105 protein-coding genes, 2 tRNA genes and 1 pseudogene (1 of these 108 cut by a window edge) are annotated in these 115343 nt (G+C 64.5%); 47 read left to right on the top strand and 61 right to left on the bottom strand.

The genetic code is table 11. From position 1 onward, the window contains the following. Nucleotides 1-11: 11 nt before the first annotated feature. The 3 genes from WC704_RS01100 to argS form a co-directional block, all read right to left on the bottom strand. Nucleotides 12-1019, bottom strand: coding sequence for a glycoside hydrolase family 3 N-terminal domain-containing protein (locus WC704_RS01100; protein WP_372888147.1), 1008 nt, complete (start codon nt 1017-1019; stop codon nt 12-14). A gap of 78 nt (nt 1020-1097) precedes the next feature. Beyond that, nucleotides 1098-1775 carry an SPOR domain-containing protein gene (locus WC704_RS01095; protein ID WP_372888146.1) on the bottom strand — a complete coding sequence of 226 codons (678 nt, stop codon included), beginning with the start codon at nt 1773-1775 and terminating at the stop codon, nt 1098-1100. Further along, nucleotides 1775-3499, bottom strand: coding sequence for an arginine--tRNA ligase (argS, locus tag WC704_RS01090; RefSeq protein ID WP_372888703.1), 1725 nt, complete (start codon nt 3497-3499; stop codon nt 1775-1777). The genes WC704_RS01095 and argS overlap by 1 nt, the downstream gene beginning before the upstream one ends. 225 nt (nt 3500-3724) lie before the next feature. Between argS and WC704_RS01085 the strand changes: the two genes are divergently transcribed. Beyond that, nucleotides 3725-5485 (top strand): aspartyl protease family protein, encoded by a 1761-nt coding sequence (locus WC704_RS01085; protein ID WP_372888145.1) that lies wholly within the window; start codon nt 3725-3727, stop codon nt 5483-5485. A gap of 13 nt (nt 5486-5498) precedes the next feature. Here WC704_RS01085 and WC704_RS01080 read toward each other — a convergent pair whose 3' ends face one another. The 4 genes from WC704_RS01080 to WC704_RS01065 all read right to left on the bottom strand — a co-directional run bounded on the left by WC704_RS01080 (nt 5499) and on the right by WC704_RS01065 (nt 9773). Continuing rightward, the gene (locus WC704_RS01080) at nt 5499-5897 is read right to left on the bottom strand and encodes a group II truncated hemoglobin (protein WP_372888144.1); all 399 of its coding nucleotides are present in this window, start codon (nt 5895-5897) and stop codon (nt 5499-5501) included. 28 nt (nt 5898-5925) lie between these two features. After that, nucleotides 5926-7107, bottom strand: a complete 1182-nt coding sequence (ubiM, locus tag WC704_RS01075; protein ID WP_372888143.1) for a 5-demethoxyubiquinol-8 5-hydroxylase UbiM — start codon at nt 7105-7107, stop codon at nt 5926-5928. Nucleotides 7108-7168: 61 nt separating this feature from the next. Next, complete coding sequence (locus WC704_RS01070) at nt 7169-8317, bottom strand: DUF1501 domain-containing protein (protein WP_372888142.1); 1149 nt, start codon at nt 8315-8317, stop codon at nt 7169-7171. A 4-nt stretch (nt 8318-8321) separates the two neighbouring features. Beyond that, on the bottom strand, nt 8322-9773 hold the full coding sequence (locus tag WC704_RS01065) for a DUF1800 family protein (RefSeq protein WP_372888141.1): 1452 nt from the start codon (nt 9771-9773) through the stop codon (nt 8322-8324). A gap of 216 nt (nt 9774-9989) precedes the next feature. Between WC704_RS01065 and WC704_RS01060 the strand changes: the two genes are divergently transcribed. After that, nucleotides 9990-10277 (top strand): hypothetical protein, encoded by a 288-nt coding sequence (locus WC704_RS01060; RefSeq protein ID WP_372888140.1) that lies wholly within the window; start codon nt 9990-9992, stop codon nt 10275-10277. A 72-nt stretch (nt 10278-10349) separates the two neighbouring features. Here WC704_RS01060 and WC704_RS01055 read toward each other — a convergent pair whose 3' ends face one another. The 20 genes from WC704_RS01055 to WC704_RS00960 form a co-directional block, all read right to left on the bottom strand. Beyond that, entirely contained in the window at nt 10350-11519 is a 1170-nt protein-coding gene (locus WC704_RS01055) for a deoxyguanosinetriphosphate triphosphohydrolase (protein WP_372888139.1), read from the bottom strand. A 16-nt stretch (nt 11520-11535) separates the two neighbouring features. Next, on the bottom strand, nt 11536-13506 hold the full coding sequence (locus WC704_RS01050) for an SPOR domain-containing protein (RefSeq protein WP_372888138.1): 1971 nt from the start codon (nt 13504-13506) through the stop codon (nt 11536-11538). A 118-nt stretch (nt 13507-13624) separates the two neighbouring features. Beyond that, a complete protein-coding gene (gene ftsZ, locus WC704_RS01045; protein WP_372888137.1) occupies nt 13625-15091 on the bottom strand; it encodes a cell division protein FtsZ in 1467 nt (488 codons plus the stop codon). A gap of 113 nt (nt 15092-15204) precedes the next feature. Continuing rightward, nucleotides 15205-16467 carry a cell division protein FtsA gene (ftsA, locus tag WC704_RS01040; protein WP_372888136.1) on the bottom strand — a complete coding sequence of 421 codons (1263 nt, stop codon included), beginning with the start codon at nt 16465-16467 and terminating at the stop codon, nt 15205-15207. Between the two features lie 33 nt (nt 16468-16500). After that, nucleotides 16501-17463, bottom strand: coding sequence for a cell division protein FtsQ/DivIB (locus tag WC704_RS01035; protein ID WP_372888135.1), 963 nt, complete (start codon nt 17461-17463; stop codon nt 16501-16503). Beyond that, complete coding sequence (locus WC704_RS01030) at nt 17460-18389, bottom strand: D-alanine--D-alanine ligase (protein WP_372888134.1); 930 nt, start codon at nt 18387-18389, stop codon at nt 17460-17462. The genes WC704_RS01035 and WC704_RS01030 overlap by 4 nt, the downstream gene beginning before the upstream one ends. Nucleotides 18390-18555: 166 nt before the next feature. Continuing rightward, complete coding sequence (gene murB, locus WC704_RS01025) at nt 18556-19428, bottom strand: UDP-N-acetylmuramate dehydrogenase (RefSeq protein WP_372888702.1); 873 nt, start codon at nt 19426-19428, stop codon at nt 18556-18558. A 155-nt stretch (nt 19429-19583) separates the two neighbouring features. Continuing rightward, nucleotides 19584-20987: a UDP-N-acetylmuramate--L-alanine ligase gene (murC, locus tag WC704_RS01020; protein WP_372888133.1), complete on the bottom strand. Its 1404-nt coding sequence runs from the start codon at nt 20985-20987 to the stop codon at nt 19584-19586. After that, nucleotides 20984-22144, bottom strand: a complete 1161-nt coding sequence (gene murG / locus WC704_RS01015; protein WP_372888132.1) for an undecaprenyldiphospho-muramoylpentapeptide beta-N-acetylglucosaminyltransferase — start codon at nt 22142-22144, stop codon at nt 20984-20986. The genes murC and murG overlap by 4 nt, the downstream gene beginning before the upstream one ends. Then, nucleotides 22141-23379 (bottom strand): putative peptidoglycan glycosyltransferase FtsW, encoded by a 1239-nt coding sequence (locus tag WC704_RS01010; RefSeq protein ID WP_372888131.1) that lies wholly within the window; start codon nt 23377-23379, stop codon nt 22141-22143. Before WC704_RS01010 ends, murG begins: the two co-directional genes overlap by 4 nt. Next, entirely contained in the window at nt 23376-24797 is a 1422-nt protein-coding gene (murD, locus tag WC704_RS01005) for a UDP-N-acetylmuramoyl-L-alanine--D-glutamate ligase (RefSeq protein WP_372888130.1), read from the bottom strand. The genes WC704_RS01010 and murD overlap by 4 nt, the downstream gene beginning before the upstream one ends. Further along, nucleotides 24794-25864, bottom strand: a complete 1071-nt coding sequence (gene mraY, locus WC704_RS01000) for a phospho-N-acetylmuramoyl-pentapeptide-transferase (RefSeq protein ID WP_372888129.1) — start codon at nt 25862-25864, stop codon at nt 24794-24796. Before mraY ends, murD begins: the two co-directional genes overlap by 4 nt. Then, complete coding sequence (murF, locus tag WC704_RS00995) at nt 25864-27237, bottom strand: UDP-N-acetylmuramoyl-tripeptide--D-alanyl-D-alanine ligase (protein ID WP_372888128.1); 1374 nt, start codon at nt 27235-27237, stop codon at nt 25864-25866. The genes mraY and murF overlap by 1 nt, the downstream gene beginning before the upstream one ends. Then, complete coding sequence (locus WC704_RS00990; protein WP_372888127.1) at nt 27234-28649, bottom strand: UDP-N-acetylmuramoyl-L-alanyl-D-glutamate--2,6-diaminopimelate ligase; 1416 nt, start codon at nt 28647-28649, stop codon at nt 27234-27236. The genes murF and WC704_RS00990 overlap by 4 nt, the downstream gene beginning before the upstream one ends. A gap of 7 nt (nt 28650-28656) precedes the next feature. After that, nucleotides 28657-30387: a peptidoglycan D,D-transpeptidase FtsI family protein gene (locus tag WC704_RS00985; protein WP_372888126.1), complete on the bottom strand. Its 1731-nt coding sequence runs from the start codon at nt 30385-30387 to the stop codon at nt 28657-28659. Beyond that, nucleotides 30384-30977 (bottom strand): hypothetical protein, encoded by a 594-nt coding sequence (locus WC704_RS00980; RefSeq protein WP_372888125.1) that lies wholly within the window; start codon nt 30975-30977, stop codon nt 30384-30386. Before WC704_RS00980 ends, WC704_RS00985 begins: the two co-directional genes overlap by 4 nt. Next, the gene (gene rsmH, locus WC704_RS00975; RefSeq protein WP_372888124.1) at nt 30977-31936 is read right to left on the bottom strand and encodes a 16S rRNA (cytosine(1402)-N(4))-methyltransferase RsmH; all 960 of its coding nucleotides are present in this window, start codon (nt 31934-31936) and stop codon (nt 30977-30979) included. The genes WC704_RS00980 and rsmH overlap by 1 nt, the downstream gene beginning before the upstream one ends. Continuing rightward, a complete protein-coding gene (locus tag WC704_RS00970) occupies nt 31933-32433 on the bottom strand; it encodes a division/cell wall cluster transcriptional repressor MraZ (RefSeq protein ID WP_372888123.1) in 501 nt (166 codons plus the stop codon). The genes rsmH and WC704_RS00970 overlap by 4 nt, the downstream gene beginning before the upstream one ends. Before the next feature lie 333 nt (nt 32434-32766). Then, nucleotides 32767-33075: a hypothetical protein gene (locus WC704_RS00965; RefSeq protein WP_372888122.1), complete on the bottom strand. Its 309-nt coding sequence runs from the start codon at nt 33073-33075 to the stop codon at nt 32767-32769. Between the two features lie 54 nt (nt 33076-33129). Next, complete coding sequence (locus WC704_RS00960; protein WP_372888701.1) at nt 33130-34119, bottom strand: cysteine synthase A; 990 nt, start codon at nt 34117-34119, stop codon at nt 33130-33132. A gap of 240 nt (nt 34120-34359) precedes the next feature. On the opposite strand from WC704_RS00960, the gene WC704_RS00955 reads away from it, so the two are divergent. The 3 genes from WC704_RS00955 (at nt 34360) to aat (ending at nt 36281) form a co-directional block, all read left to right on the top strand. After that, nucleotides 34360-34734 carry a hypothetical protein gene (locus tag WC704_RS00955; RefSeq protein ID WP_372888121.1) on the top strand — a complete coding sequence of 125 codons (375 nt, stop codon included), beginning with the start codon at nt 34360-34362 and terminating at the stop codon, nt 34732-34734. 72 nt (nt 34735-34806) lie between these two features. Then, entirely contained in the window at nt 34807-35532 is a 726-nt protein-coding gene (locus WC704_RS00950) for a ParA family protein (RefSeq protein WP_372888120.1), read from the top strand. Between the two features lie 86 nt (nt 35533-35618). Then, the gene (gene aat / locus WC704_RS00945; protein WP_372888700.1) at nt 35619-36281 is read left to right on the top strand and encodes a leucyl/phenylalanyl-tRNA--protein transferase; all 663 of its coding nucleotides are present in this window, start codon (nt 35619-35621) and stop codon (nt 36279-36281) included. Nucleotides 36282-36316: 35 nt separating this feature from the next. On the opposite strand, the pseudogene WC704_RS00940 reads toward aat, so the two are convergent. From WC704_RS00940 to WC704_RS00920, 5 genes and pseudogenes are all read right to left on the bottom strand, one after another. Then, nucleotides 36317-36550, bottom strand: a pseudogene (locus WC704_RS00940) (DUF2155 domain-containing protein); the annotation flags it as partial. 188 nt (nt 36551-36738) lie between these two features. After that, nucleotides 36739-37131, bottom strand: coding sequence for an NADH:ubiquinone oxidoreductase subunit NDUFA12 (locus WC704_RS00935; protein WP_372888119.1), 393 nt, complete (start codon nt 37129-37131; stop codon nt 36739-36741). A 42-nt stretch (nt 37132-37173) separates the two neighbouring features. Then, nucleotides 37174-37659, bottom strand: coding sequence for a DUF192 domain-containing protein (locus WC704_RS00930; protein WP_372888118.1), 486 nt, complete (start codon nt 37657-37659; stop codon nt 37174-37176). Between the two features lie 21 nt (nt 37660-37680). After that, entirely contained in the window at nt 37681-38271 is a 591-nt protein-coding gene (locus WC704_RS00925) for a cold-shock protein (protein WP_372888117.1), read from the bottom strand. Nucleotides 38272-38368: 97 nt separating this feature from the next. Beyond that, on the bottom strand, nt 38369-38929 hold the full coding sequence (locus WC704_RS00920; RefSeq protein WP_372888116.1) for a regulatory protein RecX: 561 nt from the start codon (nt 38927-38929) through the stop codon (nt 38369-38371). 165 nt (nt 38930-39094) lie between these two features. Between WC704_RS00920 and WC704_RS00915 the strand changes: the two genes are divergently transcribed. From WC704_RS00915 to WC704_RS00880, 8 genes are all read left to right on the top strand, one after another. Next, nucleotides 39095-40843 carry a fatty acyl-AMP ligase gene (locus WC704_RS00915; protein WP_372888699.1) on the top strand — a complete coding sequence of 583 codons (1749 nt, stop codon included), beginning with the start codon at nt 39095-39097 and terminating at the stop codon, nt 40841-40843. A gap of 65 nt (nt 40844-40908) precedes the next feature. Then, on the top strand, nt 40909-43266 hold the full coding sequence (locus tag WC704_RS00910) for a putative bifunctional diguanylate cyclase/phosphodiesterase (RefSeq protein ID WP_372888115.1): 2358 nt from the start codon (nt 40909-40911) through the stop codon (nt 43264-43266). Nucleotides 43267-43312: 46 nt separating this feature from the next. Continuing rightward, nucleotides 43313-43389, top strand: a tRNA-Trp gene (locus WC704_RS00905). A gap of 132 nt (nt 43390-43521) precedes the next feature. Further along, nucleotides 43522-44196, top strand: a complete 675-nt coding sequence (locus tag WC704_RS00900) for a glycoside hydrolase family 25 protein (protein WP_372888114.1) — start codon at nt 43522-43524, stop codon at nt 44194-44196. Nucleotides 44197-44390: 194 nt separating this feature from the next. Further along, nucleotides 44391-44588 carry a preprotein translocase subunit SecE gene (gene secE / locus WC704_RS00895; protein WP_372888113.1) on the top strand — a complete coding sequence of 66 codons (198 nt, stop codon included), beginning with the start codon at nt 44391-44393 and terminating at the stop codon, nt 44586-44588. Nucleotides 44589-44605: 17 nt separating this feature from the next. After that, on the top strand, nt 44606-45142 hold the full coding sequence (gene nusG, locus WC704_RS00890; RefSeq protein WP_033966826.1) for a transcription termination/antitermination protein NusG: 537 nt from the start codon (nt 44606-44608) through the stop codon (nt 45140-45142). A 125-nt stretch (nt 45143-45267) separates the two neighbouring features. Next, entirely contained in the window at nt 45268-46560 is a 1293-nt protein-coding gene (locus WC704_RS00885) for a dicarboxylate/amino acid:cation symporter (RefSeq protein WP_372888112.1), read from the top strand. Nucleotides 46561-46640: 80 nt separating this feature from the next. Then, nucleotides 46641-48041, top strand: a complete 1401-nt coding sequence (locus WC704_RS00880; protein WP_372888111.1) for a M20/M25/M40 family metallo-hydrolase — start codon at nt 46641-46643, stop codon at nt 48039-48041. On the opposite strand, the gene WC704_RS00875 is transcribed toward WC704_RS00880, so the two are convergent. Next, the gene (locus WC704_RS00875) at nt 48008-48619 is read right to left on the bottom strand and encodes a TetR family transcriptional regulator C-terminal domain-containing protein (protein WP_372888110.1); all 612 of its coding nucleotides are present in this window, start codon (nt 48617-48619) and stop codon (nt 48008-48010) included. The genes WC704_RS00880 and WC704_RS00875 overlap by 34 nt on opposite strands. 68 nt (nt 48620-48687) lie before the next feature. Here WC704_RS00875 and WC704_RS00870 point away from each other — a divergent pair, with 68 nt between their 5' ends. Beyond that, nucleotides 48688-49845, top strand: coding sequence for an aromatic ring-hydroxylating dioxygenase subunit alpha (locus tag WC704_RS00870; protein WP_372888109.1), 1158 nt, complete (start codon nt 48688-48690; stop codon nt 49843-49845). A gap of 157 nt (nt 49846-50002) precedes the next feature. Then, a complete protein-coding gene (locus WC704_RS00865; RefSeq protein ID WP_372888108.1) occupies nt 50003-51598 on the top strand; it encodes a phytoene desaturase family protein in 1596 nt (531 codons plus the stop codon). 136 nt (nt 51599-51734) lie between these two features. On the opposite strand, the gene WC704_RS00860 is transcribed toward WC704_RS00865, so the two are convergent. After that, nucleotides 51735-53018 carry an APC family permease gene (locus tag WC704_RS00860; RefSeq protein ID WP_372888107.1) on the bottom strand — a complete coding sequence of 428 codons (1284 nt, stop codon included), beginning with the start codon at nt 53016-53018 and terminating at the stop codon, nt 51735-51737. A 128-nt stretch (nt 53019-53146) separates the two neighbouring features. On the opposite strand from WC704_RS00860, the gene WC704_RS00855 reads away from it, so the two are divergent. The 5 genes from WC704_RS00855 to WC704_RS00835 all read left to right on the top strand — a co-directional run bounded on the left by WC704_RS00855 (nt 53147) and on the right by WC704_RS00835 (nt 59165). Then, the gene (locus WC704_RS00855; RefSeq protein ID WP_372888698.1) at nt 53147-54742 is read left to right on the top strand and encodes a sulfotransferase; all 1596 of its coding nucleotides are present in this window, start codon (nt 53147-53149) and stop codon (nt 54740-54742) included. Nucleotides 54743-54842: 100 nt separating this feature from the next. After that, nucleotides 54843-57407 carry a TonB-dependent receptor gene (locus WC704_RS00850; RefSeq protein ID WP_372888106.1) on the top strand — a complete coding sequence of 855 codons (2565 nt, stop codon included), beginning with the start codon at nt 54843-54845 and terminating at the stop codon, nt 57405-57407. Between the two features lie 175 nt (nt 57408-57582). Next, the gene (gene rplK / locus WC704_RS00845; protein WP_033966441.1) at nt 57583-58014 is read left to right on the top strand and encodes a 50S ribosomal protein L11; all 432 of its coding nucleotides are present in this window, start codon (nt 57583-57585) and stop codon (nt 58012-58014) included. A gap of 4 nt (nt 58015-58018) precedes the next feature. Next, the gene (gene rplA, locus WC704_RS00840) at nt 58019-58711 is read left to right on the top strand and encodes a 50S ribosomal protein L1 (protein ID WP_372888105.1); all 693 of its coding nucleotides are present in this window, start codon (nt 58019-58021) and stop codon (nt 58709-58711) included. A gap of 247 nt (nt 58712-58958) precedes the next feature. Further along, nucleotides 58959-59165 carry a cold-shock protein gene (locus WC704_RS00835; protein WP_010404074.1) on the top strand — a complete coding sequence of 69 codons (207 nt, stop codon included), beginning with the start codon at nt 58959-58961 and terminating at the stop codon, nt 59163-59165. A gap of 63 nt (nt 59166-59228) precedes the next feature. Here WC704_RS00835 and WC704_RS00830 read toward each other — a convergent pair whose 3' ends face one another. Further along, nucleotides 59229-61163 (bottom strand): AsmA family protein, encoded by a 1935-nt coding sequence (locus WC704_RS00830; RefSeq protein ID WP_372888104.1) that lies wholly within the window; start codon nt 61161-61163, stop codon nt 59229-59231. A 66-nt stretch (nt 61164-61229) separates the two neighbouring features. Beyond that, a complete protein-coding gene (locus WC704_RS00825) occupies nt 61230-62438 on the bottom strand; it encodes a penicillin-binding protein activator (protein WP_372888103.1) in 1209 nt (402 codons plus the stop codon). 11 nt (nt 62439-62449) lie between these two features. Between WC704_RS00825 and rsmI the strand changes: the two genes are divergently transcribed. The 4 genes from rsmI to WC704_RS00805 all read left to right on the top strand — a co-directional run bounded on the left by rsmI (nt 62450) and on the right by WC704_RS00805 (nt 65372). Continuing rightward, nucleotides 62450-63283 (top strand): 16S rRNA (cytidine(1402)-2'-O)-methyltransferase, encoded by an 834-nt coding sequence (gene rsmI / locus WC704_RS00820; RefSeq protein WP_372888102.1) that lies wholly within the window; start codon nt 62450-62452, stop codon nt 63281-63283. A 50-nt stretch (nt 63284-63333) separates the two neighbouring features. Continuing rightward, nucleotides 63334-63738: a YraN family protein gene (locus tag WC704_RS00815; RefSeq protein ID WP_372888101.1), complete on the top strand. Its 405-nt coding sequence runs from the start codon at nt 63334-63336 to the stop codon at nt 63736-63738. 78 nt (nt 63739-63816) lie between these two features. Next, entirely contained in the window at nt 63817-64776 is a 960-nt protein-coding gene (gene gshB, locus WC704_RS00810; protein WP_372888100.1) for a glutathione synthase, read from the top strand. Then, nucleotides 64773-65372 carry a DedA family protein gene (locus tag WC704_RS00805; RefSeq protein WP_372888099.1) on the top strand — a complete coding sequence of 200 codons (600 nt, stop codon included), beginning with the start codon at nt 64773-64775 and terminating at the stop codon, nt 65370-65372. Before gshB ends, WC704_RS00805 begins: the two co-directional genes overlap by 4 nt. On the opposite strand, the gene WC704_RS00800 is transcribed toward WC704_RS00805, so the two are convergent. Continuing rightward, the gene (locus WC704_RS00800; protein WP_372888697.1) at nt 65369-66274 is read right to left on the bottom strand and encodes a tyrosine recombinase XerC; all 906 of its coding nucleotides are present in this window, start codon (nt 66272-66274) and stop codon (nt 65369-65371) included. The genes WC704_RS00805 and WC704_RS00800 overlap by 4 nt on opposite strands. Before the next feature lie 221 nt (nt 66275-66495). Here WC704_RS00800 and WC704_RS00795 point away from each other — a divergent pair, with 221 nt between their 5' ends. The 4 genes from WC704_RS00795 (at nt 66496) to WC704_RS00780 (ending at nt 72424) form a co-directional block, all read left to right on the top strand. Next, complete coding sequence (locus WC704_RS00795; protein WP_372888098.1) at nt 66496-68664, top strand: primosomal protein N'; 2169 nt, start codon at nt 66496-66498, stop codon at nt 68662-68664. Nucleotides 68665-68926: 262 nt separating this feature from the next. Next, nucleotides 68927-69337 carry a DUF2147 domain-containing protein gene (locus WC704_RS00790; protein ID WP_372888097.1) on the top strand — a complete coding sequence of 137 codons (411 nt, stop codon included), beginning with the start codon at nt 68927-68929 and terminating at the stop codon, nt 69335-69337. Nucleotides 69338-69379: 42 nt separating this feature from the next. Next, entirely contained in the window at nt 69380-70684 is a 1305-nt protein-coding gene (locus WC704_RS00785) for an OmpP1/FadL family transporter (protein ID WP_372888096.1), read from the top strand. Nucleotides 70685-70825: 141 nt separating this feature from the next. After that, nucleotides 70826-72424 (top strand): S1C family serine protease, encoded by a 1599-nt coding sequence (locus WC704_RS00780; RefSeq protein ID WP_372888095.1) that lies wholly within the window; start codon nt 70826-70828, stop codon nt 72422-72424. 20 nt (nt 72425-72444) lie between these two features. Here WC704_RS00780 and ada read toward each other — a convergent pair whose 3' ends face one another. From ada to WC704_RS00765, 3 genes are all read right to left on the bottom strand, one after another. Further along, the gene (gene ada / locus WC704_RS00775) at nt 72445-73482 is read right to left on the bottom strand and encodes a bifunctional DNA-binding transcriptional regulator/O6-methylguanine-DNA methyltransferase Ada (protein WP_372888094.1); all 1038 of its coding nucleotides are present in this window, start codon (nt 73480-73482) and stop codon (nt 72445-72447) included. A 63-nt stretch (nt 73483-73545) separates the two neighbouring features. Further along, on the bottom strand, nt 73546-74223 hold the full coding sequence (locus WC704_RS00770; RefSeq protein WP_372888093.1) for a dienelactone hydrolase family protein: 678 nt from the start codon (nt 74221-74223) through the stop codon (nt 73546-73548). A 71-nt stretch (nt 74224-74294) separates the two neighbouring features. Further along, entirely contained in the window at nt 74295-76076 is a 1782-nt protein-coding gene (locus tag WC704_RS00765) for a methyl-accepting chemotaxis protein (RefSeq protein WP_372888092.1), read from the bottom strand. A gap of 231 nt (nt 76077-76307) precedes the next feature. On the opposite strand from WC704_RS00765, the gene WC704_RS00760 reads away from it, so the two are divergent. The 7 genes from WC704_RS00760 to WC704_RS00730 all read left to right on the top strand — a co-directional run bounded on the left by WC704_RS00760 (nt 76308) and on the right by WC704_RS00730 (nt 84160). After that, complete coding sequence (locus WC704_RS00760; protein WP_372888091.1) at nt 76308-76862, top strand: F0F1 ATP synthase subunit delta; 555 nt, start codon at nt 76308-76310, stop codon at nt 76860-76862. Nucleotides 76863-76865: 3 nt separating this feature from the next. Beyond that, entirely contained in the window at nt 76866-78395 is a 1530-nt protein-coding gene (atpA, locus tag WC704_RS00755) for a F0F1 ATP synthase subunit alpha (RefSeq protein WP_372888090.1), read from the top strand. 106 nt (nt 78396-78501) lie between these two features. Further along, nucleotides 78502-79383 carry a F0F1 ATP synthase subunit gamma gene (locus WC704_RS00750; RefSeq protein WP_372888089.1) on the top strand — a complete coding sequence of 294 codons (882 nt, stop codon included), beginning with the start codon at nt 78502-78504 and terminating at the stop codon, nt 79381-79383. 19 nt (nt 79384-79402) lie between these two features. Continuing rightward, nucleotides 79403-80932, top strand: coding sequence for a F0F1 ATP synthase subunit beta (gene atpD, locus WC704_RS00745; protein ID WP_372888088.1), 1530 nt, complete (start codon nt 79403-79405; stop codon nt 80930-80932). A gap of 156 nt (nt 80933-81088) precedes the next feature. Next, complete coding sequence (locus WC704_RS00740) at nt 81089-81340, top strand: ATP synthase F1 subunit epsilon (protein WP_372888087.1); 252 nt, start codon at nt 81089-81091, stop codon at nt 81338-81340. Nucleotides 81341-81456: 116 nt separating this feature from the next. Then, the gene (locus WC704_RS00735; protein WP_372888086.1) at nt 81457-82980 is read left to right on the top strand and encodes a CpaF family protein; all 1524 of its coding nucleotides are present in this window, start codon (nt 81457-81459) and stop codon (nt 82978-82980) included. Nucleotides 82981-83020: 40 nt separating this feature from the next. Then, complete coding sequence (locus tag WC704_RS00730; protein ID WP_372888085.1) at nt 83021-84160, top strand: aspartyl protease family protein; 1140 nt, start codon at nt 83021-83023, stop codon at nt 84158-84160. A 7-nt stretch (nt 84161-84167) separates the two neighbouring features. Here the strand turns inward: WC704_RS00730 and WC704_RS00725 are convergent, their stop codons facing one another. Both WC704_RS00725 and phaR read right to left on the bottom strand, forming a co-directional pair. Beyond that, a complete protein-coding gene (locus tag WC704_RS00725) occupies nt 84168-84347 on the bottom strand; it encodes a hypothetical protein (RefSeq protein WP_372888084.1) in 180 nt (59 codons plus the stop codon). A gap of 8 nt (nt 84348-84355) precedes the next feature. Continuing rightward, nucleotides 84356-84913 (bottom strand): polyhydroxyalkanoate synthesis repressor PhaR, encoded by a 558-nt coding sequence (gene phaR, locus WC704_RS00720; RefSeq protein WP_372888083.1) that lies wholly within the window; start codon nt 84911-84913, stop codon nt 84356-84358. A gap of 82 nt (nt 84914-84995) precedes the next feature. On the opposite strand from phaR, the gene WC704_RS00715 reads away from it, so the two are divergent. The 3 genes from WC704_RS00715 (at nt 84996) to WC704_RS00705 (ending at nt 90573) form a co-directional block, all read left to right on the top strand. Further along, entirely contained in the window at nt 84996-86012 is a 1017-nt protein-coding gene (locus tag WC704_RS00715; protein ID WP_372888696.1) for an alpha/beta fold hydrolase, read from the top strand. A 28-nt stretch (nt 86013-86040) separates the two neighbouring features. Next, nucleotides 86041-87213 (top strand): acetyl-CoA C-acetyltransferase, encoded by a 1173-nt coding sequence (locus WC704_RS00710; protein ID WP_372888082.1) that lies wholly within the window; start codon nt 86041-86043, stop codon nt 87211-87213. Nucleotides 87214-87399: 186 nt separating this feature from the next. Next, a complete protein-coding gene (locus tag WC704_RS00705; protein ID WP_372888081.1) occupies nt 87400-90573 on the top strand; it encodes a TonB-dependent receptor domain-containing protein in 3174 nt (1057 codons plus the stop codon). Nucleotides 90574-90819: 246 nt separating this feature from the next. Here the strand turns inward: WC704_RS00705 and WC704_RS00700 are convergent, their stop codons facing one another. The 3 genes from WC704_RS00700 to ftsZ (WC704_RS00690) all read right to left on the bottom strand — a co-directional run bounded on the left by WC704_RS00700 (nt 90820) and on the right by ftsZ (WC704_RS00690) (nt 95354). After that, entirely contained in the window at nt 90820-91848 is a 1029-nt protein-coding gene (locus tag WC704_RS00700) for an alanine racemase (RefSeq protein ID WP_372888080.1), read from the bottom strand. Nucleotides 91849-91880: 32 nt separating this feature from the next. Next, a complete protein-coding gene (locus WC704_RS00695) occupies nt 91881-93512 on the bottom strand; it encodes an MFS transporter (protein WP_372888695.1) in 1632 nt (543 codons plus the stop codon). 465 nt (nt 93513-93977) lie between these two features. Beyond that, a complete protein-coding gene (gene ftsZ / locus WC704_RS00690) occupies nt 93978-95354 on the bottom strand; it encodes a cell division protein FtsZ (RefSeq protein WP_372888079.1) in 1377 nt (458 codons plus the stop codon). Nucleotides 95355-95639: 285 nt separating this feature from the next. Between ftsZ (WC704_RS00690) and WC704_RS00685 the strand changes: the two genes are divergently transcribed. Beyond that, a complete protein-coding gene (locus tag WC704_RS00685) occupies nt 95640-96245 on the top strand; it encodes a division/cell wall cluster transcriptional repressor MraZ (RefSeq protein ID WP_372888078.1) in 606 nt (201 codons plus the stop codon). Continuing rightward, the gene (locus tag WC704_RS00680; RefSeq protein WP_372888694.1) at nt 96130-96468 is read left to right on the top strand and encodes a hypothetical protein; all 339 of its coding nucleotides are present in this window, start codon (nt 96130-96132) and stop codon (nt 96466-96468) included. Before WC704_RS00685 ends, WC704_RS00680 begins: the two co-directional genes overlap by 116 nt. Here WC704_RS00680 and WC704_RS00675 read toward each other — a convergent pair. Then, nucleotides 96465-97751 (bottom strand): glycosyltransferase, encoded by a 1287-nt coding sequence (locus WC704_RS00675; RefSeq protein WP_372888077.1) that lies wholly within the window; start codon nt 97749-97751, stop codon nt 96465-96467. The genes WC704_RS00680 and WC704_RS00675 overlap by 4 nt on opposite strands. A 257-nt stretch (nt 97752-98008) precedes the next feature. Between WC704_RS00675 and WC704_RS00670 the strand changes: the two genes are divergently transcribed. Beyond that, nucleotides 98009-99589: an aldehyde dehydrogenase (NADP(+)) gene (locus WC704_RS00670; protein WP_372888076.1), complete on the top strand. Its 1581-nt coding sequence runs from the start codon at nt 98009-98011 to the stop codon at nt 99587-99589. Beyond that, on the top strand, nt 99589-100356 hold the full coding sequence (locus WC704_RS00665; protein ID WP_372888693.1) for a FadR/GntR family transcriptional regulator: 768 nt from the start codon (nt 99589-99591) through the stop codon (nt 100354-100356). Before WC704_RS00670 ends, WC704_RS00665 begins: the two co-directional genes overlap by 1 nt. Here WC704_RS00665 and WC704_RS00660 read toward each other — a convergent pair. Continuing rightward, nucleotides 100335-100409: transfer RNA gene (locus WC704_RS00660), tRNA-Val, on the bottom strand. The two genes, WC704_RS00665 and WC704_RS00660, sit on opposite strands and share 22 nt — an antisense overlap. A 77-nt stretch (nt 100410-100486) precedes the next feature. Further along, nucleotides 100487-100864 (bottom strand): cell cycle two-component system response regulator CpdR, encoded by a 378-nt coding sequence (cpdR, locus tag WC704_RS00655; RefSeq protein ID WP_372888075.1) that lies wholly within the window; start codon nt 100862-100864, stop codon nt 100487-100489. 111 nt (nt 100865-100975) lie between these two features. On the opposite strand from cpdR, the gene WC704_RS00650 reads away from it, so the two are divergent. Next, nucleotides 100976-101824, top strand: a complete 849-nt coding sequence (locus WC704_RS00650) for an N-formylglutamate amidohydrolase (protein ID WP_372888074.1) — start codon at nt 100976-100978, stop codon at nt 101822-101824. 170 nt (nt 101825-101994) lie between these two features. Here WC704_RS00650 and WC704_RS00645 read toward each other — a convergent pair whose 3' ends face one another. From WC704_RS00645 to WC704_RS00635, 3 genes are read right to left on the bottom strand one after another with little or no spacing between them, the layout of a single operon-like run. Then, entirely contained in the window at nt 101995-102555 is a 561-nt protein-coding gene (locus WC704_RS00645) for a cytochrome b (RefSeq protein WP_372888073.1), read from the bottom strand. 1 nt (nt 102556) lies between these two features. Beyond that, nucleotides 102557-103327 (bottom strand): SapC family protein, encoded by a 771-nt coding sequence (locus WC704_RS00640; protein WP_372888072.1) that lies wholly within the window; start codon nt 103325-103327, stop codon nt 102557-102559. A 60-nt stretch (nt 103328-103387) separates the two neighbouring features. Further along, nucleotides 103388-104878: an FAD-binding oxidoreductase gene (locus WC704_RS00635; RefSeq protein WP_372888071.1), complete on the bottom strand. Its 1491-nt coding sequence runs from the start codon at nt 104876-104878 to the stop codon at nt 103388-103390. 80 nt (nt 104879-104958) lie between these two features. Here WC704_RS00635 and WC704_RS00630 point away from each other — a divergent pair, with 80 nt between their 5' ends. The 3 genes from WC704_RS00630 to WC704_RS00620 all read left to right on the top strand — a co-directional run bounded on the left by WC704_RS00630 (nt 104959) and on the right by WC704_RS00620 (nt 107187). Continuing rightward, entirely contained in the window at nt 104959-105417 is a 459-nt protein-coding gene (locus WC704_RS00630; protein WP_372888070.1) for a hypothetical protein, read from the top strand. A gap of 97 nt (nt 105418-105514) precedes the next feature. Further along, nucleotides 105515-106975 carry a DEAD/DEAH box helicase gene (locus WC704_RS00625; RefSeq protein WP_372888069.1) on the top strand — a complete coding sequence of 487 codons (1461 nt, stop codon included), beginning with the start codon at nt 105515-105517 and terminating at the stop codon, nt 106973-106975. A gap of 2 nt (nt 106976-106977) precedes the next feature. Further along, nucleotides 106978-107187, top strand: a complete 210-nt coding sequence (locus WC704_RS00620) for a DUF1289 domain-containing protein (protein WP_372888068.1) — start codon at nt 106978-106980, stop codon at nt 107185-107187. 45 nt (nt 107188-107232) lie between these two features. Here WC704_RS00620 and WC704_RS00615 read toward each other — a convergent pair whose 3' ends face one another. The 10 genes from WC704_RS00615 to WC704_RS00570 all read right to left on the bottom strand — a co-directional run bounded on the left by WC704_RS00615 (nt 107233) and on the right by WC704_RS00570 (nt 114700). Further along, nucleotides 107233-107865 carry a glutathione S-transferase family protein gene (locus WC704_RS00615; RefSeq protein WP_372888067.1) on the bottom strand — a complete coding sequence of 211 codons (633 nt, stop codon included), beginning with the start codon at nt 107863-107865 and terminating at the stop codon, nt 107233-107235. A gap of 55 nt (nt 107866-107920) precedes the next feature. Beyond that, nucleotides 107921-108796, bottom strand: a complete 876-nt coding sequence (locus WC704_RS00610; RefSeq protein WP_372888066.1) for a dienelactone hydrolase family protein — start codon at nt 108794-108796, stop codon at nt 107921-107923. 50 nt (nt 108797-108846) lie between these two features. Beyond that, nucleotides 108847-109926, bottom strand: coding sequence for an MBL fold metallo-hydrolase (locus tag WC704_RS00605; RefSeq protein WP_372888065.1), 1080 nt, complete (start codon nt 109924-109926; stop codon nt 108847-108849). Between the two features lie 43 nt (nt 109927-109969). After that, entirely contained in the window at nt 109970-110629 is a 660-nt protein-coding gene (locus WC704_RS00600) for an HAD hydrolase-like protein (protein WP_372888064.1), read from the bottom strand. Between the two features lie 7 nt (nt 110630-110636). Beyond that, on the bottom strand, nt 110637-111137 hold the full coding sequence (locus WC704_RS00595; RefSeq protein WP_372888692.1) for an EF-hand domain-containing protein: 501 nt from the start codon (nt 111135-111137) through the stop codon (nt 110637-110639). After that, nucleotides 111137-112174 carry a tRNA preQ1(34) S-adenosylmethionine ribosyltransferase-isomerase QueA gene (queA, locus tag WC704_RS00590; RefSeq protein ID WP_372888063.1) on the bottom strand — a complete coding sequence of 346 codons (1038 nt, stop codon included), beginning with the start codon at nt 112172-112174 and terminating at the stop codon, nt 111137-111139. The genes WC704_RS00595 and queA overlap by 1 nt, the downstream gene beginning before the upstream one ends. 36 nt (nt 112175-112210) lie before the next feature. Next, nucleotides 112211-112957, bottom strand: coding sequence for a peptidylprolyl isomerase (locus WC704_RS00585; protein WP_372888062.1), 747 nt, complete (start codon nt 112955-112957; stop codon nt 112211-112213). A gap of 90 nt (nt 112958-113047) precedes the next feature. Beyond that, nucleotides 113048-113560, bottom strand: coding sequence for a pantetheine-phosphate adenylyltransferase (gene coaD, locus WC704_RS00580; protein WP_372888061.1), 513 nt, complete (start codon nt 113558-113560; stop codon nt 113048-113050). Continuing rightward, the gene (locus tag WC704_RS00575) at nt 113557-114456 is read right to left on the bottom strand and encodes a polyprenyl synthetase family protein (RefSeq protein WP_372888060.1); all 900 of its coding nucleotides are present in this window, start codon (nt 114454-114456) and stop codon (nt 113557-113559) included. Before WC704_RS00575 ends, coaD begins: the two co-directional genes overlap by 4 nt. A gap of 4 nt (nt 114457-114460) precedes the next feature. Continuing rightward, on the bottom strand, nt 114461-114700 hold the full coding sequence (locus WC704_RS00570) for an exodeoxyribonuclease VII small subunit (protein WP_372888059.1): 240 nt from the start codon (nt 114698-114700) through the stop codon (nt 114461-114463). 93 nt (nt 114701-114793) lie between these two features. Here WC704_RS00570 and WC704_RS00565 point away from each other — a divergent pair, with 93 nt between their 5' ends. Then, nucleotides 114794-115343: the 5' end (the start) of an NAD-dependent succinate-semialdehyde dehydrogenase gene (locus WC704_RS00565; RefSeq protein ID WP_372888058.1), read on the top strand. It continues 797 nt past the right edge of the window; 550 of the gene's 1347 nt are visible here — the first part of the coding sequence; it begins with the start codon at nt 114794-114796; the stop codon falls past the right edge of the window.

The raw sequence follows: 115343 nt of genomic DNA, 5'->3' as shown, positions 1-115343 counted from the left end.
TCCGGGGAGGATCAGGTCAGCGCCAGCAAAGCATCGCGTTTGGCGATCAGCGCTGCCACATCGCCCTCGGCACGCACACCTGCCACGGTCGCCATCGCGCGATCGAGCCGCGCGCGCGACACGGCCGACATTTCGTCCAGCCGGTCGACGATCGCCTCCATCTCGTCCATCCGCCCCCAACAATCGAGCACCAGATCACACCCCGCGGCGATTGCTCCCGCCGCTTTGTCGGACGCCGTGCCCGACAGCGCCTTCATGTCGATGTCATCGGTCATCAACAATCCGTCAAAACCGATCCGCTGCCGGATGATCTGCTCGACCACCACGGACGAGAGCGTCGCCGGGCGCGCGGCGTCCCACGCTTCGAACACGATATGCGAGGTCATCCCCATCGGCGCGTCGTTCAGCCGGGCGAACGGCTCCAGATCGACCACCAATTCGGCATCGGAAGCGGTAACGGTCGGCAAATGGTAATGCGTATCGAGTTTCGCGCGGCCATGCCCCGGCATATGCTTGACCACGCCGACCACCCCGCCACGCTGCAACCCCTGCAGAATCGCCCGGCCCAAAGCAGCAACGCGCATCGGTTCCGATCCCAGTGCGCGGATCGTGATCGCCTCGGTCGTGTCGGGCTGCATCACGTCGAGCAGCGGCATACAATCCACGTTGATGCCAACTTCGGCCAGCATCAAAGCGATCGCCTCGGCATTGGCGCTCGCCGCCTCGATCGCAGAGATGGGCGCAATGTCGTACAGCGCGTCGAACGCCGGGCCAGCGGGGAAACTCGGCCATTCGGGCGGCCCCATCCGCGCGACGCGCCCGCCTTCCTGATCGATCAGGATTGGCACGTCCTCGCGCCCCGACAGCTCGCGCAAACTATCGGTTAGCGCGCGCACCTGCGCGCGGGTCTCGACGTTGCGCTTGAACAGGATATACCCGGCGGGGTCAGCGCGCGCGAAGAAAGCGCGCTCGGCGGGGGTGAGGGCAAGGCCGGAAAGGCCGAAGATGACGGGCTTCATACCCGCTGCCTACAAGCCTGACACCGACCTGAGTAGCCCATACCGCCTGTCACTGGGCGGAAATTGGAACAACGCGCCTCACTCGTGCGGAACGAAGCACGCCTGTCCCGCCGCCGCCAGCTTGCCGCACAGGCTGCTCGCCTGCCCCGCGCTGCCCGCATTGACTCGCAAGCGGTACACCGTCTTGCCGTTCACCTGTGCTGCCTGCACCGATTTTCCAAGCGGTGCGAGATAGGCGTAGGTCTTCGAAATTTTGCTCCAGGCGGCGTTCGCTTCGGCTTCGGCTGGGAAGGAGCCAAGCTGGACCAGCGCCCCGCCGGACCGCGCGCCCGCAGCCCCCGGAATCGGCGTGATGGCCTTGTCCGATCCGGTGGCAACCGGGGTCGGCGCGACCTTCTTGCCCTCGACCGGCTTCTCCGGCAGCGCCTTCATGTCGATCGACGCATTCGCGGCCCCGGCACCATTACTGGTGGCAATCGCGGTATCGCCCTCGCCTTCGACCTTGAGGCCACCGGGATCATCGGGCTTGACCTTATAGTCACCCGCCTGGGCGGTAATCAGCGCGCCATTGCCGTCCACGCTCTGATGCTTCTTGTAATATTGGTAGCCCAGGATCACCGCCGCGACGATCGCCAGCGCAAGCACAACCAGCAGGATGATCCGCACGATCGACGGAGCATCGTCATAATCGTCTTCGACCGTCTCCAGCCAGGGGAGCCGATCTTCATCGCGGACATCGAAATCGCCGGTCGCCATCAGTTCATCTCCTGGACCGCCTGGACCCCCATGATCCCCAACCCGTTGCGGATAATCTGCCCGATCGCGTCGGCCAAGAAAAGCCGTGCGCATGTCATGGCAGGATTGTCCGGCAACAGGAAGCGGCGGTCGGGCCGGTCATTCCCGACGTTCCACAAAGCGTGGAGCGATGCCGCCAAGTCATAGAGATAAAAGGCGATCCGGTGCGGTTCGCGCGCCGCTGCCGCCGTGTCGACGATACGCGGAAACTGCGCCGCGAACTTCACCAGCGCGAGATCTTCCGTATCAAGTTGGGACAGGTCAACCGAATCGCACACGATCCCCGCCTCCGCCGCACGCCGGTGCAGCGACGCGACGCGCGCGTGCGCATAGTTGACGTAGAACACCGGATTGTCCTTCGACGCCTCGACCACCTTGGCGAAATCGAAATCCATTTGCGCATCGGCCTTGCGCGTCAGCATGGTGAAACGGACGACATCCTTGCCGACTTCGCGCACGACATCGGCCAGCGTGACGAAATTGCCCGCGCGTTTGGACATCTTGATCGGCTCGCCACCCCGCATCAGCCGCACCATCTGGACGAGCTTGACGTCGAAACGGGTCTTGCCCCCGGTCAGCGCCTGCACGGCGGCGACGATGCGCTTGACCGTACCGGCATGGTCGGCACCCCAAATGTCGATCAACGCGTCGGCGGTCTGCGCCTTTTGATAATGGTAAGCGAGATCTGCACCGAAATAGGTCCATTGCCCGTTCGATTTCTTGATGGGCCGGTCCTGATCGTCGCCAAATTGCGTCGAGCGGAACAGCGGCAACACGACGGGTTCCCAATCCTCCAGTTCCTGGCCCTTGGGCGCTTCAAGCAGGCCGTCATAGATGAGGCCGCGCGCGCGCAAATCGTGCTCGGCCGCCTCGGGCTTGCCCGCCGCCTGCAATTCCGCCTCGGACGAGAACAGGTCGTGATGGATGCCGAGCAAGGCGAGATCGGCCTTGATGAGTTCCAGCATCGCCGCGACGGCGCGCGTGCGGAACAGCACCAGCCATTCGCCCTCGGGTTTGCCGACATAGGCATCGCCAAATTCGGCAGCCAGCGCCTGCCCCACCGGAATCAAATAATCGCCCGGATACAGGCCCTCGGGGATTTCGATCGTCTCGCCCAGCGCCTCCAGATAGCGCATATGGACCGAGCGCGCGAGCACGTCGACCTGCCCGCCAGCATCGTTGACATAATATTCGCGGATCACCTTATGCCCGGAAAATTCGAGCAAGCTGGCCAGCGCATCACCCACCACCGCGCCACGGCAATGCCCCATGTGCATCGGTCCGGTCGGATTGGCCGAGACATATTCCACGTTCACCGTAATGCCCGCGCCACGCGACGAACGCCCATAGTCGTCACCCGCATCGCGGATCGCCGACAATTCGGCGCGCCACGTATCGTCGGTCAACGTCATGTTGATGAAGCCCGGCCCCGCCACGACGACGCTTGCCACTTCGTCCAGCTCGCCCAGCTTCGCCGCAATCTTCTCGGCCAGCGCGCGCGGATTGGTGGCGGCGGGCTTGGCCAGCACCATCGCGGCATTGGTTGCCAGATCGCCATGCGTGGTATCGCGCGGCGGCTCGACCGTGACGTTGGCGCGGCTCAGCCCACTCGGCAAATCACCGCTGGCTTCAAGGGCATCGAGCACCGCATCGATATGCGCGGCGAAACGGGTGTAGAGGGTCATGGCAGGTCCGGTCATGTAAGCGAGCGCGGCCCTTAGCCGAGTTCGCACCGCTGGGCAAAACATGGCTGGTGGGCATCGCGCATTGGTGCCGCGGAAGACCGCCAAGCGGATTTCGATTTTCCGTGATCGAGCATGACGTTATGCTGCTGTCCGTCTTGGAATGGTGTTGCGTTTTTTCCAACCCCCGCGATGACAAGCATTCCCGCGTTCCGCACGAGGTATGCCATGCGACTGCTCCGTCTGCTTCCGCCGGTCGTGGCTTTGTTGACTCCGGTTCCGGCAATCGCGGCGTGTCAGGTCAGCAAAATCGCCGAATTTCCCGTCACCATGTCGGGTCGCGAGCCATTGGTCGCGGCGCGATTCGGCACAAAGGAAACCCACTTCATTCTGGACAGCGGTGCGTTTTACAGCACCATTTCCGCCGCCAGCGCCGCGGAATTTGGCCTGCACGTCGAACCCGCGCCAGTCTGGTTCCGCGTGAAGGGCGTTGGTGGAGACGTGTCCGCCGGAGTCGCGGTGGCCAAGGATTTTTCGTTGGCGGGCATCAATATCCCCAAAGCCAATTTCATCGTCAGCGGCAGCGACACCGGCACGGCGGGCTTGATCGGCCAGAACATTCTCGGCCTGGCCGATGTCGAATATGATTTGCCCCACGGCATCGTGCGCCTGCTGAAACCGCAAGGCTGCTCGCGCAGCAATCTCGCTTATTGGGCGGGCACCAAGCCTGTCACGGTGGTCGAGCTTGATCCTGGGCCGGGCGGTCCGTTCAAACCCCATACGATTGGCACGGTCCTCATCAACGGCGTGAAGATCCGCGCGATGTTCGACAGTGGCGCGAATGGTTCGGTCCTGTCGCTGAACGCGGCGAAGCGGCTTGGGGTCACGCCCGGTGCCCCCGACGTGGTCGAAGTCGGCACCAGTCATGGCCTCGGGAAAAAACGGGTTCAAACCTGGCAGACAACCTTCGACACGATCGACATTGGCGGTGAATTGATCCGTCGGCCCCAGATGCGCATCTCCCAGCTAGACCTGGCCAACAAGGCCGACATGTTGATCGGCGCCGATTTCTTTCTCACCCACCGTATGTTCGTCTCCAACGCGGAACATTTGCTCTTCATCACCTATGAAGGCGGCCCCGTTTTCGGTTTGTCGCCCAAAGGCGCGGTTTCCTCCGACGGGACCGCACTCGACCTGACCAACAAGGCCCCTGAACCGACCACGGCGGAAGAATATAGTCGGCGCGGCGCGGTGTTCGCCTCCAATCATCACCTGGCCGAAGCGCTGGCCGATTTCGACAAGGCCTGCGCCTTGGCCCCGACCGAGGGCCGTTATTTCTACCAGCGCGCAATCGCCCATCTCGACAACCGCCAGTTCGAGGCGGGCGTGGCTGATCTTGACAAGGCCATCGCGCTCGCCCCCACCCTCGCCGATGCACGCCTGACCCGCGCGGCGCTGCGGATGCGGCGCGGCGGCAACTTGGCGGGGGCCAATGACGACGTACAGGCGGCGGATGCGGCTTTACCGCCATCCTCGGAAAAACGGCTGGGCGTAGCGGGCCTGTTCGACCAACTCGACCGCCCCGAGGATGCGCTGCGCAATTATGACCTGTGGCTTGCCAGCCACAAGGAAGATAGCAGCCGCCCCACTGCGCTCAACGGCCGCTGCTGGGCGCGCGGATTGCTCAACCGCGAACTCGACAAGGCACTGTCGGACTGCAACGCCGCAGTAAAGGCGGAACCACGCCGCGCCAGCTTTTTGGACAGCCGCGCGCTGATCCGGCTGCGACGCGGCGAAACGCAGCAGGCCTTATTGGATTACAATGCCGCGCTCGCCCTCACACCGCGCAATGCCTGGTCGCTGTATATGCGCGGCCTCACCAACGCACGGCTTGGCAATACGGCTCAGGCGAGCGCGGACCGTGCGGCGGCACTCGCCATCAACCCCAACGTTGCCGCGCGCGCGCGCAAGCTTGGCTTCGACGGATAGAATCGCGCGGGCGCTAAGCCCGCATCATCGCGCCCGCCATGCGCAGGAAAGCCTGCTGCATCTGGCTGCCCAGCGCCTTTTCGACGCGGCAATTGGCCATTGCCCGGCTCATCGCCTCCACCCATTGCGCCGCCGTATCGGGCGTGATCCCCATCGCGCGGTGCATCGACATGATGCAGGTGCCCGGTCGCGCCTCGAACCAGTCGCGCGGGCCACCGAGCCAGGCGGAGAGAAACTGAGTCAGCGATACGCGCACCGGGAACAAATCCTCGACATGCATCGCGCGCAAGGCGGCGTAGCGCGAATCGTGCTCCATCAGATCGTAAAAACGGTCCACCACCGCGCGCACGCCCTCGGTCCCGCCAATCCGCTCGAACATCGAGGGTGCGGGGGCTTCGGCAGTGGCAGTCATCACAGGGTCTCCGGTCGGCATTGGGACATTATTGCTGCATGAGCCGCCGCGCGATCGCCGTTCGCACCATCGGCAAACGTGCGGCGGCGCGCAGCGCGAGCGGACGCACGATCCGCGCGACCGGCCTGTCATCCGTATAAAGGCGCACCAGCAGGTTGGTAGAGGCATAAAGCGGCGCGCTCGCCAACCGATGCGCCGCCTCATAACGGCGCAGCAGAATGTCCCCGGCAATATCGCGCTTATGCTGCGCTGCCTCGGCGATCAGATCGGCGAGTTTTACCGCCCCCTGCAGCCCAAGGTTGAAACCGTGCGCGGTCACCGGGTGCATACCAACCGCCGCATCCCCAACCAACGCCGCGCGGCGCGCGACGAAACGATGGGCATAGGTCGTCGTCAGCGGATAGACATGCGGCCCCTCGAGCACCGCCATCGCCCCCAGCCGCGCGCGAAACCGGCGCGTCAGTTCCGCCCCCAACGCCACGCCATCCAGCGCCGCGAGCCGGTCGATTGCCGCCGATGGCAGGGTCAGCACGGCGGATGACACGCGCGGCGCGTTCAGCGGCAGCATCGCGATCGTTTGGCCATGCCCGAACCATTCGGTCGCGATGCCGCGATGCGCCGCAGCGTGCGCGACGCGCGCAACCAACATCGACCGACCGAGCGGATTGACCTGCGCCCCAATCTCCAATTGCCGTCGCACGAACGAAAAGCGCGAATCCGCCCCAACCACCAGCCGCGCCGACAGCGATCGCCCGTCGTCGAGCAACACCGTTGCCGCATCGGCGTCGGTCCGTACGCCACGAATATTCGTGCCTGCCAGCAGCGTCAGCCCGGTTTGATCGACGGTCGATTGAAACAGCGCACGCCGGATATGATGATTGGAAACCAGCGAGCCCAATCGATCGCCTTCATGCGGACCGGCAAAGGACAATGCAAAGGACCGCTCACCATTCAGCACCCGCGCCTCGCGCAGCGGCGCGATGTGCGCCGGGTCAAGCCGCTGCCACGCGCCCAGACGCTGCAAGGTCGCGATCGACCGGTGCGTCAGCGCAATTTCGCGCCCGTCACACGGCGGCGCAGCCAGTGTTGCGGCGGGGCTTTGGTCAATAATCGCGATCCGCAACCGCGTACCCGCCAGCGCGCGCGCAAAGGCGAGGCCGGCCGGGCCAGCGCCCACGATGATAACGTCATAGGAATGCGGCATGGTCATCGCGCCGCTTTCGACCGGACCGAAGCGACACGCTTTGCGCTGGATCAATTCGCAGCGAAAATCACACCAGACCGCGCACCGCCGCCACGCTCTTCGTTTCCGGGAACAACGCCGCCATTGCCCGCGCCGGTTCGACGCCGAAATGCCCGGCGACCGCACCGCCGATAAAGGCGTCGAGCTGCGTCGTCGGTTTCAGGTCGCGCGCTTCGAACAGCGCCGCCGGGTTCAGCCCCGGCCAATCCGCCAGCACCCGCCCGCCGCGCACGGCTCCGCCAATCAGCATCGCCGCCGTGCCCGTGCCGTGATCGGTCCCGCCCGTGCCGTTGATCGCCACCGTCCGCCCGAATTCGGTTGCGACCAGCACCATCGTATCGTTCCACAATGGCCCGAGACCGTTCTGCAAGGCGGCGATCATGGCGTCCAGACCCTTGAGCTGCGCGCCAAGCCGCTGGCGCTGCTGGGTATGCGTATCCCATCCGCCGGTTTCGATCATCGCGATGCGCGCGCCATCGGCGGGGACAAGCAACCGCGCGGCGAGCGCGCCCGTCGCCGCCGCATTGGCCCCGCCGCCGCCGGCCAGATCGCTGGTCAATTGCCGCGTGTTCATCGCCTCGCTCCACAGCGCGTGAAGCTGGCTGTCGCCCTGATACAACATCGTCACGCGTTGCAGCAGATCATCGGACGCCTGCGGCAGGCCGGACGGCGCATAAGAAGACACATCATACCGACCGCGCAGTGCCAGCGGCACCGTGGCCGAAACCGCAATCGCCTTCGCCTCGGTCGGTGGCAGTACGCCGAGCAGCCGGTTGAGCCAGCCATCCTTCCTTTGATAGGCGCTCGTTCCGCCGCCCTCGAGCACGTTCTGCCCGTCAAAATGCGACCGGTCGCGATAGGGCGAGGCCACCGCATGAGCGAACAGCGCCTGCTTCTGGCTGTATAACCCGCCCAGCACCGGCAACGCCGGATGCAACGCAAACATCGAATCGAGCTTGGTCGCCGTCGCAAAATCGGCCGCAAGATCGCCCCGCGCGCCGACGAACGCCGGATCGCCAACCGGGGCGACGATCCCCAAACCATCGGCGGCACCACGCTGGATGATGAAAATAAAGCGCTTGTCGGTCTCGGCCTTGGCGAAGGCCATGCGCGGGGACAGCGCCAAAGCCAGCGCGCCGGCGGCACCCGCACCGATGAACGAACGACGATCATACATGATCTTATCTCCGCATGAATTCAGGAGCGACGAGCAACAAGGCAAGCGCCTGTGCCGGGCTTTCGCAATTGGCGAGTGCCGTTTGCGTGGCGGGGCTTACCGACCCCGGCAATACTTTGGGGGCGAGCGCGCGCGCATCGACACTGCCTGCGCGCGCGGCAAAGCGTTCGGCGGCTTCGACCCGGCGCAACACCGCATCAGGCCCGGCCCAACTGGCGGCAATATCATCATAACCAACCGGTTGCCCCGGCTTCCACGTCGGCTGGCCAAGCTGATTGAGCAGCCCGACCATAACCTGGGGATCGACCGTTTTGACGTTCAAGGCGCGCATGGACGAGATCGTCCATTCCCACGGCGTCTTGAACTTGACCGGTTGCTCCACCCACGCCTCAGGCGAAGCGATCAACGCGCGATAGACCGTCGGCAGATCGCCCCCTGAGTTCAGGAACGCCGCCTGCAAGCGCGCGACCATCGCCGGGGGCGGCGTGTCGCCCGCAAAATGCCGCGCGAGCTTGGTGGCGATATGCGTTGCGGTCGCCGGGGAAATCGCAACATCGGACAGCACCGCCCGCGCCTGTTCGACCCCGCCCGCCGGATAGCGCTTGCCCATGATCGTCCGGTCGCCGGGTTCGTGCAACGGGACCGCAAACACGAAGTCCCCGGGCAAACCATCGGTGCCAGCCGCCGCCGCCCCTGGCCCGCGCCCGATCCCGGCGATGGTCCAGCCCGTCATCGCACGGGCGAATTCCGTCACGTCGGCCTGGGTATAACCGGTCCGCACGCCAAGCGTGTGCAATTCCAAAATCTCGCGCGCGAGGTTTTCGTTGAGGCCAACCTTGCGATTGCCCCGTGCGGCAATCCGCAGCCCGAGCGGCGAGTTTGGCCCTACCGACACCGCTTGATCGAGATACAGCAACATGGCCGGATGCTGTTCAACCGCAATCAACATATCGCGAAAGGTGCCGAGTACGTGAGGCCGGATCGCCTCGAATTCGAGCGTCCCCGACAGACCGATGACGGTCAGCTTGTCGGCGGACACCGCGAAATGGTTGGCCCAGAAATGCACCAGCCGTTCGATAAACGGCGTATCCGTCGTCAAAGCGTTGACGGCACGCGCACCAACCGCACCGGCATAATCACCGCGCCCGGTACGCTGCGCGAACTGCCGCGCCTGTCGCACCGCTTCGTCCTTGACCGGGGGCTCCGTGCCGGGTGCCATTATCGGAGGATTGGCCGGTGAAGCGCCAATTTGCGCCCGCAATGCGCGCTGTTGCCGAAAGTAATCCGCCAACTCCGCCGAAACCCCCGCGCTGGTCGGCGCACTCGCAATCCCGTCGGGCCGGGGATCGTATTTGGCGAATTGTCCGGTCAGCCAGCCGATCGGGTCGGTCGGCACCGGCTGATCGCCACGCGCGCCCAGGCCGAAACGGTTGAGGGCAACGCTTGCCTTTGTCATCGACTCTCGTCCCTTGCGATTCGCTGGAAACGCTTTGCACCGCACCTGTCGCAGGAATGTGCCCGATGCGGCCTTTGGCGTACGTTTATTGCAACTGGTCGCACGGTCTTTGCGCTTGGGCGCTTTGCTGCACTGCAATATAAAGTGCCCCAAGCAGGACATCCACCAGGAGGGGATGCGCGATCGGCCTTTGGCTCCCCGGTAAAAGGAACGATCATGTTCAAGACTCTCTTCGCCGCCACCGCCATGCTGGCCGTTGCCACGCCAGCCTTTGCCAACGACACCGCAGCGCGCACCTTCTCGCGCGATGGCGAAACCTACACCTACACAACCGTCAACAAGGGCAATTATGTCCTCATCAGCGGTCGCGCGGTTTCGGGTGGAACCTTCCAGCTCCGCGTGCGCGGTGACCATGTCAGCGGCGTTTCGCGCGGTGTCCCGGTTTCGTTTACGGTGCCCAATGCCCAGGCCAAGCTGACCAAGACCGAAGTCGCCTTCCGCTAAGGCACGGGCATTTCCTTCGTTTCGCCTCCCCGATACTGTCCGGGGAAGCGAAACGACGAAGCCGCGCGGACGTTAAAAGCCCTCGGGCAGGTCAATCGGTCCAACCGATGCGCGATAGCGGGCGATGGCATAGCGATCGGTCATTCCCGCAATGAAGTCGGCGATATGGCGGCTGCGCGCGGGTTCATCCTCGGGCATACGCTCCCGCCAATCCCCCGGCATTTGCGTCGGGTCGGCGTGATACAGCGCGAACAACCCCGCCACGATCCCTTCCGCCGCGCGCGCCGCCTGCAATTGGCGCGGGTGGTGGTAGAGGTTGGCATACATGAAGCGTTTCAGAAGGCGCTCGTCTTCGCGCATTTCCGGTGAAAATCCGACCAGGCACCGCCCCGCAGCGCGTACGTCCGCGATGCTGCCGATCCCCTGCAAGCGCGAACGGGTTTCGCCGATCAGATCGTTGACCATCGCGCCGATTTGCGACCGGATCAATTCGCCAATCAGGCGATGGTGCGCAACGCCGGGAAAGCGCGCCTGCACCTGCGCCCAGCCACGCGCCACCACCGGCACCTCCAGCAACTGCTCGAGCGTCAACAGACCCGCGCGCAATCCATCATCGATATCATGATTGTCATAAGCAATGTCGTCGGCAATCGCGGCGACTTGCGCCTCTAGGCTGGGCCAGCGCGCCAAATCGAGCGGGAAAGCGGCATCGCACTCGGCCAGTGCCCAGCCGGGCGCGGTGATCGGGCCATTGTGCTTGGCCAGCCCTTCCAGCGTTTCCCAGGTTAAATTCAGCCCGTCCCAGCGCGGATACGGGCTGTCGATCTTCATCAACGCGCGCAGCGTGTTGCCATTGTGATCGAACCCGCCCTGCCCGGCGAGCGCCGCTTCCAGCGCATCCTCCCCCGCATGGCCAAAGGGCGGATGTCCAATATCGTGCGCCAGGGCCAGCGCCTCGGTCAGATCTTCATTGAGCCCCAGCGCGCGCGCCACGGTTCGGGCGATTTGTGCAACCTCAAGGCTGTGGGTCAGCCGCACGCGGAAATGGTCGCCATCGGGGGCCATGAACACCTGCGTCTTGTGCCGCAGCCGTCGAAAACTGATCGAATGGATGATACGATCGCGGTCCCGCTGGAACGCATCGCGCGGGCCACGAAGGCCCGCATCGTCGGGCGTCCGTTCCTGATGGAGCCGACCGAAACTGCGCTCCGGGTGCGACGCCCACGGCGCGAGCGTCGTCATTGCGCCCCAACCCTCATCACTTCGCCGCCAATTTGGTGACCTTCTGGCCCGCTTCGCTGACGAACACGAACCCGGAAACACCGTCCTTGGCCAGGCCGTTGACAAAGCTCTGCGCCTCATCCTCCGATTTGAACGGCCCGGTCAGCAAACGGTTGGTCGCGCGCAGCGGCGTCGTCCAGCCTGATTTCCCGCCAAACGCCTTGGCCGATTTCGCGCGAATCTTGGCCCATTGCTTGGGCAAATCCCCCACATTCGCCCCACCGGCCACCTGCACCCACACGCGGGCGGGCTCCAGGAATTTGGGGTCTTTCTTCTTTTTCTCTTCGGCTGCCTTTTTGTCCGCCGCCAGCTTCTTCACCTCGGCCGCCTTTTTGTCCGCAGCGGCCTTTTTGTCGGCGAGCGCTTTCTTTTCGGCCGCGGCTTTCTTGTCGGCTAATTTCTTGTCCTCGGCTGCCCGGTCCGGCGCAGCCTCGACGGCTGGCTGCGGGGCCACGGACGCGCGTCGTGCGGCAGCGACTTCGGCGACCGGGGCGCTCGCCTGAGCTTCAAGTTCAGCGCCCGGCACCTTGATGTCGGAAATGATCGCCGCGAGAATCGATTCCTCGCTCCGCACCGGCGTTGGCGGCAAAGGCTGCACCGCTGCTGGTGGCGGTGCTTGTACGATAACAGGCGGTGCCGCCGGAACAGCGGTGGACACAGGCACCTTGCGATCCGCTTCGGTAGTGGGGGGAGCCGCGAAGCGCGCGACCTCCGGCGTCGGCACCACCGCCGCAGGGGGCGCTGGCCGCTGAGCGACCGACGGAGCCGGTGCTCGCACCGCATTGGCCGCTCCTGACGACGATGTTTGCGAAACCGGCGCGCGAGCGGACGCGACGTTGGCAGAAGCGGACGCTGTAGGAAGGATACCGGCGACACGCGACGTGGTCGCGGACGGCGGTAAAACAGCGATGTTGGATGCCAGCACGACCGGCGCGGCGACGGGCGCAGGGCTGTAAACCGGCGGGACAAGCGGCGGGGGCGGAGCCGGGGTCGTGACCGCCGCAATATCCACCCGTTCCTGATCCTTGCGCGATTTGCGGGCCTTGCGCCGTTCTTCGCGTGCATCCGCGACAACCAGCGGCTTGGCTACCCCCGCAACCGCCACCGGGCTCGGTGCTGTCGGATCAGGACCAAGTGCTGCCAACGGGGGAATCAGGCGGGCATCCGCCAACCGCTCTGCGCTGGGCCGCACCTCCCCGAAATGCACCGCAAACGCCCGATCGACCGGGCGCAGCGTGGGCAAAATTTCGAAGAATGGCTGCAACCCCTGCGCCATGCCTGCGGGCATCATGCTTGTGGCGATTGTCTCCGCGCCGGTCTTGTCCCCCGCCATCGCCAGGATGAAGGCGCGCGCGCGCCACGCCCCGCGATCGCTCTTGCGCAGCAACGAGTCGATTTGCGCCAGCGCCAGATCGCGCTTGCCGGAAATGCCGAGCGACAGCGCGTAGCGACGCTGCGTTTCATCATTGGCCCCCGCCTTCAACGCCAGGCGATAATCGCGTTGCGCGCGCTCCTGCTCTCCCACCAAATCGTAAGCAAGACCGCGATCGGCGGCAAAGCTGCGCGGATCGCCGCCCAATGCCTCGGCTTCGGCGAAATGACGAAGCGCATCGCCCGGACGTTCGGCAGCAACGAGCAACGCGCCCTCGCCTGCCTTTACGCGCGCGTTGCGCGGGTCGATGCGTTCGGCGCGCGCGAAGAAGGCCGCCGCTGCGGTATCGTCATCGAGCTTGAGCGCGAGTTCACCGGCCCGCACCAGGGCTTGCAGATCTTTGGGATCACTCGCCAGCGCGCGGATTTCGCTTGCGAGCAAATCCGCGTCCGAAAGGGGCTGTACGGTGTAGGGATAGGGCGCGGTCGGATACGGAGATGGTGCCCCGGTCTGCGCATGTGCCGCCGCCCCGCAAGCGGTCAGCGCGAGAATCGAACCGGCAAAACGAACGCGCATCTCATTTCCTAGAGCCGCTCACGCCGCAACCGGCAATGTCGCGAAGCGACCGAGTGCGGCAAAGCGACGCGCATCGGCGGCAGGCTGCGCGCTGCCCGCCGCCGATGCGTGCTTTCTCTTACTGGTTGTTCTGGCGGTGCAGAAAGCGCGGAATGTCGAGCGCATCCTTGTCTGCCGAAGGTTCCTCGTCACGCGCGGCACCGCGCGAGACGCTCGACATGCGTTCGAACAACGTACCGCCAAGCTTGACGCGCGGCGCCGGAGCGACCGGCTCCGGCGCTGCCGGTGTTTCTTCCGCAGCGGCGGCGCCAGGCGAGAGCCAGCGCCGACGCGTCGGCGCTTCGGTCGGCGTGTCGTCGGCTGCGGCGGCTGCGGCGGCTGGAACGTCGAAATCATCCCCGAAAGTCCGGATCGGTGCCGCAGGTTCCGGGACTACGGCGGCCTCGCTGCCCAACACCAACTCGTCGTTTGGCGAGGCAACCGGTTCGGGCTCGGCGACCACGGGTGCCGGTTCGGGCTCGACCGCAGGGGCTGCTACGGCTGCTATATCCTCGGTCTTTTTCGGGGCGGCGAAGCTGAACGCGCGCGACGCAGGCGCGGGAGCCGCAACAGGACGCGCCTCCGCCTCGATCCCGGTCGCGACGACCGAGACGCGAATCTTGCCTTCAAGCTCGGGATTGAACGCCGAACCCCAAATGATGTTCGCGTCTTCATCGACCAGCTCGCGAATGTGGTTCGCGGCTTCGTCGACTTCGAGCAGGCGCATATCGTCGCCGCCGGTGATCGAAACGATCACGCCCTTGGCCCCCTTCATCGACACCCCGTCGAGCAGCGGGTTGGCGATCGCCTTCGACGCCGCCTCGATCGCGCGATTGTCGCCCGAGGCTTCGCCCGTGCCCATCATCGCCTTGCCCATTTCCTGCATCACCGAACGCACGTCGGCGAAATCGAGGTTGATGAGGCCGGGCATGACCATCAGATCGGTGATACCGCGCACGCCCTGCTGGAGGACCTCGTCCGCCATCTGGAACGCTTCCTTGAAGGTGGTGTTCGCATTCGCCACCAGGAACAGGTTCTGGTTGGGGATGACGATCAGCGTATCGACATATTTCTGCAGTTCCTCGATGCCCGCTTCGGCGCTCTTCGCGCGACGCGTGCCTTCAAAGGCGAACGGCTTGGTCACCACGCCAACGGTCAGAATGCCCATGTCGCGCGCCGCCTTGGCGATGACCGGGGCAGCGCCCGTACCGGTGCCGCCACCCATGCCCGCCGCGATGAAGCACATATGCGCGCCTTCGAGCATCTTGGTGACTTGCTCGATTGTCTCTTCCGCCGCTGCACGACCGATTTCGGGGCGGCTGCCAGCACCCAGCCCTTGCGTGATCTTCGCGCCAAGCTGAATCTTGTGGCTGGCGGTCGATTGCTTCAGCGCCTGCGAGTCTGTGTTGGCGACAAGAAAATCGACGCCTTGCACATCGGCGCGCATCATGTTGGCAATGGCGTTGCCCCCCGCACCACCAACCCCGATCACCGCAATGCGCGGGCTGAGTTCGTCAACTTCGGGTGGCAAAAATTCGATGCTCATATCTGGTCTCCACCGTGCGCCCACACCCCGGCGCGAAAAATATAGGTTGACGCTGTTCTGCACCATCGGTTGCGGTCGTTCCAGCGCGAACAGCTAAATCCTGTCGTAATTCTTTAATAATTTGCCCGCGCCGCCGCCAGCAGGCGTCGAAACAGCGCGAATCCCTTTGGACGGTGCACCAACTGCTGCTTGCCGGACAACGCCCGCAGGTCGACCGGGTCCGCCGCCGCGTAGAAGGCCAGCCCCGCCAGCGTCGTGAATGCCGGGGTCGCATGTGCCTCCGGCAGGCCGGTCAGCCCGCGTGGACGCCCGATCCTGACCGAACGACCCAATGCCTGTTGCGCGTAATCGGCAATCCCTTTCAGCTCGGCGCCGCCGCCGGTCAGCACGACTTGCCGCCCGACCGGGCCTTCGAACTTCAGCTCGGCCAGCGCCTTGCCGACTTCGCCGATCAGATGATCGAGCCGTTGCCGGATGACCGCGATCAATTGCGCCTTGGTGATGCGCGCGCCGTCGCTGGCATCTTCCTCCGCCGAAATCGGCGCGACGTCGATCATTTCGTGATTGTCGCGCGGGGAGGCGTTGGCCGAGCCGTGGACGCACTTCATCCGCTCGGCCTGCGCGCGGCGCGTGCCGAAGGCGGAGGCGATGTCGTCGGTAATGTCCTGCGCGCCAATCGGGATCGACATCAGCCCGACCAGCATTCCGCCCGCGAACAGCGAAACGTTGGTGATCCCTGCCCCCAGTTCGACCAGGGCGACGCCTAGCTCGCGCTCTTCGTCGCTCAGGCACGCCATGCCCGTCGCCACTGGCGAGGCAATGATCGACTTCACTTCGAGATGCGCGTTGGCGACGCACAAACCAAGGTTGCGCACCGGCGATCCATCGGCGGCGACGACATGGATATGCACACCCAGCCGGTCGGCGTGGAGGCCAAGCGGGCGCTTTACACCGGTCAGCCCATCGAGCGTATAGAGCGCGGGCTGCGCGTGCAGCACCATCCGGCCCTGCGGATCGATCGAATCCCGCCCAGCCTGCAACAGCGCATCGATATCGGATTGCTCGACGCGGTGGCCGCCCAGTTCGAACTCGATCGAGGCGACATCGGACACCAGCCCGCCCGCCGAAAAGCTGACCCAGACATTCTCGATATTCGTGCCGGCAATGCGTTCGGCCTGCTCAACCGCCTCGCGCACCGCGACCTCGGTTGCGGCTGCGTCGGCGATATAGCCGCGTTTGACGCCCTTGCTCTCGCGCTGCCCGGTGCCGAGCACGATCAGCTCCCCGCCATCACCCTTCTGCGCGATCATCGCCGACACCTTGGAGGAGCCGATGTCGAGTGCGGTGATCAATCCTTCCGGTGCTGCCTTCGCCATTACGCCATACCCCTGTTGTCCGGCTTCGATACCCTATCCTTCACCGGCTGGCCCAGATTGTTTCGCTTCGATTCGCACCGGCTGCGTCACCGCCCCGGTTGCCCCCGCCACCGGAGCAGCAGGATCGGTAATCGCGCGGTTTGAAACCGTTCCCGGTTTACGCGCGACCAGCCGTGTCGGATCGCGCATGTCGAAGCCGAGCCAGCCCTTGCCGAGCAGCGGCTTGACGCCGTCAAGCTCGGCGAATTTGACCAAAGCCTTGCCCGCCGCGACATCGCCCTCGGGCAGCGCCAGCGTCTCGCCGGTCTCAAAGGTCAGCGTCCAGCGCCGGTTACCGACCCAGGTCGCCGCCTTTACTTGCCCACGTAAAGCCGGTGCCACGTCGAGCAACTGACGATAAGCGGGTTCCTGTTCATTGGCGTGCGCGCCGATGACGAGCGGCAAATCGGGCATCGCCTGCGGATCGACCGGTTCCAGCCACGTCCCGTTGGCTGCGATCAACGCGAGTTGCCCATCCTTCTGCCAGATTGCGCTCGGCTGGCGTTCGACGACATGTACGATCAACGTATCGGGCAAGCGCCGTGAAACATGCGCATCCTCGATCCAGCCGCTATGCGCGACCAGATCCTGCCGGATCTTTTCGAGGCTGACCAGCGGCATCGCCATTGACGGCTGGTTGGCCGCGATCTTGTAAATGACATTATGATCCATCCGGTTGAGCCCAGTGATCTGGATATTGGTGACGCGGAAGCCCGCTTCACCGATCGCCTCGCCCAGCGCCGAGCCGACTGCGCCCGGAACCCCGAAATAGGAGGCCGTCACCAGCCCGACCGCACCGATCATGCCCATGATCGTCCAGGTTGCGATGCGGCGCAGCGTCGCCTCGCTGAACGGCAACATCGCGATCACGCGGTCAATCGTCGAGACCTTGGGCGGGGGACGCCGCTTGGGTTGCACCGGGCGGCGCGCGGTGCCGCGCTTGATCGTGGCGCTCATGCCACCGCCCCCTTCAACGCCTCGTCGAGGAGCGTCTGGACGAGCGCCGGATAGGAAATGCCGCAATGCCGCGCCTGTTCGGGGAGCAAGCTGAGCGGGGTCATGCCCGGCTGGGTATTGACCTCGAGCAGGAACAGTCCATCGACACCCTGTTCGTCATCCCAGCGGAAATCCGAGCGCGACGCGCCCTTGCAGCCGAGCAGCCGGTGCGCATCAAGCGCGATGCGCTTGCACGCCGCCGCAATTTCGTCGGGCACGTCGGCGGGGAAGACATGTTCGGTCAGCCCGTCGGTATATTTGGCGTCGTAATCGTACCAGCCATTCTTTGGCTTGAGCTCGGTAACGCCCAGCGCTTGCGTGCCCAGCACCGCCGTGGTGAGTTCACGCCCGCGAATATAGGGTTCGGCGAGCAGTTCCTCGAATTCAGCCCACGGCCCCGGCGTGCTCCGTGCAATCGGGCTGCCGTAATTGCCTTCGTTGGTGACGATCGCGACGCCGACCGAGGAGCCTTCGTTGACCGGCTTCAGCACATAGGGGCGCGGCAGCGGGTCTGTGGTGTAGAGCGTTTCGCTCTTGACGATGCGCCCGCCCGGCATCGGAATCCCGGCGGGAACGAGCAGCAGCTTGGTCAATTGCTTGTCGATCGCGATGACCGAGGTGGCGAGGCCCGAATGGGTATATTTCAACCCCATCAGATCGAGCATTCCCTGCACCGAACCGTCCTCGCCCGGCGTGCCGTGCAGCGCGTTGAACACGATGTCGGGCTTCGCTTCGGCGAGCTTGACCGCGACGTCGCGCCCCATGTCGATCGCGGTGACACGGTGGCCGAGCGACTCCAGCGCCTTGACGACGTCAGCGCCCGTCATCAGCGATACTTCGCGCTCGGCCGACCAGCCACCCATCAGGACTGCGACGTGGAGGCTCATTGGAATCCTCCCCGTACCGGGGAGGGGGACCGTTTTGCCCCTTCCGGCAAAATGGTGGAGGGGGCGTGCAACGGGCGGAGCGCTCGTGGCGATCCCCCTCCACCATTCGCGTGAAGAACGCGAATGGTCCCCCTCCCCGTACCGGGGAGGATTGCAGAAACGCCCTTCACTTCACTTCCCCCACCCGCTGAATTTCCCACTCGAGGGTCACGCCTGAATGCGCCTTGACCCGCGCGCGCACCTCTTCGCCCAGCGCTTCGATCTCGGCGCTGGTCGCCGAACCGAGGTTCAGCAGGAAATTGCAATGCTTCTCGCTGACCTGCGCGTCGCCGATGCGCAAACCACGGCACCCGGCGGCATCGATCAGCGCCCACGCCTTTTCGCCCGGCGGGTTCTTGAAGGTCGAACCGCCCGTGCGGCTGCGCAGCGGCTGCGATTCCTCGCGCGCGGCGGCGATGCGGTCCATCTCGGCCTGGATGACAGCAGGGTCTTCGGCATGGCCACGGAAGGTGGCGCTGACCACGACACAACCTTCAGGCAAGGTCGAATGGCGATAGGTGTAGCCAAGCTGCTCGACCGTCAGCACCTGCCGCGCGCCTGATCGCAGCACGACCTCGCACTCGACCAGAATGTCCTTGGTCTCGCGGCCATAGGCCCCGCCATTCATGCGCACGAAGCCGCCGACGGTGCCGGGGATCGAGCGCAGGAATTCCACCCCGCCAATCCCGGCATCGCGCGCGGTGGACGACACGAGAATCCCGCTCGCCCCGCCGCCACAGCGCAGCGTGGTGGCATCGAGCCGTTCGACCGTGGCGAAGGGCTTGCCAAGGCGGATGACAACGCCGGGCACGCCACCGTCGCGCACGATCATGTTGGAGCCAAGGCCGAGTGCCATCACCGGGGTTGCCGGGTCGAGCGCGGCGAGGAAGGCGCTGAGGTCGGCGACATCCTTCGGTTCGAACAGCCATTGCGCCGCGCCGCCCGATTTGAACCAGACGAGCGGGGCGAGGGGGGCTGCGGAGGTGATGCGGCCTTCAATGACAAGATCCTCCCCGGCACGGGGAGGGGGACCCTGAGCATTTAGCGAAGGGTGGAGGGGGCTCGCCGCAGGAGAAGCGGTCGCGTGTGACACGCCCCCTCCACCAGCTTCGCTGGTCCCCCTCCCCGTTCCGGGGAGGATTGCGGGTGCAGCACTCACTTCGCCGCCTCGATGCCAGCCGCCAAGCCAACCGCCCACTTCGTAATATCCCCCGCGCCCAGGCACACCACCATGTCGCCGGGCTGCGCGACCTTGGCCAGCGCCTGCGCCAGCGCCGCCGCATCGGCAATCGTCGCCGCCGAGCGATGCCCGCGTCGCTTCAGCCCCTCGACCAGCGCTTCGGCATCGACGCCCGCGACCGGGGCCTCGCCCGCAGCATAAACCGGCGCGACGAACACCATATCGGCATCGTTGAACGCGCCCTGAAACTCTTCCATCAAATCACCGAGCCGCGAATAGCGATGCGGCTGCACCACCGCGATCACGCGGTTCTGCACGCCCTCGCGCGCCGCCGACAGCACGGCGCGGATTTCGACCGGGTGATGACCGTAATCGTCGATGATCGTGACGCCATTGGTCTCACCGACCTTGGTAAAGCGCCGCTTCACGCCGCCGAACTTCGCGAAACCCTGCTGGATCGTCGCATCATCGATGCCGAGTTCGAGCGCCACGCCAATCGCCGCCAGCGCGTTCTGCACATTGTGCCGCCCCGGCATCGGCAAATCGATGCCTTCGATCGAGCGCGTCGTGCCGTCGCGGTGGCGGATAATCACCTCGAAGCGGTTGCCGCCGGGCGTCGGCGTCACGTTGACGCCGCGCACGTCCGATTGCGCCGAGAAACCATAGGTCACCACGCGCCGGTCGCGCACGCGCGGGATGATGTTCTGCACTTCGGGATGATCGAGGCACAGCAACGCCGCGCCATAGAAAGGCACGTTCTCGACGAACTCGACGAACGCATCCTTCACCGCATCGAACGAGCCATAATGGTCAAGATGTTCGGGATCGATATTGGTGACGACCGCGATCGTACCGTCGAGCCGGAGGAAGCTGCCATCGCTCTCATCGGCCTCAACCACCATCCAGTCGCTCGCGCCGAGCCGTGCGTTCGAGCCATAGCTGTTGATTATCCCGCCGTTGATGACGGTGGGATCGACGCCCCCGGCATCGAGCAGCGCCGCGACCATGCTGGTCGTCGTGGTCTTGCCATGCGTACCCGCGACCGCGACGGTCGATTTCAGGCGCATCAGTTCGGCGAGCATTTCCGCGCGACGCACCACCGGAATGCGCCGCTCCAGCGCCGCTTCGACTTCGGGATTGCCGCGCTTGATCGCGGTCGAGGTGACGATCACCGCCGCATCGCCCAGATTTTCGGCACGGTGGCCGATCGCAACAGGGATACCCTTGGCGCGCAGCCCTTCCACGACATAGCCCTCGGCTACGTCAGACCCCTGCACGGCATAACCGAGATTCTTCATCACCTCGGCAATGCCCGACATGCCGATGCCGCCGATGCCGACGAAGTGGATCGTCCCGATGTCGGTTGCGACACCCTTCACGCAAAAGCCTCCCGTTCACCCATATTGACCACGCGTGGTGCGCCAATCGGCATGTCACCCGGCGTATCGCCCAAACTCTCAACCAGATCGGCAAGATCGCGCACCGCATCGGGCCGACCGCACGACCGCGCCCGCCCCGCCGCATTTTGCAACGCCGCCGGATCAAGCCCGAGCCGCTGCATCTGCTTGGCCAACTCAACCGGCGTGAAATTGCGCTGGTCGATCGTGCGCGCGCCGCCCGCCTGTGTCATTTCGCGCGCATTGGCGGTCTGATGGTCATCGGTCGCGGACGGCAACGGCACCAGGATCGCGGGCCGCCCTGCGCAAGTCAGTTCCGCCAACGTGGAAGCACCCGCGCGCGCGATCACCAGATGCGCCCAGGCGAGTTGCTCGGGCAAATCGGGCAGATAGGTCGCAAGATCGGCCGCAATCGACAATTCGGCATATTTGGCGCGGCACGCGTCGATATCCTCGATCCGCGCCTGATGCGTGACTTGCAGGCGACGGCGGAAGGCGACGGGCAGCAGCGACAGGCCATCGGGGACGACCTGGCTCAGCACGCTCGCACCCTGGCTGCCGCCGGTAACGAGCACGCGAAAGATGCTGTCCTCCTCCAGCAACGGATAGGGTTTGGAGCGCAGCGCCAGCACCGCATCGCGCACCGGGTTGCCGACCAGATGCGTCTTCGCGCGCAACTTGGGTGCCAGCCGCGCGATGTCTTCATAAGAGGTTGCGATCGCATCGACCTTGTTCGCGACCAGCCGGTTGACGCGACCGAGCACGGCATTCTGTTCATGCACCGCCGTCGGGATGCCCTGATTGAATGCCGCCAGCAGGGCGGGCAGCGCGGGGTAGCCGCCGAAACCGATCACCGCATCGGGCCGGAAGCTCTTGTAAAGCTCGATCGCCATCGCGCGGCCCTTCAGCATCGCCGACGCCGCCTTGATATAGCCGATCGGCCCGCCGCTCAGCCGTCCGGCGGGCAGGATGTGCGTCTGGATGCCCTCGAACAGGCCAGGAAAGCGCACCCCGCGCTCATCACTGATGAGTGCGACATAATGGCCGCGTTTGATAAGTTCGGCGGCGAGTGCTGCCGCCGGAACCATGTGCCCGCCGGTGCCGCCCGCTGCCAAAACGAAATGTCGTGCCGTACTCATACCCCGCTCCGATGCCCGCTGCCCCGCTGGGCGATGTATTTTGATCGCGTGACAAAAGGATTGCGCCGGGTGAACGCCAGCAGCAAGCCCATCCCGATCGACAAGGCGATCAGCGAGGATCCGCCATAACTGATAAAGGGCAAGGTCATGCCCTTGGATGGCGCAAGCCCGGTATTGACCGCCATCGAAATCAACGACTGTACGCCAAATTGCGTAGCGAGCCCTGCCGCCGCGAACAGGCGAAATTCGTCCTCCTCATCCAGCAGCTTGACGAACACCCGCACCACGATCGCCAAAAACAGCAACGCGATCACCATGCACGCGAGCAGCCCGAACTCCTCACCAATCACCGAGAAGATGTAATCGGTATGCCCCTCGGGCAGACGGAACTTCATCGATCCACCACCCGGCCCGGTGCCGCGCCAGCCCCCGGCGGTGATCGTGTCATGCGCGGCATTGGTCTGGAAATGGTCGGCGGCCCCCACCCCTTCCGTCCCCGGAAACAGGAAGGCGTTGATGCGCGCGCGCGCCGTGCCATAAAACAGATAGGCTGCGGCCAGCCCGGCGGGCACTGCGGCGATAAACCCGATCATGACCTTTGGCGGCGTGCCGGAGATTAACAGCAACGCCATCCACACCGCGCAAAACACCACCGTCTGCCCGAAATCGGGCTGCAGCATCAGCAGCAACGCAACCAGGGCGGTCATCGCGCCAGTGATGAACACGACGGGCAAGGCCTCATCCTGCGCGCGCATCGACAAGAGCCACGCGACCGTCACGATGAAGAACGGCTTCAGAAACTCCGATGGCTGAAGCAAGGACACGCCAAAATTGAGCCAGCGCGTCGCGCCGTTCTTCTCCACGCCGATCACCGGCACCAGCATCAGCAACACCAGACAGGCAATCGTCCCGATCAACGCCATCCGCCGCGCAATCGCCACCGGCAGCATCGATACGACCAGCAACACCGGCAACGACACGCAAACCCAGGCAAGCTGCCACCACAGATAGAAAAGCGGCGGTACGTGGTGCTTGTCGTCCGAATAGCGCGTCGCCGCCGCGGGCGAGGCTGCGCCAACCGCGACCAGCCCGACCGCGATCAGCAGCAGCGTCAACAATAGCAGCACCCGGTCAATATCCCAGAACCACATGCCGAGCGCCGAGCGGTCGCCGCGACCACCGCGCCCCTTCATGCCCCGCCACAATTTGGGCGCGGGTTGGCGCGCCTCGTTCATGCCAGTTGCGCCACGGCGCGGCGAAACTGCTCGCCACGATCCTCGAAATCGCGAAACTGATCGAACGATGCGCACGCCGGCGACAACAACACCGAGTCACCAGGCTGCGCGCCTCGCGCGGCAGCGGCGACGGCGGTGGCGAGATCGCCGCTTTGCTCGACCGGCACCCGACCTTGCAGTATCTCGGCGAAACGCGGGCCTGCTTGCCCGATGGTATAAGCGCGCACCACATGCCCGAAGTGCGGCGCGCACGCGTCGAGATCGTCGGCCTTGGCCTTGCCGCCGAGAATCCAGTGAATCCGCCCGAACGCGGCCAGCGCGGGGGCGGTCGATTCGGGGTTGGTCGCCTTGCTGTCGTTGACATAGCTAACCCCGCGCAGGACGCGGACGCGTTCCATGCGGTGCGCCAATCCGACAAAGCTTTGCAGGGCGGCATCGATCGCGGCTTCGGGCACGCCAAGCGCCTGCGCCACCGCAATCGCGGCCAGCGCATTCTGTGCATTGTGCGGGCCCTGCAGCGACGGCCAACGCGACTGATCCATGCACACGCCGGGGGCGATCTTGGTCAAATGCTCACCGCGCGCCGACAGGCCGCGCGCGATTTGCGCCGAGGGCGTATCGCCAATCCCGATGATCGCCGCGTGCGCCGCGGACTGCATCGCGAACAGACGCGCCTTGGAGGCGGCATAAGCGTCGAAGCCGTCATAGCGATCAAGATGATCGGGGGTGATGTTGAGCAACACCGCAACATCGCAGTCGAGGTTCTGCGTCAGGTCGATCTGATAGCTGGACAGTTCCAGCACATAGACACCCCCTTCGGGCAGCGGCGCCTGCTCCAGAATCGGCAAGCCGATATTGCCACCCAGCCGCGACGGGACCCCTGCCGTTTGCAGGATGTGATCGATCAGCGAAACCGTCGTCGATTTGCCGTTGGTGCCGGTGACGCCCACCACCTTGTGCGGCGGCAGTGCAGGCCGGGCCTGCGCAAACAGCTCGATATCGCCGATGATCGACACCCCCGCCGCGCGCGCCGTGGCCGCCACCGGGTGACGGTTGAGCGGCACGCCGGGCGACACGACGAGCGCGTCGAAACCGGCGAGATCGATCGTTTCGGGATCGGCGAAGGTCAAATCCTCCCCGGCACGGGGAGGGGGACCCTTCACCTCTTCCGGTGAAGGGTGGAGGGGGGCCTCAGCGAGCGGCGCGCTGTGCGGCGCGCCCCCTCCACCACCAGCCTGAAGGAGGCTGGCGGTCCCCCTCCCCGTGCCGGGGAGGATCTGATTTCGCCGCGTCGCGTCCGAATCCCATGCCGTCACCGCCGCACCGCCAGCCAGCAGCGCGCGCACGGTCGCGGCACCAGAGCGCGCAAGCCCCAGCACAGCGTAACTCTTGCCGCGCCAGAGGGGCGATACGATCACCGGAGCTTCAACGTTGCCAACCCCGCCAGCGCGAGCACGAGCGCGATGATCCAGAAGCGGATCACCACGGTTGGCTCGCTCCAGCCGAGTTGCTCGAAATGGTGGTGGATCGGCGCCATCTTGAATACACGGCGACCGGTGCGCTTGTAGAAAAACACCTGGATGATGACGCTCATCGCTTCGATCACGAACAGCCCGCCGATGATACCCAGCACGATTTCATGATGCGCCACCACCGCGATCGCGCCAAGCGCGCCGCCGAGGGCTAGACTGCCGGTATCGCCCATGAACACCGCCGCTGGCGGCGCGTTGAACCAGAGGAATGCCAGCCCCGCCCCGACAATGGCGCCGCAGAAAATGGCGAGGTCACCGGCGTGCGGCACGTGCGGAATGCCGAGATAGGCGGCAAATTTGGCGTTACCCGCCAGATACACGATCAGCATGAACGCGACGGCGGCGATGATGACCGGCATCGTCGCCAGACCGTCGAGCCCGTCGGTCAAATTCACCGCATTGCCGAACGCCACGATGGTAAAGGCAGCGAAGACGATGTAGAAATAACCCAGCTCGATCACCGGCCCGCTGTAAAACGGCAGGTACAGATGCGTGCCATTTTCATGCACGATCATCGTCGCGGCGATGCCGGCGATGGCAAATTCGCACACCAGCCGCAGCCGTCCGGAAACGCCCGCCGTGCTCGCCTTGCGCACCTTGTCATAATCATCGAGGAAACCGATCGCGGCGAAGCCCAGCGTCACGAAGGTGCAGGCCCAGACGAACGGGTTGGACAAATCCATCCACAACAGGATCGAAAACACCATTGAGGTCAGGATCATCAGCCCGCCCATCGTCGGCGTGCCGCGCTTGGCGAGGTGCGTTTGCGGGCCGTCGGTGCGGATCGGCTGCCCCTTGCCCTGGCGCACGCGCAGCCAGCCAATGAAACGCGGGCCGATCAACAGCCCCAGGAACAGCGACGTCGCCACAGCCCCCCCGGTGCGGAACGACAGATAGCGAAACAGGTTCAGCACGCTCGGGAAGCCGAGATAGGCGGCGATGAAATAGAGCATTAGTGTTCCCCGCTCCGCAGGCCAGCGACAACCGCCGCCAACCCCACGCCGTTCGATCCCTTGATGAGCACCGCATCGCCCGGTGCCAGCATCGTAGACAGGCTGGCGCGCGCCGCAGCGGCGTCGGCGACATGGACGAAATCGCCCTTGCCCTCAAGCGCGTTCATCAACGGGCGCGACCGTTCACCGACCAGAATGCCCGCTTCGACGCCCGCCGCCAGTACCGGTTCGGCGAGACCCGCATGATAGGCATCGCTGCCGTCGCCGAGCTCGCGCATTTCGCCCAGCACGACGATTTTGCGCTTGGCCGGTTCCGCCGCAAGCACCGCGAGTGTCGCGCGCATCGAGGATGGGTTGGCGTTGTAGCTTTCGTCGATCACCAGCGCCTGCCCGTCGCCCACAGCGACGGTAAAACGCGCGCCGCGCCCGGCCAGACCGCCCAGTTCGGCCAGCGCCAGCCCTGCCAAAGCGAGATCGCCGCCCACCGCATCCACCGCCGCCAGCACGGCCAGGCTGTTGGACACCCAATGCTGCCCCGGCTGGCTGATCGTGAAGCTCAGTTCGCGTGGCCCCACCACCGCAGTGACGAAGGTGCCGCCGCTTTCGGTGCGCATCGTCTCGATCGCGCGGACGTCTGCCCCCTTGTCGAGCCCGAAGGTCACAATCCGCGCGGCGTAAGGCGTGGCGGCGGCGATCAGACAATCGCGGTGCGGACTGTCATACGGGACGATCGCCACCCCGCCCGGCTCCAGCCCGGCGAAAATCTCGCCCTTGGCATCGGCGATGGCCGCTTCGTCGCGGAAGAATTCGGTGTGGGCGGGGGCAATGGTGGTGATGATCGCAACGTGCGGGCGCACCAACGTCGTCAAATGCGCCAGTTCGCCCGCATGGTTCATGCCCATTTCGAACACGCCGAAGCGCGTTTCGGCGGGCATCCGCGCGAGGCTCAGCGGCACGCCGGTGTGATTGTTGTAGCTCTTGACCGAACGGTGCGTGCGCGCCCGCGCACTCCGCTCCAGCGCAGCGTACAGCGCCTCCTTGGTGCCGGTCTTGCCGACCGACCCGGTGACACCGATGATTTTCGCCGCCGTGCGCGCGCGCGCGGCGCGGGCGAGGTTCTCCAGCGCGGCCATCGTATCGGGGACGAGCACATGCGGGTGCGCGCTCGGTCGTGACACCAACGCCCCCGCCGCGCCGCGCGCAAACGCCTGGTCGAGAAAGCGATGCCCGTCGGTCGCAGCGCCGGTCATCGCCACGAACAGGTCGCCGGGTCCGACTTCGCGCGAATCGAAGGTCACGCCGGTGGTGGTGAAATCACCCGACGCGGTGCCGCCGGTGGCGGCAGCGATCGCAGCGGAAGTCCAGAGACTCACGCAGCCATCTCCCGCGCGACGCTGACATCGTCGAACGGCAGCACCAGATCCCCGACGATCTGCCCCTGCTCATGCCCCTTGCCTGCGATCAGCACGATGTCCTGCGGCCCGGCCATGCTGATCGCCGCGCCGATCGCATCCCGGCGCGACCCGATTTCGGTCGCATCCGGCGCGCCCGCCAGCACCATCGCGCGGATCGTAGCCGGATCTTCCGAACGCGGATTGTCGTCGGTCACGATAACATGGTCGGCCATCGCCGCCGCAATGCGCCCCATTTCGATGCGCTTGCCCTGGTCACGATCGCCGCCCGCGCCAATCACCACGATCAGTCGCCCGCCTGCATGGGGCTTGAGCGCCGAAATCGCCGCTTCGAGCGCGTCGGGGGTATGCGCATAATCGACATAGACCGGTGCCCCCTTAGCCGCGATCACCGCGCGCTCCAGCCGCCCGCGCACCGGCTGCAACCGGGCGAGCGCGGCGATTGTTGTGGCGATGTACCCACCGCACGCAATCACCAGCCCAGCCGATGTCAGCGCATTGGCCGCCTGATACGCCCCGATCAGCGGCAGCGTGACCTTATACGTCTTGCCCTCCGCCTCGATCACCAGCCCCTGCCCCAGCAAAGTCGGATCGCGCCCGACCAGTTTAAGCGTTTCCCCCGCCGTGCCGACCGAGAGCACACGAAGACCGCGCGCCCGCGCCACCTCGGCGACGCGCGCCGAGGCGGGATCGTCAGCCCACACCACCGCCGTGCCATCACCTTCCAGGACTTCGCTGAACAGCCGCAGCTTGGCGTCCAGATACGCCGCCATCGTGCCGTGATAATCGAGATGATCGCGGCTGAGATTGGTGAACGCCGCCGCGCGGACGGCCAGCCCTTCGGTGCGATATTGCGACAAACCGTGGCTCGACGCCTCGAACGCGACATGGCTGACGCCTTCGCGCTTCAGCCCGGCGACGTTGGACAGGAAGGTGACGATGTCGGGCGTGGTCAGCCCGGTCGAGACGCGGTCATCGGCGGTGGTGACGCCAAGCGTGCCGATCGAGGCGGCGTGGAACCCCGCCATCCGCCACACTTGCCGCACCATCTCGACCGTCGAGGTCTTGCCATTCGTCCCGGTAACCGCAACCGCAACCTCCGGGAAGGGCGCGAAGAACCGCGCGGCGAGCTGCGCGAATTTGCGGCGCGGGTTCGCATCGGCGATGTGAAGCGCGCCGACGACCTGGGCCTCGGGACGCGCCACCACCGCAATCGCGCCGCCCGCGACGGCGGCTGCGATATAGTCTTCGCCATTGACGACCGCGCCCTGGAACGCGCCGAACACGACGCCCGGTGCTACCTTGCGATGATCGATGGCGAAACCGGTGACGGTAGCGCTCTCGTCCCCGCCGGTCAGCGCTGCCAATTTCATGAAACCCTCATTCCGCGTTCTTGCGATCGCCCGGTGCATGCCACAGCAACGGCGTCAAATCCGCTACATCTACGTCGCGGTGCGCATCCGGCATCACCCCCAGCATCGCCCCGGTCCGCGAAATTACGCGGCTGACGACCGGCGCAACCGTCCAGGCGGCGGTGGTGAGGCCATAGGATTCGGCATTGCCGATCGGCGAATCGAGCATGGCGACCACCACATAACGCGGTGCATCCATCGGGAAAGCCGCCGCGAAGGTGGAAACGTTGGTGTGCTTGGAATAACCGCCCGCGCCCGCCACTTCGGCGGTGCCGGTCTTGCCGCCGACACGGTAACCCGGTGCCTCGGCCTTCTTGCCCGTGCCCATCAACACCACCAGCCGCAACAATTGCCGCATCCGCGCGCTCGTCGCCTCGGACAGCACGCGCCGCCCGGCGGGGGCTTGCCCAGGCGCCACCTTCAGCAACGTCGTCGGGCGCATAATTCCGCCGTTGACCAAGGTCGCATAGGCATTGGCAAGGTGCAACGGCGTTACCGCGATGCCGTGGCCATAGGCCGTGGTCATCAACGTGGTACGCCCCCAATATTGCGGCCAGATCGGCCCGGCGCGCTCGCGCAGTTCGATCGCCGGACGTTCCCCGAAGCCGAGCTTGGTGAACATCGCGGTCAATTTGTCCTTGCCCATTTCCTCGGCAATGCGCGCGGTGGCGATGTTGGACGAATAGATCAGCGTTTCGGGGATGTTGAGCCAGCGCTTCTGTTCATCGCCGCGATCGTCGTGGATGGTGAAGCCGCCGACCTTCAACGGCACCGTCGCATCGAACCGGCGCGCCATCGAGGTGACCGTGCCCGTCTCGATCGCCGCCGCCATCGTGATCGGCTTGAAGGTCGATCCCAGTTCGTACACGCTTTGCGTCACGTTGTTGCGCAGCGCGTCGTTGCTGGTGCCGGTCAGCTTGTTGGGGTTGTACACCGGCAGCGAGACCATCGCGATCACTTCACCGGTATGGACGTCGAGCACCACACCGGTTGCACTCTTCGCCTTGAACGAAACCATTGCCCGGCCAAGCTCGCTCTCCATCGCGGTCTGCACGCGCGCGTCGATCGACAGTGCGATCGGCTCGCCGCGATGGCCTGGGTCGCTCAGGCGTGCATCGAAGGCGCGCTCGATCCCGGCGCGGCCCATGATCTTGGGGTCGGTCGCGGTCGGCCCGATATAGCCGAGTGCGTGCGCCGCCATTGTCGATTGCGGATACAGCCGCTCTGGCTCGCGCGCGAACACGATGCCGGGCTCGCCCAGCGCATGAATCTGGTTCACCATCGCAGGCGAGGCGTGCTTTTCCAGATAGGTGAACTTGCCCTTCATGGTCAGCCGCTGGAAATACCAGGCCGGATCATGCCCCGGAATCGCCGCTGCCAACTTTTCGGCCAACGCCTGGCGATCGCCCAGCAATTCGGCGGGCCGCACGCCAATCGTCCATGCCTCGATCGTGCGCGCGAGCGGCTGGCCATTGCGATCGAGAATGTCACCGCGCACCATCGGGTTGGCGGTGAGCGTCGCCGCGCCGGCCGGGGACCCCAGCAAACCCAGCAGCGCAATCCGCACGATCACCAACAGGAAGCCTGCGCCGATCAGCAGCATCAGCATCATCAACCGCACATGCGCAACCGCGACCAGCGCATGGCGTTGATCGCTCGATCGCCGGGTCGGGAGGGGGCGCGCGACGAGCGTACTCATCGCGCCGACCGGCTTTCCGCTCGAGCGCCGCTGCGCAAATCCCCGATCATGCTATCGTCCAGCAAGGCCCGGTCGAGCATCGCAACCGTAGCACGCGGCCTGGGTGGGGCGGCTGCCGCCATCGCCGCGCGCGGCGGCTGAGCCTCGCGCGGGGGCACCGCCCCCGCCTCCCGCGATGCCGGCGCTGCGGAGGGAGCCGTTTGTGCAGCAGCAGGCTGCTGGCTGGTCATCGCCGTTACGGGTGCTGCGGCAACAAACGACGCCATCTGCACGGCGGGCGTGCCGGGTACAGGGGCGCTGCCCGGTTCGATCGAAGCGAGCGCGGCTTCGTCCTGCACGAACTGCCCCTCGGCCGGCGCGACCAGACCGAGCGTCTCGGCATTCCATTTATCGAGCTGTGCGAGATTGGCGCGGGTGTCGAATTCGGTCTCCAGCGCGCGAATGTCACGCCGCGCGCGTTCGATCTCGCTCGCGGTGCGATCGAGCTTCTTGCGCTCGGCTGCCACCTGCAACGGCACCAGCAAAAAGCCGAGCGCCACCGCAACGCCGGCCAGGAACCATCCGAGACTCTTCCACGCCAGCCCCAGCATTATACCAATCCCTCTGTTCCAGGTGTTTCCGGCCACGCCGCCGCGCCGGTACGCCGTGCAGTGCGCAAGGTGGCCGACCGCGCACGCGGGTTGCGCGCGATCTCGTCTTCGCTGGCGCGAACCCCGCGCCCGACCTGCTCGAAGCTCGGCGCATGTTTCGCCGCCACTTCGGGCAAATGCCGTGATCCCGATGGCAAACCGCCCGAGCGTTCACGCAGGAAGCGCTTGACCATGCGGTCCTCAAGGCTGTGGAAGGTCACCACCGCCAGCCGTCCACCGGGGGCGAGCACCCGCTCCGCCGCCGCCAACCCGTCGGCCAGCTCGCCCAGCTCGCGATTGATGTGGATGCGGATCGCCTGAAAGGTCCGCGTCGCCGGATCCTTCTTGTCATGCGGTTTGTGGCCAAGCGCACGGCGCACGACATGCGCCAGCTCGCTCGTCCGCATGATCGGCCGCGCGGCGACAATCGCGCGCGCCACCCGCTTGGCGCGCGGCTCCTCGCCATAGGTCTTGAGCACATCGGCGATCCGGCTTTCGTCGGCTTCGTTGACGAAGTCGGCGGCGCTTTCTCCTTCCTGGCTCATGCGCATGTCGAGCGGGCCGTCCGACTGGAAACTGAACCCGCGCTCGGCCTGATCGAGCTGCATCGACGACACGCCGATATCCATCGTCACGCCCTGCACCGGCACGACGTCGCGCGCGGTCAATTCGGCATCCAGCGCGGAAAAAGTGGCGGGGACGAGCGTCAACGCACCACCTGCATCGCGCACCGCCGCCTCGCCCGCCGCAATCGCATCCGGGTCGCGATCGAAGGCGAACACCCGCGCGCCACGCGCCAGCATCGCCCGGGTATAGCCGCCCGCGCCGAAGGTCGCGTCGACATGCACCTCGCCGGATGCAATGGCGAGCGCATCGACCACTTCCTCCAGCAGCACGGGAATGTGCGGGGCGTCGCTCACAATGCGATCCCCTTCACCTTGCAGTGATAGCGGCACGCCGCCTGCATCGCCGGATCGACATCCACCGCATCGACCAGCGTCTTGGGGTCCCAGATTTCGATCCAGTCGAACGTGCCCCAGAAAAAGGCATTCTCGCCGATATTGGCGTAATCGCGCGGGAAGCCGGGCATGATGAAGCGGCCCGAGCCATCGAACGGCACGGGCTCGCCGCTCGCGCCACGGCGCTTCAGATTGTAATTGGGTTCGCCCAGTTCATTGAGCTGACGCGCCTGGATCGCCTCGATCTCGGTCTTCAGGATTTTGACGTAAGCAGGATCATAGGCGCGCAGGCATTTTTGCTGCGGATGGACGCCGACGATGACGGTGCCGCCATCCTTGCCATCGCTGCGCGGGCTGTTCGCCGCCAACGCCTGCCTGAGCGAGACGGGAATCGCGACTCGGCCCTTGTCATCGACAAGACCGAGACCGTCTCCCTGATATTCGCTCCGATCGTCCACGCTTTCCCCGCACGCAGCGGGCAAGCCTCCTCCATGCCCAGAATCGCGGGATCGCGACGCCAGGTGCCCGCATGTTCAGCGCATCGTGCGCAGGCGAGATGAGTCTGCCCCTGATGAAGCAGAAGTAACACGGGGCAAGCCGGGGATACAAGGGGAAAGGCGGGGATTTGAGGGGATAACCCCTCAATCGCTTCGATTCTCCGGGGATTTTTCGCGTGTCATATCAGCTTGTTCCCGGTGCGTTCGCGTATAGAGCGGGGATCTTTGGGGAATTTGGGGGTACGATGAGCGGTAGCGGGGCGTTTTCCCCGAAAATCCCCGGCCACATGGCGATCATCGCGCGGGCGTTGCAGCCGACTTGGAAGGCGCGACGTCATTCTGGTTGCTGGCTTGGGTCACCGCGCTCGGCGCGACGCCCAACTCGGCCAGTGGCTCCTTTGCGGGATCGACCATATTCCCGGATACCATAGTGGCAACGACATCGGGACGCGCACTACCGATCGCGGCGACTTGCCGGTCGCGGCTGATGGTGGCGAAGATGGCCGCAGCCAGCCCAATCAGCAGGAAAACGGCCGCAAGGCCGATCATCCCGACCTTGGCACGCTGCATCGTCTGCGCTGGGTCTTGTGCGATAATTTTCATAGGTTGTGGCATAAATGTAACGCATTAACGTTCGCTTGTCGATGCCAGCAAAAATCAGCCCCTGAGCCAGGGTGGTACAGCCAGCCCTTTTGCCTCCAGCCAGGCCCGATTGTAGAGCGTTGAGAGATAGCGAAAACCGGTGTCACACAGGATGGTCGCAACCCGGCTGCCCGGCCCGAGCTGGCGCGCGAGGCGCACGGCACCCGCGACATTGATGCCCGACGACAGGCCCAGGCAGAGCCCCTCTTCCGCGAGGAGTCGCGTAACCCATTCCATCCCCTCCGCATCCGAAATGCGGAATTGCGTATCAATCGGCGCACCTTCCAGATTGGCGGTGATTCGCCCCTGCCCGATCCCTTCGGCGACCGACGAGCCTTCGGCCTTCAACTCGCCATGCGCGTAATATTCATAAAGCGCCGCACCGTGTGGGTCGCTGAGCGCAATGCAGACCCCCTCATCCTTGGCCTTCAGCCCCATGCCCACGCCGGCAATCGTGCCGCCGGTGCCCGCCGCGCAGGTGAAACCATCGATTCGCCCGTCCATCTGCGCCCAGATTTCCTCGGCCGTGCCGACGATATGGGCACGACGATTGGCGATATTGTCGAACTGGTTGGCCCACACCGCATTCGCCGTTTCCTCGGCAATGCGGCGCGATGTGTGGACGAAATGCGCCGGGTTTGAATAGGACGCGGCGGGCACCAGCACGAGTTCGGCCCCGAGCGCGCGCAGCGTGTCCATCTTTTCGCGGCTTTGCGTCTCGGGCATCACGATGATCGTGCGATATCCCTTGGCATTGGCGACCAGCGCCAGCCCGATACCGGTATTGCCGGCCGTCCCCTCGACAAAACACCCGCCGGGTTCGATCTGTCCCCGCGCTTCCGCATCCTCGACGATGCCCAGCGCCGCGCGATCCTTTACCGATGCGCCGGGGTTGGCAAATTCGCATTTGCCGTAAATCTCCGCCCCGGCCGCTTCGCTTGGTCCCTTGAGCAGGACAAGCGGGGTGTTGCCGATGAGCGCGAGCGAGTTGGGCGTGGTGTGCATCCCCCCGAAATGCCGCGTGTCGCGCGTTGGGGCAAGCGAGCGTTGCTTGGGCGCGCTCAAGCGTGGATGTTCGGCCCGCGTCGGGAGGCGCGCGCGCGGAACAAATCGGCGCACAATCCGGGCGAAAAGTCGGCCAAAATGTGGGCAATGCGTTACACAATTATTGCAGCGCAAAAATGACACGCCTTCCGGAAAACACCACTCTTGACGCCCCGTGCTGCGTGCGCGAAGAAAAATGCCATGACCAAGCGCATCCTCCCCACCGCCGCCCTTTTCCTCCTGCTTTCGGCTTGCGAAAACAAGCCGACCGAAGTGTCGACCGTCGCGCCCGACCCGATGGCGGCAGTGCTGGCGAACAAGGCACCGGTGGAGCTGCCGCCCGCGATCAAGAAGGAAGTGACCTTCCGCTGCAAGGACAATAGCCTCGTCTATGTCACCTTCTTTGAGGGCGACAAGCAGGCTTTGGTCAAGGCGACCGAGACCGGCACCCCGGTCAAGCTGACGGCGGAAAAGGCGGGTGACCCGCTCAAGGCCGATGGCTATGAAATGACCGGCACGGTCAAGGCTGTCACGCTGACCCAACCGGGCAAGCCCAAGCAGCTTTGCGACATCTGATTGCCCGTCGGCGGTTGCGCACGCCGTCGGCATCCGCCACGATAGGCCGTTCCTGAGCGAAGGGTTCCGTCTGTGTCGACGATTGCGATCTACAGTCTGAAGGGGGGCGTCGGCAAAACGACGCTGGCTGTCAATCTCGCCTGGACGGCGGCGACACTGTCATCCAGGCGGACCTTGTTGTGGGACCTCGATCCGCAAGCGGCCAGCACTTTCCTGCTGTCCACACGCGCCGAAGGCAGCAAGGCAAAGGACCAGGCGCAATCGGTCTTCGCCAAGGATGTCGAACCCGAAAAATTGATCGAAAAAACAGCGACACCGCGCCTCGACCTGATCGGCGCGGACGCTTCGTTACGCGGGCTCGATTTGCTGTTTCACGAACTCGACAAAAAGAAGCGATTGCACAAGCTATTGACCGGGTTGCGCAAGGAATATGATCGCATCCTGCTCGACTGTCCGCCCGGGCTGACCGAAACCAGCGACCAGGTCATGCGCGCAGCCGACCTGATCGTCGTGCCGGTCATCCCCTCGCCCTTGTCTGAGCGTGCGCTGGATGAGGTCGTCAAACATCTTGGCACCAAGGCGCAAATCATGCCGGTGCATTCGATGGTCGATCGCCGCCGCAAATTGCACGCCGAGGCATTGGCCCGCCATCCCGATTGGCCGGTCGTGCCAATGGCCAGCCTGATCGAACAAGTCACCGCCAGGCGGGCGCCGGTCGGCAGCTTCGCCGCGCGGTCTGCCGGGGCACAGGCGTTCGCCCAATTGTGGCAGGCGATCGAGCGCCGCCTGGCCGCGTGACATCGCTCGCCGATCCCTCGCCTCGCCCCCACCAGACCCTCGATCCGCAACTTGTCCTTGGTGCCTATTCGGTCGGGGTGTTCCCGATGGCCGACAGTCGGGACGCCGCCGACGTTTATTGGGTTGAACCACAGGAACGCGCGATCCTGCCATTGGATGGCTTTCATCTCTCGCATTCGCTGCGCAAGACGATTGCGGCGGAGCGCTACCGCGTGACCGCGGACAGCGATTTCGCGCGGACGTTGCGCTTATGTGCCGAAGCTGTCCCCAACCGCCCCGACACCTGGATAAATTCTGGAATCGAGCGCGCGTTCAACCAGTTACATACAATGGGCTTCGCGCATTCGGTCGAGGTGTGGGATGGTGAGGAGCTGGTCGGCGGCCTCTATGGATTGGCCTTGGGCCGCGCCTTTTTCGGCGAAAGCATGGTTAGCCGCGCCCGCGATGCGTCGAAGGTCGCGATCGCTTGGCTGGTCGCGCGCCTGCGCGTTGGTGGCTTCACCCTGCTCGATTGCCAGTTCATGACCGATCATCTCGCTTCGCTTGGCGCGATCGAAATCAGCCGTAACGATTATCTGGTCGCATTGTCGGATGCGATCGCCGGCGCGGTTGGCTCCGGCGCGTCCGTGTCCGGGGTCGGCGACTTTTTCGCGCTGGACCGGGGGGTGTTGCCCGCGTCCGATGCCGCCACCGAATTGGGGCCACCCTCGGGGAAGGTCATCGCGCAGCTTTTGACCCACACATCATAGATCGGATGCTCGACCACGTTGAGCGCGGGGCGCTCCTTGAACAACCAGCCCGAAAAGACCCGGCGCCAGCTCTTGTCGCTGCTCGCGACATCGACCTGCACGAATGCGCCGGTATAATGCTCCTGCTCCCACGGCGCGGTTTGCTCGCACGCGCGCAAATGCAGCACAACATCGCCCACGCGCGCCGACTTTCCGGGCTTCAGTACGACATCGCGCGAAACACCGTTGCGCTTGTTGAGCAATCCGAGCGTGGCGACCCGCTCGGCCATAGGGGTCGCGCCATAGGATGGATCGACTCCACCGCCGACATCGACCGTAACGATATCGCTCGCGCTGGTATCGGCATCAAGTGCGGTTTCCGGAGTCGCCTTCGCCACCGGGGCGACAGTTTTCGACGGACCGCATCCCGCCAGCAGCACGACAAGCGCCAGCGCCACGCCGCCCGGCGTGCGGCGAATCACGCGTCGGGCGTCCACGCTTCGTAATCGCCGGTCGCAGGCGCACGCACGCCGCCCTTTTCCAGCGCGCCGCTTGGGCGATACGCGGCGACCGTCCCGGTCAAATTCGGTTCCGCCGGCTTTTGCCAGGCACGCGGCGCAGGCAGTGCCCGCGACGGCACGTCATCGACCTGATGGTGCAACCAACTGAACCATTCGGGCGCGACTCGGCTCGAATCATTGGGACCGTTATAGATCACCCAGCGGCGCGGATTGCCCGCCGTATCGCGCCCGCCCTCATAATAGACGTTGCCGAGCGCGTCCTCGCCGATGCGCGCCTTGCCGCGCAGACCGAACGCCGTGCCCCAGCTCGCGCCGGTCCACCAAGTGAAGGGATTGAGATTGATGCCCATAGAAATGCGCTTAGCGCGACGCCGTGCCGCCTTCAACCACGATCACCGGCTCTTCTGCCCCGCCCAGGAGACACGGTCGCCCTCCGCAATGCCAAGATCGAGCGCGCGACCGCCCTGAAGCTCCAATACCGCACGCACCGGCTCGCCCGACGGGATCGGGCTTTCGGACTGTGGCACCGTGTTTTCGGCGATTCGCGCAATGGTGCCATCCGCCCGGATGAAAACAATGTCGAGCGGGCTCGGCGTGTTCTTCATCCAGAAACTCGCCTCACGCGGCGGGCCGCCCTCGGGCGGATAGGGCGCAAACAGCATTCCGCCATTTTTGGGAATATCGGTGCGGAACATCAGCCCGCGCTCCTGCTCCTCTTTCGTCTTGGCGGCTTCGACCGCAAAGAGGTGCGAGCCGTTCGTGCTCTCGATGGTCAGCGCGAGCGTTCCTACGGGCGATTCGGCGACGTTGGATGCCGGTACGGTATTGCTGCAGGCACCGGTTGCCACAAGCACGGCAAGCGCGAGCAGGCGCGCCATTCGACCTGTCATAAAGCGGGTTCAGCCTTCCTGTTGCACCACCACCGCCAGCGGGCCCTTCTCCCCCGCCACCATGCGCGCGCGCAATGTCTGTCCAGGTTCGACTTCGGCTAGGCCCGACCGGCGCAAGGTCTCGATATGGACGAAGATATCAGCCGAATCCTGACTCCGCACCAGAAATCCATACCCTTTCATGCGATTGAACCATTTGACCGTCACCGGCTCGAACGGGCCCGCGCTTTCAAAGCCGCCCTCTTTATCGTCCGGCAAACCCGAAATCCGCACGCGTTCGACCGATTCGACCGCGTCGGTCAAATCAATCGACAGGATTTCGGTTGCCTGCAAACCACGGTTGCGCAGGATCGCGACGCATTCCAGGCGCGCCCCTTCGGGAAGGCTACGCCGCCCGTGCGGACGCAGCACCGAGAAATGGACGAGAATATCGCCGACCGTCGGATCGTCCGCCACGAGGAAGCCGAAGCCGCGTGTCATGTCGAACCATTTGAGAACGCCAGAATAAATCCGGGCTTCGCTGTTCGAGGATTCGGCGCGATGTCCGCGCTCATCCGCGCGATTGAGCCGCTCGGGCAACAGGATCGTTTCGCTAAGCATCGCCGATAAACCCCCACTCGCTGGCATAGCACGCAGCGTAGAGTGAAGAATAAAAACGAACGATTCTGTGTGAAACACCACAGACGCACGCAAGAATCTACTCGTTTTCGAGCAATTCGCCGGTGTCTGCGCCCGGCGCCATCATCGCGATGGTGCGGGCGAGCGTGAAATCGTGGCCGCCGCGAATCATTGCCGCAATGTGCTTTTCCCGTTCCGCCCGTTCGGCCTGCACGCGCGCGAACGGCCCGATCCGCCGCCGTCGCGCAAAAGCCAACGCGGTTTCCACCGCACGCGCCGCCACGGCCGGAGTGATGGCCGCGCTATCCTGTTCGGTAAGCCCGGCCGCGCGCAACACCCCCGTCACGCGGCGTATGCCAAGACCGCGCCGCCCCATCGCCACCGCACGCGCCTCGCCAAAAGCGCGGTCGTCGATATAGCCGAGATCCGCCAGTTTTTCGGCCAACGCCGCCGGATCGGGCTCCGCCCCGTCCCATCCCCGCTCGCGAATTTTGCGTTGCAGATAGGCAGTTAGCCGTCCGCGCGTCGTTGCGAACCGTTCGACATAGCGAAGGGCAAGCCGTTCCAATGCCGCTGCATCCAAGCGCGGCGCGATGCGTATCTCTTTGCGATTTGACCGGTTACGGGAGGGATCACGCATGACGCCATCATTGTGCCACAGTCGAACCGGATTTTGAACGCTTGGCATAAGCAGGGGTGCATGCCGAAGGAAATTAGAGGCGCAGGCGGCCGGGTGTCGCTGCGATCGAGGGCGCAAATACAGATGACTATCGATGTTCTGGGCGATGTTTTGGGCGACGCAGTCATGCGGACCGCCTCGGTGGAAACACTCAAACCAATCGCGACGCCGACCGAAGACTCGCTCGCGCGCCGGTTTGCCGATTTCGAGACGCTGGGGGCAGCGCTTGATTATGCGGCAAGCGGGCAACGCGGGCTGAATTTCCACGATGCGCGCGGTTCGCTGACGCGACCCTATCCGTTCGCCGAATTGCGCGACGATGCGTTGGCGATGGCACGCCGGTTGATCGCGGCGGGAATCAAGCCTTCCGATCGTATTGCGATCGTCGCGGAAACCAGCCCGGAATTCGCGGCTTTGTTCTTCGGCGTTATCTATGCCGGCGCGTGGCCGGTGCCGCTGCCGCTGCCAACATCGTTCGGCGGGCGCGATTCCTACATCGAACAGCTTCGCGTTCAGTTGACGAGCTGCGATCCGGTGATGCTCATCTATCCGCCCGAACTCGCGCAAATGGCGGGCGATGCCGCTGGCTTTGCGCGCGTCGAGGGTGTGGACTGGTCCGAACTCGCCACGCGGAACGCGCCCGATGTTACGCTGCCACAGGCGCGCGGCGACGATATTGCCTATCTGCAATATTCCAGTGGATCGACCCGCTTCCCGCACGGCGTCGCCATCACGCACCGCGCGCTGCTCAACAATCTTACGGCGCACGCTTATGGTATGCAGTTGATCGAGAGCGACCGCTGCGTGTCGTGGTTGCCGTGGTATCATGACATGGGGCTGGTCGGCTGTTTCCTGTCGCCCGTCGCCAACCAGGTTTCGACCGATTATCTGAAGACCGAGGATTTCGCCCGCCGTCCGCTGGCGTGGCTCGACATGATCAGCCGTAACCCCGGCACCTCGGTCAGCTATTCGCCGACCTTCGGCTACGACATTTGCGCCCGCCGCATGTCGAGCCAGACCAAGGCGTCCGAACGCTTCAATCTGTCGCGCTGGCGCATCGCGGGCAACGGTGCCGACATGATCCGCCCCGATGTGATGCAAAACTTCGTCGATGCGTTCAGCGATGCCGGGTTCAAGGCCAGCGCCTTCCTGCCGAGCTACGGTCTCGCCGAGGCGACGCTGGCGGTGTCGATTATGCCGCCAGCCGAGGGGATTCGCGTCGAGCTGGTCGAGGAAACCCAACTTTCGGGTGTCCCTGTCGGGCAGGACCGGCCACAGCGTTTCCGCGCGATCGTCAATTGCGGCAAGCCGGTCCGCGACATGAAGGTCGAGATTCGCGAAGAAGACGGCACACCACTGCCCGAACGCGCCATCGGCAAGGTGTGGTGCTCGGGCCCGTCGGTCATGGTCGGCTATTTCCGCGACGAGGCCTCGACCAATGCCTGCCTGATCGATGGTTGGCTCGACACGGGCGATATGGGCTATCTCAGCGACGGCTATGTTTACATCGTCGGCCGCGCCAAGGACATGATTATCATCAACGGTCGCAACCATTGGCCGCAGGACATTGAATGGGCGGTCGAGCAACTGCCCGGTTTCAAGGCGGGCGACATTGCCGCCTTCGCCATCACCACGCCCGGCGGCGAAGAAACCCCTGCGGTTCTCGTCCAGTGCCGCAGCTCGGACGATGCCGAGCGCCTGCGCCTGCGCGATGAGATTCGCGAGCGGGTACGCTCGGTTACCGGCATGAACTGCGTGATCGAACTCATTCCGCCGCGCACACTGCCGCGCACCAGCTCGGGCAAGCTCAGCCGGGCCAAGGCGCGCAACCTCTACCTGAACGGCGATATCAAGCCATACGACCTGGCAGCCTAACCGGGCGCAAAAAATACGGGAGGCTCTAACGATCTGCTAACGCTGCTTGCGCTATCTTTGGACTTGTGAGCACCGAAAGCACCTCCCAGTTCGCAGCGCCGCGGATCGACGGTCGGGCGCTGCTCGGCCTTTACGATCCTGCGGATGCCACCGACTGGGGCCCGATTCGCGCGGCTCAGCTCCACGCGGGTGGTCAGCTCGCCCTGTTCCTGCTCGGTGCCAATGTCATCGGCGCGGCGCTGGTCACGCTGATCCTCGCCCGGGTTGCGCCCTTGTGGGCGCTGGCGAGCTGGGGCGCGGTCGTCGCGGCGGTGTCGGCTGCCATCACCTTCCGCCGCCTCGCGGCACGGCACCGCGCCGGCAATGCGGCCAGCCTGCGCGATGTGCGCGACACGGTGTTGGAAGGGGTTGCGCTCGCCGCAATCTGGGCAATTCCCCCGCTTACGCTCGGCACGCGCGCCGATGCCGGTACGGCGCTGGGCCTGTGGATCGTTCTGTCGGTGCTGATGACCGCATCGGCCACCGCGATGGCGGCGTTGCCGCTCGCTACGTTGAGCTTTCTCGGCATCCTCGGATCGGCGCTGGCGGCGATGCTGTTTTTCGTCAGCGGGCCGCTCTTCGCCGCTGCCGTGCTGCTGTTTACCTCCTTGCTGATGATCTGCTGCTTCAGCCGAGCGCGCGCACTGGTGCTGATCCGCGCGGGCGAAATTTCCCTGGCCGAACGCGACGAAACCGTCAGCCTGTTGTTGCGCGAAGCCGAAGATCATGGCGCGGACTGGCTTTGGGAAACCGACGCCAATCGCCGCGTCGTGCGCGCGTCCACCCGTTTTGCCCTTTCCGTTGGGCTCGATCCGGTTTCGATCAATGGCAAGTCCTTGCTGCAAGTGCTTGCTGGCCCCACCTGGGACGGCGGCAATTTCTCGGCCGGGTTGCGCACGCTTGCCGAGAATTTGAAGGGCCGCGAGGCGTTTCGGGATCTGGTGCTGCCGGTGCTGGTCGGCGAGACCGAACGCTGGTTCGAGATCGCCGCCAACCCGCGCTTTGACGAACGCGGCGGGTTTATCGGGTTTCGCGGCGTCGGATCGGACGTAACCGAACAACGCGCCTCCGCCGACAAGATCAACCGCATGGCGCGGCTCGATACGCTGACCGGCCTGCCGAACCGCTTGCTCATCAACGAAGCATTGGTGCGTGCGCTGGCGGAGGCCGACAAATGGGGCAGCCGGTGCGCCTTCATGATGATCGATCTCGACCGGTTCAAGGCGGTCAACGATACGCTCGGCCACCCGATTGGCGACCGGCTGCTCAGTCGCGTGTCTGAGCGCCTCGCCAGCTTGATGAGCGACAATGAAATCATCGGTCGGCTGGGCGGCGATGAATTTGCGGTCGTCGTGCGCGATGCCAGCGACACGTTACGCCTCGAACAGCTTGCCCAGGCAATCGTCGATACGCTCGCCAGGCCCTATGAAATCGACCAGCACACGCTCTACACCGGCGCAAGTGTTGGCGTCGCGACCGGCCCGCGCGACGGACGGAGCGCCGAAATGCTGATCCGCTCCGCCGATCTGGCGCTGTATCGCTCCAAGGACGCCGGTGGCGGCAAATTCCACAGCTACGAACCGCAATTGCACGTCGCAGCCGAGGAGCGCCGCGTGCTGGAACAGGCGCTGCGCAAGGCGCTCAGCAACAATGAGCTGCATCTCAATTATCAGCCCGTGGTGGACGCCGGAACCGGCCAGTTGACCGGTTTCGAGGCGCTGGTGCGGTGGACGCATCCCGAACTGGGCGTCATTTCCCCCATGAAGTTCATCCCGTTGGCCGAAGACGCGCGGTTGATCGCACCGATCGGCGAATGGGTTTTGCGTGCCGCCTGCACGGAGGCCGCCGGGTGGCCGGGGGAGACGCGCGTTGCGGTCAATGTCTCGCCCGAACAGCTTCACAATCCCGGCTTCGTGTCGATCGTCGCCTCGGCTCTGGCCAATAGCGGCCTGCCCGCCCACCGGCTCGAACTCGAAGTCACCGAAAGCGTGTTCCTGCGCGACGATACGGGCGCGGTGAAGGTGCTCGAGCGGATTCTGGGCCTTGGCGTCCGCCTCAGCCTGGACGATTTCGGTACGGGCTATTCATCGCTCGGCTATCTTAGCCGCACGCGCTTCTCGACCATAAAGATCGATCGCAGCTTCGTGGTCGGTGCCGCCAAGGGGGTCGCCGAGGCGATCGCGATTGTCCGCGCGGTCGTGGTGCTCGCGCAGAGCCTGGGCATGACGACCACCGCAGAAGGCGTCGAAACGGCCGACCAGCACCGCATGGTTCAGGATCTTGGTTGCACCAAGGTGCAGGGCTATTATTTCAGCCGCCCCCTGCCCGTCGCCGAAGCGCGCGCGCTCGCCCATCGCGACGGCCACGAACGCGCGGTTGCATGAGGCGGCTTGCGGACCACGCAACCTCTCGCTAAACGGCCCGTCTGATAGGGGTGTAGCTCAGTTGGTTAGAGCGTCGGTCTCCAAAACCGAAGGCCCTCGGTTCGAGTCCGAGCTCCCCTGCCACCTTCCGCGCCATCGCGGCTTCGGGCAATTTATGGACATCCCCACGACTTTCGCTGCGTTCAGCGATAGATACCGTGATTCGATTTTACAGTAAAATCATGCTATGCCTCCTGGAAATTCGGGGGGATACTTATGGCATCGGGCATCCGTACTTTCGGAATCGACGTTTCTCACTGGAACGGCAAAGTCTCCTGGGATGTGGTCCTGAAGCCGGACGCGCCGATTACCGTCCATTTTGCTTATGTAAAGGCCAGCCAATTGTATCTTGGCTCTTCGGGGCACGTCGTTCGACAAAAAGACAGCGAGTTCGATGAAAATTGGGTGGCGTTGAAGCAGCATGGGCTGAAACGTGGTGCATATCATTATTGTATGCCCGATTTTACCGCGCAGGAAATGGCCGACCTGTTTCTAAGCGTCTATCACCCAAGCAAGGGTGATCTTCTGCCGGCGCTGGATGTAGAAGATGAATATGTCCGCGCCATTCAGGCAGGCACCAAGACGCGGGCGCAACTCGTCGCGCAGATCGCGGAATTCGGCAAAATTCTGGTGAAGGCGACGGGGCACCAGCCGTTCCTCTATATCCGCAAGGACATTTCCGATTTCCTCGGCAATCCAGCGGAATTTGCGGTGTTTCCGCTCTGGATCGCCAATTACAGCCACCCGCCAACGCCGCCGGTGCCCAAGCCGTGGCACGTCTATACGCTGTGGCAATATTCCGACCAGGGGCACCTTGCGGGCGTGCCCGGCAATTGCGATCTCGATTACCTGAACGGGCCGCCTGCGTTGCTCGACTCGTTCCTTATTTGACGCGGATGCGGCGGCGATGGCTGTTTCGACCTCCACGCCGTCGTCGCCCGTTTGTGACGCGAGTTGATTTCACCCGGCGCCCGCGCTAATGCTTGTATATTCCGAAATCGGGAATTCTCGTCATCGGGCCTTGGCAGGCCCGGACGGCGGGCCCATGTCCTGATCTTGGCCAAGAAAACATGAGTGCACAGCCCGTGGCGAAAACGACCCCCCTCGAATTCATCCGACAGGTCCAGGCGGAGACCAAGAAGGTCGTGTGGCCGACCCGGCGTGAGACGATCATGACCGGCGTGATGGTCATCATCATGACGACGCTGCTCGCCCTGTTCTTCTTCGTGGTCGACACCAGCTTCGAGGCGATCGTCAAGCTGCTGCTCAGCCTCGCCAAATAATCTAGGTAAACGAACACATGGCACGCTGGTACATCATCCACGCTTATTCGGGTTTCGAGGGCAAGGTCCGCGATTCGATCATGGCGGAAGCGACCCGCATGGGGCTGGAGCAACTGGTCGAACAGATCGAGGTTCCGACCGAAACGGTCACTGAGGCGCGGCGCGGCAAGAAAATCTCGGTCGAGCGCAAGTTCATGCCGGGCTATGTGCTCGCCAAGCTCAACATGAATGACGACGTTTATCACCTCGTCAAGAACACGCCCAAGGTCACCGGCTTCCTGGGGCCGAACGGCAAGCCGCAGGCGATCCCCGAGGCGGAAGCCGCGCGGATGCTCAACACCAAGGAAGAAGCCGCCGCTGCGCCCAAGCAGAAGATCAAGGTCGATTTCGAAATCGGCGATTCGGTCAAGGTGCTCGACGGCCCGTTCGCGAGCTTCAACGGTATTGTCGAGGAACTCGATTTCGACCGCAGCCGCGTCAAGGTGTCGGTGTCGATCTTCGGTCGCGCTACCCCGGTCGAGCTGGAGTTCGAACAGGTCGAACGCAGCAAATAAACCGTTCTTCCCCGGACGCGACGTTATGCGCGCCGCGTCCGGAATGACAAAATGCTGGCGTAGCGAACGCCACGGGTTAGGACTTTCCCTCACGCGCCCCATGAACGGGCCGACCGAGAGGGACCATGACGATCCAACCCGCCCCGATAGCCGCACACGGCCCTGCTCCCTTTTACCGCCATCTGTATTTTCAGGTGCTCGTCGCAATCGTGCTGGGCGCACTCGTCGGGCATTTCTGGCCGACGACGGGCGAGGCGCTGAAGCCGCTCGGCGACGGCTTTATCAAGCTGGTCAAAATGGTAATCGCGCCGGTGATTTTCCTGACGCTGGTCAGCGGGATCGCCGGAATGCGCGAATTGCGCGCGGTGGGCCGGGTTGCGGCCAAGGCGTTTGGCTATTTCCTGTTCTTCTCCACGCTGGCGTTGATCCTGGGGCTGGTGGTCGCCAACGTGGTGCAGCCCGGCGTGGGGATGAACATCAACCCCGCAACGCTCAATGCCGGGTCGGTCGCCGATTATGCGCATCAGGCGCATGAAACGACCTTCACCGGCTTCCTGATGGCGATCATCCCCAACACGATGGTCTCGGCATTGACGGAAGGGTCGATCCTGCAGACGCTGTTCGTCGCAGTTCTGTTTGGCATCGCGCTCAGCCTGGTCGGTGAGGCCGCCGAACCGGTGCTCGACCTGGTCGAGCGGCTGGGCCTGATCGTGTTCCGCATCGTCGGTATCCTGATGCGCGCAGCACCCGTTGGCGCGTTCGGCGCGATTGCCTTCACCGTCGGCAAATATGGCGCGGGCAGCTTGCTCAATCTCGGCGGGCTGGTCGCGACCTTTTATTTGACCTCGATTCTGTTCGTGCTGGTCGTTCTGGGCGCAGTGGCGCGCCTCCACGGATTCTCGATCGTGCGTTTGCTCGTTTATCTCAAAGCCGAGTTGTTGCTGGTGCTCGGCACCTCTTCGTCCGAGGCGGCGCTACCCAACCTCATCACCAAGCTGGAGGCGGCGGGCTGCGACAAGGGCGTGGTCGGTCTGGTCGTACCGACGGGCTATTCGTTCAATCTCGACGGCACCAATATCTACATGACACTGGCCGCGTTGTTCATCGCGCAGGCGTGCAACGTGCCTTTGCCGATCGGTGACCAAGTGCTGCTGGTCGGCGTGGCGATGCTGAGTTCCAAGGGCGCGGCGGGGGTGACCGGCGCGGGCTTCATCACGCTCGCCGCCACGCTGTCGATCGTACCGTCGGTGCCGGTGGCGGGCATGGCGCTGATCCTGGGGGTTGACCGCTTCATGAGCGAATGCCGCAGCCTGACCAACTTCATCGGCAATGCCGTCGCCGCGATCGTGGTCGCGCGCTGGGAGGGCAAGCTTGACCGCGCCAAGCTCGATCAGACGCTGCGCACGGGCACGGTTTAGCGGCGCTGCCGCGCTGCGGCGGATTGCCGCCCCCCTCTTCGCGCTTTAGGCTATCCCTTTTTACCAAACGGGGAAAATTGATGCGCCGCTGTTCCGTTGTCCTGTTGATCGGCACTATTCTCGGTAGCGCGGCGCTCGCGCAGCCCGCCCCCACCGCAACCGCTACTGCCGCGGCAGACATTGCGCTCGATTTGGCGAAAAAGGCGATCGCACTGCGTTCGGTACATGGTCCGGGCAATCAGACGCCACAGGTTGCCGCACTGTACAAAGCCGGGCTCGTCGCGGGCGGCTTTGCCGACAAGGATGTCGAAATCGTACCCGTCGACGACACGGCCTATCTCATTGCCACCTGGCCCGGCAGCGATCCGTCGCTCAAGCCGCTCGTAATTTCGGGCCATATGGACGTGGTCGAAGCCAAACCCGCCGACTGGCAGCGCGATCCCTTCACCCCCGTGGTCGAGAATGGCTATCTCTACGGGCGCGGCGCCACCGACATGAAACTCGACGGCACCATCGCCATCGCCGCGCTCGGCGACCTGCGCCGCACCGGCTACAAACCCAAGCGGACGATCATCATCGAATTTTCGGGCGACGAGGAAACCGCGATGAAAACCTCGGCGATGATCGCCGAGCGGCTGACATCGGCCAACCTCGTGCTCAATCTCGATGGCGGCGGCGGCGTGCTCGACGAGGCGACCGGCAAGCCCAAATACTGGACGTGGAACGGCGCCGAAAAAACCTATGCCGATTTCAAGTTGACCGTCACCAACCCCGGCGGCCATTCGTCGATGCCGCGCCCGGTCAACGCGATCGTGCAACTGTCCAAGGCGCTCGAAAAGGTCGGGGCCTATCACTTCAAGCCCGAATTGAGTCCGCTGACGCGCGAAGCGCTGGCCAAGGCTGCGCCGTTCGAGGAACCCGCCATTGGTGCCGCGTTGAAAGCGTTTGTCGCCGATCCAACCGACAAGACCGCCATCGCCACCTTGACCGCCAACCCCTCGACCGTCGGCAAGATCGGCACGACCTGCGTGCCGACACTGGTCAGCGGAGGTCATGCCGAAAATGCTCTGCCACAGCGCGCGACCGCCAATATCAACTGCCGCATCTTCCCCGGGCACAAGCCCGCCGACATCATGGCCGAACTGGGCCGGGCGATCGACGATCCGGCGGTGGTGTTGAGCGACGTTACCGAAGGATCGGTCGCCAATGACGCATCCCCGATACGCCCCGATTTGGTCACAGCGATCAATCACGCGATGGGCACGGTCTATCCCGGTGTGCCGGTCTTCCCGGCGATGGCTTCGGGGGCGAGCGACAGCATGTGGTTCCGCTATCACCACGTGCCAAGCTATGGCGCGAGCCCGACTTTCATCAAACCGTCGGACGAATTCAGCCACGGGTTGAACGAGCGTACCCCCATCGCCACGATCGAACCCGGAATCCGCTATTACCGGCTGCTCTTTGCCGACCTGTCGAAATAACTTTCAAGCTGGCGCTCGGCGAGGCTCCGCGCCTCGCCGGGCGTGAAAGTGCCCGGCGACAGGCACAGTTCGAGCCACAGCCCATCGACCAATGCGGTGATCGCGATTGCGGCCAGCCGACGCTCAGCGGCGGGCAGGCCGCAGGCGGCCAGCAACGCTTCAAGATCGTCGCGATACGCCTGGTACAGCGCATCGTGCCGCGCGGCGATGGTCGGTTTCGCCGAGAGGCTCCAGAACGCGATCCACGTCGCGAACAGGCGGCGATCGGCAATCGGCGGAGCGAAGCTGGCCGTGACATAGGCCGTCACGCGCGCGCGGGGATTATCTCCGGCCGCCGCGACCGCCGCCATCAACGCCACATGCACCTGCTGTCCGACTGACGCATAGGTTTCGCCGACAAGATCATCGATTCCGGCGAAATGATGCCCGATCAAGCCCGGCGACACCCCCGCCTCCAGCGCAATCGCGCGCACCGACGCGCCCGTCGCGCCGTCGCGCGCCAGCACGCGCGCGGTCGCCTCGATCAACGACTGGCGTCGCGCATCGGGTTCGGCGCGGGAGAAGGCAGGCTTGCTCATTCCTGGAGCCCGGTTGCGGTCCACCGATTCTTATTATACGATCGTACAACAAGCAACCGGAGCCACCCATGCCCCTCACCGTCGCGCAAGTGGAGCACGATCCCGACGCCGACTGGAGCTTGCCCGGCTGGCTTTACACCGACCCCGAATATCATGAGGTCGAGCTGGCGCGGGTGATTCGCCCGTCGTGGCAAATCGTCTGCCACCAGAATGATCTGGCCGAACCCGGCGCGTTCCACACGCTCGATTATCTGGGCGAGAGCATCATCGCGGTGCGCGGCGACGATGATGAGATCCGCGCCTTCACCAACGTTTGCCGCCACCGTGCGATGCGGCTGGTCGAGGGGCCACGCGGCTGCGCGAAGAAGCTCGTCTGCCCGTATCACGCCTGGGCCTATGAAACCGACGGGCGGCTGACCGGCGTGCCGATGCGGCGCGATTACCCGGCGCTCGACCTGGCCGAAAATGGCCTCGCTCGCGTCGATCTGGAAATCTGGCGCGGCTTCGTGTTCGTCCGGCTGGAGGGCGACGGCCCGTCGGTCGCCGAAATGATGGCCCCTTATGATGCGCAGGTCGCCCCCTATCGCTTCGAGGAGATGCAGACGCTCAGCCCGGTCCGGCTGCGCGACCGTGCGGTCAATTGGAAAAATGTCGGCGACAATTATTCGGACAATCTCCACATCCCGGTGGCGCATGACGGCCTCACCAGCCTGTTCGGCAAGAGCTATGCGATCGAGGCCACGCCGTGGGTCGACAAGATGTCGGGTCGCCTCGTCGATCGCCCGTCCGATAACCCGTGGGAGCGCTTCTATCAGAGGCATCTGCCACACGTCCCGCATTTGTCCGAGGCAAACCAGCGGCTGTGGCTCTATTTCAAGCTGTGGCCCAACATGGCGTTCGACATCTACGCCGATCAGATCGACTTCATGCAGTGGCTGCCGACCTCGCCGACGACGTGCGTGCTGCGCGAAATGGCGTTCGCGCTGCCCGATGACCGGCGGGAAATGAAGCTGGTGCGCTACGCCAATTGGCGCATCAACCGCGTCGTCAATGCCGAGGACACCTGGCTGATCGAGCGCGTCCAGCAGGGCATGGCGTCGCACAGCTACACCGCCGGGCCGATCGGCGCGAGCGAGGTGTGCCTGCGCAGCTTTGCACGGAAGATTCGCGAGCGGATTCCCGAGGCAAGGCTGCACCACGCGCCTGCGGCGGGATGGAGCAGGTGACGCAAACAGCATTCGATCCTCCCCGGCACGGGGAGGGGGACCATGAGCATATAGCGAATGGTGGAGGGGGCGAGCAACGCGCGCTGCGTCCGGTGGAGGTCCCCCTCCACCCCGCAGCTTCGCTGCGCGGTCCCCCTCCCCGTGCCGGGGAGGATCTATGACGAAACGCTACGACGCGCTTATCATCGGCGGCGGCCATAACGGCCTGGTCTGCGCCTTTTACCTTGCGCGCGCGGGGCTGAAGGTGCGCGTGCTCGAACGCCGCCATGTCGTCGGCGGCGCGGCGGTGACCGAGGAATTCCACCCCGGCTTCCGCAATTCGACCGCCAGCTACACCGTCAGCCTGCTGCGCCCCAAGGTAATCGCCGACATGAAGCTGCACGATCGCGGCTTTCGCATCATCGAACGCACGATCAGCAATTTCTTCCCCTTCCCCGACACCTATCTCACCCTAGGCGGCGGCACCGCCCGCACCCAACAACAGTTCGCGCGCTTCAGCAGACACGATGCCGACGCCTATCCCGCTTATGACGCCGCGCTGGAAAAGGTCGCGCAGGTGCTGCGCGATCTGGCGCTGAAAACCCCGCCCAATGTCGGCGGCGGCCTTCGCGCCTTGCTCTCGGGCGCGACGCAAGGCTGGCCGATCGCCAAGATGGAGATCGAGGCGCAGCGCGATCTGCTCGACGTGTTCACCAAGTCCGCGCGCGATTTCCTCGATGGCTGGTTTGAGGACGATCACGTCAAATCGGCCTTCGCCTTCGATGCCGTGGTCGGCAATTATGCGGGGGTATCGACGCCGGGCAGCGCCTATGTCCTGCTCCACCACGTCTTTGGCGAAGTGAACGGTAAATATGGTGCCTGGGGCCATTCGGTCGGCGGCATGGGCGCGATCACCCAGGCGATGGCGCGCGCGTGCGAGGATGCCGGGGTCGAGATCAGCCTGGAAGCCCCCGTCGCCAAGCTGCTGACCGAAGGCGGCAAGGTCGCAGGTGTGCGGCTCGAATCGGGCGAGGAAATCGCCGCCACAACCGTCGCCGCGAATGTCGGCCCGGCCTTGCTCTATCGCCAGATGATCGACTCCGCCGATCTGCCCGCCGATTTCAAGCGCCGGATCGATGGGTTCAAAACCGGCAGCGGCACCTTCCGCATGAACGTCGCTCTGTCCGAATTGCCTGACTTCACCGTCTTCCCCGGCAAGGACAAGGCCGAGCACCACACCGCCGGCATCATCATCGCGCCGGGCATGGACTATATGGACCAGGCGTTCATCGACGCGCAGCAGCACGGCTGGTCGAAAAAGCCGATCGTCGAGATGAAACTGCCGACTACGGTCGACGACAGCCTCGCCCCGCCGGGGATGCACATCGCCAGCCTGTTCTGCCAGCAATTCGACCCCAAGGTCGATTGGGACGCGCACCGCGAGGAGGTGGCCGATCTCATCATCGACACCGTCACCGACCATGCGCCCAATTTCAAAGCCTCGGTAATCGCGCGGCAAATCCACTCCCCGCTCGACCTCGAACGCAAGTTCGGGCTGATCGGCGGCGACATCTTCCACGGGACGATGGGGCTCGACCAATTATGGGCGGCGCGCCCGGTGCTCGGCCACGGCGATTATCGCGGGCCGATCAAAGGGTTGTACATGTGCGGATCGGGCACGCATCCCGGCGGCGGCGTGACCGGCGCGCCGGGGCATAATGCGGCGCACGAGATTTTACGGGATCGGAGCTTGGTGGGGCGGCTGTTCGGGTAGGCGGCCGCCGCCCTCTGCAAAACGCTTCCCCGGCGAAGGCCGGGGTCCAGTTGTGAAACGGCGGATCATCGCGCTGCGCTCCCTTGCTGCCACCTGCGCGACTGGGCCCCGGCCTTCGCCGGGGAAGCGTTTAGGTTTAAAGCGCGGCGACCGCCCCGCGCGCGCCAAACCGCAACCAAAACAGCGGCAACGCCGTCAGCATCAGCCCCACGCTCGATCCCGCCGCCTCCAACCCAGCCCCCCACATCGCCCAGAGCGCGAACACCAGCCCCGCCACCGCCGCAACCGGAGCGATACGCTTGACCAAGGCGGTCAGGCACGCACCGATATACAGCCAGATCGATGCCGCCGCCGTCAGCCGCAGCATGAAATCGAGCAAGCCGCCGAGCGAGCGCGTCGCATTGGACAGCACCAGCACGCTCGCCAATCCGGTCGCCAGCACCAGCATCGGGATCGGCACGTCGCGCGCGCTGGTGCGCCCGACCCAGCGCGGCAGCAGCCCGGCGCGCGCCATCCCGAGCGGCACCTCGCCTTGCAGCAGCGTCCAGCCATTAAGCGCACCGATCGCCGCGATCGCGGCAAAGGCAGCGGTGGCGAGCCCCGCCTGATGCCCCCAGAAGCGTTCGACAAACAACGCGAACGGCGCTTGCGCAGTGGCAACCTCGACAGTAGGCAGCGCGAAGATGATGCCGCTGCACACCACGATATACAGCAGCCCCGTCAGCCCCAACCCGAACAGCGTCGCGCGCACGACATTGCGCGCCGGATCGCGCACACGCTCTGCGGCGACGCTCGCCGCCTCGAACCCGACGATCGCAAAGAAGGCCAAGGTGAGCGCCGGGGTCAATTGCGACCAGACAAAGGGTGGATGCGCCTCGGCATGGAACGCGCCGCCGCCGCTCAGCGCGACGCCCGCTAAGATCAGCACGATCGCGGCGAGCGGCAGCAGTTTGAGCAAGGTCGTCGCCACCTGAAACGCCCCCGCCAGCCGTGCGCCGCCGAGATTGAGCAAGGTCAACACCCACAACAGCACCGTCGCCGACAGTGCCTGCGCCAGCGAGGTCGCGCCGAGCATGGGCGCAAATTGCGCGAGATAGCGGACAGCAGTCAGCGCGATCACTGCATTGGCCGACCATACGCTGACCCAATAGCTCCAGCCGACCAGCACGCCCGGCAACGGCCCCAGCCCCGCGCCGCAGATCGCAACCACGCCGGTCGCCTCGGGCATTGCCGCGGTCAGACGCGCGAGCACCCAGGCGATCAGCAAGGCACCCCCTACCCCCACGATCCAGGCGGCGATGCTCGTCCAGCCATAGGGTGCCAGTTGCGCGGGCAGCACGAAGATGCCCGATCCAATCATCCCGCCCATCACCAAGGCGGTCGCGGTCCAGAAGCCAAAGGGGCGCGGTGCCGACTCCATGCACGTCTCCCGGGATCAGCCCGACCCCGCCCGCGAATGCAGCACGCCACGCGCGCCAACGCCATAGTTCCTTTTCGGCCACTCTGCGCTACCACCGTCCCATGACACAGACGGCAAGCGCGACGGATATGGACTGGATGGCGGCGAGCGGTCGCTATCCCCCGCGCCTGATTGCGGCGGCACTCGCGCTGCACGACAATCGCCTGGGCGAGGCCGAGCCCTTGCTCAAGGCGCATCTGAAGGACGATCCGTTCGATGTCGCGGCGATCCGCATGTTGGCCGAACTCGCCGGGCGGATCGGGCGCTACCGCGATGCCGAAACGCTGCTGCGCCGCGCGGTCGAGCTGTCCCCCGCTTTCACCGCCGCGCGCGCCAATCTCGCGCTGGTGCTGTACCGCCTCAACCGCCCCGCCGAGGCGATTGCGGAACTCAACGTGGTCGCCACCGAAGATCCCGACAATCCCGGCCACGCCAATCTCCAGGCCGCCGCCTTCGGGCGGATTGGCCAGTTCGACGAAGCGATCGCGCTGTACGAGCGCGTGCTGGCCGATGCGCCCGAGCAACCGCGCGTGTGGATGAGCTATGGCCATATGCTCAAGACCGTCGGGCGCCAGGCCGATGGCGTCGCCGCCTATCGCCGCGCGATCACGCTGTTGCCAACGCTGGGCGAAGCGTGGTGGAGCCTCGCCAATTTGAAGACGGTGACCTTCACCGAGGACGACATTGCCGCGATGCAGGCTGCGCTGGAGCAACCGGGCATATCGGACGAAGACCGCTTCCATCTCGATTTCGCGCTGGGCAAGGCGTTCGAAGACCGCCGCCAAGCCGAGCGCGCCTTCGCGCATTATGCGGCAGGCAACACACTACGCCGCAAGCATATCAGCTACAGCGCCGATGAGATCGAGGTCTTTGTCGATCGCAGCATTGCGCTGTTCACGCGGGAATTTTTCGCGACACGCGCCGGACAAGGTTTCGCCGCGCCCGACCCGATCTTCATTCTCGGGATGCCGCGCGCAGGCTCGACGCTGATCGAACAGATCCTCTCCAGCCACAGCCAGGTCGAGGGCACGAGCGAACTGCCCGATATCCCCGCGCTCGCCCGGCGGGATGCCGCCTATCCCGAAGGGCTGGCGACCTGGTCTGCCGAGCGCCTGCGCGACATGGGCGAGGAGTATCTCCAACGCACCCGCATCCAGCGCCGCACCGACCGCCCGTTCTTCATCGACAAGCTGCCGAACAATTGGGCGCATGTCCCCTTCATCCACCTGATCCTGCCCGGCGCGCGGATTATCGATGCGCGGCGGCATCCGCTCGGCTGCTGCTTCTCCAACTTCAAACAGCATTTCGCGCGCGGCCAGGGCTTCAGCTACGCGCTCGATGATATGGGCCGCTATTATCGCGATTATGTCCGGCTGATGGGCCATATCGACACCGTGCTGCCCGGTCGGGTCCACCGCGTGCTGTATGAGGACATGGTCGAGGATACCGAGGCGACCGTGCGTGCGTTGCTCGCCGCCTGCGGCCTGCCGTTCGAGCCCGCGTGCCTCGCCTTCCACCAAACCGCGCGGGCGGTGCGCACCGCCAGTTCGGAGCAGGTCCGCCAACCGATCTTCCGCGAGGGCACCGAGGCGTGGAAACCGTTCGAACCGTGGCTAAGTCCGCTGAAGCAGGCTTTGGGCGATGTGCTGGAGAGCTATCCCGTGGCACCTGTCACAACGTTGTAATTTCGCAACGCCTGCGTAAGATTGTTACGTACCTGTGGTAGTCCGCTTGACGGATGCTGCGGTCGCGAACACCTTGTTGAAACAATACAGGGGGAATCTGATGTCGTCGTTCGGGTATCGTGCCGCAATCCTCGCCTTGTTGTCGTCGGCGGCTTTCGGGGCACCGGCATTCGCGCAAAGCGCGCCGCCCGAACCCACACCCGCCACCGCACCGACCGATGGCGGCGACATCATCGTCACCGCCACGAAGCGCTCCGAAACGTTGCAGAATGTGCCGATCAGCGTCCAAGCGTTGACCACCAAGAAGCTCGACGAACTCAACATTTCGAACTTCTCGCAATATGCGCAGCAATTGCCCTCGGTCTCGTTCCAGGCACTCGGCGGGACCCCCGGCACCAACGTCATCTACATGCGCGGCGTCGCCTCGGGGGGTGACGGCAACCATTCAGGCTCGCTCCCCTCGGTCGGCGTCTATCTCGATGAGCAGCCCGTCACCACGATTGGCGGCAATCTTGACGTCCATATTTACGACATTGCGCGAATCGAGAGCCTGTCGGGGCCACAAGGCACGCTCTACGGTGCTTCGTCCGAAGCGGGCACGATCCGCATCATCACCAACCAGCCCGACCTGTCGCATTTCTACGGCCGCGCCGATATTGAGGGCAACAAGGTCAGCAAAGGTGGCTTTGGCGGCAAGGCCGAGGGGTTGGTCAACATCCCGCTGTCGCCCTCGGTCGCCCTGCGCGTCGTCGGCTTTTACCAGCGCAACGCGGGCTATATCGACAATGTGCCGGGCACACGGCGCTTCTGCGGCGGCTCCAATTTCGATGCGTCGGGTAATTGCGTGAAGGATGGCATCACCGCCAACAACGCCGCCTTCGTCAAAAAAGATTATAACGACACCGAAATCGCGGGTGGCCGCGCCGCGTTGAAGATCGATCTCGACAGCAATTGGACGGTCACGCCGACCGTGATGTACCAGGATACGCGCAGCCACGGCGCCTATGGCTTCGACCCCAGGGTCGGCGACTTGCAGGTACAGCATTTCTACCCCGAATATCGCCGGGACCGCTTCATCCAGGCGGGGCTGACGATTGCAGGCAAGATCGGCAATTGGGACGTGACCTATGCCGGGGCGTATCTCGACCGCAAGGATTTCTCGTCGAGCGATTATACCGATTACGCCGAAGCCTATGACAATCTTTATGCCTCGGTCGGCGGCATTGCGGGGTATTTCTACTTCAAGGACAATGCCGGCAGAACGATCGATTCACGCCAACGCGTCATCGGCAGCGACCATTTCAAGAAGACGAGCCAGGAATTCCGCGTCTCGAGCCCGTCGAACGAGCGGTTCCGCCTTGTCGCCGGTGGCTTCTACCAGCGCCAGAGCAACGACATCCATCAGGATTATCAAGTGCCAGGGCTTGCCGACACGCTCTCGGTCAATGGTCACCCCGGCACCCTGTGGCTCACCCAGCAACACCGCGTTGACAAGGATTACGCGGTGTTCGGCGAGGCAAGCTATGACATCACACCGCGCCTGACCGCGACCGTCGGCGGGCGCGCCTTCATCTACGACAATTCGCTGATCGGCTTTTTCGGCTTCGGTCGCGATCCGGCCAATGGCTATAGCACGACGCCGTACAATGCAGCAGGCAGTTCGCGCACCGGCGTTGCCGGATGCTTCACCACCAACGGCACGCGACTGCGCGACGCGGTTGCGGCGGGGGGATTGACCACGTTGCTCCCGGCGGCGGTTGCCGGTGGCCCGTGCACCAATCTCGGCATTTATCGCGCCGGAGAGGGTGTGGTGCCCGTTCAGGCGTCTGGACAGGGCGTGACCTATCGCTTCAACCTGAGCTGGAAACCCGTTAGCGGCGTGCTGCTTTACGGCACGGTTTCGCGTGGCTTCCGCCCCGGCGGCATCAACCGGCGCGCCGACGTGGCACCCTATGCCGCCGATTTCCTGACCAACTACGAACTTGGCGCCAAGACCACGTTGCTCGGCGGCAAATTGCGGCTGAACGGTGCGATCTATCAGCAGGATTGGGACAAGTTCCAATTCTCCTTCCTCGGCGCCAACAGCTTCACCGAAATCCACAACGGGCCCAATGCACGTATCCGCGGCGCAGAAATCATCAGCAACCTTACGCTCGGCGCGCTCGCGCTGAGTGCATCGGGCTCCTATACCGACGCCAAGACGCGCAAGAATCTGTGTCTGGTGGATGACCCCACCTTTACCTGCGCAGGGGCCGGCAATTTGCTTTCGGCCAGGGCGGGGACACGGCTGCCGATCACCCCCAAGTTCAAGGCAAGCGGATCAGCGCGCTACACCGTGCCGGTCGGGACGGCCAAGGCATATGGCCAGGCGGTGGTGTCCTATCAGGGTTCGGCTGCGTCCGATATTCGATCGGCGACCTATGCACCGGGTGGCATCATCATCAACCCGGCGGCGCAGCTCGGACGTCTGTCGGCCTTCACCACCGCCGATTTTGCGGCGGGTGTGCAGTTCCCGCGCTACAGCATCGAACTGTTTATCCAGAATGCGTTCGACACGCGCGGGCAATTGTCGCGCTTCCAGGAATGCGGCAGTTGCGGTCAACGGCCCTATATCGTGCCGACGACACCGCAAACGATCGGCGTTCGGCTGCACACCGACTTCTGACCTCGTTCGACCACCCCGCCCCCAAAACCGGGCGGGGTGAGCGGCCTCTCGCAACAGCATTTGCACCGCCGCCTGCTTTCGGCTATGCGCGCCAGCTTCCTACACATTGCTGTTGGAAGTGCGGGAGGGCGCCTCGGTGCCCGCCAGGACCGCTAAACTTGAAAGAGAGTGACACATGGCAAAAAAGATTACAGGCTATATCAAGCTGCAGGTGCCGGCCGGCAAGGCCAACCCGTCGCCGCCGATCGGCCCGGCGCTGGGTCAGCGCGGCGTCAACATCATGGAATTCTGCAAGGCGTTCAACGCCTCGACCGGTGACCAGGAAGTCGGCACGCCGCTCCCCACCGTCATCACCGTTTATGCCGACCGTTCGTTCTCGTTCGAAACGAAGACGCCGCCGGCATCGTATCTCATCAAGAAGGCCGCCAATCTAAAGTCGGGCTCGAAGGAGCCGGGCAAGGTGTCCGCCGGAAAGATCAAGCGTTCGCAGCTCGCCGACATCGCGACCGCGAAGATGAAGGATCTCAACGCCAACGATCTCGAATCGGCAACGCGCATCATCGAGGGTTCTGCCCGCGCGATGGGCCTCGAAGTGGTGGAGGGCTAAGATCATGGCATTTGTCAGCAAGAAGCAAAAAGCCGTCACCATCGATCGTCAGAAGCTGCACGGCGTGGACGAAGCGATTGCGCTCGCCAAGGCCGGTGCAACCTCGAAGTTCGACGAGACGATCGAAGTCGCGCTGAACCTCGGCGTCGATCCGCGTCACGCCGACCAGATGGTCCGCGGCGTCGTCACGCTGCCCAAGGGCACTGGCAAGACCGTACGCGTCGGCGTGTTCGCCAAGGGTGCGAAGGCCGATGAAGCCCGCGCCGCTGGTGCGGACGTGGTCGGTGCGGAAGACCTGATGGAAACCATCCAGGGTGGCACGATCGATTTCGATCGCTGCATCGCGACCCCGGACATGATGGGCATCGTCGGTCGCCTCGGTAAGGTGCTTGGTCCAAAGGGCCTGATGCCGAACCCGAAACTCGGCACCGTCACCATGAACGTTGCCGAAGCGGTCAAGGCAGCCAAGGGCGGCCAGATCGAATATCGCGTCGAAAAGGCCGGTATCATCCACTCAGGGATCGGCAAGGCGTCGTTCCCGGCAGAAGACCTGCGCGCGAACTTCGACGCGCTGGTTGACGCCGTGGTCAAGGCCAAGCCGTCGGGCGCGAAGGGCAAGTATGTCCGCAAGGTCGCGGTTAGCTCCACGATGGGCGTCGGCATCAAAGTTGACGTGGCCGAGGTTTCGGCGGCGTAAGCCTCCGCGATTTGCTACGGAATGGAGGGCCGGGGGAAAACCCCGGCCCTTTTTCATGCGCGCCCTTTTCCGGCGCCACCCACCCACCATTTGCTATTCCCCGTAAATGCGCCTAGGCCCGCGCTTGCTACAGTCGCAAATCGACGGTCTCTGGTGCTTTGCGGCCCCATCTTCCTTCTTTCACTGCTGATCTAGGCACCGGATGGCGCGGCTTTCGCGCCACCGCACGACAAGAAGGACGACCATTATGACCATCGGCACCGTAAAATTCTTCAACGCAGACAAGGGCTATGGCTTCATCGCGCCGGAAGGCGGCGGCGAAGACGCGTTCGTGCACATCACGGCGGTTGAGCGCGCCGGCATGGGCACGCTCGATAAGGATCAGCGCGTCCAGTACGAGCTGGAGCAGGACAAGCGCGGCAAGATGAGCGCCGTGAACCTGCAGCAGGCCTAATCGCCCGCGCAAGCGAACGACCAAGGGCCCGGCGAGCAATCGCCGGGCCCTTTTTCTATGCGCTCACCGCAACGCCGCTGCCACCGCCGATTCGCAATCGAATTGCGCAGGCGGCGGGATCACGACGGCAGGCGGCGTCCTGGCCAGGCCGAATGCGCGCCGGAGCGAGCGCCCAAGCACCTTGAGCAAGCCACCGCTGCTGGGTTTGTCGGTCGTCCCCAGGCCCGCCACCGAAACGCTCGGCTTGCTGAGCGTGCCGCCAATCTGGATCGGGTCAGCAATCTTCAGGAGCGCGTGGCTCTTGCTGGTTCCGGCGAGCGTCAGCGCGATGCGTTCGCCATCCAGCACGATCCGGCCTGCCCCGCGCCCGACCGAGGTTCCCGTGTCGATGCCGAGCGGTCGGGGCACCAGCACGCCGTTGGTCGCGCGGAAATCGGCGACGAGGCAGCGCAGCGGCACCATCCGGCTGGGCGAGCCGATCGCGTGAAGCACCGCGCCGCTCAAATTCTGGCCGAGCACGTCTGCCACCATGCGGCGCACTTCGCCCCCGGTCGCGACCATCGCCGCTTTGCCATTGGCGCGCGCCAGCGCCTCGCGCACCGTATCGCCCTGCCCACTCAACACGATGCGCCCCTGCACGCGCCCCGACACCATGTCGGGCTTGCCGATCAACGAATCGAGCGTCAGCCCGGCAAGGCGAAGGTCGACCGAGAGCTTGGGCCGTCCGCTGCGATGGTCCACCCGCAGTGTACCCGCCATGCGTCCGGTGGCGAGCGTCGCCACCACGTTGCTGACGGTGAGGACGCGGTGGTCGAGCGTCAGCCTGCCCGACAATGTCCGGAACACCGTGCCCTTGCCGGCCAGGATGCGATCGACGCGGAAGGCAATCGTGCCATCGGTCTTGCCGAGCTTGCTGAGGTTGATCCGCGTCGGCGGAATGACGCGCGGGCCGATCTTTGCCGATCGCGCCGCCGAGGCGGCATGGCCGCGCGCATCGGCCAGATCGTCGAAATCGAATTGGGGTGCCCGTATCCTCGCGTCGATCTTGGTGCGGCCATCGATCTTGTGGACCGTCGCCAATCCGGCAAAGCGCGAGCGCCCGACGCGCCCGCCGATACGATCGATGTACCAGTCACGCCCGTCATGGCGAATCGCGCCGGTCAAATCGATCGGCTGCGTGCCGAACAACCCAGCTTCGATCACGCGATCGAGGTTTTTGAGCGTTGGGGCCTGCGCGGTGATGGCCGCGCTAAAGTGGCGCGTGTCGAGCACGCCCGCCATGTCGCCCTTGGCGGCCATGTGCAATGCGGGCGATGCCAGCGTCGCGCTGAACGGATAGGGCGCGGTGGGGTCGATCCCGGTAATCCGCCCGCCCGTCGCCTCGATCCGCACCGGTGTACCAAGGAGGGTGCCCGTCGCGGACAGGCGCAATCCGTTCCTGGCATCGACCGACAGCGGGCCCGCCACGACCAGATCGCGCCTGGCATCACGCACCACCACTTGCGTGTTGGTGATGGTGAGATCGGACAAGGTCGGGCGGTCGCCGTGCCCGTCGCCTTGCTCACCCTCGCGCTTCCAATTGGCGCGCCCGCTGGCATCGCGTACCAATGCGATCCGCCCGCCGTCGATCGTCACGCGATCGGGCTGGAAATGGCCGAACAGCAATGCGAACACCGGCACGCGCACGCTGGCCGAAGACAGCCGCACGAAATCGCCCGGCCCAACCCAATCGGGCTGCGCGATGTGGACGTCGCGCACCGAGATGACGGGTGCGTAGGAAAAAACGCTGTCCCGCGTTACCGCGCCGACCCGGACCGGGCTGCCCCAAGCCGCCGACAGGCGGCTTTCGACCAGACCGCGCATCATCCCGACCGGAAACGCACCCAGCGCCAACAGCAGCGACGCCGCCACACCGAGGATGGTGAACACCGTTCCCAGCAGGATTTTGCGCCAGCGCGGTGCGCGTTTGGCGGGAGCGGCGGTTTCGGAAGCGATCACGCCCTTACAACCCGATGCTCCCCCGATTGTTTCACCCGCGCAGCGAAATCCACATCGTTGGCGCCATTACCGCTCGAAACCGCTGGGAGCAGGCGAGATCGTCACCGTGGTGCCGCCGCGAATTTCCTGCACTTCCAGCGCGCGCTCGGCGACATTGTCGCGCCCGAAACGGAACGCGCCATCGATGCCCGCAAAACCGCCGCGATCCTTCAGGCGATCCTCCGGGAAGGCCGTGCCCATCGGCCAATCGCGCATGATGCGGATCGTCAGCAACACCGAATCATAGCCAAGGCTCGACAGGCGGAAGGGTGCGGCACCGAAGCGCGCGCGGTAACGCGCCGCATATTGGCGATACAGACCGTCCGAGACGCTGGCGAACCATGCGCCCTCCAGCCCGGCCTTGCTGGCGATTGCGCTTTCCGAATTCCACAATTCAGTGCCAAGCACGCGCGCACCGCCCATGCCGTTCTTGCGCAGCACCGGCACCGCCGCCGAAGCCGAATTGCCGCCATCGGCGATCAGGATCGCCTGATAGGGCGCACTCTTGCTCATACGGAGGATCGCGCTGGTGATCGATCCGGGGACACGATCATAGGTCTGCAAGGACGCAACCTGCCCGCCTGCCGATTCGACCGCGCGCAGAAAGGCGGTCGACGCCCGCTGCCCATAGGTGCCGTTGGGCACCAGCCCACCGAAGGTGGTGACGCCCTGTTCGCGCGCATAATCGACCACCCGGCCAATCGACTGGGCGGGCACATAGCCCATCAGATAGGCACCGTTCCCGGCGGCGGTCGCGTCGTTGGAAAAGCTGACCACGGGCACCCCCGCACGGTGCGCAATCGGGGTAACCGCCCGCACGTCGTCCGCCAGCAACGGCCCCAGAATCAACTGATTGCCATCCGCCAGCGCCTTTTGCGCGGCCAGCGCGGCGCCGGTGGCGGTGTCGTAACTGGTGATCCGGATACGCTCGTTCTTCGAATCGAGCAGCGCCATCTGCGTGGCGTTGGCGAGACTTTGGCCGACCCCGGCATTGGGACCACTGAGCGGCACCAGCAACGCGACGCGGTGGCGTTGCGTATCAGTGGGAATGCCCTGTTCGACCACAGGCTGTTGCGGCTGCACCGGGCGAACGACGGGGGGGTGTTTAACCGGCGCGGGCCCGCGCGGCACGACCGTCTGACACCCGGCCAGCGCAACCGCCCCCGCAATGCCCGCGATCTGCAAAAGCCGTTTAAAGCCGATGGGCCGTTGCCCTTTCGTATCCCGCTCTGCCATGACCGCTCCTGATGACCCCTGATCTCTCGCCCGGCCTCTACATCGTTGCCACCCCGATCGGCAATCTCGGCGATCTTTCGCCGCGGGCGGCGCACATCCTGACGCATGCCGCCGTAATTGCGGTCGAAGACAGCCGCGTGACGGCCAAACTCCTACACCATATCGGTGTAAGGCGGCCAATGGTTCCCTATCACGACCATAATGCCGAAGACGTCCGCCCTGGCCTGATCGCCCGCATGGGGATGGAAGCGGTGGCGTTGGTGTCCGACGCGGGCACGCCGCTCATCTCCGACCCCGGCTACAAGCTTGTGCGCGATGCGCGCGCGGCGGGGCATACGGTGTGGACCATCCCTGGCCCCTGCGCGGCGGTGGCGGCGCTGACGCTGGCGGGGTTGCCGACCGACCGCTTCCTGTTCCTCGGTTTCCTGCCCTCCAAGGCCCAAGCACGCGCCGCCGCGATCGCCGAAGTTGCCGCGATCCGTGCGACCTTGGTGCTGTACGAATCCGGCCCCCGTCTCGGCGCAACGCTGGCAGCGCTCGCCCAAGCTTTGGGTGACCGCGAGGCGGCGGTGACGCGTGAAATTACCAAGCATTTCGAGGAAGCGGTGACGGGCACGCTGTCGCAGCTCGCCGCACGCTACGCCGACGCCCCGCCCAAGGGCGAGATCGTGGTGGTGGTCGCCCCGCCCGGTGCCCCCGAAGCAGCCAGCGCCGACGCCGCCGATGCGGCACTGACCGAGGCACTGACGCGGCTCTCCACCGGCCAGGCGGCGAGCGAGGTCGCCAAGAAACTCGGGCTCGACCGCAAGGCGCTCTACGCAAGGGCGCTGGAGTTGAAGGCGTAAAACTCCCCTCCCGCTTGCGGGAGGGGCTGGGGGAGGGCATATTTCCTAGCGTGCCGCATCGTGCCAGCCCCTCCCCTAGCCCCTCCCGCAAGCGGGAGGGGAACGGAAAACGCCGCCGCGCCGAAGCATCCGGTCGCCGCGGCGAGCGCCTCGCCGGGTGGTGGCTCCGCCTCAAAGGCTGGCGCATCCTCGCGCGGCGCGTGCGAACGCCCGCCGGAGAGGTGGATCTGATTGCCAAGAAGGGCACGCTCGTCGCCTTTGTCGAGGTCAAGCTGCGTGCCACCGCCGCCGAACTCGATTTCGCGATCGACGAACGCCGCCTCGCCCGCGTCGCGGCGGCGGCGGAATATCTGATGCCGACTTATGCCGATCCGGGCGACGACATTCGCGTCGATGTCATCCTGATCGCACCCGGCACGCGCCCGCGCCATATCGAGAATGCGTGGATCGGGTGACTTTGGCGACGCACGCCCCTAGAGGACGCTCGCATCCAAACCGGTCGCCAGCGATCGGGTATCGAGACGGAGAATCTCATGTCGCTCACCGTTGCCGTCCAGATGGACCCGATCGCCGCGATCAACATTGCCGGCGATTCGACCTTCGCGCTGATGCTCACCGCGCAACAGCGCGGCCACAAACTGTTCCACTACAATGCCGAAGACCTGAATTATGCCGATGGCCGGGTGTGGACCAAGGCCGATCCGGTCACCGTGCAGCGCGTCATCGGCCATCATTACAGCTTCGGCGATTCCGTCAGCCTTGATCTGGGCGATGAGGCCGATGTCGTGTTGATGCGGCAGGACCCGCCCTTCGACCTCGGCTATATCACCGCGACGCATCTGCTCGAACGCATCGCGCACAAGACGCTGGTGGTGAATGATCCGGCCAGCGTGCGCAACGCGCCCGAAAAGGTGTTCGTGCTCGATTTTCCGCAATTTATGCCGCCGACCTTGGTCACGCGCAGCCTCGACGAAGCCCGCGCCTTTCTCGCGCAGCACGGCGAAATCGTCATCAAGCCGCTGCACGGCAATGGCGGCAAGGCGATCTTCAAGGTCGGGCAGGATGGCGCCAATCTGTCGGCGCTGATCGAGGTGTTCAACACCATGTGGCGTGAACCGCACATGATCCAGGCGTTCCTCCCCGCCGTCGCCAAGGGCGACAAGCGCATCGTGCTGGTCGATGGAGACGTCGCGGGCGCGATCAACCGCTTACCTGGCGAAGGCGAGATCCGCTCCAACCTCGCGGTCGGCGGGTCGGCGGTGAAGACCGAACTGACCGAGAAAGAGCGCGAAATTTGCGCGGTGCTCGGGCCGGAACTCAAAAGGCGCGGGCTGCTGTTCGTCGGCATCGATGTGATCGGCGGCGAGTGGCTGACCGAGATCAACGTCACCTCCCCCACCGGCATCGTTGCGATCGAGCGCTTCGACGGCACCGATGTCGCCGGCCTGATCTGGGATGCGATCGAGCGCAAGGTTGCCGACACCGCGCGATGACCGATGTCATCATCGCGTTGACCGCGTGGGGCGGCTATTTCGGCATCTTCCTGCTCATGGTGCTGGAGAACGTGTTCCCGCCCATCCCGTCCGAAGTCATCATGGGGCTCGGCGGCATCGCGGTCGCGCGCGGGCAAATGGAGATCGTGCCGCTGATCGTGGCAGGCACGGCGGGGACGGTCGTCGGCAATTATTTCTGGTACTGGATCGGCTGGCACCTCGGCTATCAGCGGCTGCGCCCGTTCGTCGATCGCTATGGCCGCTGGCTGACGCTCGATTGGGAGCATGTGCTCCAACTCGAACGCTTCTTCGGTCGGCACGGGCAATGGGTGGTGTTCGTGTTCCGCTTCATGCCGGCCTTCCGCACGATGGTATCGCTGCCCGCTGGCATGACACGGATGCCGCGCGGACGCTTCGTGATTTGGACGGCGGGCGGCGCCGCGATCTGGGACACTTTCCTGGCGGGTGCAGGCTATTATCTCGGCACCAACTTCCGCGAGCTGGATGCGTTTATCGGCCCCGCGACGATCGTGACGATCGGGGCGGTCGGCGTGTTTTACGTCTGGCGTCTGCTGCGCTGGCAGCCGCGTTGCTAGGCACGCGGATGCGCGTTGCGGTACACGTCGAGCAAATGCGCTGCATCGACTTGCGTATAGATTTGCGTGGAACTGAGGCTGGCATGGCCGAGCAATTCCTGAAGCGCGCGCAAATCCGCGCCGCGCCCGAGCAAATGCGTCGCGAAGCTGTGGCGCAGCGCGTGCGGCGTGGTGCGATCGGGCAATCCCAACCGCACCCGCGCGCGCTGCACCGCCAGCCGGACAAGGCGCGGCGATAGCGGCCCGCCCTTCGCGCCCCGAAACAGCGGCGCCTCGCGCGCGGTGCCATAAGGGCTGAGCGCGACATAGGATTCGATCGCGGCGCGCACTTGCGGCAACAGCGGCACGATCCGCGTCTTGTCGCGCTTGCCCGTCACGCTCAGCGTCGCGCCCAGCGGCAGGATCGCCCCCGTCAGCCCCAACGCCTCCGCCACGCGCAGCCCCGCGCCATACAGCAGCAGCAGCACCGCCAGATCGCGCGCGCCGATCCACGGTTCGGCGGCGTCATCGGCAACATCCTCGGCCAGAGCGACTGCCTCGTCGGGCGACACCGGGCGCGGCACCCCCTTTTTCACGCGCGGCCCTTTAAGGCGCGGCGTTATCCCCTCGCCCACCGCGAACGCCAGGAACCCGCGCACCGCCGACAATTCGCGCGCCGCCGAGGCATTGCCGATGCCGCCTTCGCCCCGACGCGCGGCGAGGAAGGCGCGCAGATCGGCCGCGCTCACCTTGGCCAGCATGTCGCGCTCCACCGCCGCCCCCCAATGCGCCTGCAGGAAGCCGCACAGCCGCACCGCTGTCGCTTCATACGCGCGCACGGTGTGCGTCGAGCGCCGCCGGTCACGCGCGAGATGGGCGGCATAAAGGCCGGGGAGTTCGCTCATCGCTGCGGTGTAGCGCATCGGGTGGAACAAGAGAATCGCCGAACAGTCCTCCCCTATACCCTTCCCCGGCGAAGGCCGAGGCCCAGTCGAAAGGACCAGGATGTTCTGGCGTAGCGCTCTCCATCACCTACGTCACGACTGTGCCCCGGCCTTCGCCGGGGAAGCGCGACACGGGAAGGAACGCCTCCGCTTAACCGCTGCCCCTTTGCCGCACGCCCGCAACCCGCCATATGCTCCCCATGTCCCGCGCCCGCGTCCTCGTCATGAATTCCGCGCTCGGCCCGCTCGATTACCGCGTGCCGCACGGGATGCAGGTCGAGCCCGGCTCGATCGTGATCGCCCCGCTCGGCCCGCGCCAGTTGATCGGCGTGGTGTGGGAGCCCGAGCGGATGCCGTCCGATGCCGAGGTCGGCGACAATCGCTTGCGCAACCTCATCGGCGTGTTGCCCGCCGCGCCGCTGGCCGCGCCTTTGCGCCGGCTGATCGAATGGACCGCCGATTATTATCTCGCGCCCCCCGCCGCCGTGGCGCGGATGGCGCTCGCCTCCAGTTCGGCGCTGGAGGGCGCGAAGACCGTCACCGAATATCGCGCGACCGGGCTGGTGCCCGACCGCATGACCCCACAGCGTGAACAGGCGCTCGAGCAGATCGGCAACCACCAGGGCCTAATCCGCGAACTGGCGGCGATCGGCAATGTCTCCGACGCGGTCATTCGCGGGCTCGCCAAGGTCGGCGCGCTGGAAGCGGTCGAGGTCGATATCGACAGCCCCTTCCCCGCCCCCGATCCCGATTTCGCCGCACCCGCTTTGTCACCCGACCAGCGCGCCGCCGCCGCCACATTGGTGGCGGGGGTCACCGCGCGCGCTTTCGCGCCGACCCTGCTCGATGGCGTCACCGGTTCGGGCAAGACCGAGGTTTATTTCGAGGCGGTTGCCGCCGCGATCCGCGAGGGGCGCCAGACGCTCGTCTTGCTCCCCGAAATCGCACTGACCGAACCCTTCCTGACGCGCTTTGCCGCGCGCTTCGGGGTGAAGCCCGTCGCGTGGCATTCGGGCCTGCGCCAGTCCCAACGCCGCCGCGCGTGGCGCGCGATTTCCAGCGGGCAAGCGCTGGTCACCGTCGGCGCACGCTCCTCGCTGTTCCTACCTTATGCCAATCTCGGCCTGATCGTGATCGACGAAGCGCATGAAACGAGCTTCAAGCAGGAAGAAGGCGTGCATTATCACGCCCGCGATGTCGCAGTCATGCGGGCGAAATTCGAACACATCCCGGTAATCCTGGCGTCCGCCACCCCCGCAATCGAAACGCGCCAGCAAGTTGCGCTCGGTCGTTATGCCGAGGTGAAACTGCCCGGTCGTTGGGGTGCCGCCGAAATGCCCGCGATCGAAGCGATCGACCTGATCGCCGAGCCGCCCGAGCGCGGCCACTGGATCGCCCCCCGGCTGGTGATGGCGATGCGTGAAACGTTGGCGCGGCACGAACAATCTTTGCTGTTCCTCAACCGGCGCGGTTATGCCCCGCTGACCTTGTGCCGCACCTGCGGCCACCGCTTTCAATGCCCCAATTGCACCGCCTGGATGGTCGAGCATCGCCTCGTCCACCGCCTCGCCTGCCACCATTGCGGGCATGTCGAGCCCGTCCCGAAGGTCTGCCCCGAATGCCAGAGCGAGGACAGCCTCGTCCCCGTCGGCCCCGGCGTGGAGCGCATTGCCGATGAGGTGAAGGCGCTGTTCCCCGACGCGTGCACCGCCGTCATCACCTCCGACACGATCTGGTCGCCCGCCAAGGCCGCCGAATTCGTCGCGCGGATGGAGGCGCACGACATCGACATCATCGTCGGCACGCAGCTCGTCACCAAGGGCTATCACTTCCCCAATCTGACGCTGGTCGGCGTGATCGATGCGGATCTCGGGCTCGATGGCGGCGATCTGCGCGCGTCCGAACGCACCTTCCAGCAAATCTGCCAGGTCGCCGGGCGCGCCGGGCGCGGGGCCAAGCCCGGCCATGTCTATATCCAGACGCACAGCCCCGGCGCCAGCGTGATGCAGGCGCTCGTCTCAGGCGATGCCGAGGCCTTTTATGCTGCCGAGACCGCGCATCGCCGCGAAGCGGGCGCGCCGCCCTTTGGCCGCTTCGCCGGCATCATCGTGTCGAGCGAGGACCAGAAGGCGGCGCTAGAAACCGCGCGGCTGATCGGCCGCAGCGCGCCGCAGCATGAGGCGATGGAGGTGTACGGCCCCGCCCCCGCCCCGCTGGCAATGCTGCGCGGTCGCCACCGCTTCCGCTTGCTCGTCCATGCCAAGCGCGCGCTCGACGTGCAGGACATCATCCGCGACTGGCTCGGCGCGCTGGAGTGGCCGAGCAAGGTGCGCGTGGTCGTCGATGTCGATCCGTACAGTTTCGTTTGAGCGCTTTCCGCTACGGCGTTCGACCATAACGCCCGCTATCTCACTCGATTTGAGCGTTTTTCTGCCGATCTAGCGCAACGATACTTGACTTGATCGTCTGCGCTTCTATTGAACACAGCGCTGCTCGCTTTCCGTTTACGTAAATGTTACCGAACCGGAATAATCTTCAGGCCACACCTCCTGAGCGATGCGCACGACCGTAAGAATGCGGCGTTGGGTGCCCATTTCCCGCCTGGTTGCGGGTGTAGGAGAGTGAGATACCATGTCGTTGTTGATGATCGGCGCGCTGCTGGCCGGGGCTCCCATAGCGACCGATACCGTCGTCGGACGCTGGAAGACCGAGACTCACAACGCCATCGTCGAGATCAGCCGGTGCGGCGAATCGCTCTGCGGCAAGATCCTCACCTCCGATGCGATCCGCACCAATCCCGCGCTGAAGGACACCAGGAACGCCAACGAAAAGCTGCGTTCGCGCCCGCTCCAGGGCCTGTTGATGTTGAGCGGCTTCAAGCCCGAAGCAGGCGGCGTATGGAGCGATGGGCAAGTCTACAACGCCGAAGACGGCAAAACCTATAGCGGCAAGATCACCCCCGTCGGCACCGACCAGTTGAAACTGCGCGGCTGCGTCTTCTTCCCGCTATGCAAGACCCAAACCTGGACACGCGTGCGCTAACGCTGCGGCCTTTCTTTACCCCCCGATACTCAGGAATTTTCAATGTCGTTTCGTATCAAGGCCCCGCTGCTGGGCGCGACCGCGCTCGTCTCCGCTTTCGGGTTCCAGGGCACGGCCCATGCCGATGCGTTTTATCTGGAAGCCCAATCGGCGATCGGCACCGGCCGCGCCTTTTCCGGGGAAGCCGCCGATCGCGGTGCCGCCTTTTTGTGGTGGAACCCGGCGGCGATTGCCGGCATCACCGACCGGAGCGCAGCGATCAGCGCGACCGCGATCCTGCCCAAGGGCGACGTGATCGACAATGGCACGCTCATTCGTCGCCCGGGCCAGTCGTTCGTGCCCGTTGGCGGCAACGGCGTCGCGCGTGATCCGATCAGCAACGGCGTGCTCCCAAGCGGTGCCTTCGCCTATCCGATCAACGATCGCATCGCCCTCGGCGTCGCGGTGACCTCTCCGTTCAGCTTCACCACCGATTACGATGCGAATAGCTGGACACGCTACAGCGCCGACAAGACCCGCTTGCGCACGATCGACATCCAGCCGTCAATCGGCGTGGTGGTGACCGATTGGTTGAGCGTCGGCGGCGCGCTCAACGTCGAATATACCGATGCCTATCTCAGCAATGCGCTGCCCAACGTGCAGGCATCGTTGCCCGATGGCAGCCAGACGCTGAAGGGCCACGGCTGGGATTTCGGCTGGACCGCAGGCGTGCAGTTGCACAACAGCGCAGTAAGCGTCGGCATTACCTACAAATCCAGCATCAAGCATACGTTGACCGGAAATTTGACCGTCGCCGGGCTGGTCGGCCCGCTTGCCGGGTCCAACGCCTCGCTGTCGGGCGTGCAGGCGCAGTTCAACACGCCGGGCCAAATCATCGCGTCGGGGCGTCTGCATGTGACCAACGCGCTCACGCTCAATGCCCAGGGCGCTGTCTATAGCTGGGGCAAGTTTGACGCGATCCGGCTCGGCGCGCCGCTCAACGTCGCGCTGCCCGAAAATTATCGCGACAGCTTCAGCGTGGCCGGTGGCTTCGATTACGCTCTCAGCCCCAAGGCAACGCTGCGCGCCGGGCTGCAGCGCACGATCACTCCGACGCAGAACGGTCTGCGCGATGCCCGCGTGCCCGATTCGAACCGGTGGACCTATGCAGCGGGTGGCAGCTATCAATTGAACCGGCACATCACGATCGACGCTGGTGCCAATTACGTGCAGTTCAACGACGCCACGATCGACCGCGTAACCGCGGCCTATGCCGGCACGCCCGTGCAGACTCCGATCCTCACCAACGGTCTGCTGCGCAATGCCCACGCGCTCGTATTGTCGCTGGGCGGGCGCGTAAGCTTCTGATGCGGCTCTCCCGCTTCCGCCAGCCCCTTTGGCGGAGGCGGGATTAGAAGGCTGCATTCGCCCGAAAGGACGATGCGGATTGCGCTAATCGGCTTACTTTCCTCTGTCTTATCGCGACCTCGGCTGGCACATAAGGCGGACATGGTCGCCGCAATTTTTTTTCGCCTTTCCCGCCCTCTTTCGCAAAGGGTGTGGCCGCTGTGGAGTACGCTCCTCGCGGCAGTGTTGCTGTCCGCGCTCGCCGGGCCAGCCCGCGCCGATGATATCTCCGCCACCGCGCGCGGCGTCGTGCGCGTCGTCACCATCGCGATCGTCGATGACGAAGTGGTCGGCTTCGGCCACGGCAGCGGCTTTGCGGTCGCGTCCAACCGCATCGTCACCAACGCCCATGTGGTCGAGCTGCTGACGCGCTATCCCGGCAATGTCGTGATCGGCATCGTGCCGTCGGAAGGCAGCAAGAGCTATCAGGGCAGAGTGATCGCGGTCGATGCCGTGCACGACCTTGCGTTGATCGAATTCTCCGGAACGCCGCTGCCACCTGTCGCACTCTATACCGGGCCGGTGTCCGAGGGCGGGATGGTGACCGCGCTCGGCTATCCCGGCAATGTCGATCTCGCGACTGCGCGCTCGGCGGTGGATTACATCCATCCGCTCTCGCCGATCCGCACCGAAGGCGTGTTTTCCGGGCGTCGGCAAATGTCGGGAACCGACGTGCTGCTCCACACAGCGGGGATCGCGCGCGGCAATTCGGGCGGGCCGTTGCTGGACCCGTGCGGGCGCGTGATCGGCGTCAATTCGGCGATTACGCGGGGCGAGGAGGGCGATTCGACCTTTGGCTTCGCCATCGCCGACAGTGAACTCGCCGCCTTCCTCACCAAGGCCAAGCAACCCTTTATGGCGGTCGGCACGCCCTGCACGAGCATCGCCGAGATCGACAAGGCCGATCGCGAAGCCGATGCGCAAGCCTCCGCCGCCGCCGATGCAGCCAGGCGCGATGCTACCGGCAAAGCGGTTCTGGCGCGCGAGGCCGCGTTGATCGCCGCGCGCGACGCCGCCGACCGCCACCGCGAGAACATCATGGCCATCGCCACCTTGATGCTGGTGCTCGGCGCAATGGGCATTGGCGCGGGCGGGCTGCTCGATGCGCAGGCGATGCGGCGCGAGGCAATCTGGGCCTGGGCGATCGGTGGTCTGGTGATGGCTGGTGCCGTCATCGTGTTCGTGCTGCGTCCGACCGGTGCGGCATCGCTTCCCGCCACGACCCCCGCCGCAATCGTGCCCCTCGCCCCGACCGTTTCCTCCACCGCGCCGCTCGGCAAATTGCAGTGCCATTTCGTGCCCGAACGTAGCCGCGTCATCTCCTCGTCAACCGCCGATCTGACGGTCGATTGGGGCAAGGCAGGCTGCATGAACGGGCGCACGCAATATGCCGAAAATGGCAGCAAGTGGGACCGTATCCTCGTCCCCGCCGAGGAACAGACCGTGTCGGTTCTGCAATTCGACCCGGCAACGCTCGGCTATGTCACGACGCGCTATTTCCTCAGCGCGGCCGAGATGGACAGTGTGCGCAAGATTCGTAGCCAGGTCACGCTGAAGGCCTGCTCCCCCGATGAAGCGGGTCGGGCCAATCTGGCGACGCAACAGGCGGCGATCCGCACCGCATTGCCCGCCCAGCCCAATGAGAAGATCGTCTATCGCTGCGAGCCTGCCGGGCCCGATGTGGTGACCTCAGGCGGCTGACGCCGCGCTTCGGGAAGCGGCTACTTTACGCCCTCGCGGGTGCGCAGCGCGACCTTGCGGTCGATGCCATAGGCATAGCCGCCCAGCGTGCCGTCGGTGCGTTGCGCGCGGTGGCACGGCACGATGATCGACACCGGATTGGCACCACATGCCGTCCCCGCCGCGCGCACCGCTTTGGGGTTGCCAACCATCGTCGCCAGTTCGGCATAGCTGCGCGTCTCGCCCAGCGGAATCGCCCGCAGCGCCTGCCAGATCGCCTCCTGAAACGCCGTACCCTGCACATCGAGCGGCAAGTCGCGGTCGCGATCGGGCGATTCGACGCTTGCGACGACCTGCGCCGCCAGATCGGCCAACGCCGCGCCTCCAGGCACGATCTCGGCGTACGGGAAGCGCGCGTGCAGCGCCGCCTCGCCCTCGTCGAACGACACGCGACACAGCCCCTTGTCGGTCGCGGCGACGAGCATCGCGCCAAGGCTGGTATCGGCCACGGTCCAGCGAATCGTCACCCCGGCCCCGCCGCGTTTCCACGCGCTTGGCGTCATGCCCAGTCGTTTGGCCCCGCCATCATAAAAGCGGCTCGGCGCGGAATAGCCAGCCTCATAAATCGCATCGGTCACGGTGGCATCCCCCGCCAGCGCCCGCGCCGCGCGCTGCGCCATCAATCCGCGCGCATAGGCTGCCGGCGTCACCCCGGTCGCGCGCTTGAACAGGCGGTGGAAATGATGCGGCGCATAGCCGACCTGCGCGGCGAGCGCGTCGAGCGCCACCACCTCCTCCGCCGCCTCGATCAGCGCGACCGCGCGCGCCACCGCGATCCGGTCGCGCCCCACCGCATCGGGTGCGCACCGCAGGCAGGCGCGGAACCCCGCCGCGCGCGCTTCCTCGGGGGTCCGGTAGAAGACGACATTCTCGCGCTTGGGGTGCCGCGCGGGGCAGCTTGGCTTGCAATAGATGCCGGTGGTTTTCACCGCACCGACAAAGCGCCCATCGGAATGCCGGTCACGCGCTTCAAACGCTTTCCAGGCGGCATCGGGATCAAGGGGAAGGGTTTGTGTCATGCCATGATATACGCACGAACCGGATGCGCTCACATCCCGCACCTTGCTCTCAAAGCATGACGATCAGCCGCCATTCGCCTCGAACAATTCCAGCGTGCGTTCCTTGGCCAGATCGGCGCTGGGCTCGTGATAATCCTTGCGGCGATCCGAGTTGAAGCCGTGGCCCGCCTCATAGACATAGACCTTCGCCTTGGGCCACGCCTTGGCGATCACCCTTTCAACCCCGTCCATCGCGATATGGTCATCGTGGCGGCCGAAATGCAGGATAACCGGGACCTTGGGTTCCTCGTCCGCCGCACCGGGGATCAGGCTGCCATAATAAGCCGAAGCGGCGGCGACATTGTGCAGGCGTGTTGCCGCAAACCACGCGACCGACCCGCCATAGCAATAGCCGACCACGAACACCGGCCCGCGCTCGGCCAGCGCATCGATACAGGTCTGCACATCGGCCAGCGTCAGGTCGAACGGGTGCAGTTCGCGCGCAAGCTGCACGCTGCGGGCAAACCCTTCGCCGGTATATTCCGCCTCGAACCCGGGATGCTCGCGGTCGAACAGCGCGGGCGCCAGCACTTCATAACCGTTGGCGGCATATTCCTCGCACAGGTCGCGGATATGATCGGTCACCCCGAAGATTTCCTGGACCAGCACCAACCCGCCCTTGCGTCGGCCCGTTGGTTGCGCGTGATAGACCCCGATTTGCGCGCCGTCAGACATCGCCATCGTCAGTATCTGGCCGGTCATCGAATCTCTCCGTGGTGCAATCCCCGCGCCCCCAACGCTATCAACAACGGCGTTTCGGTGAAAGCGGTGCGTCAGGCGGCGCGCACATCCACGATCAGACGGTCGATTTGCCCGCGCAACCGCTCGACCCCGCTCGCCACATCCTCGGCGGTGCGCGTGACATGGTCGGCGGTGAGGCGCGAACGTTGCGCGCGGTCGCGCAACGTCTGCATATTTTCGGCAGCATCCGCAGTACCATCCTCGACCTCGGCAATGGCCAGCGCGATCGCCTGGGTCATGCCGCGCTGCTGATCGACTGCCCCGGCAACATTGGACGATGACCGATCGAGTTCGGCAACCAACGCATCGACCGATTCGATCGTCGCGAGCACCGTGTCGCTGGCGGTGCGGACTGCGGCGAGGCGTGCCTCGATCCGCCCGGCGGCGGACTGGGTCTGGCGCGCAAGGCCCTTCACTTCATCGGCGACGACGGCAAAGCCCCGGCCTGCCTCGCCCGCGCGCGCGGCCTCGATCGTGGCGTTGAGCGCGAGCAGATTGGTCTGCCCGGCCACCGCCGTAATCATGTCGAGCACCGAGGATATTTCCGCGACCAGCGCGCCCAGCGACTCGGCACGATCCCGCCCTTCCAGCGTGCGTGCGCGCACGGTCGCGACGCTGGCGCGCGATTCGTTTGCGGCCCTGCTGATCTGCTCGATCGCCCCGGCCAGCGCGGTCGCCGAATGCGCGATGGTGCGCGCGTTGGTGGCGCTTTGTTCGGTCAATGCGGCGGTCGCCATCGCTTGCTCTTCGGTCGTACCCGCCTCGCCCGCCATCGCCGCCGCAGTCTCGCGCAGCGCCGGTCCGGCGGAGACAAGTTGACCGACCGAGGCCCCTGCTTCGCCCTCGAACACCTGAAACAGCGCGTCCAGATGCGCGGCGCGGCGCGCGCGCGCCGCATCTTCGCGACGTTCGCTGGCGCTGAGCGCATCCGCAGTGCGGCGCGCTTCCTCGCTCAGGCGCCGCGCATCGGCCGATCGCTGCCGCGCAAAGGCCAGCGCACGGGCAATCTCCCCGATTTCATCGCTGCGATCGAGCGCCGGGATCACCACATCGGCCTGGTCGAGCGTGATGCTGCGCGTCGCCTCGGCAATCTGCGCAAGCGGCCGTTCCACGTGCCGCGCCAGCATCCGCATCCCCCAAAAGGCGACCAGGATCGCCGCGATCGTCACAAAGGCCACCAGGAAATAGACGCGATCGAACCCGGTTTCGAGTGCGCCGCGCTCGTGAAGCGCATCGGCGCGCAGATCGGCGATCAACGTGCCGCTCGCCCCGGTCAACGGATCGATTGCGGCGTAGAGCGCCCCGCTGACGAAGAAGTCGAGTTGATCGACTCGCCCGGCACGCAGCAAATCCAGCAATTTGTCGAGCGCGGCATCGGCGTCGTGGCGTGCCGCTTCGACCTTGGCCACCTCATCGGCGCGCCTTGCGTCGAGATTGTGCTCCATAAAGGCGCTCCAGCTCGCGGCGATCTCGGCGCGGTTGGCTTCGATCGTCGCGACCGCACCCGGCGCAGACAGATTCCCGCTCCGCACTTTGTGCGCCGTCAGCAGGGCAGTCGCATAGTTCGCGTTGACGCGCTGCAATTCGCCAATCGGATAAAGCCGGTCCATGATGAGCGTGCGCACCCCCTGGCTGGTGGCCAGGGTCGCGCCGATCAAGGCCAGCGTCAGCATCGCCTGGATGCCGAGCAGCCCCCAAACGATGCGCCGCAACTGCACGCGCATGTTCCCGCTATCCCCCTCCCAGCGCAACAGCATTGCGCGTAGCGAGAGCAGGAGTGCGGAAAACGAGCGGGGCAATGCGAGGCTGTTCATAAACCCTGCTATGGCTCCAAAGGACCAAACAGATGGTTAAGCCTATGTTACACTTGCATGAAATATGAAGAGTATGCCGGTAGTTTGGGGCGCGCGCATAGCTGTACCTCCGGGCGGCTTGCATCGCGCCCTACCCAATGCTAACCGCCCGCCAACCCATCTGAAGGCGCATTCCCCAACGCCCTCTATTTGCATGGGGCCACCATTCGTGCCCAAGAGGACCCCAATCGCGTGGAGACATCCGGCGGTATTCAAGCAAGCTTAAGCGGACGCTATGCGACCGCGCTCTTCGAGCTTGCCCGTGACAGCAAAGCCATCGATGCGGTCGAGGCGAGCCTTGGCCGCGTTCGCGCCGCCATCGCGCAATCGAGCGAATTCGCGCAGTTGATCGGCAGCCCGATCGTTTCGCGTGCCGATGCGGCCCGGGCGGTTGCCGCGGCAGCCGAAATGATCGACGTGGACGACACCACCGCCAAGTTCCTCGGCGTGCTCGCCGAGAACCGGCGGTTGTCGCAATTGCCCGCGATCATCCGCGCGTTTCGCGGCCTCGCCGCGCGGCACCGTGGCGAAACCACGGCGGAAGTGACCTCGGCACATCCGCTGACCGACGACCAGGTCGACGCGCTGAAGCAGCAATTGCGCACGCGCATCGGCACCGATGTTTCGGTCGATCTCGCGGTCGATCCCACCCTCCTCGGCGGTCTGGTTGTCCAGATCGGTTCGCAACGGATCGATTCGTCGATCCGCACCCGTCTCAATACTCTCGCGCACGCGATGAAAGGTTAAGTCATGGATATCCGCGCCGCAGAAATCTCGAAGGTCATCAAGGACCAGATCGCCAATTTCGGCACCGAAGCGCAGGTTTCGGAAACCGGCCAGGTGCTCAGCGTCGGTGACGGTATCGCCCGCATCCACGGGCTCGACAACGTCCAGGCGGGCGAAATGGTCGAGTTCTCGAACGGCGTGCAGGGCATGGCGCTCAACCTTGAGGCCGATAACGTCGGCGTCGTGATCTTCGGCTCGGACAGCCAGATCAAGGAAGGCGATGTCGTCAAGCGCACGGGCACGATCGTTGACGTTCCCGTCGGCAAGGGCCTGTTGGGGCGCGTCGTCGATGGTCTCGGCAACCCGATCGACGGCAAGGGCCCGATCGTTTCCGACCAGCGCAGCCGCGTCGAAGTCAAGGCACCGGGCATCATCCCGCGCCAGGGCGTCAACGAGCCGGTACAGACCGGCCTCAAGGCGATCGACGCGCTCGTCCCCGTTGGCCGTGGCCAGCGCGAACTCATCATCGGCGATCGGCAGACCGGCAAGTCCGCCGTCGCGATCGACACCTTCATCAACCAGAAGGCCGCACACCAGGGCGATGACGAGAGCAAGAAGCTCTATTGCATCTATGTCGCGGTCGGCCAGAAGCGTTCGACCGTTGCGCAGCTCGTCCGCACGCTGACCGAAAACGGCGCGATGGACTATTCGATCGTGGTTGCCGCAACCGCGTCGGACCCCGCACCGCTGCAGTTCCTCGCGCCTTATACCGGTTGCGCGATGGGTGAGTATTTCCGCGACAACGGGATGCACGCCGTCATCGTCTATGACGATCTGTCGAAGCAGGCCGTTGCCTACCGCCAGATGTCGCTGCTGCTGCGCCGCCCGCCGGGTCGCGAAGCCTATCCCGGCGACGTGTTCTATCTCCACTCGCGTCTCCTCGAGCGCGCAGCGAAGATGAACGACGCGAACGGGGGCGGCTCGCTCACCGCACTGCCGATCATCGAAACGCAGGCCGGCGACGTGTCCGCCTACATCCCGACCAACGTGATCTCGATCACCGACGGCCAGATCTTCCTTGAAACCGACCTGTTCTTCGCGGGCGTCCGCCCGGCGATCAACGTCGGTCTGTCGGTCAGCCGCGTCGGCTCGGCGGCGCAGACCAAGGCGATGAAGAAGGTGTCGGGCTCGATCAAGCTCGAGCTCGCCCAGTATCGCGAAATGGCGGCGTTCGCGCAGTTCGGCTCGGACCTCGATGCCTCGACGCAAAAGCTGCTCAACCGCGGCGCACGCCTGACCGAGCTGCTGAAGCAGGCGCAGTTCTCGCCAATGCCGTTCGAAGAGCAGACCGTGTCGATCTTTGCGGGTACGCAAGGCTTCCTCGACACCGTGCCGGTCAACGCCGTCGTCCGCTATGAGCAGGCGATGCTGGCGGCAATGCGCAGCGATCATGCCGATCTGCTGAAGGACATTCGCGACAAGCGCGATCTGTCGAAGGAGACGACCGAAGCGCTGAAGACCGCGCTGGGTGCCTTTTCTAAGACGTTTGCGTAAAGAATAGGGAGCAACCCGTCATCCCCGCGCAGGCGGGGATCCATAATCTCGAACGCTGGGGAGTATGGATTCCCGCCTTCGCGGGAATGACGAACAGGGAATTAGAATGGCCTCGCTTAAAGCCCTCAAGATCCGCATCGGCTCGGTGAAGTCGACGCAGAAGATCACCAAGGCGATGAAGATGGTCGCCGCCGCGAAACTGCGCCGTGCGCAGGAGGCGGCGGTTGCTGGCCGTCCCTATGCCGAGCAGCTCGAAAAGGTGATGGCCAGCCTCGCCGCCAAGGTTTCGGTCAGCGAATCGAGCCCCAAGCTGCTCGCGGGCACTGGCAAGGATCAGGTGCATTTGCTGATCGTGGCGACGTCCGAGCGTGGCCTCGCCGGTGCGTTCAACTCGAACATCGTCCGCGCTGCACGTCGCAAGGCGGAAGAACTGCAAGCGGCGGGTAAAACGGTGAAGTTCTACGTGGCGGGCAAGAAGGGCCGCGTGATCAAGCGCTTCTTCCCGACGCAGATCGCCGCCGACCATGAGATGAGCCATATCAAGACGGTTGCCTTCGCCGATGCGCGTGCGATTGCCGACGATGTCATCACCCGGTTCGAGGCTGGCGAATTCGACATCGCGCACCTGTTCTACGCCAAGTTCCAGTCGGCGTTGGTGCAGGAGCCGGTCGGTCGTCAGATCATCCCGGTCGCGATTGACACCACCGCCGCTCCCGTGGCGGATGGCGGTGCCGCAGTCGAGTATGAGCCCGATGAGGAAACGATCCTCGCCGATCTGCTGCCGCGCAACGTCGCGATCCAGATCTTCCGCGCGCTGCTCGAAAACGCAGCGTCGGAGCAGGGCAGCCGCATGACCGCGATGGACAATGCCACGCGCAATGCAGGCGACATGATCAATCGCCTGACGATCCAGTATAACCGCAGCCGCCAGGCCGCGATCACCACCGAGTTGGTGGAAATCATCTCCGGCGCCGAAGCGCTCAAGTAGTCGATACGAGGAAAGAACGATGGCAACCGAAGCCCCGACCGCAGAAAAGCCCGCCCGCAAGCCGCGCGCGCCCAAGGCCGCAGCGCCGAGCGCAACCGCACCCGTCGCGACGACCAACAGCGTCGGTCGCATCAGCCAGGTCATCGGCGCCGTCGTCGACGTGACCTTCGAGCAGGACCGCCTGCCCGCGATTTTGAACGCGCTCGAAACCTCGAACAACGGCAACCGCCTCGTGCTCGAAGTCGCGCAGCATCTCGGCGAGAACACCGTCCGCACGATCGCGATGGATTCGACCGAGGGCCTCACGCGCGGTCAGGAAGTGACCGACACCGGCTCGCAAATCCGCGTGCCCGTCGGCCCGCAGACGCTGGGGCGCATCCTCAACGTCATCGGTGAGCCGATCGACGAGCGTGGTCCGGTCGGCCACACCGACACGATGCCGATCCACGCACCGGCTCCGCTCTTCGTCGATCAGTCGACCGAGAGCGCGATTCTGGTCACCGGCATCAAGGTCATCGATCTGCTCGCGCCTTATGCGAAGGGCGGCAAGATCGGCCTGTTCGGCGGCGCGGGCGTCGGCAAGACCGTGCTGATCCAGGAACTCATCAACAACATCGCCAAGGGCCACGGCGGCACCTCGGTGTTCGCGGGCGTTGGCGAGCGTACCCGTGAGGGTAACGATCTGTACCACGAATTCCTTGACGCGGGCGTCATCGCCAAGGATGCCGATGGCAACCCGACGCCTGAGGGTTCCAAGGTCGCATTGGTGTTCGGCCAGATGAACGAGCCGCCAGGCGCACGTGCCCGCGTCGCGCTGTCGGGCCTGACGATCGCCGAATATTTCCGCGACGTCGAAGGCCAGGACGTGCTGTTCTTCGTCGACAACATCTTCCGCTTCACGCAAGCCGGGTCGGAAGTGTCGGCACTGCTCGGTCGCATTCCGTCGGCGGTGGGCTATCAGCCGACGCTGTCGACCGACATGGGCGCACTGCAGGAGCGCATCACCTCGACCAACAAGGGCTCGATTACCTCGGTGCAGGCGATCTACGTTCCGGCAGACGATTTGACCGATCCGGCGCCCGCCACCTCGTTCGCACATTTGGACGCGACGACCAACCTCAACCGCGCGATTTCGGAGCTGGGCATCTACCCGGCGGTCGATCCGCTCGACTCGACCTCACGCGTTCTGACCCCGGCGATCGTCGGCCAGGAGCATTACGACACCGCCCGCCGCGTCCAGGAGACGCTGCAGCGCTACAAGTCGCTGCAGGACATCATCGCCATCCTGGGCATGGACGAGCTGTCGGAAGAAGATAAGTCGATCGTGTCGCGCGCCCGCAAGATCCAGCGCTTCCTCAGCCAGCCGTTCCACGTCGCCGAGGTCTTTACCGGCATTCCGGGCAAGTTCGTTCAGGTCGAAGACACCGTGAAGTCGTTCAAGGCGGTCGTCGATGGCGAGTATGACCACCTGCCCGAGAGCGCGTTCTACATGGTCGGCGGCATCGACGAAGCGATCGCCAAGGCCGAAAAGATGGCGCAGGACGCGTAAATAAAACGCCCTCTCCCCGCTTGCGGGGAGAGGGCTACTCACTCCCCTCCCGCTTGCGGGAGGGGCTGGGGGAGGGCCTGGAAGCAGGCGCTTCTCCAAGCAAAACGTCCCTCCCCCGACCCCTCCCGCAAGCGGGAGGGGGGAAGGAAGAAGAAAATGCTGCACTTCGAACTCGTCACTCCTGAAAAGCTCGTCCGCTCTGAGGACGTGTACATGGTCGTCGTCCCCGGCTCGGAGGGCGATTTTGGCGTGCTGGAGGGCCATGCCCCGGTCATGTCGACGATCCGCGACGGTGCATTGTCGGTCTATCGCACCGAAAAGGGCGAACCCGAGCTCATCACGATCGAAGGTGGTTTCGCCGAGGTCAATGCCAGCGGCTTGACCGTTCTGGCGGAGCGCACCGCGTAAATCCGCGCCTTTTGCGGGCTTAATCGAGCACGCGTCCCGCCTTTGGGCGGTTTGGTTAGGAAATTCTCAAACTCTCTTGCCTACCAATCGTTCATGACGATGAGGAAGCGGGCAGCATGAGTGCATTTGGGCGGCGACCGGGAGCAGCAGGTCCGGGCACCCGACCGGCCTTCGGCGTTGCGCGGCCGATGCAGGGCGGCAGTGTTCGCCCGGCGACCGAGGCCGACACCAACAGCGAGCAATTCCCCCCGCTCCCGCCGATGCCAGGCGAAACCGAGCCGACCGGCAACATGCCGGGCTTGCAGATGGACGCGATGCAGCGCCTCGCCGACCGGCAAGCTTCGTCGGGCGACGCGGGTAGCTCGAAGGTCGAGGGTTTCGAAAGCTCGATCCACAAGATCAAGGAACAGGTGCTCCCGCGCCTGCTCGAACGCGTCGATCCCGAGGCGGCGGCGACGCTCGACAAGGATGAGCTGGCCGAGGAATTTCGCCCGATCATCGGCGAAGTGCTGGCCGAGTTGAAGCTGACGCTCAACCGCCGCGAGCAATTCGCGCTGGAAAAGGTGCTGGTCGACGAATTGCTGGGCTTGGGGCCGCTCGAGGAGTTGCTCGCCGATCCGAACATCACCGACATCATGGTCAACGGCCCCGAGCAGACCTATGTCGAGCGCAAGGGCAAGCTCGAGCTCGCGCAGATCCAGTTCCGTGACGAAGAGCATCTGTTCCAGATCGCGCAGCGCATCTGCAACTCGGTCGGTCGCCGTGTTGACCAGACCACGCCGCTCGCCGACGCCCGCCTCAAGGACGGCAGCCGCGTCAACGTGATCGTGCCGCCGCTCAGCTTGCGCGGCACCGCGATCTCGATTCGTAAATTCTCGGCCAAGCCGATCACGCTCGACATGATGGCAGGCTTCGGCTCAATGAGCCCCAAAATGGCGACCGCGTTGAAAATCGCGGGCGCGTGCCGCTTCAACGTGGTCATCTCGGGCGGTACGGGTTCGGGCAAGACGACGATGCTCAATGCTTTGTCGAAGATGATCGACCCCGGCGAGCGCGTGCTGACGATTGAGGACGCCGCCGAACTCCGCCTGCAACAGCCGCACTGGCTACCGCTCGAAACGCGCCCGGCCAATCTCGAAGGCCAAGGTGAAATCAGCATCCGCGATCTCGTCAAGAACGCGCTGCGTATGCGCCCGGATCGCATCATCCTCGGCGAAATTCGTGGCGCCGAATGTTTCGACATGTTGGCGGCAATGAACACCGGTCACGATGGCTCGATGTGTACGCTCCACGCCAACTCCCCGCGCGAGGCGCTCGCGCGTATGGAGAACATGGTGATGATGTCGGACATCAAGGTGCCCAAGGAAGCGATCAGTCGGCAGATCGCCGATTCGGTCGAGATGATTATCCAGGTAAAGCGCCTGCGCGACGGCTCACGCCGTGTCACCAATGTAACCGAGGTGATCGGCATGGAAGGGCCGGTGATCGTGACGCAAGAGCTGTTCAAGTTCGAATATCTGGACGAGAGCGCCGACGGCAAGATCATCGGCGAATATCGCTCGATGGGGTTGCGTCCGTACACGCTGGAAAAGGCGCGGACCTTCGGGTTCGATCAGGCCTATCTGGAGGCGTGCCTCTAGCCGCCGTTTGGAGTATCGATGGCAACCGATGCGTTGCCTCGTGTTCCTGTTGCTTTTGCTGTGCGCCGCTGCACCTTCCGACGCGCAGCAAGATACGCTCGCGCCCGATGCCGAGTCGCGTTGGATCGCCTTTACGCTGACGCCCGCCGACCAGATCCGCTTTCAGGCGACCGTCGATGGCCGCCCCACGACGGCGATCCTCGATACCGGCGTCAGCACCTCGCTCCTCGCGCGCCACTTCGTCGATGCCGCCGGAATGCGCGTTCGCCGTGGTCACACTGCGCTTGCCATTGGCGGCAGCGTGGCGAGCGGCTGGGTCGATCCTGAGCGCGTGACGCTGGGCGCGTTAACGCGGCGTGGCGGGCATATGATGACCGCCCCCTTGCCGCCTGCCACCACGGGCCAGGCCGATATCGACTTGCTCGTCGGTCGCGACCTGACCGCGCATTACGCGCTCGATATCGATTATGAGATGCAGCGGTTTCGTTTGCTGCCGTCGGGCCGCCTGCCCTTTACCGGGAGCACGGCACCGCTCCATATTGCCGGCGCATGGCCGAGTTATGTCACCGACTTGACCATCGGCACCCGCCACATTGCACGCATGGCGATCGATACCGGCGACGGCAGCGCGATTACGCTGACCCGTGCCGCCTGGTCCGCATTGCCCAATGCGCAACGTCCAACCACCTCGACCATCGCTTATGGCGTCGGTGGTGCGATGATCGTCGATCTCGCAATCGTGCCCGGCGTGCGCAGTGGCGAAAGCGCGGCGCGCGAGGTTGAACTGCGCGTCGAAGGAGCCGGGGGCTACACCGCGACCATCGGCATGAACGGGCGGATCGGATCGGGCTTCCTGAAGCGCTATCGCGTGCTGCTCGACCCCGATGCCGGGCGGATGGTGCTGCGCCCCACCGCCGATGCCGACACGCCGCCGTTGCGCTCGACCAGTGGTTTGATCCTCAGCCGGGAACCCGGCCGGCTCACCGTACTGCACGTCATGCGCGGGGGCCCCGCTGCCGCCGCCGGATGGCGCGCTGGCGAGCAGATTTGCACGGTTGATGGCGCAACCGTTGCTGACGGAACGGCCTTGACGTGGCCGGTGGGAACCCCGGGGAGAAGCGTGCGGCTCGCGCTGTGCGGTGGGGAAATTCGCACGTTGACGCTACGCGCCTTTTACTGATGCCCCCTCACTGGTGCGCGGCCATGATCGCGCAAACCACTGCGCCCATCAGTGCGAACATCTGTATACTCGGCCAATCGAGCAGGCCAATCCTGTCGAGATCACGTCGCGAACGACGCCGCCAATCGCCGATTCCCGCCAGAACCGCGACAAGCCCGGCGCCCCCCGCCGCGATCCACCAAAACACCGCGTCGCTCAGTCGCCGAGCTTTTCGATCTTTTCATGGAGTCGACCGAGTTCCGCCTTCAGCGCGGCTATCTCGTCATCCTTGCTGGTCGCACTCGAAACCGGGGTTACACCCGGAACGACGCCGGGTTTGAAGGCGGCGGTGGCAGCTTCGAACATCGCCATATTTTGCTTTGCCAATTCCGCGAACGGCGAGTTGGCGAAAGCACCTTCGACCGCCGATTTGAATTGTTGCTGGTTGCGACGGAAGCTGTCCATCGACGCTTCGAGATAGCCCGGCACCATCGCCTGCATCGAATCGCCATACATAGCGATCAATTGGCGCAGGAACGGAACCGGCAGCATCGTCTGCCCGCGCTGTTCTTCTTCCATGATGATCTGCGTCAGGATGTTGTGCGTGATATCCTCTTCGGATTTCGCATCGAGCACCTTGAAATCCCGCCCCTCACGCGTCATCGCCGCGAGGTGCTCGAGCGTGATGTAAGACGACGTCTCGGTATTGTAGAGGCGGCGGTTTGCGTATTTCTTGATCGTAACCGGGCCGTCACCCGGAATGGTCTTCTTCATGAAGAAAGGCTCCCCGCCTGTGGTTGCGCCTGTCCTACCATCATTTATTGCCGCATCGCAACACGGCCCGCGCCCGTTGCCACTGTTCCTCGACATGCTGCGCGATCAGACGGCGGATTCACCGGAGCGACGCGCAGCCGCGCTGGCTGGTCTGCGCGCTTATCAGGACGCACCACGCGGAAAACTTCGCAAACCGATGCCGACGCGTTTCCGCAAGGGCAAGGCGCGCCTGCGTGACTATGGCGCGAAGGGTGCCACCGGGCGCGCAGTGATCGTTATCCCCTCGCTTATCAACCCGCCGCATATTCTCGACTTGCGCCGCGAAAGCTCGCTGCTGCGCTGGCTCGCCGATCAAGGCCATCGACCGTTTCTGCTCGATTGGGGAACCCAGGAACCAAAGGCACGCGGTCTGGATGTAAACGCACACATTACGCGCATACTGCTCCCGTTGATCGCCAAATTTCCGGTGCCCCCTATCCTTGTCGGATATTGCCTTGGCGGAACGATGGCACTGGCCGCCGCATGCCTGACCGAGGTTGCAGGGCTCGCGCTGATCGCATCGCCGTGGCATTTTTCCGGCTATGGCACCGCCGCCCGCGGCGAAATGGCAGCATTATGGGCCTCGGCCAAACCGGCGTGCGAGGCGTTGGGGCTGGTGCCGATGGAGGTGTTGCAATCGGGCTTCTGGCGACTCGATCCCGCGCGAACCATCGCAAAATACGAGGCGTTTGCCCGACAGGAGTCAGACAGCGACGCCGCCCGTACCTTCGTCGCGATGGAGGATTGGGCCAATGGCGGCGCGCCCCTGCCCTTTGCCACGGGCCGACAGGTGTTCGAGGATTTCATCGCAGCCGACACGCCGGGGACGGAAGCCTGGCGCGTCGCCGGGGTGCCGATCGCACCCGCCGCCTTGACCTGCCCCGCCATCGAATTCGTATCGCTCAACGACCGCATCGTCCCCGCCGCAAGCGCCGCCAATGTGCCGGATCGGCGGGATATTGGCGCCGGGCATGTCGGGATGATCGTTGGACGCGGCGCGCGCGCGCAAGTGTGGGAGCCACTGTCGCACTGGCTAAACACGTTGCCGCGCTCTAAATAGGCCGCAACACATATCAACGGAGAGCCCCATGCAGGACATCGTCATCACCGCCGCCAAGCGCACGCCGGTCGGCAGCTTCCTCGGTGCCTTTGCAGCGACTCCGGCGCATGAGCTTGGCCGCATTGCGATCGAGGCGGCGCTTGCTCAGGCTGGCGTAACCGGGGCGGACGTCTCTGAGGTGATCCTCGGCCAGGTGTTGACTGCGGCGCAGGGGCAAAACCCGGCGCGGCAAGCGTCGATGGCGGCGGGCGTTCCCAAGGAAATCCCCGCCTGGGGGGTCAACCAGGTGTGCGGATCGGGCCTCCGCGCGGTTGCGCTGGCCGCGCAGGCGATCGCCACCGGCGACTCGACCATCGTTGTCGCGGGTGGCCAGGAATCGATGTCGATGAGCGCACACGCACAATTGTTGCGCGCGGGCCAGAAAATGGGCGATCTCAGCTTGATTGACACGATGGTCAAGGATGGGCTGACCGATGCCTTCAACAGCTATCACATGGGCATCACTGCCGAAAATCTGGCCGAGCAATATCAAATCACGCGCGGCGCGCAGGACGAATTTTCGGTGCGGTCGCAGAACCTTGCCGAAGCCGCACGGAGCGCCGGCCGCTTCCGCGATGAAATCGCCACGGTGACGATCAAGGGCCGCAAGGGCGACACGATCGTGTCCGACGACGAATATATCCGCGCGGGCGTGACGCTGGAAAGCGTGTCGGGCGTGCGCCCCGCCTTCAAGAAAGACGGTACGGTCACCGCCGCCAACGCCTCGGGCCTCAACGACGGTGCCGCCGCGTTGGTGCTGATGAGCCGTGCCGAAGCCGAGCGCCGCGGATCACCGATTCTCGCGCGCATCGCCAGTTGGGCATCGGCAGGGGTCGATCCCTCGATCATGGGCATCGGCCCGGTTCCGGCGACTCGCCGCGCATTGCAGAAAGCCGGGTGGAGCATCGGCGACCTCGACTTGATCGAGGCCAATGAGGCCTTCGCCGCGCAGGCGCTGTCGGTTGGCAAGGAGCTCGAATGGGATACCGATCGCGTCAACGTAAACGGCGGCGCCATCGCCATCGGCCACCCGATCGGCGCCTCGGGCGCGCGTGTTTTAACGACGCTGCTGTACGAGATGGCCAAGCGTGATGCGAAGAAGGGATTGGCCACTTTGTGCATCGGCGGCGGGATGGGCATCGCGATGTGTGTGGAGCGGTGAGGGGACGGATTCCGTCGCGGTCGGGGGGCTGCGGCGGGTACACTGCCATTGTGACAATCCTGCAACAGCGCGACACATTCTTTCACGATCGGTCATCCAAGGTTCATGTGCCGCTTGATCGCGCCCGCTAAAATGGTTTGAATGCACCCCGTTAAGGGCAAATCCGCCCAACAAGTGGGGCTTATCATGAAAATTACCCGGCTAATGGGCGCAACCGCGCTCGTCGGCGTTCTGGCGGTGTTTCCGTCAATCGTTTCTGCACAAGCGGTTGCACCCGCAGCCAACGCAGCGAAACCCGCATCCGAGGAGGAGGCTGCTCCGAAAGACATCGTCGTAACGGGTTCGCGTATTGCGCGGCCGAACGACAACTCCACCATTCCGATCAGCAGCGTTTCCGCGCAGGAACTGACGCAGACAGCGCAGGTTTCCATTGGTGACGTGCTGAACGACCTGCCGCAGCTACAGAGCACTTTTAGCCAGGCAAACTCCACGCGTTTCCTCGGCACCTCCGGCCTCAACCTTCTCGATCTCCGTGGCCTGGGTACTCAGCGCACGCTGGTGCTGGTTAACGGTCGACGCCACGTTGGCTCCGACATCCTCAACAACGCAGTGTCGCCCGACACCAACACCTTCCCGACCGATTTGATCGAACGCGTCGACGTTGTGACCGGCGGTAATTCGGCCGTTTACGGTTCGGACGCGCTGGCGGGTGTGGTCAACTTCGTCTTGAAAGACCATTATGAGGGAGTGCAGGTTCGCGGCCAGGGCGGCATTAGCCAATATGGCGATGCTGGAGCCTATTATGGTAGCGTTCTTGCGGGCAAGAACTTCGCCGACGGTCGCGGCAATATCGCTGTGGACGTTGAATATGCGCGGCAGAATATTCTATACGGGTCAGACCGCGCCCGTCTCAGAACCACCAACGGCTTCGTGACCGCCGACACCGACCAGGCAGGTCTTGGAACAACCCAGCCCAATATTTCCCTCAATTCGGACGGCAATCCCGACAGCGTGTTTTTCCACGACATCCGCGTGGGAACATTCTCTGACGGCGGTCTCTTCGCAGCTTCGGGCGGCGCAAATGCGCTATGTGGTCGCGACAAAGATGGCCGCGCCTACACCTGTAACTATCTGTTCCAGCCCGACGGCAGCCTGGTAGCTCAGACGGGAACCCGCGTAGGCCTGGCCGCTGGTACTGCAGCATCGCCAAGCGCGACGCCGAGCGGATCGTTCATCGGCGGCAACGGCAACACGCGCCGAGAAGGCGAACTGCTTCAGATCCAGCCTGCGCTCAGCCGTTATTCGGCGAACCTAATCGGCCATTTCGAAGTTTCGAATGCGTTCATTCCGTTCATTGAAGCGAAGTATGTTCGTACCGATTCATACGGTCAGGGTGGCTCTGGTCCGGCTTTCTTCACCGGCGGAACCCTCGATGGTCTGTATGAGCGACCGCGCCTCGATAACCCGTATTTGTCGGCGAGTGCGCGCACCACGATTACCAATGCTTTGATCGCAGGCGGTGCCAATCCCGCCAATATCACCGATGCCACGCGCTTCTCGCTTCGCAAGAATTTGACTGACCTTGGTGTCCGCTCCGAGCAGGCCAAACGCGAAACGTTCCGTATCGTTACGGGCGCACGCGGCACGTTCAACGACGATTGGTCTTACGAGATCTCGGCAAACTATGGCGAGTTCAAGGAGCGGACCAAGGTTCTTGGGAACGTGAACGTGCAGCGTGAGTTGCTCGCGCTCGATACCACGCGGAACGCCGCAGGTCAGATCGTCTGCGCCTCGCAACTCGACGCCACGCGTGGGCAGAACGTCGTCGATAACGCTGGACTACCCACCAATCCCACGCTTCTCGCGGCGGATATCGCGGCTTGTAAGCCCCTCAACCCATTCGGCCTCGGCAGCATCTCGCAAGAGGCAAAGAACTATGTCCTTCAGGACACGGTTTCGGTTGGCAAAATTACGCAGCTCGACATTTCGGGCTTCGTAAGCGGTAATACCGGCAAGTTTTTCAACCTACCGGGCGGCCCGATCGGTTTCGCAGTAGGTGGTGAATATCGCCGCGAAACCGCGTTCTTCCAGGCTGATCCGTTGGTCGAAGCTGGCTATACCTTCTATAACGCCATCGCGAGATTCAATCCGACATCTTTCGAAGTGAAGGAAGGCTACGCCGAGCTTCGGTTGCCAATCTTGAAAGATCTTCCATTCGCGGAATCGTTGTCAATCAACCCGGCCGGTCGTATTTCCAGCTATAAGGGTTCTGCAGGAACGACTTATACATATAATCTGAGCGGCGAGTGGGCACCGATCCGTGATATTCGCTTCCGGGCGGATTATGCACGCTCCGTGCGAGCACCGAACTTGTCGGATCTGTATTCGCCTCAATCGCAAAACTTCGCCACGGTTGCCGACCCCTGCGCAGCTCGCAGTATTGCAGGCGGTTCACAGTTCCGTGCGGCGAATTGCGCTGCGGCTGGCATTAATACGACAGGTGCCAATCCGTTCGATTATCAATATGCCTCGTCGCTCGCAATTGTTAGCGGCGGCAACCCTGATCTGCGGCCTGAAAAATCGGACTCGTACACCTATGGCGTTGTTCTCCAACCCCGCTTCGTGCCAGGCTTGACGATCTCGGTCGATTATTACAACATCAAGGTGAACGACGTCATTACTGCCCCGTCTGCGCAAGGCATCATTAACAGTTGCTATGACTCGCCGACGACCAACAATCAGTTCTGCGCTTTGTTCACGCGTGACAATGCCGCAGGTTCGGTGACCGGAACTCCGTTCCGCATCATTGAGGGCAGCCTGCAGCAAACTCTACTTAACTACGCAAAGCTTCAGGTTCGCGGCGTGGACGTCGATGTGAATTACTCGCACCGCTTTGGTGGCACGACGTTGGGCGCACACGCGGTCTACACGCACTCACTGGCGAACCAGTCGTTCCTCGATCCGACACAGCCGGGCTTCGCGGACACAACGCTGGGCGAGTTGGGTACCCCGCAAGATGCGGCGAACCTGACGCTGACGGGTGATTTCGGGCCGGTCTTCGCCAGCTACGAAATCCGCTATCTGTCGAAGCAAGCGGTCGGAGCGATCGAAAATCACACGACGTTCCAGGGTCGCGCACCCCAGAACCTCGACGATTTCGACATCCCCTTCTATCCTGACGTCGTCTACATGAACGCTCGTTTCGGGTTCAATCTGGCGAAGAAGGGGAGCTTCTACTTCGGTATCGACAACCTGACGAACCAGGCTCCTCCGCTCGGTACGACCGGCATTGGTGGTGGCAGCGGCATCTTCGAGCCGATTGGCCGTCGCTTCTACGCAGGTTTCACTGCAAAGTTCTGATAGTTTGATACAAACTCGAAAGGGCTGGCGATTTTCGCCAGCCCTTTTTTTTGCTAAATACTTCAATGCTCCGTTTCGCACATGAAATCTAACGGCCAGGACAGCTCTACACTGGCCCTGATCGTTGAGAATTTCCGAAATTAGGCTTTTTAATTCGGCATTGGCGCTAGGCGCGAGGTTGACCAACTCTACTAAGTACAGTCGAGCACCCAACTGCCCTTCCTGGTATCGAGACTCGCCCAGGCCTTAACCCCAAACCCGCCCAAACCGCGCGCCAAGCCCGGTCAGCAACTCATATTGCGACATGCCCGAAGCCGCCGCCGCAGCGGGCAGCGCATACTCCAGCGCAACCCAGTCGCCTTCACGCAGCTCCGGTGCCGCGTCGACGGCAATTGCGGTCAAATCCATCGACACACGCCCCACCACGGGCAACGCAATATCTCCAGCCCGTGCGACGCCGTGATTGCTGAAGCCGCGCCAATAGCCGTCGGCATAGCCGATATTGAGGATCGCCACCTCCATCGGCGCGCGTGCGGTGTACAGCGCGTTATACCCGATCGAATCACCCGCCGCGAGCGTACGGCGTTGCAGGATTTGCGCCTCAGGCATCGCCACCTGTTGCACGACTCCGGCCAATTCTCCCCGCGCGACGCCCCCGTAAAGGGCAAGTCCCGGGCGGGTGAGGTCGAACAGATAATCGGGCCCAAGCGCGATACCCGCAGAATTGGCCAGGCTCAGCCGCCGCGCGCCCGTCCGTCCCTCGAGCGCCCGGAAAGCCGCTGCCTGACGCGCGTTGAGCGGGCTGTCATCATCGGCGCAGGCCAGATGGCTGAGTAAGGTATCGATCTGAAGTCCGTCGAGCAGCCCTTCCAGCACCTCGCGCGGCGCAACCCCGAGCCGGTTGATTCCGGTATCGACCATCACGTCGCACCGCCCGCCCCCAGCGGCCCGCCAGCGCGCCACCTGTGCGGCGCTGTTGAGCACCGGGCGCGCCACGCCGCTTAGCGCCAGCGCCATGTCCTCGGCGCGCACCCCGTGCAGCACCGCCACATCCAGTTCGAGATCGGCGAGCGCCGCCGCCTCTGCCCAGTTTGCGACAAAGAAATCACGGGCCCCCGCCTCGGCCAAGCGCGATGCCACGCCGCGCGCGCCCAGGCCATAGCCGTTGGCCTTGATCGCTGCGCCACATGCCGCCGCGCCACTCATCCGGTCGAGCGCGCGCCAGTTGGCGACAAGCGCGTGGGAATTGAGGCGGAGGCGAAGCGGAGCGGTCATCTCCGCCGGTTACCCCCCTGTGCTGCGCCGCGCTAGTCCGCGCTCGCTGTGCCCGGCTTGCCCTCTTCCAACCCGAACAGCGTCACAACCAATGCCATCGCGACCACGACAACCGTGTACCACAGACCCGCAAAGGGATTGCCGGTATGCACGACAATCACCTGGCTGATCAGCGGAAGGAAGCCGCCGAAATACCCTGTCCCAAGATGATAGGGGATCGACATCGAGCTATAGCGGATACGGGGTGGAAACAGCTCGGTCAGCAATGCCGCGACCGGGCCGTATGTAATCCCCGACAGCGCGCTGAGCGCAAGGATTGCCAACAGGATCAGCGCGATATTGCCGGGCGTCGGCACTACGGGTGCAAGATCGTATCCCGCGCGGGTGAGCGCCGCGTCGAGGCCGGTGTTGCTCATGTCATCCACCCCCACGCCACCGACGATCACCAGCGTCACGGGCGTGTGCGCCTTGGTGTAGGGGATGCCCTTCTTGGACAGATAATCGACAAGACGGCGACATTCGCCCGACTGGTTGGTCGGGAATATCATCGGAAACATTTCGGGCAGCAGTTCATGCGAACAGGCCGGCCCCGAAACCACCACGGGTGCCCGCTTCGCCGCATGTGCCAGTTCGGGGTTGGCGGCACTGCCCATCACCCAGAAAATCGGAAAGATCAGCACAAGTGTCAGCGCATAGCCGATGACGATCGGCGCTTTGCGACCAACCTTGTCCGACAGCCAGCCGAACAACACGAAAAAGCCAAGCCCGAACAACGCACCAACCCCGACGATCACCTGCGCCACGGTTTCCTGCACGCGCATCGTGCCCTGCAGAAACGACAGCACGGTAAACATCGCCGTGTACCAGATCACCGTCAGCCCCGCCGCAATCCCGAACAAGGCGACGAACAAGCGTTTGAGATTGCCCTGATAGGTAAAGCTTTCGACAAACGGGTTGCCCGCGCACGCGCCAGCCGCCTTCATTTGCTGAAACACCGGGCTCTCGGAGAGTTTCAAGCGCATCCATAGCGAAACGGCCAGCAGCGCAATCGAAAACAGGAAGGGGATCCGCCAGCCCCAGCCATTCCACACCGCCGTCGGCATCGCGCCCTTGGTCAACAGGACAACGGCGAGGCTGAGGATGAATCCACCCGCCACGCTTGCCTGAATGAAGCTGGTATAATAGCCGCGCCGCCCCGGCGGCGAGTGTTCAGCGACATAGATTGCCGCGCCGCCATATTCGCCCCCCAAGGCCAGCCCCTGCAGGATCCGCAAGCCCAGCACGATCAACGGTGCGCCCACGCCGATCACCTCCGCCGAGGGAACCAGCCCGACGCCCGCCGTCGCCAGCCCCATCACGGTGATCGTCACGAGGAAGGTATATTTGCGCCCCAGCGTATCGCCGAGATAGCCGAACAGCACCGCGCCAAGCGGGCGGAAGCCAAAGCCAACCGCGAAGCCGCCCCAGGCGTACAGCGTTTGCAGCAATTCGCTTTGCGCCGGGAAAAACGTCCGCCCGATGATACCCGACGCCGCCAGCGTGCCGTAGATGAAAAAATCATACCATTCGAAGATCGTGCCGAGCGATGAGGCGGCGATGATCAGTTGGATGTCCTTGCGCGTCGGCGGCGTGGCCGCCCCCGGGTCTGCATCGCCCTCCAACATCCGCGCCATTATCATCCCCCCAAACTCGCGCCGTTCGTCCGGCGAGACCCGAGGATAAGCGGATTTGGTCGCGCGGCAACCCGGCTAACGCCACATCTAGCTCAAGGGGATGGTGACACAGCTTTATAGCGATCCGCCTTAAGGCAAATGCCGCGTCGCAGCATCGATACCATCCAAACGGGATCATTCATATTGAGGACAATTTGCAACGCAGGCGCGATATCCAGAGAAAACGACCTACATTAAAGCAGGACATTAAACGTCTATCGGGTCGCAGAAATGAAAGTACGCTCGCTTAACCAGTTTCCCATTTCCACGGTTCGCGACAAGCGGCCTTACCCGCCGGGAGCGGGGTTTTTGATTGTCGGCGTCCTGTCGCTGTGCCTTTGGGCGGGGATCGCTGCAATTGCGGTGCTCTTCTGAAACCCGGTCGTTGGCTATCGGTAGAAGGTAACCGCCACCCGATCATTCAGCGGCGTGCATCGCAATTCTGGCGGTGGCGATAAGATTACCAGCCTTCACCGCCGGGCGCGCGGGCGGATCGAAGGGTTTGAGAACGTGAAATGCGCTCGGCGGCACTGCCGTCGATGCCAGAGTGCGCGGAGCGCGCTTCCAGCGTTGCTGCATAGCGCGAGCGGCGTCATAAGTCCGGCGCACAAGCCCGTCGCCGGCGACATGCTGACCTTGCGAGGATGCGACCGGCGGCATTGCCAAGGCGGCGGTGAGGACAAGTTCAGGCTCCTCTGCAACCACCATTGGGCACGGCGGGGCCGGATGAAGCTCCTCCACGTTTGAACATACCGTTGCGGGCGCGGTTACGATCTCCGTTGATGCCTCTTTGCTTGGTTGAAACACATAGGCTGCCGGCATGGGCGGCACCGGTTCGGGGATCGGTATTCCGCCCGCGACGATGCCCACCCGGACGCGCCCCGCGAGTTCAGGATCGATCACCGCACCCCAGACCAATTCGGTGCCCTCCGCCACACGTTTCCGAAGGCAGGTAATCGCCTCTTCCACTTCAAACAGCGTGAGGTCCTCGCCACCCGCCACCGTGACCAGCAACCGCTGCGCGCGCGCCGGCAACCCTTCCAGCAGTGGATTGCACAAAGCGGACCGGGCCGCATCGATGGCGCGATCAGAACCCGCGCAACGCTCCCCAAAGCCGATGACGGCATCGCCGGTCGATGCCAGCAGCGTGCGCATGTCGGCCACACCCACGCGCTTCAATGCCGGGTCCTGCAGCAACAGGGCAAAATCGGTGGCGCTTTCCCCAATGATCGAATCCGATGACCGTAGCGCGGCACTCAGCGTCGTATCGCGACCGGCGACCTCCAGCAGCTTCTGGTTGCACACCGTTACCATCACATCGACCTGCGCGCGTAGGTCGGCGGCACCAAGATCGGCTGCGCGCACGCGCCGCTTGCCCTCGAACGCGAAGGGCTTGGTCGCGACCCCAACGGTCAAAATACCAAGATCGCGCGCCGCCTTGGCGATGATCGGGGCTGCCCCGGTTCCCGTGCCCCCACCCAGACCTGCCGCGATGAAGCATAACGATGCGCCTTGCAGCGCCTCGACGATTTCGGGCAGCGCTTCTTCCGCCGCCGCACGACCGATTTCAGGCCGCCCGCCCGCACCCAACCCCGCAGTGCAGTGGCGCCCGAGTTGCAGACGATTGGCGGCGGGCACCGCGCGCATCGCCTGCACATCGGTGTTGGCGCACACGATCCTCATCCCGCATTCGGGGCGTTGCAACAGCGCCCGAACGGCGTTGCCGCCTGCACCCCCGACCCCGAAAACGATCACACCGCCCTGCTCGGCTCCCCTGTCCTGCCCTAACGTCATATCGATGCTCCCGAGAATCGCAGTACGTAACCTGCCTTCACGGAATTCCTGCGCCGAACCTTTATAGTTAACGATATAGTATCTTTACACTGATCGAAAGTTGTATCGGCGCCATTTCCCGCTCGTTACACGATGGAAACGATAGTTCATTCTTTAGTATGTGAAGAAATGGCAACTCCCCTCCGCAAGTTTACGGGTAGGGCGAATCCCATAAAGTATATCTACTCAATTCCCCGAATCGTTTTCCCGGCGTTAACCATATGTCCGTTGTAAGGGGCATTGGACATGGACGAACTTTTCATAGGCAGCGCGATTTGCGAAGTGACCGAGTGGGGCGACATTCTGTTGCCGCGCCGGTTCCACCAGACGCTGCAACTGCGCTCTCCCGAACCCGTTCTTCTCGTCGGGCTGCACGAGGAATCGCCGTGCCTGGTGGTGTTCGACCGGCTGTACGCGATGCAACGGCAATTCGAGGTGGCGGAACGGCTGGCGGCATCGCCGGGTGGTTTCCAGGACTATCATCGGCTGCGGCGCATCTATGGCTTTGTCGATGAGGCTCCGGTCGCGCCCGATGGCATGATGACGCTGCCACGGATCATGCGCGAACGCGGTGCGATCGGCCAATCCGCCTTGCTCGTCGCAACCGGGGCCCGCTTCGAAATCTGGGATCTGGCCTATGCGCTCGATCATGGCCCCTCCGATCTTGTTACGCTTGCAACGCTTCTGCGTGTCGGCCAAATCGCCAATGAGGTATGCAATGTCGCTACTGTGTCGCCTGTTCGGACATCGGGCCCGACCCCATATCCAGCGCAATCAGGGTTTCGCGTTCAGCACTTGCCAGCGCTGCAACCGCGACATGATCCGGTCGGCGGACGCGCCGCCCACCAGTGAGTGGCGGGACGTCCCCTCCGGGTTCCGGGTAACGCGTAAATCCCGCGCTCGGCCCTGCGATTCGCACCGTGTGTCGATCGGTCCGATGGGGACGTTACGCGTCCGTTCGACCGCGACATACCTGGTGCGCATCGGGGCGACCGCCTTGTTCTGGCACGTGCGCGATGCACTCCGCGCGCAACCCGCACGACGCCAAAAGACCTTGCGGCTGACGCTGGCTTAAGCTGCGTTGTCCAGCGCTTGCGCGATCGCCTCGGCCGCAGCATCGGCACCGTGTTCGTCCGCCATGCGACGCGCAATCTCGGCGGCAACCGCCCGATAGGACGGGTCGTGCAGCAAGCGTGCGATACACCGCGTCGCACGCGCGACCGAAAAGCGATCGGCCCTTAGCCGCAATCCCGCCCCCAGCCGCGCGATGCGGTGGCCGTGGTCATTCTGGTCGCCCATATGCGGCACCACCAATTGCGGCTTGCCCGCGCGCAGCGCCTGCCCCGTCGTCCCGACGCCGCCATGCTGGATGATCGCAGCGGCGCTTTGGAACAGCAACGAGTGCGGGGCATAGCCACACCGCAACACGTCCCCGTCAATCGTCGGCGCGGCATCGCCGCCAACGAGCAAGACCGCGCGCATTCCCAGCCGTCGCGCAACCTCGGCTGCCGTATCGTAAAATCCCCCCGCGCTGTTCACCGCGAAGGAGCCGAGCGTAAACACCAGCGGCGGCGGCCCATCGGCGAGGAAGCCGCAGAGCACCGGGTCCAGTGCCTCCTCGGTCCCGCTGTCGCTGTCGAATACCGGAAATCCGACGATCTTGGTCGAGGGTGGCGCATCGGGTGGCATCGGCGCCAATTGCGGCGAATAGCAGCCCAACCGCAGGATCGAACGCGCATCGGGTTCCAACGCACGCCGCGCGCCCTTGGGCGGCAGACCGTGCTCTGCGCGCACCTGATCGAACTTCCGCCCATAAAGCCCGTGCAGAACCCGCCGCAGCATGGTGTAGGCAGTGCGGTTCCACACACGCCCCACCCGCCCGACTGGCTGATCGCGCATCATCCAGAAATCGGGCGTGCGCGGCGGATCATAAGCCGACAGCATCGCCATTGGCTGCAGGATGACCGATATCAACGGCAAGTTGCGCTTTTCGGCGATCATTGGGGCCGCGAAAACGAAGATCGACGCAACGACCGCCTCTGCATCCGCCGCCACCGCATCCAGCGCGCGCGCACAGTCCGATAGGCCCGGCAACAGGACCTGTTCGAGCATCACCCGTTGATTGGCGATGACTCGCCGAACGGCTTCTTCGTGGCTGAGGCCCATGCGTTTCTGCACAGCCTCGAACCCCGGCAGAATCGCAACAGCCTCCAGCCCGGCCCGGCGACATTTGTTCACCTGGTCCTCGGGCACGGCCAGCACAGGTGTAAAGCCGCGCTTGCGCAGCGCCAGCCCGATCGCAATGAACGGGTGCAAATCGCCCAACGTCCCGATGGTAGTGAGAACGACTTTACGCATTGCGCTTCCACTGGTCGCGTCGGCGCATCGCGTCCAGCCCCTTCCTCACCGATTGCGTCCCATTTTCCGATAAATGGTATCGCCAGCCGATCCCCCTGCCGATCGCCAAATACGCAACGATGCGCCAAACCGACGCCTGCGGACCTCAATTTTCACGCGAAATGCAGCATCGCCGGAATCGTGACCGCGTCGCTCCCGCCTTGTGGAAGAATCACCACCGGCTTAATATGTATGAGTTATTGCTGAAAGGCCTTCCCGTGATCGATGGTTCCATTTTGATCGGTGCCGATGCGCATCAGGCAGCGACCCGCTTCACTGCGGTGAACCCGGCCAGTGGCGAGATTTTGACCCCCAGTTTTTCCTGCGCCGACAACGGCTCCGTTGCCGCCGCCACCGCGTTGGCGGACGCGGCATTCCCAATTTACGCGGCGGTCGATCTACCCACCCGTGCCGCCTTTCTGGAAGCGATTGCCGACAATATCATCGCGATCGGCGATGATCTGATCGTGCGCGCGGTGGCAGAAAGCGGCCTCCCCCGCGCGCGGCTGGAGGGGGAGCGCGGCCGCACCGTTGGCCAGCTCAAGCTGTTCGCGCAGGTGGTGCGACAGGGCGACTGGCTCGATGCGACGATCGACCCCGCGCTGCCCAAGCGTGCCCCGCTGCCTCGCCCCGATGTGCGCCGCGTCAACCTGCCCGTTGGCCCGGTCGCGGTGTTCGGTGCCTCCAACTTCCCGCTCGCTTTTTCGGTCGCGGGTGGCGACACCGCCTCGGCGCTTGCCGCCGGGTGTCCGGTAATCGTGAAGGGGCATCCGGCGCATCCCGGCACCGGCGAATTGGTGGCGCGCGCGATTGGCGCTGCGGTGGCATCGAGCGGCCTGCCCGCCGGCGTCTTTTCCTACCTGCCGGGCGACACCAATGATCTGGGCAGCGCGCTGGTCGCTGACCCGCGCGTGCAAGCGGTCGGCTTCACCGGCTCGCGCGGCGGCGGGCTCGCGCTGATGCGCATCGCCGCCGCGCGGACGCAGCCAATTCCGGTTTATGCCGAAATGGCGAGTATCAACCCGGTGATCCTGTTCCTTGCTGCACTTGCCGCACGCGGACCCGAAATCGCCGCCGGTTTCGTGCAATCGTTGACGACGGGCGCAGGCCAGTTCTGTACCAATCCCGGCCTGATCCTGGCGATTGAAAGCCCCGAACTCGATGCGTTCGTGGCGGAGGCGGGACGCCTGCTGTCGGGCACGCAATCGCTGACCATGCTCACCCCCGGCATCCACGCGAGTTTCGACAAGGGCGTCGAGGCGCTCGCCACGCATCAGGCGGTGCGCACGGTGGCGCGCGGTTGCCCGAGCACCGGGCCGAACCAGGCGGTCGGCGCCCTGTTCGAAACAGACGCCACCCACTTCCTTGCCGACCCCGCGTTAAGCCATGAAGTGTTCGGTTCGTCGTCGATTGTCGTGCGGTGCCGCGACACCGCCCAGCTTGCCACGGTGATCGCCGGGCTCGAAGGGCAATTGACCGCAACGCTGCAAATGGATGCCGCCGACGAAGCCGCCGCCGCCGCCTTGCTCCCCATCCTTGCCCGGCGCGCGGGCCGCATCATCGCGAACGGCTGGCCGACCGGCGTCGAAGTGTGCCCGGCAATGGTACATGGCGGCCCCTACCCCGCCACCAGCGATGGCCGCACCACCTCGGTCGGCACGCTGGCCATCGATCGCTTTTTGCGCCCGGTCGCCTTCCAGAATCTGTCGCAGACGCTGCTGCCGGTCGCGGTGCGCGATGGCAATCCGTGGGACATCGCCCGACGAATCGACGGACTGCGCGAAGCCTCCACGCGATGATGGAGGACGAGCGCGTCTTCTCACCGCGCCTCCACGGCACCATCGCGCACGATATCGGCGTGGAAATCGTCAGCGGCGTGCGCAAACCCGGCGATATGTTCGACGGCGAAATCGAAGCGAGCGAGGCGCTTGGCGTCTCGCGCACCGCCTATCGCGAGGCGATCCGCACCCTCGCCGCCAAGGGGCTGGTCGAAAGCCGCCCCAAAGCGGGTACGCGCGTGACGCCGCGCAGCCGCTGGAACGTGCTCGACATCGACGTGCTCGCCTGGACCTTCGAGGGTGAGCCCGCGACCGATTTCTTCATCGACCTGTTCGAATTACGCGGCGTGATCGAGCCAGCCGCCGCCGCCTTTGCCGCGACGCGACACAGCGATGCCGACCTGATCGAGATGCGTGCCGCGTTCGAGGCGATGAAGCGGTATGGACTGGCGGACCCACGCGGCCAAAATGCCGACCAGCACTTCCACCGCGCCATCCTGGCGGCGGCGCATAACGAGCCGCTGGCGGCGCTGGCCAACTCGGTCGCGGCGGCGGTTCGCTGGACCACCCGATTCAAACACCGCAACCGTGCGCTGCCGCGCGACCCGCTGCCCGATCATCTGCTGGTGCTAGAGGCGATCGTCGACGGTGACGCGGAGGGCGCGCGCCAGGCAATGGCAACGCTGCTGCAACGCGCCCTTTGCGATATGGGGTTCGCCCAGAATACAAAAAAGCCCGCCAACTCAAGGAGCTGGCGGGCCTTTAATGGTGGGCGTGGCAAGGATTGAACTTGCGACCCCTGCGATGTCAACACAGTGCTCTACCACTGAGCTACACGCCCACTTCGCCGCGACAATGCCTGGCGAGCGGCGGGCTTTAACGAAGCCTTGGCCGTCGCGCAAGCGTCTGCGTTACGATTTAAATGTTATCGCTGACCCGCTCATGTTCGAACATGCGATCGACCTCGAGCACAAGGTCGCGGAGATGGAACGGTTTGGACAGGACGCGCGCCTGCGGCATCGTCTTGCCTGCCTTCAGCGTGACCGCTGCAAATCCGGTAATGAACATCACGCGCAAGTCCGGCAGCATATCGCCGGCCTTTTGCGCAAGTTCGATACCGTCCATTTCGGGCATGACGATATCGGTCAACAACAGGTCGAAATGTTCGGTTTCCAGTAACGGAAGCGCCGCCGTTCCGCGATCGACCGCCGCAACCGCGTAGCCCGATCGTTCGAGCGCACGAGTCAGATATTCGCGCATCACGCTATCATCCTCGGCGAGCAATATGCGTATCATTCCAAAATCCCGCCTCACAGCCTTGCTGCGCTCCACGATGCTTACTTATGCGCAAAGGCCTTAACATTTTCCAGCCGGATCCTTGCATCCCTTGTGCTATCCTCCGCACGAATGACCCCACCCGACTGCGCCTTCGACCGCTATGGCGATGATCCGCCTGCCAGCCCGATCGTGCTGTCGGTTCCGCACGCCGGGCGCGATTACCCGATGGCGCTCCGCGCTGCGCTACGCGTCCCGCTTGCGGCGGCCACCGTGCTGGAGGATCGCTACATCGATGCCGTGGCCCTGGCCGCGCATGATGGGGAGCCGCTGTTCATACAACGCCGCGCCCGTGCCTGGATCGACCTCAATCGCTCGGAGCAAGAACGCGACCCGGCAATTGACGAAGGTGCTGCATGGACCGCGCTGCCGCTGGCATCGGCGAAATTGCGCGGCGGGCTCGGGCTCGTGCCACGGCGAATCGCGGGGGCGGGCGAATTGTGGCGGCGGCGACTCGATGCCTACGATGTCGCCGCGCGCATCCGCGACGATCATCGCCCATATCATGCCGCGCTCTCACAAGCGCTGGCGGTGGCGCGGGGCCGGTTTGGAACGGCGGTGCTGCTCGACATCCATTCGATGCCATCGCTCGGGCCGGATCGAGCGCGGCTCGTCATCGGCGATCGCTTCGGGCGTAGCGCAGGCACACGCTTCATTGCCGCGTTGGAGGTCGTAGCGGCGCGGCACGGCATCCCGGTCGCGCTCAACGTGCCCTATGCTGGCGGCCACATCCTCGATACCCATGCCTGCCCGGCCAACGGCATTCATGCCATTCAGATCGAATTCGATCGCACCCTCTATCTCGATCCCGCCGGGGATCGTCCCGGCGACAAGCTTGGGGCGATTGCGCGGCTCTTGCGCGACATGATCGATGCACTGGCCGACGAAGCCGCCACGCCGCTGTCGATTGCGGCGGAATAAAAAACCACCGCGTGCAATGCAGCACGCGGTGGCCAAGGTTCAGGGAGGAGGCACCCTGAAAGGGTGCCGCGCGGCCCCGCGAAAGGGGGGAACACGAAGCCGCGTGCAACAGATATAGGTAAGAGGTTTTCGCGCTTCAAGGACCAAATTATCGCGCGTCGCAGGCTATACTATTCCGATCGTGCGAGCAGCGGAATCATTCGCGAAAGCGTCCCGTCGCGCAGCACGAAATGGTGACGCAACGCGGCACAAACGTGCAGTACGACCAACCCCACCATGACATAGCCAAGCAAACCATGCGCCGTGTGCGCGAAACCGCTGGCGGCACGCGAAATCGGCAAGACCGGCACGTCGAACGCGCCGAACCAGGAGAAGGGCTTGCTGGTCGGCTTTCCGGACACCAGCATCCAACCGGTGATCGGCAACGCCAACAGCAACCCGTAAAACGCCAGATGCACAAACGCTGCGGCCCAGCGCTCCCATGCGGTTGCCGACGCAGGCGGTGGCGGCGGGCGATACGCCAGCCGCCACGCGATACGGACGAAGGTTAGAACCAGCACGGTGATGCCGATGGCCTTGTGCAAGGGAATCACCCCTTTCACGCCATCGAGCACCGATTCGTGCAGCAGCCCGATCGTCAGATTGACCAGGACAAGCGCGGCGAGGATCCAGTGCAACCAGATCGCCCCGCGCGTATAACGGTCAAGCACGATGATCGCGCTGCGTGCCATTTCAGTCGACCAACTGCGGCACGGGCACCTTGCCCTGCTTCACTTGACGGTCGAAAATCTGCGGCAGCGTCGAGAGCGAGAAGAGGTGCGCGTACAGCAAGGGCAGCAGGCCCGACTTTTGGATCTTGCGCAGTTGGTCCCCACGCAGATCGTTCAGCTTTTCCTCGTTCACCATCTGGAACCCGCGATAGATGAAGGGCTTGTCATTGCCTTCAAGCTGCAGCGTGACTTCGCCTTCCATCAGCAGGTCGAGCTCGCGCAATTCCGCCATGAAGTTTGCCGTGCGCGCGCCAGCCTGTTCGAACTGCTCGTTGAAGCTCAGAATGTTCTGCACAATGTCGGTTGGCTTGCCATCGGCGAACAGGGCCTCTCCCTCCTCGAAGGCGCCGATCGTCTTGTCGGTCGGATCGAAGCACAGCGACAATTCCTCTGCATTGGGACGCAGCCGCGCGAGCATGAAGGGATAACGGCGGACGTAGGCAGGCACATAAACCTGGTCTTCGATCAGCTTGCCATCGTCGTCGATGAACACGTTGACGCCCTCGTTCAGGCCCATCAACGCGATCGGGATCGCATCATCGCCGCTGGTGAAGACGATCGGCAGCGAACGCTGCGCCGCGACGAATTCGTCAACGGTGATCGGAATGGCATGTTGGCCAACCAGAAAGCTCGCCCGGTCCAGCGCGCGGAAACGGAAGGCCGCGTGTGCCTCGCTCGAAAGCGGCTCAAGCGCGTTGTAGAACAGCGGAAGGGATTGCGGCGCGCTGGCCATCAGACATTCTCCATCGACAAGGTAAAGCGCGCGGTTTGCTACGCCGGATGGCCGCTGGCTCTATGGTGCGCGCGGGGTTTCCGCAAGGCCGTGCAAAGGAGCGACCAATTTGCCCGGGTTCATTATGCCCTGCGGATCAAGCCCCGCCTTGATCGCGCGCAACGACGCAAGCCGCGCGGGCGACGACAGACGCTCCAGTTCCGCACGTTTCATCTGGCCAATACCATGCTCAGCCGAAATAGAGCCGCCCGCCGCCACCACCAGATCATGCACGAAGCGCGTGACCAGCGGTGCATCCCCGGCATACCAATGTGCGGGATCGGTGCCGACTGGCGCACGCACATGAAAATGCACGTTGCCATCCCCCAAATGACCAAAAGCGGTGGCGTGCGTGCCGGGAAAGCGGGCTTCCGCAGCCGCAGCGGCCTCGATCATGAAGCGTGGCATGGTCGCGACGGGCACCGAAATGTCGTGCTGCACCGCCGGGCCGCTGGCGCGCTCCGCCTCGGACAGCGAATCGCGGATGCGCCAGAACGCCTCGGCCTGCGCCTCCGACGCGGCAATCGTCGCATCGGCGACCAACCCATCGGCGATCGCCGGAGCGAGCAGCCGTTCGAGCAACGACGCGGGCGATTCGATTGCCGGATCGGACGTGGTCGCCTCGATCAGCACATGCCAGGCGTGCCGCCCTGCCAGCGGCGCGCGCGTACCGGCTATGTGCTGCAACACCAATGCCAGCGAATCGCCGGGCACGATCTCGAAACTCTCGATCGCATCGGTCGCGCGCTCCAGCCGCCGCAGCAGCGTGAGCGCGGCCTCGGGGTCGGCAAGACCGACCCACGCCACCGCGCGCTGCGCCACGGCCGGGTAAAGGCGCAGCGTCACCGCGGTGATGACGCCAAGCGTACCTTCGGCACCGATCAGCAGGTGATCGAGATCATAGCCGCGATTGTCCTTTTTCAGCGCGGCCAGCCCATCGTGAATGTCTCCGCTCGGCAGCACCGCCTCAACGCCAGCGACCAGCCCGCGCATCGTCCCGAAGCGCAGCACTTGCGTGCCACCGGCATTGGTCGATGCCAGCCCGCCGATCGTGGCACTGCCGCGCGACCCCAGCGTCAACGGAAAGCGCATACCCTGCGCCGCGACGGCGGCGTGGAGATCGGCCAAAATCACCCCCGCCTCCACCACCGCCAGCCCTGCTGCCGGATCGATCGAACGGATACGGTTCATCCGGCGCAACGACAGAATCAGCGCGGAACCATCGGGCGTGGGCGTGGCCCCGCCGACCATCGAGGTATTGCCGCCCTGCGGAACCAGCGGCACGGCATATTGGCTGGCAAGGCGGATAGCCTGCGCGACTCCGGCGGTGGTGTCGGGCGACAGGATCGCGGGGCTGCGCCCATGAAAGCGCCCGCGCCAGTCGTTCAGCCACGGGGCAATATCGCGCGCGTCTGTCGTCACCGCCTTGGCCCCTTGCGCGGACCGGACCGCCTCGATCACTTTTTGCTGGGCCGCATTGGCGGGTTCATCGTGCATCTGGACGTCGGTCATTCTATCGCCGTAACATTGCCATGATCTGTCGCCAATTCATCAGGTGTTCAACCATAAGCGGTAACGCTCGCGTTATCCGTATGCACAATCTTGCCCTTCCCGCTTCGTTGCTCCTTGCGCTCGTGCCGACCACCTCGGCGGCGACGGCGCAAATCGATGGCGTCGCACTCGCGCAATTGACCATCCACCAACGGATCGTGATCCGCATTCCACGGGTGCTCGGCGCGCGCACGGCGCAGCGATCGGAACCCGCGCCGCCGCGCTGGAACGAGAAAAAAGGGCCGAAATGCGTGGCGCTGGCCGCAATCGAGGGCGCGATCATCTCGGGCGAAGACAGCGTCGATTTGATCCTTGAAGACGATACGCGGCTGCGCGCGCGCTTTGACGACAAATGTCCGGCACTGGATTTTTATTCGGGTCTCTACATGAAAGCCACGCCCGACGGGATGATCTGCGCCGAGCGCGACTCGATTCGCGCGCGATCGGGCAGCGCCTGCCGAATCGACGGTTTCAAACGCCTGGTCAGCAAGACCAGATAGAACGACGCCCCGTTTACCTTGACATTTCGCCCCTGATCGGCAAGCGCTTTTCAACCGTTCGCGGGCGCTTCGCCCGGGCGCTTTTTCCGGATACCGCATGACTTTTGCCGATCTCGGCCTTTCCGACGAACTCCAGCGCGCCGTCAACGAGTCCGGCTATACCGAGCCGACTCCCATTCAGGCGAGCGCGATCCCCTCTGTGCTGATGGGCAAGGACCTTGTTGCCATCGCGCAGACGGGCACGGGCAAGACCGCCGCCTTCGTGCTGCCGATGATCGATATTCTCGGTGAGGGCCGGTCGCGCGCGCGGATGCCACGCTCGTTGATCCTCGAACCGACGCGCGAACTGGCCGCTCAGGTCGCCGAGAATTTCGAGAAATACGGCAAATATCACAAGCTTTCGATGGCATTGCTGATTGGCGGCGTCTCGATGGGCGACCAGACCGCCGCACTCGAAAAGGGGGTCGATGTCCTCATCGCGACGCCGGGTCGCTTGATGGATTTGTTCGGGCGCGGGAAAATCCTGCTCACCGGCTGTTCGATGCTCGTGATCGACGAGGCCGACCGGATGCTCGACATGGGGTTCATCCCCGATATCGAGGAAATCTGCACCAAATTGCCCAAGACACGGCAGACGTTGCTGTTCTCGGCAACGATGCCGCCGCCGATCAAGAAGCTCGCCGACAAGTTTCTCGACAATCCCAAGACGATCGAGGTCGCGCGGCCCGCGACCGCCAACGTCAACATCAAGCAGTGGCTGGTCAACGTTTCCGCCGCCAAGAAGCGCGATACGCTGATTGCGCTGCTGCGCTCGGAAGACGTGCAGACCGGCATCATCTTCTCCAACCGCAAGACGACGGTGCGCGAGCTCAACAAGGCGCTGCAGCGGGCGGGTTTCGCTTCGGGTGAAATCCACGGCGATATGGAGCAGGCGCAGCGCATCGCCGAACTCGATCGTTTCAAGAAGGGCGAGATCAAGATCCTCGTCGCTTCCGACGTCGCCGCGCGCGGCATCGACATCAAGGGCGTCAGCCACGTCTTCAACTATGACGCGCCGTGGCACCCCGACGATTATGTCCACCGCATCGGCCGTACCGGCCGCGCGGGCGCGACCGGCATCGCCTTCACCTTCGCGACGCCCGACGACGCCGAAAACATCCAGAATATCGAAAAGCTGACCGGTCTGAAGATCGAGCGCTACGAGACCGGCACTACCCTCGCTCCCGACGACACACCAGAAGCGCCGCGCGAGGCTGCCCCGAAAACACGTCGGCGTCCCAAGGCTGCCACCAAGTCCGCCGCAGCCCCGGTTGACGCCGAGGATGCTCCGGTCGAGGCCGAGCGCCCCGCCCGCGCTCCACGTCCGCCCCGTGCCGAACGCCCCGCACGCGAAGCCCGCGCGCCGCGCGAGGATCGCCCCGCACGCGACAGCCGCCCGCCGCGCAACGCACCGACTGTCCGCGCAGAGCCGCTGGAGCCAATCGATGCGGTCGATGATGGCGGCTGGAACGGCCCGATGCCGAACTTCCTGCTGGCCAAATTGACCCTGACCGACTGAGCGTGGCCGATCCGGGCACCGACTCAGTTTTGCCGCCGATCCAAAGCCCCTGCGTCAGCCGGTGCGAAATCGATCCCGTCATCGGCCTATGCGAAGGCTGCGCGCGCTCGCTCGACGAAATCGCACAATGGGGCAGCGCCACCCCGGCGTGGCGCGCCGCGATAATGGCGGCGCTCCCGGGACGGCGCGTTCGTGGCAATCCTCCCGCCTGATCGGGCGTATCGCGAAAGCAGGGCCACCTGCTCCTGCACCAAGCGTTACCCCGCCGATGCAGGTGCCGGCATCAGCGCATTGTCGATCTCGTGAGCCCGGCGATAGGCCGCACGTTCCTGCACCCGCCCCAGATAATCCTCAAATGCCGCGCGCTTGGGCAGCGTACCGAATTGCACACCCCAGGCGACTTGCGATCCGGCATAGACGTCCGCAGCCGTAAAGCTGTCCCCCGCGAAATAGCGATGCGCCGACACTGCCTTTTCCAGCGTATCGACCGCGAGATCGTACGAACCATAGCCCGCCATGCGTTGTTGCGCGTCGGTCGGCGTCACCCCGAGCGAGCGGTTGGTGATCGCATGTTCCAGCGGCCCCGCAGCGAAGAACAGCCAGCGATAATAGTCCGCCCGCTCCGTAGTCGCCGGAGCCAGGCCTGCCTCGGGAAACGCATCGGCGAGATAGGCGCAAATCGCCGCACATTCGGTGACGACATGCCCGTTATGGACGATTGCGGGCACTTTCCCCATCGGGTTGACCGACAGATACGGCTCCTGCTTCATCGTCGTCGCGTAATCGAGCAGCACCGTCTCATAGGGCGCACCGACTTCTTCAAGCATCCAGCGCGCGATCCGACCGCGCGACATCGGGTTGGTGTAAAAGGTCAGTTCCGCCACGATCATGCTCCCCCAAATAGCGCCTAGCGACTCTCGGGAACATTGGTGGAACGAATCGCCCTTATCCGTCAAGATGCCGGTGCAGGAAAGCGATCGTCCGCTCCCACGCCAAATCGGCGGCAGGTTTGTTATACCGTTCCGCCGAAGTATCGTTGTTGAAGGCGTGATCGACACCGTCATAAGTATAAGCGGCCACGTCCTTGCCCGCCGCTTTGAGCGCCGCGACCCACGGCTCGCCGGTGGCCGCAACGCGGGCATCCTTGCCGGCATAATGCAGCAACAACGGTGCCGCGACGACCCCCGCCTCGGCCGGATCGGGTGCCGGGCCATAATAAGCGACGCCCGCCGCCAGCGCATTGCCCGCAGCAACCGCGACGCGATTGACGAGCGCACCGCCCCAGCAAAAGCCGATAATGCCAACCTTCCCGTTCGCGCCCGGCTGCGCCGACATCGCACCAATCGTGGCGACGGCTTCCCCGATGATCGCAGCGAGATCGGCCTTGCCAATCATCTCGCGGGCGACATTTTCGTCGGCGGGGGTGCCGCCCTGGTCGCTCAGAAAATCGGGTGCAATCACCGAAAAACCCGCCAACGCCACACGCCGCGCAACGTCCTGGATATGCGCATTCAGCCCGCGATTTTCATGCACGACGATAACGACGCCCGCATGTTTGGCATCCTTTGGTGCCGCAAAATAGCCCGTCAATTGCTTGCCCGGCCCAACCGCATAGGTCCCCGTGCGCGTCACCAGCGCCGGATCATCGGGCTGGGTGATCGAGGCGGCGGCGGGCGAAGCCGCAATCCCCGCGATCAGCACTTCGGCAGCGGCCACCGATCCGACCAGCCCGACCATCTCACGCAACAGCGTGCGGCGGTCGCGATGTTCATGGGTGAAGGCATCGTAAAGCTGAATGGCGCGATCACGCATATCGGACATGGGAATTCCTCGAACGATTCGCCTCGCAGGCGTTACCGCACGCTACCCCGTCACACCGCGCGATACCACCATACACCGTCCTCGATCGTCTTCACCGCGCGCCCTTCGACCTCCAGCCGCCGGACATGCGCCAGGGCTTCGCCCGTTGCCATGCCGAGCATGTCGGGCCCGATCGCGCGCCGGAACAACCGCCCAAAACAATCGATCGCGCGACGCGGTTCGGCCAGGAACGCCTCCAGCTCATCGAGCCGCTCGCGATGTTCGCGGTCCATCGCATCGAGCCTGGCGTGCAGCCCGGTAAACGGATCGCCATGCCCCGGCAGCACCAGCACATCATCGGGCAATGCCTTCAACCGCGCGATCGAATCGAACCATTCGCCCAGCGGATCGGCCACGGGTTCGGTCACGCCGAGCGACACGTTGGGGCTGATTCGCGGCAGCACCTGATCGCCCGAAATCAACACCTTGCCGATTGGATCGTACAGACAGGCATGTTCGGGGCTGTGCCCCGACCCGACCACCACCTGCCACTCGACCGCGCCGATCAGCCGCGTATCGCCATGCTGGACGCGGGTGTAGCCGAGCGGCAGCGGCGTGACGATCCGTCGGAACCCCGCCCAGCCACGCTCGCTGGCATGGGCAATCTGCGCATCGTCCCACCCCGCCGCGCGCCAGAAGGCGATCATCTCGCTCGGCACGGCATCGCGCGCATCGGCAACCAGCATCCGCGCGGTCAGCCATTCGCCACGCGTCATCACCAAGGGGCAACCATGCGTGTCGCATATCCAGCCCGCCAGCCCGATATGATCGGGGTGGAAATGCGTGCCGATCATCTGCGTCACCCGCACACCGGCCAGCGGCCCCTGCCCCAAAGCCTCCCACGCCGCGCGCGCCTCGGGCGTGTTCATGCCGGTATCGACCAGCGCCACCCCGTCCGCATCGTCGAGCAGCCAGCAATTGACATGCTTGAGCGGTCCCGGAACGTGCAGCCGTACCCACCCAATGCCGGGGGCCGCGCGCATCACCGCGCCGGGCGCTGGCTCGGCCCCGCCATAGGGATAGGTCAGCCCCTTATGGCTGGTCGGAACGAAGCTCTGCTCGACCGGGACGGCCGCGTCTGCAATGGACATAGCTTCGGTTAGCGCGGGTGCGCGCGCCAAGTCACGCACTTCCTCAGGCAAGGAGCGTCGCCTGCTCGCCCAGCAACAGCCGCAACACCTCATCGGGCGATTCGAACAGGACGTCTGGGTTGAGCCGCGCCAGCCCATCACGATTGGCATAACCCCACAGCACCGCGCCCGAACAAATGCCGACCTTCTTCGCCGCCACCACGTCGCGCGTCTCGTCGCCGATCGAGATGACATGCTCGATCGCAACCTTGCTCTTGCGCAGCACGCGGCGATAGCGCGGTGCCTTGCCGAACAGGGACGCGCCGCATTCGAACCATTCGATCAACGCGGCATTTTCGGGGCCGAGGATGGCGCGGGCATTATGCTCGGCATTGGAGGTGACCAGCGCCATGCGCACGCCATTGTCCGCCAGTTGCCGCAGCAATGGCGTAACGCCCTCGAACAAGGCGATCCGGTCGGTCTGTTCGGCCAACAGGCGATGGAGGTAGCGCCCGATCTTGGGCAATTTCCAGCGCGGAATACCGAGATGACGGATCACTTCGCCCGTCGTGCGCCCGCGCAGCGACGCCACGTCCTCGGGTGCCACCCTACGGAACTTGAACCGGTCGGCGAGATGGTCGGCCACCGACAGGAACCAGTCCCCACTATCGGCCAGCGTTCCGTCGAAATCGAAAATCACCAGACGATAGCGCGGATCGGGCATGGTCATCTCAGCGCGATTGCGAGGGGCGGCGGTGGCCGCGCTTGCCGTCATCCCCCTGGGGAACCGCGACACTGCGAATGGTGACCAGTTCCGCCCGCGTCACCGCACCATCCTTGTTGGTGTCGAAACGGTCGAACAGGCTGGAAAACTGCGTCTGCAATTCGGCAAGCGTTATGCGGTTGTCACCGTCGCTATCCACGCCAAACGGGCTTGGCAGCGCATTGCGATCCCCCAGCCATTTCAACGCCCAGTCGCTAAACCCGATATAGCCGATCGAGCCGGTATGCGCGGAGTCGGCATCGGCGAAACTGCGCGCGATACAGGCGGTGAGCTCGGCGCGCGTGGTGCGCCCGTCGCCATCACCGTCACACGCGGCGATGAGCATTGCCGCCGGTTCAACCACGATCGTCGCCGCGGGCTGACGGGCTGGCGGGGGCGTAACGACGGACAGGGTTTGCGCCGACAGCGGGGCGGCGAGCGCAAGCAGCAAGACCGAACCGGCGCGCATCACTTCTCCCTCTTCGGCAGCAACAGACTGGCATCGCCATAGCTGTAGAATCGATAGCCGTCTCGCACCGCATGGGCATAAGCGGCCTGCATCCGCTCGGTGCCCATCAGCGCCGATACCAGCATGAACAATGTCGATCGCGGCAAGTGGAAGTTGGTGACGAGCCCGTCGATACCCTTAAAGCGATAGCCGGGCGTGATGAAGATCGCGGTGTCGCCCTCAAAGGGACGAATTACCCCGTCTGCCCCGGTCGCGCTTTCGATCAGGCGCAGGCTGGTGGTGCCGACCGCGATCACCCGCCCGCCACGCGCGCGCACCGCGTTGAGCCGGTCGGCGGTCGGCGCGTCGATACGGCCCCATTCGGCGTGCATCTTGTGGTCGGCTATGTTCTCCGCTTTGACCGGCAGGAACGTGCCCGCACCGACATGCAGCGTCAGCGTCGCATGGTCGATACCGGCCTCCGCAAGCGTCGCCATCAGGTCGGGGGTGAAGTGCAACGCCGCCGTCGGTGCCGCGACCGCGCCCTTTTCGGCGGCGAACATCGTCTGGTAATCGTCGGCGTCCTGCGCATCGGCGGGGCGGCGCGCGGCGATGTAGGGCGGCAATGGCATCCGGCCCGCGCGTTCCAGCAACACTTCGACCGGCTCGTCACCCGAAAAATCGAGCGCGAAGCTGCCATCCGTGCCGCGGTCGCGGGCATAAGCGGCCACGCCATTGCCGAAATCGATTTCGTCGCCATCGCGCAGCCGCCGCGCATTGCGGATGAAGGCGCGCCACCGCCGTGGCCCCTCGCGCTTGTGCAGCGTCGCGCCAATCCGCGAATCGCCTCGCCTTCCCTCCAATTGCGCAGGGATGACGCGCGTATCGTTGAACACCAGCATGTCGCCCGCGCGCAACGCGGCGGGCAAATCGCCAACATGCCAATCAAGCGTGGCAGCGCCATCCAGCACGAGCAGCCGCGCACTGTCACGCGGCGACGCCGGGCGCAGCGCGATGCACTCCGGCGGCAAAACGAAGTCGAACAGATCGACCTTCATGACGGTACTCCCCCCGTCGTGGCAGGTATCAGCGGTTCAGGCGGCCTTCTTCTTCGGCGCGGCCTTGGGCGCAGGCTGCAACACCGGCGTGGCGGGCGCGAGCGTTGCAGGCGCAACCACGGGCGCTGGCGGAGGAGGCGCATAAGCCGGGGGATTGTCCGCCGCGATATAGGCATGGAGAATGCGCGAGGGGTTGACGGGCGGCTCTCCGCGCACGACCGCATCGACATAGTCCATGCCCGAGATGACGCGGCCAAAGACGGTGTATTTGCGGTCGATCTTCAATATCGGGTTGAACACGATGAAGAACTGGCTGTTGGCGCTGTTTTCGGCCTTGGTCACTTCCTCGACGGTCGCGCCCTCAGCCGATCCCTCGCGCGCCGCCGACACGGCACCGCGCACGTGCGGCAGCCAGTTGAACTCGGCCGGAACGTCGGGCAGCTTCGATCCGCCCGTACCGTCGCCCTTGGGGTCGCCGGTCTGCGCCATAAACCCTTCGATTACGCGGTGGAACAGCAGCCCGTCATAAAAATGCTGCCGGGTCAGCGTCTTGACGCGTTCGACCATCTTGGGCGCAGCGTCCGACCGCAGCCAAATGACCACGCGGCCACCAGTCGACAAGTCGAGATAGAGCAAATTCTCCGGGTCGCTCGCCGAGGGAATGTCGGGTCGACCGACAGTGGTGACGACCGCGCTCTTGGGGTCCGGCTTCTTTTTGGCGGCAAAGGCGGGCCCGGCGACGAACGCGAGGATGAAGACCAGAAAGGTGGTAACGAAACGCATCATTTCCCCGCGAAAAACTCGGTGTGGACCCGCGCTTAGACCAAGTCGCCGCTTGCGCCAATCTGAACGTGGCGCGCGAAAGCGACCATATTAGGGCCGCGTGCCCTTGCGGCCAATCTTGTCGACCCGCGCCGCCACGTCCAGCGCAACGGCGGGAGTGACAAAACGGTCGATCGGCCCGCCGTAAAGCGCGATTTCCTTGACCAGGCGGCTGGCAATCGGCTGCAACGAAACGTCCGCCATCAGGAACACTGTCTCGACGCGCGGATTGATTTGCTGGTTCATCCCCGCCATCTGATATTCATATTCGAAGTCGGCAACGGCACGCAGCCCGCGCACAATCACCTTCGCCCCCTCGCGCTCGGCAAAATCCATCAGTAGCGAATCGAAGCTGACGACATGGATTTCCCCCGCCACGCCTTCGATTTCGCGCTGGACCATCGCCATACGCTCCGCGATTGTGAACATCGGGGATTTGGACGGGTTGGTGGTAACCCCGATGACCAACCGATCGACCAGCTTCGCCCCGCGCCGGATGATGTCCATATGCCCGAGCGTCAACGGATCAAAGCTGCCGGGATAGACCCCGGTGCGAATCGTCACCGGTCGCGCTCGAGCGTGAAGCGCGCGATGTCGCGCAGCAAATCGGCCTCAGGGCCAAAGGCGTGGAGATGCTCGATCGCCTGATCGACCAGCATCCGCGCCTGTTCGCGGGCACGGTCAAGGCCAAGCAACGACAGGAAGGTTTCCTTGCCCGCCCCCTCATCCTTGCCGAGCTTCTTGCCGACTGCAGCCTCGTCGCCCTCGACATCGAGGATGTCGTCGGCAATCTGGAAAGCAAGCCCCACGTCACGAGCATAGCCGCGCAAACCCGTGCGCCCCTCGGGCGGCACCTTGGCGAGGATCGCGCCCGCTTCGACCGAACAGGCGATCAGCGCGCCGGTCTTCAGCGCTTGCAATCGCGTGACCGTCGGCAAATCGAAGGTCGATTTCTCGGCCTCCAAATCCATCGCCTGACCACCCGCCATGCCCGCCGGGCCCGCCGCACGCGCCAGATCAAGCACGAGTTCGCTGCGCACGAACGGATCGGGATGCGTGTTTGGATCGGCCAGAATTTCGAAGGCCAGCGCGTGCAGCGAATCGCCTGCCAGGATTGCGGTCGCTTCGTCGAAGGCGCGGTGGACGGTCGGCTTGCCGCGCCGCATGTCATCGTCGTCCATCGCGGGTAAATCGTCATGGATCAGCGAATAGACGTGGATACACTCGATCGCCGCGCCCGACCGGCCAACCGCATCGCGGTCGAGATTGAACAGCCGTCCGGTCGCGAACACCAGCAGCGGGCGCAGCCGCTTGCCCCCGCCAATCGCGGCGTGACGCATCGCCCGATACAGATTGGCGCGCGGATCTTCCGGAATCGCCAGAAACTGGTCCAGCCGCCGGTCGATATCGGCACCGACGTCCGACAAGGCCGCAGCGAGCGACAGGGGGGTAGCGGTCATGCCCTCAACCCGCGGCAAAGGGCTGCGTGCCGATGGCGCGCCCCTCGCTATCGGCGCGGATCGCTTCGATCCGCGCCTGCGCGGCATTGAGCCGATCATCGCACCGACGACGCAATTTGTCGCCGCGCTCGTACAGCGCAATCGCCTGGTCGAGCGGCGCGTCGCCGCTCTCGAGCCTTGCCACGATCCCCTCCAATTCCTTTAACGCCGCTTCGAACGACAGCTCTTCAATCGCTATATCCATTTGTCAGCTATGCGGCAGGCGAGTGTTTGGGGTCAAGGATACGCTAGGGCCGCGATGCGTTTGTCGTGCAATTCGCAATAAGGAAGTTCCCGCATGTTCACCAGCATCGATCCGGCAACCGGCATCCCCGGCCAATCCTTCCGGGAGTTGACCAGCGACGAGATCGAAACCCGGCTGGCGCGGGCAAGCAGTGCGTTTCGCGCGTGGCGCGTCACGGATTATGCCACGCGCGCCGCCCTGCTCGAGCGAATCGCCGAACAGTTCGATGCCAACGCGCACCGCCTTGCCGAGATTGCCACGCGCGAAATGGGCAAGACGCTGAAATCCGCCATCGCCGAAGTCGAGAAATGCGCGGCGGGTTTCCGCCATTATGCGCAGGAAGGCCCGTCGATGCTGGAACCGCGCCAGTTCCAGGGGGCGACCGCGACCTGGCACCCAATGGGGCCGGTGCTGGCGATTATGCCGTGGAATTTCCCTTATTGGCAGGTGGTGCGCTTCCTCGCCCCGACGATCATGGCGGGCAATGTCGGCCTGTTGAAACACGCTTCCAACGTGCAGGGCGTGGCGGCGGCGATCGAGGACATGGTGATCGCCGCCGGCGCGCCCGCTGGTCTGTTCCAGAATTTGCCGATCAAATCCGACA

It is taken from the genome of Sphingomonas sp., assembly GCF_041661885.1.
Lineage (GTDB): Bacteria > Pseudomonadota > Alphaproteobacteria > Sphingomonadales > Sphingomonadaceae > Sphingomonas.
Note: the sequence above shows the minus strand (reverse complement) of the source record. Positions and strands in the feature narration are given on the sequence as shown.

Coding starts and splice junctions, on each gene's coding strand:
- WC704_RS01100 (WP_372888147.1), bottom strand. CDS start 1,019: ATGAAGCCCGTCATCTTCGGCCTTTCCGGCCTTGCCCTCACCCCCGCC.
- WC704_RS01095 (WP_372888146.1), bottom strand. CDS start 1,775: ATGGCGACCGGCGATTTCGATGTCCGCGATGAAGATCGGCTCCCCTGG.
- argS (WP_372888703.1), bottom strand. CDS start 3,499: ATGACCCTCTACACCCGTTTCGCCGCGCATATCGATGCGGTGCTCGAT.
- WC704_RS01085 (WP_372888145.1), top strand. CDS start 3,725: ATGCGACTGCTCCGTCTGCTTCCGCCGGTCGTGGCTTTGTTGACTCCG.
- WC704_RS01080 (WP_372888144.1), bottom strand. CDS start 5,897: ATGACTGCCACTGCCGAAGCCCCCGCACCCTCGATGTTCGAGCGGATT.
- ubiM (WP_372888143.1), bottom strand. CDS start 7,107: ATGACCATGCCGCATTCCTATGACGTTATCATCGTGGGCGCTGGCCCG.
- WC704_RS01070 (WP_372888142.1), bottom strand. CDS start 8,317: ATGTATGATCGTCGTTCGTTCATCGGTGCGGGTGCCGCCGGCGCGCTG.
- WC704_RS01065 (WP_372888141.1), bottom strand. CDS start 9,773: ATGACAAAGGCAAGCGTTGCCCTCAACCGTTTCGGCCTGGGCGCGCGT.
- WC704_RS01060 (WP_372888140.1), top strand. CDS start 9,990: ATGTTCAAGACTCTCTTCGCCGCCACCGCCATGCTGGCCGTTGCCACG.
- WC704_RS01055 (WP_372888139.1), bottom strand. CDS start 11,519: ATGACGACGCTCGCGCCGTGGGCGTCGCACCCGGAGCGCAGTTTCGGT.
- WC704_RS01050 (WP_372888138.1), bottom strand. CDS start 13,506: ATGCGCGTTCGTTTTGCCGGTTCGATTCTCGCGCTGACCGCTTGCGGG.
- ftsZ (WP_372888137.1), bottom strand. CDS start 15,091: ATGAGCATCGAATTTTTGCCACCCGAAGTTGACGAACTCAGCCCGCGC.
- ftsA (WP_372888136.1), bottom strand. CDS start 16,467: ATGGCGAAGGCAGCACCGGAAGGATTGATCACCGCACTCGACATCGGC.
- WC704_RS01035 (WP_372888135.1), bottom strand. CDS start 17,463: ATGAGCGCCACGATCAAGCGCGGCACCGCGCGCCGCCCGGTGCAACCC.
- WC704_RS01030 (WP_372888134.1), bottom strand. CDS start 18,389: ATGAGCCTCCACGTCGCAGTCCTGATGGGTGGCTGGTCGGCCGAGCGC.
- murG (WP_372888132.1), bottom strand. CDS start 22,144: ATGAGTACGGCACGACATTTCGTTTTGGCAGCGGGCGGCACCGGCGGG.
- WC704_RS01010 (WP_372888131.1), bottom strand. CDS start 23,379: ATGAACGAGGCGCGCCAACCCGCGCCCAAATTGTGGCGGGGCATGAAG.
- mraY (WP_372888129.1), bottom strand. CDS start 25,864: ATGCTCTATTTCATCGCCGCCTATCTCGGCTTCCCGAGCGTGCTGAAC.
- WC704_RS00990 (WP_372888127.1), bottom strand. CDS start 28,649: ATGAAATTGGCAGCGCTGACCGGCGGGGACGAGAGCGCTACCGTCACC.
- WC704_RS00985 (WP_372888126.1), bottom strand. CDS start 30,387: ATGAGTACGCTCGTCGCGCGCCCCCTCCCGACCCGGCGATCGAGCGAT.
- WC704_RS00980 (WP_372888125.1), bottom strand. CDS start 30,977: ATGCTGGGGCTGGCGTGGAAGAGTCTCGGATGGTTCCTGGCCGGCGTT.
- WC704_RS00965 (WP_372888122.1), bottom strand. CDS start 33,075: ATGAAAATTATCGCACAAGACCCAGCGCAGACGATGCAGCGTGCCAAG.
- WC704_RS00960 (WP_372888701.1), bottom strand. CDS start 34,119: ATGCACACCACGCCCAACTCGCTCGCGCTCATCGGCAACACCCCGCTT.
- WC704_RS00955 (WP_372888121.1), top strand. CDS start 34,360: ATGACCAAGCGCATCCTCCCCACCGCCGCCCTTTTCCTCCTGCTTTCG.
- aat (WP_372888700.1), top strand. CDS start 35,619: ATGGCCGACAGTCGGGACGCCGCCGACGTTTATTGGGTTGAACCACAG.
- WC704_RS00935 (WP_372888119.1), bottom strand. CDS start 37,131: ATGGGCATCAATCTCAATCCCTTCACTTGGTGGACCGGCGCGAGCTGG.
- WC704_RS00930 (WP_372888118.1), bottom strand. CDS start 37,659: ATGGCGCGCCTGCTCGCGCTTGCCGTGCTTGTGGCAACCGGTGCCTGC.
- WC704_RS00925 (WP_372888117.1), bottom strand. CDS start 38,271: ATGCTTAGCGAAACGATCCTGTTGCCCGAGCGGCTCAATCGCGCGGAT.
- WC704_RS00920 (WP_372888116.1), bottom strand. CDS start 38,929: ATGCGTGATCCCTCCCGTAACCGGTCAAATCGCAAAGAGATACGCATC.
- WC704_RS00915 (WP_372888699.1), top strand. CDS start 39,095: ATGCGGACCGCCTCGGTGGAAACACTCAAACCAATCGCGACGCCGACC.
- WC704_RS00900 (WP_372888114.1), top strand. CDS start 43,522: ATGGCATCGGGCATCCGTACTTTCGGAATCGACGTTTCTCACTGGAAC.
- nusG (WP_033966826.1), top strand. CDS start 44,606: ATGGCACGCTGGTACATCATCCACGCTTATTCGGGTTTCGAGGGCAAG.
- WC704_RS00885 (WP_372888112.1), top strand. CDS start 45,268: ATGACGATCCAACCCGCCCCGATAGCCGCACACGGCCCTGCTCCCTTT.
- WC704_RS00880 (WP_372888111.1), top strand. CDS start 46,641: ATGCGCCGCTGTTCCGTTGTCCTGTTGATCGGCACTATTCTCGGTAGC.
- WC704_RS00875 (WP_372888110.1), bottom strand. CDS start 48,619: ATGAGCAAGCCTGCCTTCTCCCGCGCCGAACCCGATGCGCGACGCCAG.
- WC704_RS00870 (WP_372888109.1), top strand. CDS start 48,688: ATGCCCCTCACCGTCGCGCAAGTGGAGCACGATCCCGACGCCGACTGG.
- WC704_RS00865 (WP_372888108.1), top strand. CDS start 50,003: ATGACGAAACGCTACGACGCGCTTATCATCGGCGGCGGCCATAACGGC.
- WC704_RS00860 (WP_372888107.1), bottom strand. CDS start 53,018: ATGGAGTCGGCACCGCGCCCCTTTGGCTTCTGGACCGCGACCGCCTTG.
- WC704_RS00855 (WP_372888698.1), top strand. CDS start 53,147: ATGGACTGGATGGCGGCGAGCGGTCGCTATCCCCCGCGCCTGATTGCG.
- WC704_RS00850 (WP_372888106.1), top strand. CDS start 54,843: ATGTCGTCGTTCGGGTATCGTGCCGCAATCCTCGCCTTGTTGTCGTCG.
- rplK (WP_033966441.1), top strand. CDS start 57,583: ATGGCAAAAAAGATTACAGGCTATATCAAGCTGCAGGTGCCGGCCGGC.
- rplA (WP_372888105.1), top strand. CDS start 58,019: ATGGCATTTGTCAGCAAGAAGCAAAAAGCCGTCACCATCGATCGTCAG.
- WC704_RS00835 (WP_010404074.1), top strand. CDS start 58,959: ATGACCATCGGCACCGTAAAATTCTTCAACGCAGACAAGGGCTATGGC.
- WC704_RS00825 (WP_372888103.1), bottom strand. CDS start 62,438: ATGGCAGAGCGGGATACGAAAGGGCAACGGCCCATCGGCTTTAAACGG.
- rsmI (WP_372888102.1), top strand. CDS start 62,450: ATGACCCCTGATCTCTCGCCCGGCCTCTACATCGTTGCCACCCCGATC.
- gshB (WP_372888100.1), top strand. CDS start 63,817: ATGTCGCTCACCGTTGCCGTCCAGATGGACCCGATCGCCGCGATCAAC.
- WC704_RS00805 (WP_372888099.1), top strand. CDS start 64,773: ATGACCGATGTCATCATCGCGTTGACCGCGTGGGGCGGCTATTTCGGC.
- WC704_RS00800 (WP_372888697.1), bottom strand. CDS start 66,274: ATGCGCTACACCGCAGCGATGAGCGAACTCCCCGGCCTTTATGCCGCC.
- WC704_RS00795 (WP_372888098.1), top strand. CDS start 66,496: ATGTCCCGCGCCCGCGTCCTCGTCATGAATTCCGCGCTCGGCCCGCTC.
- WC704_RS00790 (WP_372888097.1), top strand. CDS start 68,927: ATGTCGTTGTTGATGATCGGCGCGCTGCTGGCCGGGGCTCCCATAGCG.
- WC704_RS00785 (WP_372888096.1), top strand. CDS start 69,380: ATGTCGTTTCGTATCAAGGCCCCGCTGCTGGGCGCGACCGCGCTCGTC.
- WC704_RS00780 (WP_372888095.1), top strand. CDS start 70,826: ATGGTCGCCGCAATTTTTTTTCGCCTTTCCCGCCCTCTTTCGCAAAGG.
- ada (WP_372888094.1), bottom strand. CDS start 73,482: ATGACACAAACCCTTCCCCTTGATCCCGATGCCGCCTGGAAAGCGTTT.
- WC704_RS00770 (WP_372888093.1), bottom strand. CDS start 74,223: ATGACCGGCCAGATACTGACGATGGCGATGTCTGACGGCGCGCAAATC.
- WC704_RS00765 (WP_372888092.1), bottom strand. CDS start 76,076: ATGAACAGCCTCGCATTGCCCCGCTCGTTTTCCGCACTCCTGCTCTCG.
- atpA (WP_372888090.1), top strand. CDS start 76,866: ATGGATATCCGCGCCGCAGAAATCTCGAAGGTCATCAAGGACCAGATC.
- WC704_RS00750 (WP_372888089.1), top strand. CDS start 78,502: ATGGCCTCGCTTAAAGCCCTCAAGATCCGCATCGGCTCGGTGAAGTCG.
- atpD (WP_372888088.1), top strand. CDS start 79,403: ATGGCAACCGAAGCCCCGACCGCAGAAAAGCCCGCCCGCAAGCCGCGC.
- WC704_RS00740 (WP_372888087.1), top strand. CDS start 81,089: ATGCTGCACTTCGAACTCGTCACTCCTGAAAAGCTCGTCCGCTCTGAG.
- WC704_RS00735 (WP_372888086.1), top strand. CDS start 81,457: ATGAGTGCATTTGGGCGGCGACCGGGAGCAGCAGGTCCGGGCACCCGA.
- phaR (WP_372888083.1), bottom strand. CDS start 84,913: ATGAAGAAGACCATTCCGGGTGACGGCCCGGTTACGATCAAGAAATAC.
- WC704_RS00710 (WP_372888082.1), top strand. CDS start 86,041: ATGCAGGACATCGTCATCACCGCCGCCAAGCGCACGCCGGTCGGCAGC.
- WC704_RS00705 (WP_372888081.1), top strand. CDS start 87,400: ATGAAAATTACCCGGCTAATGGGCGCAACCGCGCTCGTCGGCGTTCTG.
- WC704_RS00700 (WP_372888080.1), bottom strand. CDS start 91,848: ATGACCGCTCCGCTTCGCCTCCGCCTCAATTCCCACGCGCTTGTCGCC.
- WC704_RS00695 (WP_372888695.1), bottom strand. CDS start 93,512: ATGTTGGAGGGCGATGCAGACCCGGGGGCGGCCACGCCGCCGACGCGC.
- ftsZ (WP_372888079.1), bottom strand. CDS start 95,354: ATGACGTTAGGGCAGGACAGGGGAGCCGAGCAGGGCGGTGTGATCGTT.
- WC704_RS00685 (WP_372888078.1), top strand. CDS start 95,640: ATGGACGAACTTTTCATAGGCAGCGCGATTTGCGAAGTGACCGAGTGG.
- WC704_RS00675 (WP_372888077.1), bottom strand. CDS start 97,751: ATGCGTAAAGTCGTTCTCACTACCATCGGGACGTTGGGCGATTTGCAC.
- WC704_RS00665 (WP_372888693.1), top strand. CDS start 99,589: ATGGAGGACGAGCGCGTCTTCTCACCGCGCCTCCACGGCACCATCGCG.
- cpdR (WP_372888075.1), bottom strand. CDS start 100,864: ATGATACGCATATTGCTCGCCGAGGATGATAGCGTGATGCGCGAATAT.
- WC704_RS00650 (WP_372888074.1), top strand. CDS start 100,976: ATGACCCCACCCGACTGCGCCTTCGACCGCTATGGCGATGATCCGCCT.
- WC704_RS00645 (WP_372888073.1), bottom strand. CDS start 102,555: ATGGCACGCAGCGCGATCATCGTGCTTGACCGTTATACGCGCGGGGCG.
- WC704_RS00640 (WP_372888072.1), bottom strand. CDS start 103,327: ATGGCCAGCGCGCCGCAATCCCTTCCGCTGTTCTACAACGCGCTTGAG.
- WC704_RS00635 (WP_372888071.1), bottom strand. CDS start 104,878: ATGACCGACGTCCAGATGCACGATGAACCCGCCAATGCGGCCCAGCAA.
- WC704_RS00630 (WP_372888070.1), top strand. CDS start 104,959: ATGCACAATCTTGCCCTTCCCGCTTCGTTGCTCCTTGCGCTCGTGCCG.
- WC704_RS00625 (WP_372888069.1), top strand. CDS start 105,515: ATGACTTTTGCCGATCTCGGCCTTTCCGACGAACTCCAGCGCGCCGTC.
- WC704_RS00615 (WP_372888067.1), bottom strand. CDS start 107,865: ATGATCGTGGCGGAACTGACCTTTTACACCAACCCGATGTCGCGCGGT.
- WC704_RS00610 (WP_372888066.1), bottom strand. CDS start 108,796: ATGTCCGATATGCGTGATCGCGCCATTCAGCTTTACGATGCCTTCACC.
- WC704_RS00605 (WP_372888065.1), bottom strand. CDS start 109,926: ATGTCCATTGCAGACGCGGCCGTCCCGGTCGAGCAGAGCTTCGTTCCG.
- WC704_RS00600 (WP_372888064.1), bottom strand. CDS start 110,629: ATGCCCGATCCGCGCTATCGTCTGGTGATTTTCGATTTCGACGGAACG.
- WC704_RS00595 (WP_372888692.1), bottom strand. CDS start 111,137: ATGCGCGCCGGTTCGGTCTTGCTGCTTGCGCTCGCCGCCCCGCTGTCG.
- queA (WP_372888063.1), bottom strand. CDS start 112,174: ATGAAGGTCGATCTGTTCGACTTCGTTTTGCCGCCGGAGTGCATCGCG.
- WC704_RS00585 (WP_372888062.1), bottom strand. CDS start 112,957: ATGCGTTTCGTTACCACCTTTCTGGTCTTCATCCTCGCGTTCGTCGCC.
- WC704_RS00575 (WP_372888060.1), bottom strand. CDS start 114,456: ATGACCGCTACCCCCCTGTCGCTCGCTGCGGCCTTGTCGGACGTCGGT.
- WC704_RS00570 (WP_372888059.1), bottom strand. CDS start 114,700: ATGGATATAGCGATTGAAGAGCTGTCGTTCGAAGCGGCGTTAAAGGAA.